Genomic DNA, 115343 nt, shown 5'->3' on the forward strand with positions numbered 1-115343 from the left:
CAGGTGGCCGCCGCCGTGCAGCTTCTCGATGAAGGCTCGACTGTCCCGTTCATCGCCCGGTATCGCAAGGAAGTGACCGGCAATCTCGACGACACGCAACTGCGCACGCTCGAAGAACGCCTCCTGTATTTGCGCGAACTCGAAGACCGGCGCGCCACGATTCTTTCGAGCATCGACGAGCAAGGCAAGCTCACCGACGAACTGCGTACATCGATCGAAAGCGCGGACAGCAAGCAGGTGCTGGAAGACCTGTATCTGCCGTATAAGCCGAAGCGCCGCACGCGCGCGCAGATTGCTCGCGAAGCCGGTCTGGAACCGCTTGCACAGGCGCTCCTCGCCGACCCGACGCTCGATCCGCAGAGCGAAGCCGCGAAGTTCGTCGATACGGAAAAAGGCGTCGCCGATACCAAGGCCGCGCTCGACGGCGCACGCGATATCCTGTCCGAGCAGTTCGGCGAAACAGCCGAGATTCTCGGCAAGCTGCGCGAGCACCTGTTCAACCAGGGGCTTGTCATGTCGACCGTGGTCGAGGGCAAGCAAGGCGAGGAAGGCGAAAAATTCCGCGACTACTACGACTACAGCGAAACCATCCGCACGGTGCCGTCGCATCGCGCGCTCGCGCTGTTCCGTGGCCGTAACGCGGGCGTCCTGAGCGTGAAACTCGGGCTCGGCGAGGAACTCGACGCACAAACGCCGCATCCGGGCGAAGTGATGATCGCGCAGCACGTGGGCATCGCCAATCGCGGCCGCGCGGGCGACAAATGGCTCGCCGACGTGTGCCGCTGGTGCTGGCGCGTCAAGGTGCAGCCGCATATCGAAAACGAACTGCTCACCAAGTTGCGCGAGGAAGCCGAGCACGAAGCCATTCGCGTGTTCGCGCGCAATCTGAAGGACTTGCTGCTCGCCGCGCCCGCCGGCCCGAAAGCCGTGATTGGCCTCGATCCGGGTCTGCGCACCGGCGTGAAAGTCGCCGTCGTCGATCGCACGGGCAAGGTTCTGGCCACCGACACCATCTATCCGCACGAGCCGCGCCGCGATTGGGACGGCTCGCTCGCGAAGCTCGCGCGCATTGCCAAGGCGACGCAGGCAGAGCTCATTTCCATCGGCAATGGCACGGCATCGCGCGAAACCGACAAGCTCGCGAGCGAGCTCATCGCGAAGCATCCCGAACTCAAGCTGCAGAAGATCGTCGTGTCCGAAGCGGGCGCGTCGGTATATTCGGCTTCCGAACTCGCGGCGAAGGAATTTCCGGACCTCGATGTTTCACTGCGCGGCGCGGTTTCCATTGCGCGCCGTCTGCAGGACCCGCTCGCGGAACTCGTCAAGATCGACCCGAAAGCGATCGGCGTCGGCCAGTACCAGCATGACGTGAATCAGCGCGAACTCGCACGCTCGCTCGATGCGGTCGTCGAAGATTGCGTGAACGCCGTCGGCGTCGATGCCAACACGGCTTCGGTCGCGCTGCTTGCGCGCGTATCCGGTTTGAACGCGACGCTTGCACGCAATATCGTCGATTATCGCGATGCCAACGGGCCGTTTGCGTCGCGCGAGAATTTGAAGAAGGTGCCACGTCTCGGCGACAAGACGTTCGAGCAGGCCGCGGGTTTTCTGCGTATCAACAACGGTGAGAATCCGCTGGATCGCTCGTCGGTGCACCCGGAAGCGTATCCGGTCGTCGAGCGCATTCTCGCGAAAATCAAGAAGCATGTCGGCGATGTGCTCGGCAAGCGTGAAGCGCTCACGGGCCTCTCGCCCACCGAATTCGTCGACGACCGCTTCGGTCTGCCGACCGTGCGCGACATCCTCGCCGAATTGGAAAAGCCCGGCCGCGATCCGCGTCCGGAGTTCAAGACTGCGACGTTCCGCGAAGGCATCGAGAAGATCGCCGATCTCGAACCCGGCATGGTGCTCGAAGGCGTGGTGACGAACGTCGCGGCGTTCGGCGCGTTTGTCGATATCGGCGTGCATCAGGACGGACTCGTGCACGTTTCCGCGCTGTCGACGAAGTTCATCAAGGACCCGCATGAAGTCGTGAAGGCAGGCCAGGTCGTCAAGGTGAAGGTGCTCGAAACGGATGTGAAGCGGCAGCGCATCTCGCTGACCATGCGTCTCGACGATGACTTCGCGCCGGCAGCGGCAGGCAGCGGCGCGCCTTCGCAACCGCGTGCAGGCCAGCAGGACCGGCGCGCGGGCGGCGGGCGCGATGCGCGTTCGAATAATCAGCGCCGCGAGCCGGAACCGGGTGGCGCGATGGCTGCTGCTTTCGCCAAGCTCAAACGCTGACAGCCGGCACGCTTCAAACAAAAAACCCACGCTTTGCGGCGTGGGTTTTTTGTTTCCGGGAGCAAGCGCTCGTCAGATTTCGATCTTCGTGCCCAACTCCACGACGCGATTGGCCGGAATGCTGAAGAAGTCCGTCGGCTTCGCGGCGTTCTGATGCATCCACGCGAACACGCGCTCGCGCCACACCGACATGCCCGGCAACTCGGTCGGCACCACCGTTTCACGCGCCATGAAGAACGACGTGTCCATGAGTTCGAACGTCATTGCGTGCGTGCGCGTGATCTGTTCGAGCACGGCTTTCACGTCCGGCGTTTCATTGAAGCCATACGCGGCCTTCACGAGAAAGAGCCCGCCGCCAACGTCCTTCACTTCCATGCGATGCGCGCCGTCCACATACGGGATATCGCGCGTGATGAAGTTCAGGAAAATGGTGCGCTCGTGCAGCACCTTGTTGTGCTTCAGGTTGTGCAGAAGACTCACGGGCACGAGCGAATCGCTGCCTGTCAGGTAGATCGCCGTACCCGACACGCGATGCGGCGGATGCGCGAGCAGCCCTTGCAGGAACGGCATGAGCGGAATACCGTCGGCGGCCGTGCGATCCTTCACGATCATGCGGCCTTTGTACCAGGTCATCAGCAGGAAGAAGAGTATTCCGCCGATGCACAGCGGCAGCCAGCCGCCCTGCCCGATCTTCAACAGACTCGCGCCGAAGAAGCCGATGTCGATCGTGAGCAGCACCGCGATCAACGCGCCGACGAGCCAGCGGTTCCAGCCCCAGAGATTGACCATCACCACCGAGAGCAGGATGGTCGTGACGAGCATGGTCGCGGTCACGGCCAGTCCATAAGCCGCCGCCAGATTCTCCGAACTCTTGAAGCCCACCACGATGCACAGAATGATGAAGAGCAGCATCCAGTTGACGAGCGGAATATAGATCTGCCCGATCGCCAGTTCCGACGTATGCAGGATCTTCATGCGCGGCACGTAACCGAGCTGAATAGCCTGACTCGTCAGCGAATACGCGCCCGAAATCACTGCCTGCGATGCAATTACCGTGGCGACGGTGGAAAGGATCACGAGCGGGAGCAAGGCCCAGTCTGGCGCCAGCAAGAAGAACGGACTTTCGATGGCCGACGGCGTGTGCATGAGCAACGCGCCCTGCCCGAAGTAATTCAGCAGAAGCGACGGCATGACGAGCGCGTACCAGCCGCAGCGAATGGGCTTCGCCCCGAAGTGGCCCATATCGGCATAGAGCGCTTCCGCGCCGGTCAGCACCAGCACGACGGAGCCGAGCACGATATAAGCCTGCAACACGTGCGAGGCCATGAAGGAGATTGCATAGTACGGGTTGAGTGCGACCAGCACGCCCGGTGCGAGCACGATGTGATAAGCGCCCAGCACGGCGAGCGTGATGAACCACACCAGCATGATCGGGCCGAACAGCTTGCCGACCACTGCCGTGCCATGGCGCTGAATCCAGAACAGCAGGACCAGGATGACCATGGTGATCGGCAGCACGTAAGGCGACAGCTTCGGTGCGGCGAGTTCCAGCCCTTCCACCGCCGAGATGACCGACATGGCGGGCGTGATGACCGCATCGCCATAGAACATGCAGGCGCCGAAGATGCCTAGCATCAGCAGCACGCCCGACATGCGGCCCGGCTCCTTCACGCTGCGCAGCGCGAGCGTCATCATGGCGAACACGCCGCCTTCGCCATTGTTGTCGGCGCGCATGACGAAGAGCACGTACTTGACCGCGACCACCATGACGATGGCCCAGAAGAGCAAGGAGATGACGCCGAGAATGGACGCCTCGGAAAGCGCGATGCCGTGCGACGGGCTGAAGGCTTCCTTCAGGGAATAGAGCGGACTCGTACCGATGTCGCCAAAGACGACGCCAATGGCGGCGAGCGCAAGAGATGGCAAAGGCTGTTTATGCTCTTGCGCGTGAGTCATGTTAGTCATAAAAGCGAGATGTCCGTCCAGGGCGGAAAGAAACGAACGCCATTCTATCTAACGTCGCGTGCAAAAACGCTGCCTCTCGTATTGCCCGATTGCCCGGCAACACGCGTGTGTGAGTTTAGCATCGCGTTTCGTGCGCGTCGGCTGAACGATTCAGGGCGCTTGGCTGCATCTGTGAAATTAGGTGACCCAAAGCAAAAACGCCGTTGCGCCCGGGATGAAGCGGGACGAACGGCGTCTTGCCCGTTATCGGGCAGCAAGAACGAGGCGACGAGTGGCGCTCACTCGCGGCTGTTCTGCAGGCCCCGCTTGATCCAGGCGCCGAGATTGTGCGGCCGTACCGTGTCCCACTCCTCGAACGGTTGATGAATCCACGGATTGGTTTCGAGAAACTGCACGTGATAGTCGGGCGTAACCTTCGAGCACGCCTTGTACCAGAGCACGGCCGAGCGCACCGCCGTAATGGCCGGATAGCGCTCCTTCAGATGCTCCTGCACGCGCGCGAGCGTAACGCCTGAGTCGACCAGATCGTCCACCAGCAAGACGTTGCCGGACAACTCGCCGCGCGTCATGGTGATGTACTGCGCGATGTCGAGATCGCCCTGCTCCGTGCCCGCGGCTTCGCGATACGAACTCGTTGCGAGAATGGCGAGCGGCAAGTCGTAAATGCGCGAAAGTTGGTCGCCGACGCGCAGCCCGCCGCGCGCCAGACACAGGATCTTGTCGAACTTCCAGCCTGAGTCGTGTACTTTGAGCGCGAGGACTTCGATCAACCGGTGATATTCATCCCAGTTGACCCAAAGATTTTTGTCGTCGTTGCGCGGGTCCGTCATCGCGATCATGGTAAGACTCTTTCAAATATGTACTACGGGTTATATATGAAATGTGGCCGCAAGGTAGCGGCCACATTCTTTACAGCGTCCGGCTCAGGTTGAAACGCTCGCGTTCAGACCTTGAACGGATGACGCAACAGGATGGTTTCATCGCGGTCCGGTCCGGTCGACACCATGTCGATGGGCACGCCGGCAACTTCCTGCACGCGCACGAGATAAGCACGCGCGTTCTCGGGCAGACTGTCCCATTGCGTGATGCCGATGGTGCTTTCCTTCCAGCCGCCGAAGGTCTCGTAGACCGGTTCGCAACGCGCCACTTCCGAGGCGCCGCGCGGCAGGATATCGACCTCTTTGCCGTCGAGTTTATAGCCTACGCACAGCTTCACTTCCTCGAGACCGTCGAGCACGTCGAGCTTGGTGATGCACAGCCCCGAAATACCGTTGATCTGAATGGAGCGGCGCAGCGCGGCGGCGTCGAGCCATCCCGTGCGGCGCGGACGACCCGTGACCGAACCGAATTCCTTGCCGACGGTCGCCAAGTTCAAGCCCACTTGGTCCTGACGTTGCGCGTTGTCGGCATCGTACAGTTCGCTCGGAAACGGGCCCGAACCGACGCGCGTGCAATACGCCTTGGTGATGCCGAGAATGTAGTTGAGCCGTTGCGGACCGATACCCGCGCCCGAAGTCGCCGCACCCGCGACGCAGTTGCTCGACGTGACGAACGGGTAAGTGCCGTGATCGACATCGAGCAGCGTGCCTTGCGCACCTTCGAACAACAGATTGCGGCCAGCGTGGTTTTCGTCGTACAGACGGCGCGAGACGTCCGTAACCATGGGTTCGAGACGCGGCGCGTAACCGAGCATGGTGTCGAGCGTTTGCTGGTAGTCCACTTCGGCCGCGCCCAGATACTTGCTCAGCACGAAATTGTGGAAGTCCAGCACTTCGCGCAGACGTTCGGAAAACACCGGCACGTCGAAGAGGTCCTGCACGCGCAGCCCGCGACGGCCGACCTTGTCTTCGTATGCCGGACCGATACCGCGCCCCGTGGTGCCGATCTTGCCCGCGCCGCGACGCGCTTCGCGCGCCTGATCGATCGCGACGTGATATGGAAGAATGAGCGTGGCGGCTTCGGAAATGAACAGGCGTTTCTGAACGTCGATGCCCGCGGCTTCGAGCTCGTCGATTTCCTTGAACAAAGCTTCCGGAGACAACACGACGCCATTGCCGATATAGCAGGCCGTGCCCGCGCGCATGATGCCCGAAGGGATGAGGCGCAGAATGGTTTTCTTGCCGCCGATGATGAGCGTGTGGCCGGCGTTATGACCGCCCTGGAAGCGCACGACGCCCTGGGCGTGGTCCGTCAGCCAGTCGACGATCTTGCCCTTGCCCTCATCACCCCACTGGGTGCCCACCACGACGACGTTGCGCCCCGGGTTCACATTCACTGCACTGGCAGACATGTTGATTCGTTAGCTGGTTAAAAACGTATTTTACCTATGTTCGCCACAGGTTCCGAATTTTTCGGGATACGTCGGGGTTAGGAAATCGGCATCCATTCGTATGACGCGCGGCTCACTTCATGCGCCGCGCTTAGGCGCCGCGTTCAGGCGCGCGCTTCGACGATCCATTGGCCGTCGCGCTCGATGAGTACGCGGTCGAAGGCGAATTCGTCGAGATCGTGCTCGTGGCCCGGCAGCGCCTGAATGACCACTTCGCCGGCATCGCGCAATGCGGCGACGGCGGCGCGTAGCGTGTCTTCGTGCTTCCACGGTGCAAGGATCGCGCTGCCGCGGGCATCGACGGGAGAAATACGCGCGACTTCACGCAGGTCCAGCGAAAAGCCCGTTGCCGGGCGCGCACGTCCGTAGGCGAGCCCGACATCGTCGTAGCGGCCGCCATGCGCAACCGCGTTGGGCACGCCGTCGACATAGGCGGAGAACATCACGCCGCTGTGATACGCGTAGCCGCGCAAATCGGCGAGATCGATCATGAGTTCGGCCCCGTCGACCTGGCTTGCGAGAAACGCGAGATCGTCGAGCGCACGCGCGATGACCGGCAGATTCGGCAGACGGCCGCGCGCGGTTTCGAGCACCGAGGCGTCGCCGTAGAGCGTAGGCAGCGCGCGCAACGCTTCGCGCGGCACCTGGCCGAGATGCGCCGTGAGTTCGTTGATACGCGGCACGTCCTTGCTCGCGAGCGCCTCATAGAGCGCTTCGCCAAGCGATGCAGCCGCCGGTTCCAGTTCCAGCAACGCGGCGAGCACGCCCGCGTGGCACAGATCAAGACGCACTTTCGTGAGACCCGCGAGATGCAGCGAATCGAGCATCAGTTGCTGGATTTCGAGGTCCGCTTCGAGCCCCGCGTGACCGTAGATTTCCGCGCCGATCTGAATCTGCTCGCGCGTCGCGTGCAGGCCGCGCGGACGCGTGTGCAGCACGTTGCCCGCATAGCACAGACGCGTCACGCCATGCCGGTTCAGGAGATGCGCGTCGATGCGCGAGACCTGCGGCGTGATGTCCGCGCGCAAGCCGAGCGTGCGCCCGGACATCTGATCGACGAGTTTGAAGGTGCGCAGGTTCAGATCGCTGCCGCCGCTCGTCAGAAGCGATTCGAGATATTCGAGCATCGGCGGCATCACGAGCTCGTAACCGTACGAACGGAAACGATCGAGCAGACGGCGTCGCAACTCTTCGATCTTGCGGGCTTCCGACGGCAAGACGTCGGCGATATTCTCGGGAAGTAACCAGGTGGACATCGATACGTTTCCTACGGGGCGCGCGGCGCGGCGTGACGCGGCGCGCTTTGACGAACGGATTTAAACAAGATAGGCCAATTGGCGCATCACGGTGCGCTCACGTTGCGATGAGCAGCAGGATGAGCCCGAGCACCATCGCGATCAGTCCGCCGATGCGGATGTGATGCGTCGGGCGCTCCGCGATGCGGCGAAAGGTATCGCGCCACGCGGTCGGAAAAACGAAGGGAAACATTCCTTCGATGATCAGCATCAACGCAAGTGCGAGCAGTAACGTCTCGGCCATGTTCCAAGGGAGAAAGGCGAGAGCGCGAACGGATCGCGCTTTCGCGGGGCACGATCAGCGCTCGGCCGTGGCAGCCGCGGACGAAACATCCGCGCTGCCGCCGTTCGGGCCGCGCATGAAGCGGAAGAAATCGCTGCTCGGGTCGACCACCATCACGTCGCCCGGTTTGAAGGTCTTCTTATACGCTTCGAGGCTCTGATAGAACTGGTAGAACTGCGGATCGCGTCCGTAGGCGTCCGCCGCTATGGCTGCCGCCTTGCTGTCTCCTTCGCCCTTGATGGACTGTGCCTGACTGTATGCATCGGCGAGAATCGCCTGTTGTTCGCGCTGAGCGTCCGCCTTGATCTTGTCGGCATCCGCCGTGCCCTTCGCGCGCTCGATGGCGGCGGCCTGCTGACGCGCCGCGATCATGCGTTTGTAGACGGAGTCGGCTACCACGGACGGAAAGTCGATACGCGTCATCTGTAAATCCACGAGCTGCACGCCGAAGGCCGCCGCCGCGTCTTCCACCGACTTCTGCGCTTCGCTTGCGAGCGTTTGCTGGCTGCCGAGCGCGTCCGTGAGCGAACGCTTCGCGAACGCACTGGCGAGCGACGTGCGCGCGAGCCCGACGATGCGCTCCTGCGCGGTCTGCGTGTTCTTCTCGTTGCTCTCGAACAGTTTGAGCGGATCGGCCACGCGATACTTGATGACGGTATTCACCAGCACGTCGTTCTTGTCCGACGTGGCGAAGCGGTCCGCGCCCGCTTCGTCGATGGTGAGCGTGCGGGTATCGACGAGCGTGAGCGTCTGGAACGGCGCGGGCAGCTTGAAATGCAGGCCCGGGCCGTCGAGCTTCGGTTCGCCGTCACCGTGGGAAGCCACGACGGCAGCATGCCGTTCGTCGACCGTGAAGATCATCGATGAACCGATGAACAGCACGATCACGACAGCGACCACAAGCGCAATGATTCGATTCATGTTCTCGCGCTCCTTATTGCAGGTCGTCTTGACGATTGCGCGAGCGGAAAGCATCGCGGGAGCGCAGCGGGTCGCTTGCACTGCTTGCGGCACTGGCCGCGCTGGCCGCACTGGCTGCAGTCGTCGCGCTGGCCGCGCCGTTGATCGCTCCGTTGGCCGGCGCGCTCAACACGGCCGGCGACGACGCCACGCCCGGCGCACGCGCCTGTGCGCCATCGCCAGCGGGCGCGCTTGCGGCTGCGGCGGCACTGGCGGCATCGGCTTCTTTCACCTGCTGACGATTCGCCTCGACGAGCTTGTCCAGCGGCAGGTACACCACGTTATTGCCTGCCTTGCTGTCAACGAAGACCTTCGTGGTACGCGAATAGATTTGCTGCATCGTGTCCAGGTACATGCGTTGACGAATGACTGCGGGCGCTTTCGAGTATTGCTCGTAGACCTGCTTGAAGCGCTCGGCGTCGCCCTGTGCTTCGGTGACCTGGCGATTGCCGTAGGCCGTGGCTTCGTCGACGAGACGCGCCGCGTCGGCTTTCGCACGCGGCAGCAGCTGATCGGCATAGGCTTGCGCGGTGTCGCGAGCGCGCTCGTTGTCCTGACGCACGCGCGAAGCTTCCTCGAATGCCGCCTGCACTTGCGTCGGCACCTGCACGCTTTGCACGGTCACGCCCGTCACCTGCAAACCGGTGCGGTAGAGATCGAGCGAGCGCTGGATGGATTCGGTCAGACGCGCGCGCAACGCCTCACGATCCTTGTAGAGCATGTCGTCCGTGCTGATAGACCCGGCGATCTCGCGGACTGCCGCCTGCGACGCCTGCGTGACGCTCTGGTCGGGATCGAGATTGCGGAACAGGAAGTCGGTCGGCGACTTGATCTGATATTGCACGGCGAAGCGCACGTCGACGATATCGGCGTCGTTCGTCAGAACCGAGGCATCGCGCACGTTGCCTTGCGCGAGCGCGGTGCCGCGACCCACTTCGACCGAGCGGACCTGAGAGATGTCGACGATATCGTGCGACTGAAACGGATACGGCAGGCGCCAGTGAATGCCTTGCGCCACCGTTTGCCGATATTTGCCGAACTGCGATACCACGCCGACGTGACCGTCCTGTACGACGAACACGCCGCTGCCGAGATAGATGGCGATCAGCACGCCAATGACGATGCCAAGCCCGATGCGCGTGCCGCGGCCGTTCTCGCGCGGCGCGCCGCCGTTGGGCTTGCGCCCGAACAGACCGGCGATGCGACGGTTGAAGTCGCGCCACATCTCGTCGAGATCGGGCGGGCCTTCGTCCTTGCCGTTCGGGCGCTTGCCGTCTTGCGGACGCTTCGAGTCGTTCTTCACGCCGTTGCCTTCGCCCCGCCCCCAGCGCGGATCGTTGATCGAAAAGGCGGCATGCATGCGCTGCCTGTTAGTCCGCTCGTTGTAGTCGTTCACTCGGTGATTCACCATTAGACAGCCGGGGGTAGACATCCAGACAGATAAGCCCGGGCGATGCAATCCGGAGTTCCGCGAGCCGATCAGTGACCGTGCTCGGAAACCTTGTGGTCACGTTGTTCGGTCAGCCGGTGGTCTTCCGGCTGCGCGTTCGTGTCGTGTGTTTCGTTTGACCCGGACAGCGGGGATTGCGTTGCATCGGGCTCGAGTTGCGGCGCTTCGATTTCAGCGAGCACGCTTGGTAAGGCCTCTTCGCTTTCGTCCGTTTCCGCAGCAGCGATTTCGGCGATGGCAGCGCGCAGCGCATCGAGCCCCTGGCCCGAGCGTGCACTCAAAAAGACGCGCGAAATATTACCATACTCGTCCCTTTCAACCGCTTCGCCACGGGCCGCCAGCTCAGGCACCGCGTCGATCTTGTTGAAGACGAGAACCTGCCGGATGGAATCCGCGCCGATGCCGCGCAATACCTCGTTCACCTGATCGATCTGATCGAGGCGCACGGCGCTCGATGCATCAACCACATGCAGCAGCAAGTCTGCGTGGATGGTTTCCTCGAGCGTGGCGCGAAACGCCGCGACGAGCTGGTGAGGCAATTCGCGGATGAACCCGACCGTGTCCGATACCACCACGTGCCCCGCTTCCTCGCCGAGATAGACGCGACGCGAGGTTGTGTCGAGCGTGGCGAAAAGCTGGTCGGCGGCGTACGCCTGCGCCTTCGTGAGCGCATTGAACAGCGTGGACTTGCCGGCGTTGGTATAGCCGACGAGGGAGACCGACATCGTGCGATTACGCGTGCGCTGACGACGCTGCGTACCATGCTGACGGCGCAACTTCTCGAGCCGGGTCTTGAGCGCCTTGATACGCTCGCCGATCAGCCGGCGGTCCGTTTCGAGCTGCGTTTCGCCCGGACCGCGCAGGCCAATACCGCCCTTTTGCCGTTCCAGGTGAGTCCACGCGCGAATGAGCCGTGTTGACAGATACTGCAGCTGTGCGAGTTCGACCTGCAATTTGCCTTCGTGGCTGCGGGCGCGCTGCGCAAAGATGTCGAGGATGAGGCTCGTGCGGTCCACCACGCGGCGGTCGAGCGCGAGTTCGAGATTGCGCTGCTGCGCGGGCGCGAGTGCGTGATTGAAGATGACGAGTTCGACGTCGTTCGCTTCGCAAGAAAGGCGCAGTTCTTCAACCTTGCCGCTGCCAATGAACATCTTGGCGTCCGGAGCCGAACGGCGGCCGGTTAGCGTGACGGCGGGATGGGCGCCTGCACTTTGTGCGAGCAGGCTGAGTTCTTCCAGACTGGCTTCGAAATCGATCTTGCCGAAGTCGATGCCGACGAGCGCTGCATTGATCAAATTGATATTTTTCGGTTTTTGAAGCGACCGGCGAATTGTTTGATGTTCGCTTTTTGTGAAAACAGCGCCGGTCGCGACGAGGTTTAGGACGATTCAGCGTCCGGGTGGAAATTCACCGGACGGGCCGGCACGACGGTGGAAATGGCGTGCTTGTAGACCATCTGTGTGACCGTATTTCGGAGCAACACGACATACTGGTCGAACGATTCGATGTTTCCTTGAAGCTTGATGCCGTTGACCAAATAGATCGACACCGGCACGTGCTCTTTACGCAGCGCGTTCAAAAACGGGTCTTGTAACAATTGCCCTTTGTTGCTCATAGCAAACTCCGTGTTTTTTTGCAGGTTGGATTTATTGTCGGCGAAGAAAAAGAGATCCGCCGACAATCGCTACACTATAGCTGATTTTCGTTTCCGCACCAGCCTGGCCAAATGGCCGACCGGCCTGAAACGCTTGACTCACGCGGCTTTCAGCCTTTGTCCGCGTATGGGTTATGGCTTGACCGGAACTCTATGCGCAGTGGCGTCCCGACCAATCCAAAAGTTTCTCGGAAGCGCCCTTCCAGATAGCGTTTATAAGTCTCGGTAATGGCGTCGAGCGCATTGCCGTGCACCACGATGATCGGCGGATTTTGTCCACCCTGGTGGGCATAACGCAGCTTCGGACGAACTGGACCGCGACGGCGCGGCTGCTGAAACTCCACCGCGTCGATTAGCGCGCGCGTGAGCTTCGGTGTCGGCAACTTGGCCATGGCGGCGGCGTAGGCTTCATCGACAGACTTCATCAATGGGCTGATGCCGCTCTTCTCCAGCGCCGAGACGTAGTGAAATTTAGCAAAGTCCAAAAACTTGAGCTTGCGGGTGAGATCCGCCTTCGTGCGCTCGCGCACATGCGAATCCAGACCGTCCCACTTGTTCACGCCGACCACGAGCGCGCGGCCCTGTTCGACCACGAAGCCCGCGATGTGCGCGTCCTGATCCGAGATGTCCTGCTGGGCGTCGAGCAAAAGGATCACGACGTTGGCATCGGAAATGGACTGCAAGGTCTTCACCACCGAAAACTTCTCGATGGCCTCGAACACCTTGCCGCGACGACGCAAGCCCGCCGTGTCGATAAGCGTGTATTTGCGGCCTTGTCGCTCGAAATCAATATAAATCGAATCGCGCGTGGTGCCGGGCATGTCGAACGCGATCACGCGCTCCTCGCCGAGCAATGCGTTCACGAGCGTCGACTTGCCAACGTTCGGACGTCCGACGATGGCAATCTTCACGCCGTGCTGCGCCTTCTCTTCTTCGCTCTCCTCGGGTTGACCGGCATAAGCGATGTCGAGCGCGTCGTTGATCATCTCGGTAACGCCGTCGCCGTGCGCAGCCGAGATCGCGCGCGGATCGCCGAGACCGAGTTCGTAGAAGTCGGACGCGACGGCCGAATACTTCATGCCCTCGGCCTTATTCACGACGAGAAAAAGCGGCCGGCCGGTCTTGCGCAGATAGTCGGCAATCGCCTTGTCTTGCGGCGCGAGCCCGTTGCGTCCATCGACGATGAACACGACAATGTCTGCCTCTTCCACCGCCTGACGCGTCTGCCGCGCCATTGCGTGCAGGATGCCGTCTTTCGCGACCGGCTCGAAGCCGCCGGTATCCACGACGAGATACGGCCGCTCGCCGCCCACGCGGCCTTCGCCGTAATGGCGGTCGCGGGTGAGGCCGGGCAGATCGGCGACGAGTGCATCGCGCGAACGCGTCAGCCGGTTGAATAAGGTGGATTTCCCCACATTGGGGCGCCCGACGAGGGCAATCACGGGTTTCATCAGATGTTGTTCAAGGTTGAACGCAAGACGGCACACGAGGCGTGCGAACGAGACCTCTCGTTCCGCTCATGCCGCGCCACGGCTGCGCTTGTCGAAAATTAGCATGGATTCGGCTTGCGGCACGCGCGACGCGTCACGGCGTCAGTGTGTCAAGCCTGCGGCGCTGGGACGCCGCTGCGCCTCGTCAGAGGCAGTTTTGGCGCGCCGCCTTCGCGCGACGCGCTTTGATTCTTGCAGCCCACCGCGCGTTTTGCGCTCCGCTGGCAGGCTCTCGGGAGTGCGCGCGATTGCCGCGCCTCCTGCTTTCTCTTGCGGCCCGGTTCTGGCCGGACCTGCCGCGCGATCGGCTTCGAGCGCGCAATACCGCTCGATCAGACGATCACGCGCGTGTTAGTTGCTGGGACGAAAGCCGTAGATGCCGCCGTCGTGCGTCAGGACCACGAGCGTGTTGCCGGCGAGCACGGGCGGCGCGGTGATCGCGCTGCCGTCGGTCTTGGCGCGGCCGACGAGTTCGCCGTTATCCGCGCTCAGGAAGTGGACGTAACCTTCGAAGTCGCCAACAACGACCGCGCGACCGAGAATATACGGCACGCTGACCTGGCGGTTCTTCAGCTTGTCCGTCTTCCAGAGCTGCGAGCCGTCCGAGGTGCGGAATGCATTTACGACCGACCAGTCGTCGCCTGCTGCGACCAAGTCCGAATCCTGCGCAAGACCGCTGTCGGACGAGAAGCTCTTTTCCCAGTCCGGACGGCCGGAATTTGCATTGAAGCAGCCGATGCGGCCCTGGAACGTCACCGCGCAGCTCTGCGCGCCGACGAGTCCCGGCGCGCCGGTCACGTCGTTGATGCGCTCGACTTCGGTCACGCCCTTCGGATACGAAACCGGCGTTTGCCAGAAGGCATCGCCCGTTTGCAGGTTGATTGCAGCGAACGTGCCGCCCGGGAATCCAGCAAGCACGGCCTGATTGCCGGCGAAGGTCATGCCCGCCGCGACGCGCAGATTCAGCGGCACCGCGCGCAATTGGAAGACCCACTTTTGTTCGCCGGTCTGCGCGCTGAAGGCAACGACCTTGCCGTCGATGGTACGCACGATCACGAGGTCGTTGCCGACGAGCGGCGGCGAGATCAGTTCGCCCGGCGCGACTGCCGTCCACAACTGCTTGCCGTCCGGTCCGAGCACGTAGACCGAACCCTTCAGACCGCCGACCGCAGTCAGATTGCCGTCGCTGCCGACGCCCGCCGACAGATCGTCCTTGAGCTTGATGCGCCAGACATCCTGACCCGTTTTCGCGTCGATCTTCACGACCGAGCCGTTCTCGCCTGCGGCAAAAATTGCGTCGCCCACGGCAACCGGCGCGAACAGATAGCGGCCTGCCTTGCCGACGCTCGCCTTCCACGCCTGGGAGACGTTGAGCACCGGCTTGAACTCGACGAGCGGTGTCGGCACGCGGCGTTCATCCTTGGTGGATGAGCAAGCCGCGAGCAAGGCGGTCATCGCGCAGGCAAACGGCACGGCGTAGCGTTTCAAAAAAGTCATCGGTGGACGCAACATGAATTATCGGATTCGGTTGATCGGCGCCCGGCCGCGCCTTCGCCTTCAAGGCGTTGCGCGGCCGGGCGGCCTGATTGTTATATGGCTCGGTCGATTGCGGCGGCGCGCGCTGATCAGCCGCCGAGCGCGTCGAGCTTGAACTGGACCAGTTGCCGCGCGGAGGTATCGTTCGCGGGCAGCGCACCGAGCGCCAGCTTGTAGGATGCGCGGGCGTCGTCGCGCTTGCCTTGCGCCGCAAGCAGATCGCCGCGACGGTCCGCGATCACACCCTTGTAGGCGTCGAGCGGCGCATCCGCGAGCAGCTTCAGACCCGCGTCGTAATTTTTCTCGTCGAGCAGCACCAGCGCGAGACGCAGCTTCGCGACTTGCTTGTACTCGTCGTCCTTCGCGTGATCGATGGCCCATTGCAGTTGCGCTTTCGTGCCGGCGGTATCGCCCGCCGTGTATAGCGACTTGGCCGCGGTGAGCGCGCTCATCTGAGCGTAGGCCGTGCTGCCGAACTTGTCTTCCATGTCCGTCGCAATACGGCTCACCATTTTCTGATCATTGCCGGTGACGGCCTGCTGAAGCTGGTCGTACAGCACGGAAGCCTCGGCCGCCTGATGACGCTGCCAGTAATTCCAGCCGTTGTATCCGGCTGCGATTAAAAGCGCCACGAGGATGATCCACGTCGTGGAATTACCCCACTTGGCCCACCAGGCTTTCAAACTTTCCAGTGATTCTTCTTCGTCGTGATAGCTCATCGTCCAGCTATTCCTTCCTGCGTTTCATTGCACTTCGAGTGCCGTGCGCGATGCCGGACAGTTCACTCATCCAGCGCGATGCCCACGGCCATTGCCCGCGTGTCGGGCCGCCTAGTCTTCGGCGGATGCCACCATCGCATTGATTAGGTATTCGGTCAAGTCTTCCGCCGGAACGTTGACCTGCTCGTTCTTTTGCGCGTCCGACGTTTCGGCGCCCGCGCGGCGCAGCGGCTTTACGCCGATCGTGCCCTGCGCGAGTTCGTCTTCGCCCAGCACGACGGCAAAAGCCGCGCCGCTCGCATCGGCTTTCTTCATCTGTGACTTGAAGCTGGCAGGCGCGCCGTCCGGGCTGCAATGCAGGATCACGTCGAGGCCCGTGTCGCGCAGACGCTCCGCCACGATGAACGCCTGCTCGGCGGCAGCTTCTCCCTGATGCACTACGTAGACGTCCGTACCTTCCGCTTCCGGCACGAGATTCTCTTCCTTCAGCAACTCGAGGATACGCTCGACGCCCATCGCCCAGCCACACGCGGCCGTGGGCTTGCCGCCAAGTTGCTCGATGAGCGGGTCGTACCGGCCGCCGCCCGCCACCGTGCCTTGCGCGCCGAGCTTGTCGGTCACCCACTCGAATACGGTGAGGTTGTAATAGTCGAGACCGCGCACGAGACGCGGATTGATCTTGAACGGAATGTTGTTGGCCTTCAGCAGCCTTTGCACGCCCTCGAAATGCTTGCGCGATTCTTCGCCCAGGAAGTCGGTGAGCTTCGGCGCGTTCTGCGCGATTTCCTGCAGCGCGGGATTCTTCGTGTCGAGCACGCGCAGCGGGTTGGTGTAGAGACGGCGTTTGGCTTCTTCGTCGAGCGCGTCGACGTGCTGCTCCAGATACGCGATCAGTTCCTTGCGGTGCGCCGCGCGCTCGTCAGGCTGGCCGAGCGAATTCAGTTCCAGGCGAATGCCGGTCAACCCAAGGTCGTCCCACAGACGCTGACACATCATGATGATTTCGGCGTCCGTGTCCGGTCCCGCGAAACCGAGTGCTTCCACGCCGACCTGATGGAACTGGCGATACCGCCCGCGCTGCGGACGCTCGTGACGGAACATCGGGCCGATGTACCACAGGCGCTTCGGACCGTCGTACAGCAGGTTGTGTTCGATGCTCGCGCGCACCACCGCCGCCGTGTTTTCGGGCCGCATGGTGAGATGTTCGCCGTTGAGCGAATCGGTGAAGCTGTACATCTCTTTTTCGACAATATCCGTCACTTCGCCGATCCCGCGCGTGAACAACTGCGTATGCTCGATGATCGGCGTGCGGATGTTCTGATAACCGTATGCGCGCAGCATCGACTTCACCGTGGATTCGAAAAAGTCCCACAACGCGGCATCCTGCGGGAGGATGTCGTTCATGCCCTTGACGCCGGTCAGCTTGCCGAGCCGTTTCTTCTGTTCAGTCATCTGTCTTTAAAGTGTTGCCGCGGACGTTTCTTCGCGCTTGCCGGTTTCTTGCCCGTAGGTGCGCTCGACGTAGTCGCTGACGATTTGCTGGAATTCCTCGGCGATACGCTCGCCACGCAAGGTCTTCACCTTCACGCCGTCGATAAACACGGGCGCGGCGGGATTTTCGCCCGAACCCGGCAAACTAATGCCGATGTTCGCGTGTTTCGATTCGCCAGGCCCGTTGACGATGCAGCCCATCACCGCGACGTGCATCTTCTCGACGCCGGGAAACTGGTCGCGCCATACGGGCATGGAGTTGCGCAAATAGCTTTGGATCTGCGACGCGAGTTCCTGGAACAGCGTGCTGGTCGTGCGCCCGCAGCCGGGACATGCAATGACCATGGGCGTAAAGGAACGCAGGCCCATGGTCTGGAGGATTTCCTGGCCGACGACCACTTCGCCCGTGCGCGCGCCGCCTGGCTCGGGCGTCAGCGAAATACGGATGGTGTCGCCGATGCCTTCCTGCAGCAGCAACGACAGCGCCGCCGTCGAAGCGACGATACCCTTCGAGCCCATGCCCGCCTCGGTCAGGCCGAGATGCAGCGCGAAGCTGCAACGTTTAGCGAGTTCGCGATAAACGGCGACCAGATCCTGCACGCCGCTCACCTTGCACGACAGGATGATCTTGTCGCGACCGAGGCCGAGTTCGACCGCGCGTTCCGCCGAGCCGACCGCCGACTGGATCAGCGCTTCATACATCACGCTTTGCAGTTCCCACGGCGCCGAGCGCGCGGCGTTTTCGTCCATCATGCGCGCGAGCAGGTCCTGGTCGAGGCTGCCCCAGTTCACGCCGATGCGCACCGGTTTGTCGTACTTGATCGCGGCTTCGATCATCTGCGCGAATTGCGTGTCGCGCTTTGCGCCCTGTCCGACGTTGCCGGGATTGATGCGGTACTTCGACAGCGCTTCGGCGCACGCCGGATGATCGCGCAGCAGCAGATGCCCGTTGTAATGGAAGTCGCCGACGAGCGGCACGGACACGCCCATGCGGTCGAGCTGATCGCGGATGTGCGGCACTTCCGCCGCCGCTTCCGGCGTATTCACCGTGATGCGCACGAGTTCGGAACCCGCCTGCGCCAGTTCCTTGATCTGGATGGCGGTTCCGATGGCGTCGGCGGTGTCAGTGTTGGTCATCGACTGCACGCGCACCGGTGAGTCGCCGCCGATGGTGACGAGCTGACCGCCCCAGCGCACGTCCACCGCATGCGATGCACGACGCTTCGACGAGCCGCCGAACACCGGTTCGGTCGAACAGATCTTGCTGCTAATCAGGGATTGAGCTTCGGATTGCATCGAAAAACCCTTTGGCCACCAGGCGCCGCGTGCAAGCGGCGCGACGGTGCGAATATGGAACCTTGAACGGGCATCACGGAAAAAGCCGGAATGCCCATGACTTGCACGCGCGCTGAACCTCCGACTCCGACACCGCTACGCGCCGCCCGTTCAGGGCAGCGTGAAGCGCGCGACGTTGCCGCGTGCGGAAACGTATTTCTTGGCGTCGACCGGCTGATCGTCAAACGAGATGGAATCGACGCTCTTCGCGTTGCCGACGGTCACCTTGAACGGCGCTTCGCCCTGCACGCGTTGCGTGCTTCCCGCGTGGACGAGACCGGAGAAAACCTCCTTGCCGTCCTTGCCGCGCACGCTGAACCAGCTATCTTCCTTCACTTTCAATTCGACTGCGCTCGCGCCCGTGCCGGCGACGACCGGCGCGGATGCGGCGGCGCCAGCGGCCGGCGCCTGCTTGGCTGCGGCCGACGCGCTTGCGCCCTGCAACGCCGCAATGGTCGACGACGAGGCCGGCAACGCGTTCGTGCCGAGCGGACGTGGCATTGGCTGTTCGCCGGGCGCGGCGGCCACTTCGGGCAGCGAGGCGGCTTCGCCGGTGTTCGCCGCGGCGGCTTCATCAGGCGTGGAGACGACGGAAGCGGACACCGTGTCGCCCGGCGCGGCCGTGCCAGCGCCCGTGCTCGACTTGAGGCGCGCGAGCCACGCCGACGAATCGCCGCCGGTATGCCACATCACGAGCGCGGCCAGCACCACGACGACCGCCGCGATGCCCCAGAGCCACGAGCGTTTCTTGCCCGACGAGCCACCGAGTGGCACCGACACGCGCTGTCGCGGCAGACCCGCACCCGCCGAAGCCGGCACCTTCAGATTTTGCCCGACCGCCGCGCCCTCGCGACGAAACGCCTGCGTGAAAGGCGCGGGATCGGTACCGAGAACCTTGGCGTAGCTACGCACGATACCCACTGCGAACGTGCGATCGGGCAATTGACTGATGTCGCCCGCTTCCAGCGCGAGCAGCTTGTTCGGCGAGACCTTGAGACGCGCTGAAATGTCGTCGATCGACCATGACTTCGCGTGACGAAGCTGCGCGAGCCGCGCGCCGACAGCGGCAATCGAATCCAGAGGCCCCGTCTGGCTCGCGTTCGATGCCGCCCCGCCAGTGCCCGCCTGACCGTCATGCTCATTGACAGGAAGACCCCCGGTATGACTGCCAAAAGGCGTCGGGTGCTGCGGCTCACTCATCCCAATTTCCTCGCATCGATTCTTTTATATAGCGCGGCTAAGCCGGCGGATTGCATCAAAACGTGAACGATACAGCCCCGGCAATGTTGCAGACCGCTTTATAACAAAATGTTCGGCTTTGCGCGCCGGCCTGGCGCGACTTCCGTCTTTTCGGACTTGTTTTTCTTCGCTGTACGGCGGCAATGCGTCAGACCGCGCGCACCTCGATCACCTTGCCTGGCGCGCGACCCATGCGTTCCACGAGGCGCGTGCGATCCTTCACTTCGCCCGCAAGCTGCCCGCAAGCTGCGTCGATGTCGTCGCCGCGCGTCTTGCGCACGGTGGTGACGATGCCCGCGTCCATCAGAACCTGCGCGAAGCGCTTGATCTGCTCGTTCTTCGAACGAGTCAGACCTGATTCCGGGAACGGATTGAACGGAATGAGGTTGAATTTGCACGGCACGTCGCGCGTGACGGCCAGCAGTTCGCGCGCATGGGCTTCGGTGTCGTTGACGCCGTCGAGCATGCAGTATTCGAACGTGATGAAATCGCGCGGCGCAACCTTCAGATAGCGCTGGCACGCAGCCATCAATTCACGCAGCGGATACTTCTTGTTGAGCGGCACCAGCATGTCGCGCAGCGGATCGTTCGGCGCGTGTAGCGACACGGCGAGCGCCACTGGCAGATCCGCGGCGAGGCGGTCCATCATGGGCACGACGCCGGAAGTGGATAGCGTCACGCGACGGCGCGACAGGCCATAGGCGTTGTCGTCGAGCATCAGACGCATGGCGGGCACGACGGCGTCGTAATTCAGCATGGGCTCGCCCATGCCCATCATCACGACATTGGTGATGACGCGCTCGCCCTTTCCCGGGCCGCCGACTTCGCGCCCGAGCGACTTGCGCAGCGCGAATTCGGCCATGCGCAACTGGCCGATGATCTCGCCAGTGGTCAGATTGCGGGAGAATCCCTGCTTGCCTGTGGAACAGAACCGGCAGTTCACCGCGCAGCCTGCCTGCGAGGACACGCACAACGTGCCGCGCGTTTCCTCGGGAATGAACACGGTTTCGACCGCGTTGCCGTTGCCTACGTCGATCAGCCACTTGCGCGTGCCGTCGGTGGAAACGTGATCGCGAGAGATGTCGGGCATCGCCAAACTGGCGCGACCCTTGAGTTTTTCGCGCAGCGATTTCGCGAGGTCCGTCATGCCGTCGAAGTCGTCGACGCCATATTGGTGGATCCAGCGCTGCAATTGCTTGGCGCGAAACGGCTTTTCGCCCAGGCTGCCGCAATAAGCGACGAGCCCGGCGGCGTCGAGATCGAGAAGATTGACGGTGCTGCTGTTCGTCATGTCGAGTCCTGCCATTTCAGTTTGCGAAGCTCGGGAGCTTTTGCCCGAGACCGTTCGCGCCAATTCCTGCATGTCCAGCTTTTCAAGCGATGCCGGCGCGACAGCCGCATGATCCGGCGCACTGCCTCGAGGCGCGGACCGATGCGGCAACCAACGCGCGACTTAACGCGAGTAGACGTTCACTTGCGGGAAGAAGAACGCGATTTCCTGCGCTGCCGTTTCCGGAGCGTCGGAACCATGCACTGCATTTGCATCGATGCTGTCCGCGAAATCAGCGCGGATCGTGCCCTTGTCTGCCTTCTTCGGATCGGTCGCGCCCATCAGGTCGCGGTTCTTGATGATTGCGCCTTCGCCTTCCAGCACTTGAATCTGCACCGGACCGGAGATCATGAATTCCACGAGGTCCTTGAAAAACGGGCGTGCAGCGTGCACTGCGTAGAACTTTTCCGCGTCCGCGCGCGACAGATGCACCATGCGCGAAGCAATGATCTTGAGTCCAGCACTCTCGAAACGGCTGTAGATTTGGCCGATAACATTCTTTGCCACTGCGTCCGGCTTGATAATCGACAGGGTGCGCTCGATTGCCATGAAAAACTCCAAAAAATTAACGGTTTACGGATTAAAAGGAATCGACAATTGTAGCATGAAGCAGGGTATGATTGCGATTGAAACCTTACGGCGCCGTAAGGGTCGAACCGTCATACGCCAGCGTGCCTTAAGCGTGTTCGCGCCGAGAAATGTCGGCGCCATTGATTTCGGACCGTGCGGCAGTCATATTGGAGTCGAGCCGCGCTTTGCAACCGCCTCGCGACATCAGGCACTGCACGAAACCGGAATGGCGCGGGCAACGGCCTCATAATCGCTTAAGTATTCCTACCGTATCATTCGTGTATGACGGATGTAGCGCGGGTCGACGACAGACAATTTGAAGCAAGGAGAAACCATGAACGAATCACCCTACAGTTTTGGACGCAACGGCAGCGTCACTTCGGTCGAGGTGCGCAACCGCGTGCTACGCAACACTTACTGGCTGCTCGCGCTTTCCATGGTGCCGACGGTGCTCGGCGCGTGGGTCGGCGTCGCGACGGGCTTTTCCCTCTTCGCGGCCACCAGCCCGGCAATGAGCTTCATCGCGTTCATGGCGATTGCGTTCGGCTTCATGTTCGCCATCGAGAAAACGAAGAACAGCAGCATGGGCGTGGTCGTCCTGCTCGGCTTCACGTTCTTCATGGGCCTGATGCTCTCGCGTCTTTTGAGCTTCATCCTCGGTTTCTCGAATGGGCCGCAGCTCATCATGATGGCCTTTGGCGGCACGGGCGTGATTTTCGCGGCCATGGCGACCATCGCCACGGTCAGCAAGCGTGACTTTTCGGGCCTCGGCAAGTGGCTGTTCATGGGCGTGATGGTCATTCTGCTGGCTGCAGTCGCGAACATTTTCCTGCAACTGCCGGCGCTCATGCTGACGATCTCCGTGCTCGCCATCGTCATCTTCTCGGCTTACATGCTGTTCGACGTGCAGCGCGTTGTGAATGGCGGCGAGACGAACTACATCAGCGCGACGCTCGCCATCTACCTCGATCTGTACAACGTCTTCACGAATTTGCTGGCACTGCTCGGCATCTTCGGCGGCAACCGGAACTGATCGAACCGGTGCTTCAAACGAAAAACCGGCCTTCGGGCCGGTTTTTTTTGCCTTCTTAAATAAAAGCGCTTCAGTCGCGTTCGAACAATGCAATGGATTCGACGTGCGACGTATGCGGGAACATGTTGACGACGCCCGCGCCCTTCATCCGATACCCCGCCTCGTGGACGAGCAGGCCGGCGTCGCGCGCGAGCGTCGCCGGGTTGCACGACACATAAACGATGCGCTTCGGCAGCGAACCCTCGCCGCTTTGAGCGATGTCCGCAAGCGCCTTCGCCACTGCGAGCGCGCCCTCGCGCGGCGGATCGATCAGATATTTGTCGAAGTGCCCGAGCGCGCGCAGATCGTCGGCAGTCACTTCGAACAAATTGCGGCAGGCAAACGACGTATGGCCGTCCACGCCATTGGCCTGCGCGTTTTCCAGTGCGCGCGCGGTCAGCGCTTCGCTTCCTTCGATACCCACCACTTCGCGCGACACGCGCGCAAGCGGCAGCGTGAAGTTGCCGATGCCGCAAAACAAATCGAGCACGCGATCGTTCTGTTCCGGCGCGAGCAGGCTCAACGCGCGCGCCACGAGCACGCGGTTGATCTGATGGTTCACCTGCGTGAAATCAGTCGGCTTAAATGGCATGCGGATGTGAAACTCCGGCAGCGTATAAGCCAGTTCGCTCTCGAGCGGATAAAACGGATAAACCGTGTCGGGACCTTTCGGCTGCAGCCAGAATTGCACGCCGGCGTGTTCGTCGGCAAAGGCGCGCAAAAGCGCTTCGTCGGCGTCGTTGAGCGGTTCGAGAATGCGCAACACCAGCGCCGTCACGTCCGCGCCAACCGCAAGCTCGATCTGCGGCATGCGGTCACGAATCGACAAACCGGCTACCAGATGCCGCAGTGGCACGAGCATGGCGGAAACGTGCGGCGGCAGCACCTCGCAACTCGTCATGTCGGCGACATAGCTGCTCTTGCGTTCATGAAAGCCGACGAGCACGCCGCCCTTTTTCTCGACGTGCCGCACCGTCAGGCGCGCGCGATAGCGATAACCCCACGACGGCCCGTGAATCGGCCGGAACATGGTTTCCGCGCGCAGTTTCGACAAATGCTGGAGATTGTCCTCGAGCACCCGCTGCTTCACGGCAATCTGCGCGCGCACGTCGAGATGCTGCATGGAACAACCGCCGCACGTGCCGAAGAACTGACACTTCGGCTTCGTGCGGATGACCGCCTCGCGCAACACGTTCACCACTTGCGCCTGCTCGAAACTCGGCTTCTTGCGATAGCTCGAATAGCTCACTCGTTCGCCGGGCAGCGCGCCTTCGACGAAGATCACCTTGCCCGGCTCACCGTTCTCGTTGACCGTGCGGCCGACGCCGCGCGCGTCCATGTCGAGTGACTCGATTTCGATTTCGGGCGCGACGAATGACGGATCGGGCATAACGGTTTTGGCCGGCGCGGCGCGGCGGCGATGCGAATTTTTTCGAGCGGCTTCAGACACCTGCGTACTTCCTGACTGACGTGTTGGCAAAGGCGAGATTGTAGACGAACGTCACGGCCTCGCACTCACCGGCCGAATGCGGTGAGATATTCGGCCCAATGCGGCGACGCTTCCAGCGCGAGCGCGTTCTTCACGAAGTTGATCTCGTCCGCGTACTCGTCCGGCGTGAGTCCGCCACGCATCATCTGAAAGCGGCAATACATGAGGTAAGTGTTGACGACATCCGTTTCGCAATAGTTGCGGATTTCGTCGATCTGACCATCGCAATAGGCGTCCCACACCTTGCCGCCGTCCATGCCCAGCTTGCCGGGAAAGCCACATAGTTTGGCGAGTGCATCGAGCGGCGCGTTGGCGCGCGCCTGATACATCGCGAGCACGTCCATCAGGTCGAGATGCCGCATGTGATAGCGGCTGATGTAGTTGTTGAACCTGAACTCGCGATCGTCCTGGCCCAAGTCCCAGTAACGCGGCGCCGCGATGCCATGCACGAGCGCACGGTAATGGAGCACGGGCAGATCGAAACCGCCGCCGTTCCACGAAACGAGTTGCGGCGTGTATTTCTCGATCACGCGATAAAACGACTGGATCAGCGATGCCTCGCCATCCGTCTTCGTGCCGAGCGAGCGCACGCGAAAACCGCTGTCGTCGCGAAAGACGCAGGAGATGGCGGCAATGCGTTGCAGATGATGCGGCAAGAAGTCGTTGCCTACGCGCTCGCGGCGCGCGGCGAACGCGTGTTCGGCGACTTCGCGCGCGGACAGATCGTCGGGTAAGTCTTCGAGACGGCGAATGCCGTCGACATCGGGAATGGTCTCGATGTCGAATACGAGAATCGGTGTCATTGAATTCTGGAAACGCGGCACTCTTTCGAACGCCGCTTTGGAGCGTTAAAGCACGGCGTCCTTGCGCACGCCGTTCGAGGCGAAGAAGCGTTTGAGCCGCACGAGCGCCTCTTGCTGGATTTGCCGTACGCGTTCGCGCGTGAGGCCCATTTCATCGGCCAGTTCTTCGAGCGTGGCGGGTTCGATATGGTTCAGCCCGAAACGCCGTTCGATCACATGCCGATGTTTGTCCGACAGACGCGAAAGCCAGAGCCGCGTGAGCGTTTCCAGTTCGCGGTGCTGAACTTCGGCATCCGGCGACTGGCTTTGATCGTCCGAAAGGAGATCGAGCAGGCTGCTGCCGGGGTCGAGGTCGAGCGGGGCATCGAGCGAAGCCGTGTGTTCGTTGAGCGCGAGGATATCGGTGACTTCCTCCGGCGTCTTGCCGGTGAGATACGCAATATCCTCGATGCTCGCGTCGCGGCGCTCGGGCGCGACGGGATCGGTGGAATTCGCCGAGTTCTTTTCCAGATGACGCTTCGCGCGCAACACTTGATTCAGTTCGCGAATCACATGCACCGGAAGGCGCACCGTGCGCGCCTGATTCATGATTGCGCGCTCGATGCTCTGGCGAATCCACCACGTGGCGTAAGTCGAAAAACGAAAACCGCGCGTGGGATCGAATTTCTCGATTGCGTGCATGAGACCGAGGTTGCCTTCCTCGATCAGATCGAGCAAAGGCACGCCGCGATTGAGATAACCCTTAGCGATACTCACCACCAGCCGCAAATTGCGCTCGATCATGACCTGGCGCGCCTCGAACTCGCCCGCCTTGGCAAGACGCGAATAACGCTGCTCTTCCTCGACGGTGAGCAGCGGTTTCACGCTGATGCGATTGAGGTAATGCTGAATGGTGTCGGCCGTCAGTTCGGCCTGCAAAAGAGAGCGAAAGTCGTCGGGTTCGGGCGCGGAATCGTTTGCGCCTTCTCCCGACTCGTCGCCACCCTTTTTACGGTTTTCGCCTTCTTCGTCGGAATCGATATCGACGTCGATGTTTTCGGCATCGTCGTCTCGGGTCGAAGCACCGTCTTCCACCGACACTTGCAACGGTCGGCTGATGGTCTCAGTCTCGGCTTGCGGCTGGCGGCGCTTCGTTTTTTGCATGATGGCTCGCTTTATTGCGGCGGCAAATACTTCAGTGGGTCAACAGGTTTTCCCTGCCGGCGAACTTCGAAATGCAACATCACACGGTCTGAATCGCTGTTGCCCATTTCGGCGATTTTTTGACCTTTGGTCACCGCGTCTCCTTCTTTTACCATCAAAGCGCGGTTGTGTGCGTACGCAGTGAGAAAAGTCGCGTCGTGCTTGATGATGATGAGATTCCCGTAGCCGCGCAAGCCATTTCCGGAGTAGACGACCCTGCCATCCGCCGATGCATTGACTGCATCTCCCGGTGCACCGCCAATGTTCAAACCTTTGTTCTTCGCGTCGTCGAATGTGCCGAGAATCGGACCACGCGCCGGCCAGATGAAAGCCGGTTGAGCCGTTGCCGCGCTGTCCACGCCCGGCGCCGGCGTGGTGCCCGCGAGCGCACCCAATGCAGCGCCCGGCGCCGCGCCCATGCCCGACGACGGACCGTAGTACGGCGGCTGCGTCGTTGCACCCGACTGCGGCGTGCCATAGACCCCCGCGCCGCCGTTAAGCGGTTGCGTAGCCACCGCGCCACCCGCGATCGGTGCGGTCGACACGCCCGGCGTCGCCGCTGCCAGATTCGCACCCGGAGGCGCCACACGCACCAGTTGACCGACTTCGATCTGGTTCGGGTTCGTCAGGTTATTCCACGTTGCGATGTCGTGATAATTCTGACCGTTTTCCAATGCGATCCGATATAGGGTGTCGCCCGGTTTCACGCGAATATAGCCAGGCGGCGGCGGCTGGTTGGCAAGCGCGGCGGCATCCGTGGCGATAGGCGCGCCCGTTCTGTCGACCACCGGCGCTGAATCCATCCGCGACGCACAGGCCGCCAGCATGGACAGCGCAAGGACGCACGCACCGCGCTGCGCCGCCGTTAGGCGAACGTCCGCACGCGTTTCTCGCAAAGCACGCAAGATACTCATCGGTTTCAAATCACTCCGGATTTTAAAGGTACAAAAAAAACGCGATCGAGCTGCGACTCCCGCCATTGCGTGGCCGACACGCGCGTGACGAGCGTGAGCACCTGCGACTGCGCGGCCTGCGAGCCCACCGGCGCGACGAGCCTGCCGCCTATCGCCAGTTGTTCGAGCAAGGCCTGCGGCACGTCGAGTCCCGCGCACGCGATCACGATGGCATCGAACGGCGCCGCGGCAGCCAGTCCGAGCCGCCCGTCGCCGTAATGCAGCCGGATATTCGGCACACGCAGCGGCCGAAGATTGAGCTTGGCGCGTTCGGACAACGGCCGCACGCGCTCGATCGAATAAACCTCGGTCGCGACCTGCGACAGCACCGCTGCCTGATAGCCGCAACCGGTGCCGATTTCCAGCACCTTGTCCAACGTGCGCCCTGCCGCGACCAGTTCGATCATGCGCGCGACGACCGACGGCTTCGAGATGGTCTGATGGTGACCGATCGGCAGCGCGGCATCTTCGTAAGCCTGCGCGGCGAGGCCGGGGTCGACGAACATATGGCGCGGCACGACCGACATGGCGTTCAACACGCGCGGGTCGGTCACGCCGTTCGCGCGCAGGCGTTCGACCATGCGCTCGCGCACCCGTTCCGAGGTGAGCGTCTGCGTGCTGGCGAATGCCACGTTGGGCGCGCCCTTTTTCGTGGCCGTCGATGCCGCGTTCAGATCGCGTCCGGCGGGACGCTGCGCGGTGCGCAATGCACTCGTTCGGGGATGCGGCGCCTGGGCCGGACTGCGATTCGCGCCCGGAACCGGTTTCGCAGTTCCACTTGCCGGTTTGGTAGCGGCCTTGGCGACGGAATTGACGACAGGCTGAGCCACCGAGCGCACCGGAAAAACCGTGGTCGCGGACTTGGCGGATGCCGCCGCGCTCGCCGGATTCTTGAGCGCCGAAGCCGCGCCGCGCACACTGCCCGGCTTCGCGGCAGCGGCTTTCGTGGTCGATACCGCCACTGACTTGGCGCGCGCGTCCTGCGTGCGGCCGGCCGGCTTGCGCGGCTCGCGCACGAGGTCCGCGAGCGCCAGCGGGAAGCGCTTGGCGCGCTCATCGCTCATGAGCGACGGCTCCCGGCTTGCGCCCATTCGCGGGTCTCGGCCATGAGTTTCGTGTGAGTCAGGTCGAGCTGCAGCGGCGTGATCGAAACGAAGCCGTTCGCGACTGCGTGAAAGTCGGTGCCTTCGCTGGCGTCGAGCGCGTCGCCCGACGGGCCGATCCAGTAGATCGGGTTGCCGCGCGGGTCGGTCTGGCGAACTACCGGCTGCGACGGGTGCCGCTTGCCCAGACGCGTGACCTTCCACTCGCGCAGTTGGTCGTACGGCAGGCTCGGAATATTGACGTTCAGAAGCGGATGACCCGGCATGGGGTGATCCAGAAAATGCGCGACGATTTCGGCGGCCACGCGCGCCGCATCTTCGAGATGCAGCCAGTCACGCCCGACGAGCGAAAACGCGATCGCCGGAATGCCGAACATGAAGCCTTCGGTGGCGGCCGCGACCGTGCCGGAATAGAGCGTGTCCTCGCCGACATTCTGGCCGTTGTTGATCCCTGACACGACGAGATCGGGCCGCGCTTCGAGCATGCCGGTGAGCGCGATATGCACCGAGTCGGTTGGCGTGCCGTTCACGAAGTTGAAACCGTTAGCCGACTGATGCACGCTCAATGGCCGCGACAACGTGAGCGAGTTGGACGAGCCGCTGCAGTTCTGCTCCGGCGCCATCACCGTTACTTCGCCGAGCGGCTGCAAGGCGTCGTGCAGCGCGTTGATGCCGCGCGCCAGGTAGCCGTCGTCGTTGCTGAGTAGGATTCGCATCCGGCGATTGTAACCGAGGAAACATGACGCGCCCACGCTTTGCGGGGTCGCGCACAGACAGCCGTCTGCCCTACACTTGGCGCCAGGCCATCAAGGAGGACACATGCGCGCCGTTCGATGCAACCAACACGGATTACCCGATACGCTCACCGTCGAAACGCTGCCGGATTTGCACCCCGAAGCCGGGGAAATCGTCATCGATGTGAAGGCCGCGAGCGTGAATTTTCCCGATGTACTGATCATCCAGAACAAGTACCAGTTCAAACCGCCGCTGCCATTTACGCCGGGTGCGGAACTCGCGGGAATCGTGCGTGAGGTGGGTGCGGGCGTCACGCGCGTGAAACCTGGCATGCGCGTCGCGGCTTACACCGCGCAAGGGGCATTCGCGCAACAGGCGCGTGCTCGGGAAACGGATTGCGTCGTGCTGCCCGACGACGTCGACCTCGCGCTCGCCGCGGCCTTCACGCTTGCCTACGGCACGTCCTATCACGCGCTCGTGGATCGCGGCGCGCTCAAGTCGGGCGAGACGCTCCTCGTGCTCGGCGCGGCGGGCGGCGTGGGCGTCGCGGCCATTCAGATCGGCAAGATTCTCGGCGCGCGCGTGATCGCGGCGGCATCGAGCGCGGAAAAGCTCGCGTTCTGTCGCGAGCAAGGCGCGGATGAAATCATCGACTATCGAAACGAAGACTTGCGCGAGCGCGTCAAGGCGCTCACCCATGGCCAAGGTCCCGATGTCATATTCGATCCGGTGGGCGGCGCCTATGCCGAACCGGCGTTTCGCAGCATCGGCTGGCGCGGGCGTTATCTCGTGGTCGGCTTCGCCAACGGCGAGATCCCGAAGCTGCCTCTCAACCTCGCGTTGTTGAAGGGCGCGAGCATCGTCGGCGTGTTCTGGGGCGATCACATGCGCCGCGAGCACGCGATCGCCGATTCCGAATTTGCCACCATGGTGGACTGGATCAAGGACGGCAAGTTGCTGCCGGTGGTGACCAAACGCTATCCGCTCGATGCAACCGCGCAAGCCCTCGACGACATGATGAACCGGCGCGTGACGGGGAAGATCGTGATCGAGCCTTGAGGCGCTTCGAAGGTTGGTCGTGGGCCACGGTGCATGCGCGACGCCCTGCCCCATGCGCAAGCCGGCGCCGGTGTCGCGGCCATCTTCGGGCCGCCGCGAGAGTTCGCGTTTTTTACGCGTAACGACTTCCTCAGATCACGTTCGCCGCACGCAACCGCGCGATGTCGTCCTCGGCATACCCAAGCGACCGAAGCACTTCATCCGTATGTTCGCCGAGTTGCGGCCCGAGCCAGCGCGTCTCGCCAGGCGTCTCGGACAGCTTCGGCGTCACGTTCGGCAGCGTGATCTCACGGCCGTCCTGCCACGGAAAACGCTGCAGCATTTGACGCGCGATGTACTGCGGATCGGTGAACATGTCGGCCACGCTGTAGATACGGCCGGCGGGCACATCGGCGGCGTTGAGGACGGCGAGTGCCTCGTCGATACTGCGCGTCGACAACCACGCGGCGATGGCATCGTCGATTTCCTGCGTGCGCGGCACGCGGCCATCGTTCGAAGCGAGCGCGGGATCGTCGGCGAGATCGGCACGGTCGATTGCCGTCATCAACCGCTTGAAAATGGGATCGCTATTGCCGCCAATGACGATGCTGCCGTCGCGGCACGGATAGGTATTCGACGGCACGATGCCCGGCAGCGACGCGCCGGTGCGCTCGCGCACCATGCCATAGACGCCGTACTCGGGCACCACGCTTTCCATCATGTTGAAGACGGCTTCGTAGAGCGCGACATCGACCACCTGCCCTTTGCCGCCATTCACCTGCCGATGATGCAGCGCCATCAACGCGCCGATCACGCCGTGCAGCGCGGCAATGGAGTCGCCAATGGAAATGCCGATGCGCGGCGGCGGTAACTCGGGATAGCCCGTGATATGACGCAAGCCGCCCATCGATTCGGCGATCGCGCCAAAGCCCGGTCTGTCGCGATACGGCCCGGTCTGGCCGTATCCCGAGAGCCGCACCATCACGAGACCGGGGTTTTCGGCAGAAAGCACCTCATAGCCGAGCCCAAGTTTTTCGAGCAAGCCCGGCCGAAAATTTTCGACGACGATATCCGCTTCTTTCGCCAGCCGCCGCACGATCTCCTTGCCCTCTTCGGCCTTCAGATTGATCGTCACGGACTTCTTGTTGCGCGCCTGTACCGCCCACCAGAGGGACGTTCCGCCCACTTCAGGGTAAAGCTTGCGCCACTTGCGCAGCGGATCGCCGCCCTTCGGATCTTCGATCTTGATGACATCCGCGCCGAATTCGCCCATGAAGCGCGCCGCGAACGGTCCCGCGATGAGCGTGCCGAGTTCCAGCACCTTGACGCCGGCAAGCGGGCCCGTCGATGCGGTCATGTCGTTCGTCTCCGCCAATTTTTAAAGTGGGATGTCGAGTGGCTTGAAGCGCGGCGCGCCGTCGGCGAGCGTCTCGTTGAACATCGCGGCGGGCCGGACCCATAAACCGCGATCATGCGGCCAGAGATGCTCGTAGACGATCATGGCTTCCTCGGTTTCCGAGTGCCGCGCGACGCCGATCACGCGATACAGCCCGCCCTTGTAATGTCGATGCGTCGCGAGCGCGAGTGCTTCGGTTTCTGTCATCGATGCAGTCCTTGATCTTTTCTCACACCGAGCGGCGGTCGAGCATCGCGCGGGCGATGGTGCCGGCATCGACGTATTCGAGTTCGCCGCCCACCGGTACGCCGCGCGCGAGCCGCGTGACCTTCAGCCCTTTCGACTTGAGCGTCTGTGCCAGATAGTGCGCGGTCGCCTCGCCTTCGTTGGTGAAGTTGGTGGCAAGCACCACTTCATTCACGGTGCCGTCGAGCGCGCGGTTGATGAGCCGCTCGAAGTGAATTTCCTTCGGCCCGATGCCGTCGAGCGGACTCAGCCGGCCCATCAACACGAAGTAGAGCCCGCGATACGTGAGCGTCTGCTCCAGCATGATCTGATCGGCCGGCGTCTCGACGACGCATAGAAGCGCGGAATCGCGTTCTTCGTCGCTGCATACTTCGCAGATGTCGGCTTCGGTGAAGGTATTGCACTTCTCGCAGTGCTTCAGATGCCCGGTCGCGAACAGCAGCGCGTTGCCGAGTTTGTCGGCGCCCGCGCGGTCGTGCTGCATCAGGTGATACGCCATGCGCTGCGCCGACTTCGGGCCGACGCCGGGCAGCGCACGCAGCGCTTCGACGAGCGCCGACAAGGCGGATGGTTGTTTCATGTGTCCTCATGGGCGGGCCGAAAGCGCGGCAAACGCCGCGTGCGCCTTCGGCCACGCGCTTAAAACGGCAGCTTGAAGCCGGGCGGCATGGGCATGCCGGCCGTCATGCCGCCCATCTTTTCCTGCGTGGTGGCTTCGGCCTTGCGCACGGCGTCGTTGAACGCGGCGGCGACCAGGTCTTCGAGCATGTCCTTGTCGTCGGCGAGCAGGCTCGAATCGATCTGCACGCGGCGCACGTCGTTCTTGCAGGTCATCGTCACCTTGACGAGACCGGCGCCGGACTGGCCTTCGACCTCGATCAGCGCGAGCTGATCCTGCATCTTCTTCATGTTTTCCTGCATTTGCTGAGCTTGCTTCATCAGCCCGGCGAGTTGGTTCTTCATCATGATTCGGCTCCTTGAAACGGATAGTGCGTATGACGGGCAGACGCTCAGGCGAAAATGCCCGTGCGCCCGGTTGATTCGTTCGCGGCGCGGCTTCTGACGGCGCGCCTCGCGGGATGGCTTATCTTACAGAAGACGCGCCCGAAGGATTCGCGCCCGTTGCGGCAACCGGCTTGATCGATCCCTGCACGATGCTCGCGCCGAAATCGCGAATGAGCGATTGCACGAACGGGTCTTGCCTGATTTCCTGCTCGGCTTGCTGCTGGCGTTTCGCGCGTTCGGCGGCGTCGAGCGCGGCGGCGGTGCGGCGTGCGGGCGCAACCGACACATTGACCTCGAGCGCGCGGCCGAGTTTCTCCGTGAGCGCGGTCTTGAGCTTGGCGACTTGCGCGGCGTCCGCGTATTGCGGCACGGGAACGACGAGTGTGAGCGAACTGGCGTCGCAGGCGGTCAGTTCGCTGTTGAACGCGAGCTGGTATGCGATGCCCTTGAGCGGCAGATCGACCGCGAGCGTCGCCCATTCTCCCGCGATGCCTATAGCGTCGAGCGGCACGGCGGGCGGCAGCGGCGTGGCGTCGATCTTCGGCGCGGGCTTCGCTGCGGGCGCGGGTTCGTTGCCGAAGCGCATGTCGTCCGGTGCGTTATCGAACGCGGGCATGTAGCCGTCGTCGGGAGCGGCGGAGAAGTATTCATCCTCCGATCCGGGCGGCGGGTAGTCGTCGGGCGGCATGTCTTCCCAAGGAGGGATGACCTTGGGGCTTGCTTTCGCGTTGGCGTCATTGCCGGCGCGAGCGGCATTGTCGACGCTGGCGTTCGTGTTGGTGTTGATGTGGGCGCTACCGTTGCCTTTGCTGTCGACGCCCACGCCGGTGCTGCGCCCGCGAACGCCATTGTCGAGGCCGACGTTGCTCCCGCCAATGGCATCAGCACCCGCGTTGTCTGCCGCAGGCGTCGCCTGTACGTCAGAGCCCGCGCTGGCGCGCGGCGCGACGCGGCGCGGCGTCGGCACGGGAACCGAGGGCTTCGGCACGGCAGGTTTCGTTGCAGCAGGAGCGCCCGCTGGCGCTGCCGCCGCGCCTCTTCCACCACGATCCGATGAAAGTCGCATTCCCGCACTACGCAATACTTCGAGCGCGTCCCTCGCGCCACCTGCGGCGCTGCGCGGCGCGACAGATCCGGCAGACGGCGACACGGTTTCGGACGCGCCATTATTAGAAGCCTCGTCTACAGCTTGCCGAGCCGCGGCAGAAAGCGGCGCCGATGCGACTGGCACTTCGTCAAACACAACGTCTCGTGCATTCCCGACAGCAGACGGCGTATTGGCCTGAACGATCTCTCCTGTGCCTTGCGCGAGCGGCGATTCGGCGGCCTCGGCTACAGAAGGCGACTCGGCAGAGTCGGCCTTCCGCACATCTGAAGATGCGGCGCTCGGCGTGGCCGAATCGAAGTCTTTCCGCGCCACTGGTGCATCGCTTGAAGATGCGATGGTGTTCAGAGGCGCGGCCGAATCGGCAGCGGCCGCGGCAATATCCCGTGCGCCTGGAGGCGTGGCGCTATCTGCAACAGGAGCGGGATTGGCAGTGGCCGTCTGCGCGCCTGAAGATGCGGCGCTGTCCGACACTAAAGCTGAATGACCGACGTCCGCTCTCGATGCGCTTGACAAGCCAGCCGTGTTTGCAAGCGCAGTCGAATCGCCAGAGGTCGCGTTCTTCGCGCCCGAAGGAGCGGCACTTCCTCCAGCGTCCGGCAAGTCCGCGGAACCGGCGTAAGCCGCACGCGATGCCCCATCCGCCATCGCCGATCCTCGTGCATCGGACGCGCCGACTGGCTTCGCGACTGATTCAGCCGATTCGACACTGCGCTTCGCTTCAGCGCCCGCAAGCTCGTCGGATGCGTCACGTGGCCCGACTTTCGCCGAGGTCGCAGACCGTGCGCCATGCATGTCCAAATCGGAAGCAGCCGCTTCACCTGACTCAGCCAACTTCTCAAAAGAACGGTCGCTAATCTGGTGCCGCGCGCCCGCTCGATCCGCCAGAACGCCATCGCGAGCCACCGGTGCCGGCGCCACGGCCCGCTCCGCCATAGCTCCCGCGAGCGCCGCATTGCGCGCGCCCTTCACGCTTTGCGGCGCACTCACCGCGAGCCCGCCACCGCCACCTCCGCCAGGACCGCCAGCGGGTTCGAACGCGAGCATGCGCAGAAGCGTCATCGTGAAGCCCGCGTATTCATCAGGCGCGAGCCCCAGTTCGCTGCGTCCGACGGTCGCGATCTGGTAGAACAACTGAACCTGTTCGGCCGACAAGCCCTCGGCGAATCGACGAATATCTCCCGCCTCCGGCCACTCGTCCAGCACCGATGCCGGCGCGAACTGCGCCCACGCAATTCGATGCAGCAAGCTCGCCAGATCCTGCAACGCGGTCGAGAACGATAGACTGCGCAAAGCCATTTCATCGGCGATGGCGAGCACGCCCGCGCCATCGCTTGCGGCGAGGGCATCGAGCAGGCGGATCAGATAGCTTTGATCCAGCGCGCCGAGCATGCCGCGCACGGCTTCCTCGGTCACCTGATTGGCCGAATAGGCGATAGCCTGATCGGTCAGCGAAAGCGCGTCGCGCATGCTGCCGTCCGCCGCGCGCGACAACAACCGCAGCGCCTGCACTTCGAAAGCAATGCTCTCTTGCTGGAGGATGTTCTCCAGATGCGACACGATATGCCCCGCAGGCATCTGCTTCAGATTGAACTGGAGGCAGCGCGACAGCACGGTGACCGGAATCTTCTGCGGATCGGTCGTGGCGAGAATGAACTTCACATGGGGAGGCGGCTCTTCCAACGTCTTCAACATGGCGTTGAACGCGTGGTTCGTGAGCATGTGCACTTCGTCGATCATGTAGACCTTGAAGCGCGCGTCGACCGGTGCATAAACCGCGCGCTCGAGCAGCGCCGCCATTTCGTCGACACCGCGATTGCTCGCCGCATCCATTTCGACGTAATCGACGAAACGGCCTTCGTCGATTTCCCGGCAAGCGCGGCACACGCCGCACGGCTTCGAGGTCACGCCGGTTTCACAGTTGAGCGCTTTTGCAAAGATGCGCGAAAGCGTGGTCTTGCCGACGCCGCGCGTACCCGTGAAAAGATACGCGTGATGCAGGCGTCCACCGTCGAGCGCGTGCGTGAGCGCACGAACGACGTGCTCCTGGCCGACGAGCGACTCGAACGATTTCGGCCGCCATTTGCGTGCGAGAACTTGATAGGTCATGCGCGAAATTGTATCAGCAACGACTAGCGGCAAACGCCGCCGAAAGCGGCTGTCCGGCGCATCCGGAACACGCGTGAAGAAGCGGATTCAAGTCGCGTAGATGCGAGCGAATCGACTAAAAACCAGAGGAGAGTGAAGCAGGAAACCGCGGAGACTGAAGCCGGAAAAACGCAAATAAAGCGGAAGGTGACGAGCCCGACCCTCGGCACTGGTGGAAAGCGGCTGTGGCTGCTTCGTTCCCGACCTGACCAGGTTGACCGCGCCACCATGCGAGGAGGCCCGTCACGTCGAATCATATCACGCCGATAGCCGCGCCCGATAGACCTCGCGAGCACGCCGCCGACGCCATGCAGCTCCGCTCTTGCATTGCCCGAATGCGCCTCCAGCTGAGCAATGAAGGGCTGCGCGACGGCGCCTATCGGCATCGGCGACAGATAGCAAATTAAGCTAAGATGAGCGTTGAATCACGTGCGGCGCATGCTTCATCGTCCATGCGGCTAGTCCGCAAGGCTCGTCAGACGTGGTAAGCCGGCTTCGTCTCGCCCAAGCGGCGACGAAAATCTTTTACTGTTTTGGTGTATCGTGGCGAGCATTCAAACGCGGGCCTCGAATCAATAGAGGTATTCAGACAATGAGCGAATCAATCAAGCACATCAGCGACGCATCTTTCGAACAAGACGTCGTCAAGTCGGACAAACCTGTTCTGCTCGATTTCTGGGCCGAGTGGTGCGGTCCGTGCAAGATGATTGCCCCGATCCTCGATGAAGTCGCAAAGGATTACGGCGATCGCCTGCAAATCGCGAAGATCAACGTCGACGAGCATCAATCGACGCCGGTAAAGTTCGGCGTGCGCGGTATCCCCACGCTGATCCTGTTCAAGAACGGCGCAGTGGCCGCGCAGAAGGTCGGCGCGCTGTCGAAGTCGCAGTTGACCGCGTTCCTGGACAGCAACCTGTAATAGCTCGACCGGTTCGGAGCCAGCATCGTCGGCCTTTGAACCGCGCTTGAACCACGGCGCCGATGTTGTCCACCGACAACATCGGCGCCAAAGCCCCGCCCCCGGCCAACCTAAGGCCCGCGTCGCGTGTGCTATGCTAGAATTACAAGAGTTCAAGAAGTACTAAGTCCTAGAGCGGTTCCGCTCACCTCTTCTCCCAAATCTTTCTGTCGTACCTCTTCTCCCTGGCGGGAAATCCGTATGCATTTATCCGAGCTCAAGTCTCAGCACGTGTCTGCACTGATCGAGATGGCCAATGGCCTCGAGATCGAAAATGCGAACCGCCTGCGCAAGCAGGAACTCATGTTCGCCATACTTAAAAAGCGCGCCAAGGGTGGCGACACGATTTTCGGCGACGGCACGCTCGAAGTGCTGCCCGACGGCTTTGGCTTCTTGCGTTCACCCGAGACTTCGTATCTCGCGAGTACGGACGACATCTATATCAGCCCGTCGCAGATTCGCCGCTTCAATCTGCACACCGGCGACACCATCGAAGGCGAAGTGCGCACGCCGAAAGACGGCGAGCGCTATTTCGCGCTGGTGAAGGTCGACAAAGTCAACGGGCAGCCGCCCGAGGCCTCGAAACATAAGATCATGTTCGAGAACCTCACGCCGCTGCATCCGAATAAGCCGTTGCCGCTCGAGCGCGAAATGCGCGGCGAGGAAAACGTCACTGGCCGGATCATCGACATGATCTCGCCTATCGGCAAGGGCCAACGCGGTCTGCTCGTGGCGTCGCCGAAGTCGGGCAAGACGGTGATGCTTCAGCACATCGCGCATGCCATCAAGTCGAACCACCCGGATATCGTGCTGTTCGTGCTGCTCATCGACGAGCGTCCGGAAGAAGTCACGGAAATGCAGCGTTCGGTCAAGGGCGAAGTGATCGCTTCCACCTTCGACGAACCTGCCGCGCGCCACGTCCAAGTCGCGGAAATGGTGATCGAAAAGGCCAAGCGCCTGGTCGAAATGAAGCACGATGTCGTGATTCTGCTCGACTCCATCACGCGTCTCGCACGCGCCTACAACACGGTCGTGCCGGCCTCGGGCAAGGTGCTGACGGGCGGTGTCGACGCCAACGCGCTGCAGCGTCCGAAGCGCTTCTTCGGCGCCGCGCGCAATATCGAGGAAGGCGGGTCGCTCACGATCATCGGCACCGCGCTGATCGAAACCGGCAGCCGCATGGACGACGTGATCTACGAAGAGTTCAAGGGCACCGGCAACATGGAAGTGCACCTGGAACGGCGTCTCGCGGAAAAGCGCGTGTATCCGTCGATCAATCTGAACAAGTCGGGCACGCGCCGCGAGGAACTGCTGATCAAGCCGGATCTGCTGCAAAAGGTTTGGGTGCTGCGCAAGTTCATTCACGACATGGACGAAGTCGAAGCCATGGAATTCCTGCTCGACAAGATCCGTCAGACGAAGAGCAATTCCGAGTTCTTCGACTTGATGCGGCGTGGTGGCAGCTGATTTGCCATTCGCTTATGCGTCGAGAAAAAACCGCCTGCCTTTGGTCAGGCGGTTTTTTTATGTCGTCGCTGTCGGCTGATATCGATTCGCGTTTGCCGGCCACTCTATCCGCGTGGCGACAGCTCCAGCCGATCCCGCAAGCATCGCATTCTGCCCACGATCGTCCCCCATCCGTACAATCCGGTCTATCGCGCTTCCACCGCCTCAATCGATGACCAATCCCTTCACCCGCTGGTTCGGCGCGCAACGCCGCGAGCGCACGCTGCGCAAATACGCGATCGACGAAAGCCTGTGGCGGCGCACCCTCGATGCCTATCCGTGCTTCGGCCACCTGAATCCTGCCGACCTCGAACGTCTGCGCGAGACCGCGAGTCTCTTCATCGCGCAAAAGGAATTCTCGACCGCGCACGATCTCGAACTGACCGACGCCATGATCGTCTCCATCGCCGCGCAAGCCTGTCTGCCCGTCCTCAACCTCAGTCTCGACCTTTATCGCGGCTGGGTCGGCGTGATTGTCTATCCGGGCGAGTTCGTCATCAAAAAGACGGTGGAAGATCAGGACGGCGTCGTGCACGAAGTGGAACACGATGCCAGCGGCGAAGCATGGGAAGGCGGCCCGGTCGTGCTCTCGTGGGAAGATGCCCAGATGGCCGATGGCGCCGACGCCTACAACGTGGTGATCCACGAATTCGCCCACAAGATCGACATGGTGAACGGCGAGGCCGATGGTCATCCGCCGCTCTATCGACGCTGGCACGCGCCGCTCGACTCGACCGCGTGGGCCGATGTCTTCGATAACGCCTATGACCAATTCTGCGCCCGCGTCGACGCGGTGCCGCAGCGCCGTTTCGGCCGCTTCGAGCGCGAATCGCTGATCGATCCCTACGCGACGGATCATCCATCCGAGTTTTTCGCGGTCTGCAGCGAGGCGCTGTTCGTTACGCCGAAACCCTTCGAAGCGGAGTATCCCGAGTTGTATCGCCTGCTTGCGCGCTATTACCGGCAGGACCCGGCGGGCGTCGGCGCCCTCTTCTAAAGCTTCCCAAAAAGATGTCAAGGGTCTGATTTTCTGGCATAATCGCCGTTTTTCGACCCTAGGCAAGTGACTCGCACGAGCGCCTTGAACTCAAGACGCAACGGGTTGGCTACCGCCAGATACCAGGAAAGACCATGAAAGAAGGCATTCACCCGAATTATCGCGAAGTTCTGTTCGTCGACATGTCGAACGACTTCCGTTTCGTGACCCGCTCGACCATCCAGACGCGCGAAACCGCCGAATTCAACGGCAAGTCGTACCCGCTCGCGAAGATCGAAGTGTCGTCGGAATCGCATCCGTTCTACACCGGTCAGCAAAAGATCATGGACACGGCAGGCCGCGTCGAGAAGTTCAACAACAAGTTCGCTCGCTTCTCCACCAAGAAGTAAGACGGACCACCGCTTCAGCAAAAAGGGCAGCTCTGGCTGCCCTTTTTTGTCTCTGCCGTTTCCATGATGCTGCACGGCAAAACGGTAAGGGTTGTTGCACGGCGTTACCGCGAGCCCGTCGACACTGACGCATTCCGAGGCGCGCGTCTACAATGCCGGATGCTCTGGCCCCCGCCGCGCTTGCACGCACCTGGCAACCTACCCGCACGCACCAACGCACGGCGCACTGCCCGTTTCTCTCGATAAGCCCTCACGCATGCGATCTGTCGTTCGTCTGACCGCCTCCGCCACCAGCGCCCTGCCGCGCTGGCTACTGCTCGCCATCTGTATCGTCTACGCGTCGTTCGGGCTGTTCGGCCGCGACCCGTGGAAGAACGAGGACGCGGCGGGCTTCGGCGTGATGTGGACGATGGCCAACGGCGACGCGCGCGACTGGCTGCTGCCCAATCTCGTCGGCAAGGCGCTCACGGGCGACGGCCCGCTGATGTACTGGCTCGGGGCATCGTCGATCCGGATCCTGAGTCCGTGGGTCGATGCCAGCAACGCCTCGCGCGTGGTCACGGGCCTGCTCTTCACCATCGCGTGCGCGTTCGTCTGGTACACGGCCTATCTGCTTGGCCGGCGCGACGAAGCCCAGCCATTCAAATACGCGTTCGGCGGCGAACCCGAGCCGCGCGACTACGGCCGCACGCTCGCCGACGGCGCCTTGCTGATTCTCCTTGCCTGCTTCGGGCTCGCCGAGCGCGGTCACGAAACCACGCCGCAGCTCGCGCAGTTCGCCGGCACCGCGATGCTCATCTACGGCCTCGTTCGCAGCATCGACAAGCCGATTCACGGTGCGCTCGTGTGGGGCGCGGCAATCGGCGTGGTCGGCTTGTCGAGCTCGCCCGTGCTGGTGTTCGCGCTTTTGCTATGCACGCTTGCAATGACCATCATCGTGCGTCAGGTGCGCGCCGCGCCGCTGCTGATCTACGGCCTGCCCGTCGCCGTCGTGCTGATCGCCGCGTGGGTGCTGCCGACGCTGCATTTCTTCCCCGACGACGGCGAATGGTGGCTGCGTCAATGGTGGCGCAACAGCTTCGATACTTTCTCCGGGCCGCCGTCGCTCGTGTTCGGCTACGCGATGAAGAACCTGCCGCTCTTCACCTGGCCCGCCTGGCCGCTTGCAATCTGGGCCTTCGTGAGCTGGGGCGGCATGCGCCGCTCGCCGCACGTCGCCGTGCCCTTGTCCGTGATCGGACCGCTGCTCGTGCTCGTCGTGCTGCAGGCGCGCGAAACCAATCGCCTCTTCTTGCTGCTGCTGCCGCCGCTGTCCGTGCTCGCGACTTTCGCGCTGCCGACCTTGAAACGCGGCGCGATCAACGCGATCGACTGGTTCGCCATGCTCAGTTTCACGATCATCGGCACGCTCGTCTGGCTCGTGTGGACGGCCGGCATGTTCGGCTTTCCCGCGCCCATGGCCCGCAATCTCGCGCGCCTCGCGCCCGGTTTTCATCCTGAATTCAAACTCATTTCGTTCGTCTGCGCGGTCGCGGTGACGGCGTGCTGGTTCCTGCTCGCGCGCTGGCGGCTTGCACGCCATCCGAAGGTGCTGTGGCGCAGTGTCGTGCTATCGAGCGCGGGCACCACGCTGATGTGGGTCTTGCTCATGACTTTATGGCTGCCGGTCGTCAACTACAGCCGGACGTATCGCGATGTCGCGGAGCAGATCGCCGATCATCTTCCGCCCGACTACAACTGCATCTCGCCCGCACGTCTCGGCGACGCGCAGATCGCCACCTTCGCGTACTTCGGCGGCATGCACTTCGCGTTCGACGAAGATTGCGACGTGGTGCTGCGTCAGGATCGCGCGGATTACGGCGATCCGCCGTCCATCTCGGCGTTCGAATGGAAGCTCGTCTGGGAAGGCCGGCGCGTGGCCGACCGCGACGAGCGCTTCCGCCTCTACGTGCGCATTGCGCGCCCCACGCCGCCGGTCAAGAAGCCGCTGCGTCCGAAAAGCCTGCGCCGGGTGCAATAACGCATGGGCGCCGCCGTGTCTTCCAAAGCCGCCACGGGCATGCTGAGCGATGTCCGCAAGATCGGCGCGCTTGCCTGGCCCGTGCTGATCGGCCAGCTTGCGGTGATCGCGTTCGGCGTGATCGATACCGCGATGGTCGGCCGCTTCTCCGCCACCGATCTCGCGGCGCTCGGGCTCGGTTCGTCCGTCTATATCTCGGTGTATATCGGCTTGACGGGCATTCTCGTCGCGCTCCAGCCGATTGCCGGGCAACTCTTCGGCGCGGGCCGCGAGGCGGAAATCGGCGAGGAAACGCGGCAGGCGCTGTGGCTCGCTTCGGTACTCATGGTGATCGGCTTCGTACTGCTCTATTTTCCCGAACCGCTGCTGAGTCTCGCGAAAGCGCCGCCCGCGCTGCATGACCGCACGGTGGACTACTTGCGCATTCTCTCGTTCGGGCTGCCCGCGAGTCTCGTGTTTCGCGTGTATAGCTCGCTGGCGAACGCGGTCGGCAAACCGCGGCTCGTGATGTTTCTGCAAGTCGGCGGGCTCGTGCTCAAGTTTCCGCTCAATACCTGGTTCATCTTCGGCGGTTTCGGCGTGCCCGCGCTCGGCGGTCCCGGCTGCGCGCTTGCGAGCACGCTCATCAACTGGGCGCTCGCCATCGTCGGAATCACGGTGCTGCTGCGCGTGGAATTCTTCCGGCCGTTCGGCATCTTCGCGCGCTTTTGCTGGCCCGTGTGGAAGCGGCAGATGGCGCTGCTGCGTCTCGGCATTCCGATGGGGCTTTCGTATCTCATCGAAGTGACGTCGTACACGTTCATGGCGCTCTTCATCTCGCGCTTCGGCACGACCACGCTCGCGGGACATCAGATCGCGGGCAACCTCGGCGCGGTGCTCTACATGACGCCGCTTGCCATCGGGATCGCGTCGTCGACGCTGGTGTCGCAGGCACTCGGCGCAAAGCGTCTGGACGACGCGGCCTCGATCTCGCGGCACGGCATCGGCATGGCGTGCGTGCTGGCGCTGGTGTACGGCGTGATCCTGCTTGCCGCGCGGCCGCAGATCATCGCCGCCTACACGCCTGACGCCCACGTGATCGCCGCCGCGATGCCGCTCGTCTTCATCATCTTCTTCTATCACCTCTGCGACGCGCTGCAGATCACCACGGCGTTCATCCTGCGGGCCTACAAGGTCACGCTCGTGCCGACCGTCATCTACGCAATCGCGCTGTGGGGCATCGGCCTCGGCGGCGGCTATCTGCTCGGCTTCGATGTCGGCGGCATGGTGCCCGAGTGGCTGCAAGGCGCGCGCGGCTTCTGGATAGCCAATACGGTGAGTCTCGGCGTGGCGGGAATCGGCCTCTTTCTGTACTGGCGGCGCGTGAGTACGCGGCATCGCAACGTGGCGACGCGCTGAGAATCGTCGAAATGCGTCAACGCAACCGATTCGTCTCAAGAATGGCGTAGGGCTCCAGTAAAATCGCGCGGACAAGAATTACTCGGAACGAGTGGATGAGCCGCGTCATGAAAAAACAAAAATGGATTCTGGCCGCAACCACCCTCATCGCCGCTTTCGGCATGAGCGTCGCGATGTATCGGGCCGATGCCGCGCGCGTCGTGACCGTGTCGCCACAAGGCAAGGTCGCGCAAGTGCGTCAGGTCGTCGTGAAGTTCGACGAAGCCATGATCGCGTTCGGCAGTCCGAGCCCCGCCGCGCCCGGCAAGCTCGCCTGTAGCGGCGCGCCCGCCGCGGCCACCGCCGGCGGCGCGCGCTGGATCGACGAAAAAACCTGGGCCTACGATTTCAACGCGGACTTGCCGCCAGGAGTGCGCTGCGGCATCGACCTCAACAGCGGCCTGAAATCCAGCGCGGGCAACGCGCTGTCCGGTCCCAGCCACTTCGCGTTTCAGACGGGCGGGCCATTCGTTACACGCGTCGAGCCGAGTTACGGCGATATCGAGGAAGACCAGACCTTCGTGCTGCGGTTGAACGGCCCGGCCACGCAAGCGTCGGTGCTCGATCACGTCTGGTGCGAATCGAGCGCACTCGGCAACCGCATTCCCGTAAGGACGGCCGACGACGCCACGCGCGGCGCGCTTCTCAAACACTTCGGACTCGCTAAGGAAAGCGACCGCGTGCTCACGCTCGCATGCGGGCAAACGTTGCCGTCCGGCTCGAAAATGCAGCTCGTCTACGGCGCGGGCGTCACCGGGCCGAGCGGCATGCCCAACGATGTCGAGAAGCGCTTCGACTACAAGGTGCGCGATCCGTTTTCCGCGAGCTTCACGTGCGAACGGGAGAACGCGAACGCGCCCTGCACGCCGCTGCGCCCGCTCAGGCTCATGTTCACCGCGCCGATCAGCCGCGCCGACGCCCAGAAGTTCGCGTTGCGTGGTCCCAAAGGCACGGTCGCGCCGCACTTCGATGAAGACAGCAAGGACGCGGAAGTCGAAGCAGTAGAATTCGCCGCGCCGCTGCCGGAGCGCACCGATCTCACCATCGAGGCGCCCGCCAATCTCAAGGACGTGAGCGGCCGCACGCTCGCCAACGCCGACTTCTTCCCGCTCAAGACCGCGACCGCGCCCATGCCGCCGCTCGCGAAGTTCTCGTCGGGCACGTTCGGCATCATCGAGCGCTTTGCAGAGCCGGACATGCCCGCCATGTTGCCGGTCACGCTGCGCCATGTGGAAGCCGACCTGCACGTGCAAGGGCTCGACTCGGGCACCTCGCAGATCACCAAGCTCAGACTCGACGCCGATACCGACATCCGCCAATGGATGCGCAACGTCGATTTGTTCGACGGCATCGGCATGTCGCGCTCGTCGATCGAAGCGCGCATGCCCTCGCTTTTGAAGAACGGTATCGCGCCCGTCATCGTGCCGGAATCGGACGGCACCGTGAGCCGCAATCCGACCATCGACATTCGCTCGCTTTCGCTCTTGAGAAAGCGCGCGGGCGTCGAAACGCTCACGCTGCCCGCCGCCGATCCCAAGGCGCTGCGTCCCTTCGAAGTCGTCGGCATTCCGCTCGCGAAGCCGGGCTTCTATGTCGTCGAACTGGCGTCGCCGGCGCTCGGCGCGTCGTTGATGGGTCGGAACAAGTCGATGTTCGTGCGCACGTCGGTGCTCGTCACGAACCTCGGCGTGCACTTCAAGCAAGGGCGCGAGAACAGTCTCGTCTGGGTGACGACGCTCGACAAGGGCAAGCCCGTCGCCAATGCGGATGTACGCGTGACCGACTGCAACGGCGATCAAGTGGCCACCGGCAAGACCGATGCGCAAGGGCTCGCGACCATCGGCAAACCGCTCGCGGCCATCCGCGAATGCAACGAGAACAGCTTGTCGTACGGCGGCTTCTTCGTCTCGGCGCGCGTTACCGATCCGGTCACCGGACCCGACATGGCCTTCGTGACCTCGGACTGGAATCGCGGCATCGAATCGTGGCGCTTCAACGTGCCGACCGACATGAGCACGAGCCGCACGGTACGCGCGCACACCATTTTCGATCGCACCTTGCTGCGCGCGGGCGAAACGGTGTCGATGAAGCACCTGATGCGCGTCGAAACGCTCAAGGGTTTCGGCTTCCCGCCGAAGTATCCGACGCGCGTGACGATTCGTCATATCGGCAGCGGACAGACGTGGCACATGCCGCTCGCGTGGAGCGCCGATCACAGCGCCGACTCGAGCTTTGCCATTCCCGCCGCGGCCAAACTCGGCGAATACAGCGTGACGCTCGATAACGGCGCGGCCAGCGACACCAACGACGCGAGCGACGACGACGGCGAAGGCAGCAATGTCACGCAGTCGTACGAGACAGGCAGCTTCCGTGTCGAGGAATTCCGTCTGCCGGTGTTCAAGGGCACGGTCTCGGCGGGCGACAGCAAATCGGCCGGTCTGATCGCCGCGCAAGAAGCGCCGGTCGATGTCCACCTCGAATATGTGCAAGGCGGCCCGGCATCGAACCAGCGGGTGCAAGTGTCGGCGCTCGTGCGCGACACGTCGCCGCCCTTCGCTTCAGACTACGATGCATTCAGCTTCTCGCCGTATCGCAAACCCGTGGACGATGGCGCGAGCGCGCCCGCCGAGGACGAGGACAGCGAGCAGCAGACGGAGACCACGACGAAACTCGTCGCCGACAAGCTGCGCGTCACGCTCGATCGCAATGGCGACGGCAAGCTGATCGTGAAGCCGTTGCCCGCCGTCGATTCACCCAAGCGTCTCGCGCTCGAAGCGAGCTTCGCCGACCCGAACGGCGAGATCCAGACCATCAGCGGCAGCGCCACGCTCTGGCCCGCCGCGGTCGCCGTGGGCGTGAAGGCCGCGCATTGGGCGTCGGTCGGCGGTTCGGTGCCGGTGCAAGCGCTTGCGCTCGATCTGCAGGGCAAGCCCCGCGCGGGCGTATCGGTCGAAATCAAGGGCATGGCGCGCGTGATGTCGAGTTCGCGCAAGCGCATGGTCGGCGGCTTCTACGCCTACGACAACCATTCCGAAACGAACGACCTGGGCACGCTTTGCAGCGGCAAGAGCGACGATCACGGCATCGTCTCGTGCGATGCCAAGCTCAAGACCGCCGGCAATATCGATCTGATCGCCGTCGCGAAAGACGGCGATGGCCGCACGGCCAACGCGAGCACGTCGGTCTGGGTCACGCGCGAAGACGAACTCTGGTTCGGCGGCGAGAACACGGACCGTATCGACGTGCTTCCGGAAAAGAACAGCTACGAGCCCGGCGAGACCGCGCGCTTCCAGGTGCGCATGCCCTTCCGCTCGGCCACTGCGCTCGTCGCGGTGGAGCGTGAAGGCATCATCGAAACCCATGTGGTCGAACTGAACGGCAAGGACCCGACCATCGAACTGAAGGTCGAGCAAGCGTGGGGGCCGAACGTCTATGCGTCGGTGCTCGCGTTGCGCGGACGTATCCATGAAGTGCCGTGGTATTCGTTCTTCACGTGGGGCTGGAAAGCGCCGGTCGAATGGGCGCACGCGTTCTGGTATGAAGGCCGTCAGTATCAGGCGCCGACGCCGCTCGTCGATCTCTCGAAGCCCGCGTTTCGTTACGGGCTGGCATCGATCAAGGTGGGCACGGCATCGCACAAACTGGCGGTGAGCGTCACGCCGGACGCGAAGTCGTACACGGTGCGCGCCAAGGCGCATGTAAAGGTCAAGGTCGCGCTGCCTGACGGCAAGCCCGCGCCCGCAGGCACGCAGATCGCGGTCGCGGCCGTCGATGAAGCCCTGCTCGAACTCATGCCCAACCAAAGCTGGAACGTGCTCGACGCGATGTTGCAGCAGCGCGCCTACGGCGTGGAAACATCGACCGCGCAGATGGAGATCATCGGGCGGCGGCACTTCGGGCGCAAGGCGGTGCCAGCGGGCGGCGGCGGCGGACATAGCGCCACGCGCGAACTCTTCGATACGCTCCTGCTGTGGAATCCGCGCGTTGCGCTCGATGCGAACGGAGAAGCATCCGTCGATGTGCCCTTGAACGACGCGCTCACGCGCTTTCGCATCGTCGCCATCGCGGCGGTGGGCGCGGGACGCTTCGGCACGGGCAGCGCATCAATTCAAAGCACGCAGGACTTGCAACTCATCTCCGGGTTGCCGCCGCTCGTTCGTGTGGGCGACGCATTCCATGCGCAGTTCACGCTGCGCAACACGACGCAGCGCACCATGCGCGTCGTCGTCACGCCGCACGCCGGTTCGCTCGCGCTCGATGCACGCACGGTGGAACTCGCGCCGGAATCGTCGCGGGAAGTTGCTTGGGACGTGACCACGCCCGACGTGCTAGGCATGAACGCATCGGCGAGTCTCGCCTGGGACGTGAGCGCGGTGGAGCAAGGCAGCGCTTCGGCCACGAAGCCCGCGAGCGATGCCGTCAAGCTGCAGCAGCGCGTCGTCGCGGCCATTCCGGTCACGACGCAGCAAGCGACCATCGCGCAGGTGGACGGCACGTTCAGCGTGCCCGTCGCGCCGCCCGCCGATGCCAGCACGTCGAGCAACGGCGCCGTGCGCGGCGGTATCGCGGTGTCCTTGCAGCCGAAGCTCGCGGACGGCTTGCCCGGCGTGCGACGCTGGTTCGAACGCTATCCGTATAACTGCCTCGAACAGCAGACTTCGCGCGCGCTCGGCCTCATGGACGCAGCGCAATGGCAAGCCGTGCTCACGCGCATGCCGTCGTATCTGGATCGCGACGGTCTCGCGAACTACTTCCCGCCCTACGACGACGAACGTCCGACCGGCAGCCCGACGCTCAGCGCGTACTTGCTCGCGGTATCGGACGAAGCGTCGAAGCTCGACCGCCGTTTTGCGATGCCCGCGGAATTGCGCGATCAGCTCGCCGCCGGTCTCGCGAATTTCGTCGACGGCAAGCTCGAACGCAAGTTCTGGGCGCCGCGCAACGACCTCGACTTCGAAAAGCTCGCCGCCATCGAAGCGCTTTCGCGCTACGGTCTCGCGCAGCCGCGCATGCTCGGTTCGATCACCGTCGCGCCGGATCAATGGCCGACCTCGGCCGTGCTCGACTACTACGCGATACTTTCGCGCGTGGACGGTATAGCCGATCGCGAAGCGAAGCGCGCGCAGGCCGAGCAGATCATCCGTGCGCGGCTCACGTATCAGGGCACGCGTCTCACGTTCTCGACCGAACGCGACGACGATCTCTGGTGGCTCATGACTGGCAATGAGACCAACGCCGCGCGCACCGCACTCATCTTCGCAAACGCGCCCGCGTGGAAGGACGAGATGCCGCGCCTCGTGGCCGGCCTCCTCGCGCTGCAGAAAAACGGCGCATGGCAGACCACGACCGCCAATCTGTGGGGCTCGCTCGCGGTGGGACGCTTCTCGCAAATTTTCGAAAGCACGCCGGTCACGGGACGCACGAACATTGCGCTGGGCGCGGCGACGCAGAGCGTGGACTGGAGCGCTGCCGCGCCTGCATCGGCGTCGTCGTCGGCGACCCCGATCACTAAGAGTGTCAACACGCGCAGCAGCTTGCTGCCGTGGTCAACCGGCTCGCTCACGTTGACGCAAGACGGCACGGGCAAACCTTGGGCGACCATCGAAAGCCTTGCGGCCGTCGCGTTGAAGGCGCCGTTCGCGGCGGGCTATCGCATCGTGAAGACGGTGACGCCGGTCGATCCCGCCGTGAAGGGCGTGCTCTCGCGTGGCGACATCGTGCGCGTGCATCTCGACATCGACGCGCAAAGCGACATGACCTGGGTCGTCGTCAACGATCCGATTCCCGCTGGCGCGACCATTCTCGGCTCCGGTCTCGGACGCGACTCGGAAGCGGCGACTTCCGGCGAGAAGCCGGATCGCGGTTCGTGGCCTGCCTTCGTGGAACGCGGTTTCGAAGGGTATCGCGCGTATTACGACTATCTGCCGAAGGGCAAGCTGCAAGTCGAATACACGATGCGGCTGAATAACGCCGGTTCGTTCGGCCTGCCGCCGACGCGTGTGGAAGCGCTCTACGCACCGTCATCGTTCGGCGCATTGCCAAACGCGACGGTCGTCGTGAAGCCGCTTGCCGCCAGCGCGAAGTGACGCCGTGAAGCGCGCCCTGTGCTTTCTGATCGGCTGCGTCGTGGCAACGGCGGCGTGCGCGTCGCCGAGCTTCGACGAGGTGCGCGCGAACTGGCGCAGTTCCGACTGGGTGCTGTTGTCGCGCGATGGCGAACCGCTGCAACGCACGCGTGTCGATACGCACGCGCGGCGCGGCGACTGGGTTGCGCTTGCGGATGTCTCGCCCGCGTTGCGTGAGGCCATCGTGGTTTCGGAAGACAAGCGCTTCTACGACCACGCGGGCGTCGACTGGCGCGGCGCGGCGGCGGCGGCATGGGCGAATCTTTGGAACACGCGCACGCGTGGCGCATCGACGGTGACGATGCAGCTCACCGGACTCATCGACGACGATAACGGCAAGCCGAACGGCCGCCGCAATATCGGCGAAAAGGCGCAGCAGACAGTAGGCGCGCTATGGCTCGAACGGAGCTGGCGCAAGGACCAGATTCTCGAGGCGTATCTGAATCTCGTGCCGTTTCGCGGTGAGATCGTGGGTTTATCGGCGTTGTCGCAGACGCTTTTCAACAAGGCGCCGTCCGGGCTCGATGAACGCGAGGCCGCGCTCGCCGCCGCGCTCGTGCGCGCGCCGAATGCGCGTTATGACAAGGTCGCGTCGCGCGCCTGCGTCATCTTGCGCGACATGCAGGCTTTGCATACGAGCGACAAGACGCACGCGAACGACCCGTGCGTCAACCTGGACAGCTATGTGCAACTGACGCTCACACGCACCGCGTCGGCGCCGGGCTTCGCACAAGGCGACGACGCGCTCGCGCCGCATTTCGCGCGGCGCGTTGCAAGCGAAACGCATCCCAAGGCGGGCGATCGCGTGCGCTCGACGCTCGATGCGCATGTGCAGCGCTTCGCGCGCGACACGCTCGCGCGCACGCTTGCCGAACTCAACGCGCGGGCTCATCCGCGCAATGTGCACGACGCGGCGGCGGTGGTGATCGACAACGCATCCGGCGATGTGCTCGCTTGGGTCGGTTCGGCGGGCGGCTTGTCGAACGCGCCCGAAGTCGATGCGGTGCTCGCCGCGCGGCAGGCCGGCTCGACGCTCAAGCCGTTTTTGTATGCGCAGGCCATCGACGAAAAACGCCTGACCGCGGCCACGCTGCTCGACGACGCGCCGCTCGATCTCGCCACCGGCGGCGGCCTCTATATTCCACAGAACTACGATCACGACTTCAAGGGCTGGGTGAGCGTGCGTACGGCGCTCGGGTCGTCGCTCAACGTACCGGCAGTGCGCGCGCTCGTGCTCGTCACGCCGCATCGCTTTGCAAAGACGCTGGTCGCGCTCGGTCTGCCGCTTACGCAAGCGGGCGATTATTACGGCTTCAGCCTCGCGCTCGGCAGCGCGGATGTCACGCTGGCCACGCTTACCAATGCGTATCGCGCGCTGGCCAACGGCGGCGTCGCACGGCCGTCGTTCGATCTTGCGAGCCACGCTGCCGCGCCTGCGGGAAAGCGCGTGTTCAGCCCGGAGGCGAGTTTCATCGTCACGGACATGCTCGCCGACAACAACGCGCGCACGCGCACCTTCGGTTTCGACAGCGTGCTCGCCACGCGCACTTTCAGCGCGGTCAAGACCGGCACCAGCAAGGACATGCGCGATAACTGGGCCGTCGGTTTCACTTCGCGATACACCGTCGGCGTGTGGGTCGGCAATGCCGATGGCGCGCCTATGTGGGACGTCTCCGGCGTCACCGGCGCGGCGCCCGCGTGGAATGCGCTCGTCGGCTATTTGCATCGGCGAGCCGCCAGCCACGCGCCGACTGCGCCGTCGGGCGTGATCGAAACGCAGGTCGCGTATCAGCACGATATCGAACCGAAGCGCGGGGAATGGTTCGTGCGCGGCACGCAGATGAGCGCTATCGGCATCACGGCGAACGCGGCGGGCTCAAGCGGAGCGAGCGGCAAAGGGGACAGCCAGGCGGCGCGCATCGGAGCGCCGACCAATGGCACCATCTTCGCGCTCGATCCCGACATTCCGCCCGCGCGCCAGCGCGTGTGGTTCGAACGCTCGGGCAATAGCGCGCTCGCCTGGCGCCTCGACGGCAAGCCGTTCGGCCGCGATGCGCGCGTCGCCTGGCTGCCATGGCCGGGACATCACATCCTCGAACTCGTCGATGCGCGCGGCAACGCGGTCGATTCAATCGCCTTCGAAGTGCGCGGCGCGTTTCTCAAGACTGCTCAAAGGCCGTCGCGGTGAGGCCGAAGCATGCCTTGCAGCATGCAAAATATTGATGCGTCATCCAATCTGCATTGCGCGACGTTAAAGATTGTGCGCTCGTGTGGTGCGCGCGGCGGGGTCGTGCACAATGCGAGCCGTCATCGTTCGGGACTTGTTTTTGCCCTATGCTTAACGGCAAAGTCGTTATTCTGTCGTAAGCCCGGACGCATCGATTCATCATTCTTTTCCATTGCCTGGAGTGCCGTCATGCTGAAAAAGCTGCTGATGCTGTGCTTTGCGTTGATGCTGTCCGTCGGAACCGCGTTTGCCGCGGTCGATGTCAATACGGCCGATCAAGCCGCGCTCGATTCCGTGAAGGGCTTGGGTCCGGTGAAGTCGAAAGCGATCGTCGACGAGCGCGCGAAGAACGGCCCGTTCAAGGACGCCGACGATCTCGCGACGCGCGTGAAGGGTCTTGGAACGAAGTCCGTGGCCAAGCTCGAGGAGAACGGTCTGACCATCGGCGGATCGTCGCAGCCGCCCACGGGCAAGACCACGAAGCCCGCCGTGAGCAGCACGCAAGGCGCCGCGCCGTCCAACTCGACGGTCAAATCGTCGACAGCCGCCACGGCGGCAACCTCGCCCGCGGCCACCACCGCGCAAACGCCAGCCGCCACGCCGCAAGCGCCGGCTACCGCCACACCTGCTTCGGCTACGAAAAAGAGTTCGCGCAAGTCCAAGGCCGCAAGCGCGGCGGCGGCTGCAAGCGCGGCGCCGGCAGCGACGACGGCACCCGCCGCGGCAAGCGATGCGAAGCCTTCGAAGCGCAAGAGCAAGAAAGACAAGGCCGCGAGCGCCGCGGCTGCCAGTCAATAAAAGTTAGAAAAGATCGAGGCGAGCAGGCGACGGCCAACCGCATCATGCCATCGCCCTTCAACCTCAAGTACTTCGTCTCAAAGCTCGCGTTTCGCTCTCTTCGCACGATGCAAGCGCGTCACGCGAGCCACCCCACCCCGCAACTTCTCGTAGTGAGACTGCCATGAGCCTAATCGATATCCTCGCCTCCACCCTCGGCAACTCGTCGCAACAAGGCGGCCAACCCGGTCAATCCGGCCAGGCTGCGCTGATCACGGCGGCGCTCGAATTCGTCAACAACCAGCCGGGCGGTATCGCGGGGCTGATCCAGCGCTTTCATCAGGCGGGCGCGGGCGACATCGTGTCGTCATGGATCGGCACGGGCGAAAACAAGCCCATCAGCCCGGACACGCTGAACAACGCGCTCGGCTCGGACAACGTCGGTGCGCTCGCGCAGAAAGCCGGCGTGTCGAGCGATCAGTTGTCGGGCATGCTCGCGGCGGTGCTTCCGCATATCGTCGACCGCGCGACGCCGAACGGCGAAGTGCCCGCCAATGGCCAGATGGATCTGTCGAGTGTGCTCGGATCGCTAGGCGGCCTGGCGGGTCTCTTCGGCAAGAACGAAGCGCCGAAACAAGGCTGAGTCTGATTCATCGCGTTTGTTTTGGACCCTGCGGGCGGTTCGCCCTGCGGGGTTTTTTGTTTTGCGGGCCGCGGCGTTGGCGTCATCGATCGTTCCCGCTGCCGCCAAACAAAAAGGGCGATGGATCACCCATCGCCCTTTAGAAATCGCCGCCGAAAAGCAAGCAGCGATCAACCGCCTTTAGTGCACTACGCGGTCGAACACGAACTTCCCGTCCTTGATATCGACCGGAATGACGTCCTTCGGTCCGAACCTGCCAGCCAGAATCAGCTTGGCGACCGGATTCTCGATCTCCTGCTGAATCGCGCGCTTCAACGGCCGCGCGCCGAACACTGGGTCATAGCCGACCTTGCCGATCTGTTCGAGCGCCGCATCCGACACGTCGAACTGCATGTCGAGCTTGGCCAGGCGGTCGTGCAGACGCTGCAACTGAATCTTCGCGATCGATTCGATATTCGCGCGATCCAGCGAGTGGAACACCACCACGTCGTCGATCCGGTTCAGGAATTCCGGCCGGAAATGCAGCTTCACCTCTTCCCAGACGGCGTCCTTCACCGCTTCGTGCGGTTCGCCGACCATGCTCTGGATGACATGCGAACCGAGGTTCGACGTCATCACGATCACCGTGTTCTTGAAGTCGACGGTGCGGCCTTGTCCATCGGTCATTCGGCCATCGTCGAGCACTTGCAGGAGCACGTTGAAGACGTCCGGATGCGCCTTCTCGATTTCATCGAGCAGGATCACGCTGTACGGCTTTCTACGCACGGCTTCGGTGAGATAACCGCCTTCTTCATAGCCGACGTATCCCGGCGGCGCACCGATCAGACGCGCGACGCTGTGTTTCTCCATGAACTCGCTCATGTCGATACGAATGAGATGATCTTCCGAATCGAACAGGAACGCGGCCAGCGCCTTGCACAGTTCCGTCTTGCCGACGCCCGTCGGCCCCAGGAACAGGAACGAGCCATACGGACGGTTCGGATCGGACAGACCCGCGCGCGAACGGCGAATCGCGTCGGCCACCGCGCCGATGGCTTCGTCCTGACCGACCACACGCTCGTGCAGCTTGCCCTCGATCTGCAACAACTTCTCGCGCTCGCCCTGCATCATGCGCGAGACCGGAATGCCCGTGGAACGCGACACCACTTCCGCGATTTCCTCGGCGCCCACTTGCGTGCGCAAAAGACGCGGACGCGTCGGGTTGTTCTGCTCCTGCGACTCGGCCTGCGTCACTTGCTTGAGACGCGCTTCGAGTTCGGGCAGCTTGCCGTATTGCAGTTCGGCCACTTTCTCGAGCTTGCCTTCGCGCTGCAAACGCGCGATGTCCGCACGCGCCTTTTCGATCTCTTCCTTGAGCTGCGCGCTGCCCTGCACGGCGGCCTTTTCGGCGGTCCAGATTTCTTCGAGATCCGAATATTCACGATTGAGCCGGTCGATTTCTTCCTCGATGAGTTGCAGACGCTTTTGCGATGCCTCGTCCTTCTCCTTCTTCACGGCCTCGCGTTCGATCTTCAACTGGATGAGACGGCGGTCGAGCTTGTCCATCTCTTCGGGCTTCGAATCGATTTCCATCTTGATGCGCGACGCCGCTTCGTCGATCAGATCGATCGCCTTGTCCGGCAGAAAACGGTCCGTGATATAGCGATGCGACAACTCCGCCGCCGCGACGATAGCCGGGTCCGTGATCTCCACGCCGTGATGCAACTCGTACTTTTCCTGCAAGCCGCGCAGGATCGCGATGGTCGCTTCCACCGAAGGTTCGTCGACCAGCACTTTCTGGAAACGCCGCTCGAGCGCCGCGTCCTTCTCGATGTATTTGCGATATTCGTCGAGCGTGGTCGCGCCGATGCAATGCAATTCGCCGCGCGAAAGCGCCGGCTTGAGCATGTTGCCCGCGTCCATTGCGCCTTCGGCCTTGCCCGCGCCGACCATCGTATGAATTTCGTCGATGAAGACGATGGTCATGCCTTCGTCCTTGGCGATATCGCTCAGCACGGCCTTCAGGCGCTCCTCGAACTCGCCGCGGTACTTCGCGCCCGCGAGCAGCGCCGCCATGTCGAGCGACAGCACGCGCTTGCCCTTGAGCGTTTCGGGCACTTCGCCGTTGACGATACGCTGCGCCAGTCCTTCGACGATAGCCGTCTTGCCGACGCCCGGTTCGCCGATCAGCACCGGATTATTCTTGGTGCGGCGTTGCAGAATCTGGATCGAGCGGCGGATTTCGTCATCGCGGCCGATCACCGGATCGAGCTTGCCTGCGCGGGCGCGCTCGGTCAGGTCGACGGTGTACTTCTTGAGCGCCTCGCGCTGACTTTCGGCGTCCTGGCTATCGACCTGCGCGCCGCCGCGAACCGCGTTGATCGCGGCTTCGAGCGCCTTGCGCGTAAGACCATGCTGGCGGGCTACGCGGCCCACTTCGCCTTTGTCGTCCGCAACCGCGAGCAGATACATTTCGCTCGCGATGTAGGTGTCGTTGAGTTTCTGTGCTTCTTTATCGGCGTTGTTGAGCAGGCCCGCGAGATCGCGGCTGACCTGCACGTTGCCGTCCGTGCCCTGCACTTGCGGCAAACGATTCATCGCGTCGTTGAGCGCGCTTTGCAGTGCCTGAACCTGCACGCCCGCGTGCGACATGAGCGAGCGCGCGGAACCGTCCTGCTGCGCGATCAGCGCGGCAAGCAAGTGAACCGGCTCGATATACTGGTTGTCGTGACCGACCGCCAGACTTTGCGCGTCTGACAGCGCTTCTTGAAATTTGGTGGTGAGTTTGTCGATTCTCATTATTGAAAGCTCCAATTCGAATACGACCAAAATGAGGCGCGTTTGGTCGGTTTCAAGCCTTGTTTAGCCGTTTGCGCGCACTTTTTCGCTTGATTTCGAGAGAGCCCGCGCGAGCGTCGGCGCATGAGAATGACCTGTCCGTCCGGTTTTCGTTCACCGTCCGGCCGCGTGCAAGACTTAACCGCGCGTCAGGCAGACGAGCTTTGCATGCGCTCGACCGATACCGGAATCACGCTCACTATGCCAAGCAACTGCGAGAGCTCATCCGCCGGACGCGCGAGTTCGCCGACCGTATGCTTGTCGAGTTCCGCAAGGAAGGCATCGCGTGCCGTCGCGAAGACGCCGCGCAACAAGCAGGCCGACTGAATCACGCATTGCCGGTGTGCCTTGTCGCGCGAAAAACAACCGACGATGTCGAAGTCGCTTTCCATTGTGCGCACGATCTCGCCGATCGTCAGATAAGGCGTGCGCTCGCCAAGCCGCAGTCCGCCATGACGCCCTCGCACCGTTTCCACCCAGCCGAGTTCGCCCAATTGCTGGACTATTTTCATCAGATGATTTCTTGAGATGCCATACGCCTCGGATATCTCGCCGATGGTCGAAAGGCGGGACGGGCGCACGGCAAGGTAAAGCAGGACGCGCAGGGTGTAGTCGGTGTAGTCGGTCAGTCGCATGATGTCACGATGATTTTGTGCGCGGAACACGCGCATCGAGAACAACGGAGCCAGAGGCACGCGGGCAAACGAAGAGCAGACGGCGAAAGCGGCGCGACGCGGGATGCGCGGAAAAACACCGCGCGTGCGCCAGCGACAATGACCTCAACGCACACATAAGGTCTAACATCCTGACGCGGCCTGCCACGAAAAATTGAACGACCGGTCGGATTATCGCTGTTCAAGACGCGACATTTTGCGACAAAACAGCGCCTATCGTCAGCATAATGTGCTGACGCTTGCGTGTAAGCATCCGCATAACATTTATTTGCCATGACCCTTCACGAATCATCTGCCCGCCCGGCTCGCTTTGCGGAACCGGACGAAGCCAACATCCGCACGCTCGTGGAGACGTTTTATCGCCGTGTCGATGACGATTCCCTGCTCGGCCCGATCTTTTCGCGCGAACTGACGGGCCGCTGGGACGAGCATCTCACCAAAATGACGACCTTCTGGTCGAGCCTCGTGTTGGGAACGAAGCAGTATCGCGGGAATGTGCAAGAGGCGCATCGGCCGCTCGAAGGTATCGCGCCCGAGCATTTCGCACGCTGGCTTACGCTCTTTCTCGACACCGTGGACGCGCGTTACGAGCCGGCCGCCGCCGTGCAGTTCATGGAACCGGCACTGCGGATCGCGCACAGTTTGCAATTGAGCAAGTTCGGCTGGGATTACAAGATTCCCGACGCGCAGCAGGAACTTCTCGCGGCGCTCAAACGGCAGCGCACCGGCGGCCGGGAAGAGCCGCGTTTCGCAAAGCGGCCTTCGGGGGAAGCGTTTCCAGCGAGGTTCGTGGGACGTTCGGCGGATACGAAGTGACGCTCGCGGCGTTCTTCCTCGCCGATCACGCTTGTCTTGCCGCCCAAGGTTTTTGGCTTTTACCCGTTTGCGAGCGCTCTTAGCGCGATTTCGCGTGCCGCTTTTGTCTCGCCAATCACGCGGTAAGCGGTGGACTCATCCGCGGATCGTCGCCTTTCCTATGACCATCGCCGCGCTTTAGCTTTTCGGCTTTTGCCAGCGAGCCAGCGCCGTATCATCCGATTCACGCGCATCGACCCAGCGCTCGCCCGCGTCGGTTTTTTCCTTCTTCCAGAACGGCGCCTGCGTTTTCAAGTAGTCCATGACGAAGGCGCACGATTCGAACGCCTCGCCGCGATGCATCGCCGTGGTTGCGACCAGCACGATCTGATCGAGCGGCTTCAGTTTTCCCACGCGATGTACGATCAGCACGTCCGACCCAGGCCAGCGCGCGCGCGCCGACTCGGCAATCTCGTGCAGCGATTTCTCCGTCATGCCGGGATAGTGCTCGAGCTCCATCGTCTCGACCGCGCTGCCTTCGTTCAAGTCGCGCACCGTGCCGACGAAGCACGCCACCGCGCCCACTTTCGGATTGCCCGCTCGCAGCGCGGCGACTTCCGCTCCGAGATCGAAATCCGCCTCCTGTACGCGCACGATCGTCATGTCAACCGCCCGTGACCGGCGGGAAAAACGCCACTTCGCAGCCATCCGTGATGCGCTGCGACGGGTCCGTCATGACGTGATTGCAGGCCATGCGCAACGCACGGCCTTCGGCGAGCGTTTCGGCCCACGCGCCGCCGCGCATGCGCAGCCAGGCGCGTACATCGCCGACATTCACGACGGTGTCCGGCACGCTGACCGTCTCGTTCGCGACACCCAGCGCTTCGCGCACGCTGGCAAAAAATCTCAGTTCGATATGCATTTGATGGCCTTCTACCGCATCAACTCTGAAAAGGGAATGAAGCGCACCGTCTCGCCCGCGCGGATGGCGTGATCCGGCGGATTGTCGATGAGGCCGTCGCCCCACACGGTCGAAGTCAGCACGGCGCTGCTTTGATTGGGAAAGAGATCGAGGCCGCCCGCGTCGTTCACGCGCGCGCGCAGGAACTCGTTGCGGCGGTCGCCCTTCTTTTGGCTGAAGTCGGCACGCATCGAGTAGACGCGCGGCGCGACGTCGCTCGCGCCTGCCAGCCGCAGCAGGAACGGCCGCACGAACAGCAAGAAGGTGCAAAAGCTCGACACCGGATTTCCCGGCAGGCCGATGAAATATGCTTCGCCGAGTGCGGCATCCGAACGTCGCACGTTGCCGAACGCGAGCGGCTTGCCGGGCTTCATCGCGATCTGCCACATGGCGATGCGTCCTTCGGCTTCCACCGCCGGTTTCACGTGATCTTCCTCGCCGACCGATACCCCGCCGCACGTCAGAATCAGATCGTGTTCCCCGGCCGCGCGGCGCAGGGTTTCGCGCGTTGCGTCGAGACGATCCGGCACGATCCCGAGGTCGGTCACGTCGCAACCGAGTTTCGCAAGCAGCGAGCGCAGCACGAAGCGATTCGAGTTGTAGATGGCGCCGGGCGCGAGCGGCTCGCCGGGCATGCGCAGTTCGTCGCCGGTAAAGAAGATGGCGACGCGCACGCGCCGCACGACATCGAGCGCGCCGCAACCGACCGATGCCGCGAGACCCAACGCTTGCGGCGTGAGGCGCGTGCCCGCAGGCAGGATCACCGAACCGCCGCGGATGTCCGCGCCTTGTTGCGTGATCCATTCGCCAGCTGCGGGCGCGTGCGCGAACGCGACGCTGCCGTCGTCCGCCGCACGCGCCATTTCCTGCATGACGACGGTATCGGCGCCCGGAGGCACCGTCGCGCCGGTGAAGATGCGCGCGGCCGTGCCTGCCGTGAGCGGCGTGGCGGCGTGGCCAGCCGGAATGCGTTGCGACACCGGCAGCGCGCGCGGCGCGGCCTCGCTCGCGCCGGCGAGATCGGCGGCGCGGACGGCGTAACCGTCCATCGAGCTGGTGTGCATTGGCGGAACGTCTAGCGGCGACGTGACATCGGCGGCAAGGACGCGGCCGAGCGACGCCGCGGCATCGAGCGTATCGATGCGCTCGGTGCCATCGACCCGATGCGCGGCGTCGAGGAGAAGGCCGAGCGCTTGCGCGGTCGCGAGCATCGGGGGACGAGGAGAAGTGGACATGGAGTTCGTACGGAGCGATGCGCCCGTCAATCGTGAATGGGGAGTAGCTGGCAACGTCAGTCAACCATTGTAGCGAGATGGGCGGTGAGGCGAAGCGCTCTGGCGTTCGCGGTCGTTCGTGTGGTTTGCGGCGTTCGTGTCGTTCGCTTCGTTTGCGGTCGTTCGCTTCGTTCGCGTCGTTCGCTTCGTTCGCTTCGTTTGCGGTCGTTCGCTTCGTTCGCGTCGTTCGCTTCGTTCGCTTCGTTCGCTTCGTTCACTTCGTTCGCGTCGCCTGCGCGAGTTCCGCCCGACCAACCGATCACGCCCCCGCTTTCCGCCTCACCCGCCCTTCATGACGACCCCCAAGCCGGTGATACACTCGCACCACACTTCCCACGTCCATTTCCATGAAATTCTGTTCCGTCTGCGGCCACGAGGTCGCCCTTTCGGTCCCGCCTGGCGACAACCGCGAGCGCTTCGTCTGCGGCAGTTGCGGCACCGTTCACTACCAGAATCCGCGCAACGTCGTCGGCACGGTGCCGGTGTGGGACGACAAGGTGCTCTTGTGCCGCCGGGCAATCGAGCCGCGCTACGGCTACTGGACCTTGCCGGCAGGTTTCATGGAAATGGACGAGACCACGAGCGAAGGCGCATCGCGCGAAACGCTCGAGGAAGCAGGCGCGCGCGTCGAGATTCAAAGTCTTTTCACGCTGCTCAACGTGCCGCACGTGCATCAGGTGCATCTGTTCTATCTCGCGCGTCTGCTCGATATCGAAATCGACGCCGGCGAGGAAAGTCTCGAAGTGCGTCTCTTCGAGGAAAGCGAGATTCCGTGGGACGAGATCGCCTTTCCGACCGTCGGCCAGACGCTGCGTTTCTTCTTCGCCGACCGCGCCGCGGGCAACTTCACGCTGCACACGGGCGACATCTTCCGCACGCTGCGCGAAGGCTGAGCGCCTCGCGCATCGACTGCTTCGACCATGGTTCCCTGGCTCGCCGACGACGATCCGTTCCCGCCCGTCGAGCGCGCGCTCGGCGCATCTAGCGGCGCGCCGGGTTTGCTCGCCGCGAGCGCGGAGCTTTTGCCCGCGCGTCTCGTCGATGCCTACCGGCGTGGCATCTTTCCGTGGTATTCGGACGGTCAGCCCGTGCTGTGGTGGAGTCCCGATCCGCGCATGGTGCTGATTCCGGACGAGTTCAAAGTCTCCGATTCGCTGCGCAAGACGCTCAAACGCGTGTCGCGCGAGCCGCTCTGGGAAGTGCGCGTGGACGACGACTTCGCCGCCGTGATGCACGCGTGCGCCGACACGCCGCGCGACGGTCAGCGCGGCACGTGGATCACTTCCGAAATCGTTGAGGCGTACTCGACGCTGCATCGCGCGGGCAAGGCGCACAGCGTCGAAACGTGGTTCGACGGGCGGCGCGTCGGCGGGCTTTATGGCGTGTCGTTCGGCAAGATGTTCTTCGGCGAATCGATGTTCGCGCACAAGACCGATGCCTCGAAAATCGCCCTCGCCGCGCTCGTCGCGCACTTGCGCCGCCATAAAATTGGGATGATAGACTGTCAGCAGAATACGGCGCATCTGGCGTCGCTGGGCGGCCGCGAGATCGGCCGCCCCGCGTTCGTCACGCATCTGCGTCACGCGGTCGAAGATGCGCCGATTCCCTGGCGTTTCGATAAATCGGTTCTCGCGGAACTGATCGAGCGCTAGACGACGACGCAAGGACACCGGAACGGAACCAGGCACCGGACAGGCATCAACCAGGCAACCAGAAACCAGCAACGACGAGACGCCCGCGAGACGAGAGCCGCCAACGTGACACATCCGAACGAGCTGCCGCTGTCACCGCTTTCCGCGCTGCAATTCTATGCAACAGCGCCCTATCCTTGCAGTTATCTGGAAGGACGCGTGGCACGCTCGCAAGTCGCGACGCCCAGCCATCTCATCAATTCCGACGTCTACACCGAACTCGTCAAAGCCGGCTTCCGGCGTTCCGGCGTGTTCACGTATCGCCCGTATTGCGACGGTTGCCGTGCCTGCGTGCCGGTGCGCGTGCCGGTGGCGCGCTTCGCCCCGAACCGCACGCAACGGCGCGTCTGGAAGCAGCACGGCAATCTCGTCGCGAGCGTCGCGCCGCTGCATTACGACGAAAAGCACTACGCGCTTTATATGCGCTATCAATCGGCACGGCACGCGGGTGGCGGCATGGATCGCGACAGCCGCGACCAGTACGAACAGTTTTTGCTGCAAAGCAGGATCAACTCGAGGCTCGTCGAATTCCGCGAGCCGGGCCACGCGGACACGCCCGGCGCATTGCGCATGATCAGCATGATCGACATTCTCGGCGACGGGCTTTCGTCCGTGTACACGTTCTTCGAGCCGGGCCTGCCGCACACGAGCTTCGGCACGTTCAACATCCTCTGGCAGATCGAGCAGGCGAAAAGCCTCGACTTGCCGCACGTGTATCTCGGCTACTGGATTCGCGAAAGCGAAAAGATGGCGTACAAGGCCAACTTCCGGCCGCTGGAAGGGCTGATCGATGGCCGCTGGTCACCGCTCGATCCCGCAACGACGCTTTCCGCCGGAACCCTGCCGATGCCGGGCCGCATCCACAACGTGAGTCAGCCGAAGTAGCAAGCGCCTCGCGCGCGGCAACCTTGCGCTTGACGTTCGGAAAGCCCCATCGGCAGGAAACAACCGCTTCCCCGGATCGCCGCACCTCGCCGACAAAAACTCGCGCCGCAACCATCCACTCCGGCGCCCTCTGCAAAGCCGCTAAAATAGCGGGTCTCAAAAAACTCGCCGTCGCAGGCGTTCACTTCGTGTTCAGCTCCCTTTACCCGCTCGCGCGCTCGCATCTGTTCAAGATGGACGCGGAAGACGCTCATCACCTCACCCTGCGCATGCTGGGCGCGGCCGGCCGCACCGGACTCGCCGGCATGCTTGCCAAACGCGGCCCCGACTCGCCGCGCAACGTGATGGGCCTCGCGTTCCGCAATCCCGTCGGTCTCGCGGCGGGACTGGACAAGGACGGCGCGTGCATCGACGGACTGGCAGCGCTCGGCTTCGGCTTCATCGAGGTGGGCACGGTCACGCCGCGCGCGCAGCCGGGCAACCCGCGGCCGCGCATTTTCCGGCTGCCGGAAGCGGGCGCGCTGATCAACCGCATGGGCTTCAACAACGGCGGCGTCGAACAGTTCGTCGCCAACGTGCAGGCGGCGCGCTATCGCGGCATCCTGGGGCTCAATATCGGCAAGAACGCCGATACCCCGATCGAACGCGCCGCCGATGACTATCTGTACTGCCTCGAACGCGTCTATCCGTTCGCGAGCTACGTGACGATCAATATCTCGTCGCCGAACACGAAGAATCTGCGGCAGCTACAGGGCGCGGGCGAACTGGATTCGCTGCTCGGCGCGCTCAAGGACAAGCAGCAGCGTCTGTCCGATCTTCACGGCAAGCTCGTGCCGCTCGCGCTCAAGATCGCGCCCGATCTCGACGACGAGCAGATCAAGTCGATCGCCGGAACCGTCCTCACGCACGGTATCGACGGCGTGATCGCCACCAACACCACGCTCTCGCGCACCGCCGTCAGCGGCATGCGGCACGGCGAGGAAACCGGAGGCCTGTCGGGCCGCCCCGTCTTCGATGCGTCCAACGAGGTGATCCGCAAGCTGCGCGCCGAACTGGGCGCGGATGTGCCGATCATCGGCGTGGGCGGGATTTTCTCGGGCGAGGACGCGCGCGCGAAGCTCGCGGCGGGAGCATCGCTCGTGCAGATTTATACGGGGCTGATCTACAAGGGACCGGCGCTCGTGCGCGAGTGCGTCGAAGCCCTCGCGTAGGAATATGGAAATAAGCAAACGATCTTACGCATCGCTTGCCTTTTATCTATGATGCCGCACCTGCAAAGCACGGCTCGCCGTCGCGATGCCATTCAAGAGGAATAAAACACGATGAAACTGTCCACGCTCAAGAAAGTGCTCGTCGCCGGTCTGATCGGCGCGTCCCTGTCGGCTGCGGCGCATGCCGAAGACCTGCTCGATTCCGTCAAGCAACGCGGCACGCTGCGCGTCGGTCTGGAAGGCACCTTCCCCCCGTTCAACTCGAAGTCGCCGCAAGGCGAGCTGGTCGGTTACGACGTGGATATCGCCAAGGCGGTTGCCGCCAAGCTCGGCGTGAAGCCCGAGTTCGTGACGACGGAGTGGAGCGGCATCATCGCGGGTCTGCAGGCTGGCAAGTTCGACGTGATCGTGAATCAAGTCGGTATCACCGATGCGCGCAAGGCCACGCTCGACTTCTCGCCCGCCTACACGTACTCGAACGCGCAGCTGATCCAGCGCGCGGATGACAAGCGCGAATTCAAGTCGCTCGACGAACTGAAGGGCCAGAAGCTCGGCGTCGGTCTCGGCACGAACTACATGGACATGGCGAAGTCGGTGCCGGGTATCGATGTGAAGACGTATCCAGGCGCGCCCGAATATCTGCGCGATCTGGCAGCCGGCCGTCTGGACGCCGCGCTCAACGACCGTCTGATGCTCGCCTATCTGCTGAAGAACTCGCAACTGCCGCTGCGCACGGGCGCGAATCTCGACAAGGGCAGCCCGTCCGGCATCCCGTTCAAGAAGGGCAACCCGAAGTTCGCCAAGGCGATCGACGACGCCATGACCCAGCTCGAACAGGACGGCACGTTCACGAAGATCTCGCAGAAGTGGTTCGGTATCGACGTGACCAAGCCCGCGAAGTAAGCCTCGTTCCCGCGCGCCGAAAGGCGTTGCGGACGTTTAGAGCGTAACGCGCGGCTCGAGGGCGGCATCGTCTGACGGTGTCGCCCTTGTCTTTTTCGCGCGCGGTTTATGATGTGCGCTTTGCGCGGCAACGTGCCCGCTCTCCTTCCTGCTTCCCCGTTCATGTCCACGACCTCCCTGCTCGTTCAATCGGCCCCGGTGCTGGCGCAAGGCGCGCTACTGACGATCAAGTTCGCGCTCTATTCGATGTTGTTCGGACTCATCGCGGGCGTCGTCCTGGCGTTGATGGGCATCAGCCGCAGCCGCGCGCTCGTCGCCATCGGCCGCTGCTATGTGAGCGTGATGCGCGGCACGCCGCTGCTCGTGCAGATCTTCGTGATCTACTACGGCCTGCCGAGCCTCGGCATCTCGCTCGACCCGACGCCCGCGGGCGTGATCGCGCTGTCGGCGAACGTGGCGGCGTATCTTTCGGAAAGCATGCGCGGCGCGATTCTCGGCATCCCCAACGGGCAATGGCTCGCCGCCTACAGTCTCGGTTTGTCGCGCGCCCAGACGCTGCGTTACGTGGTCGGGCCGCAAGCCTTGCGCATTGCGGTGCCGAGTTTGTCGAACAGTCTCATCAGCCTGATCAAGGATACGTCGCTCGTCTCGGTCATCACCGTGACGGAGTTGCTGCGCAGCGCACAGGAAGTGATCGCGGCGACGTATCAGCCGTTGCCGCTTTATCTCGCGGCGGCGTTCGTCTATTGGGTGCTCTGCAGCGTGCTGGAATTCGTGCAGCGCAGGTTCGAAAGACGCCTCGCGCTGCCGGGCCGGCATTGAGCTGCATGGGCGGCGAACGCTAATCTGCCTCGAACGGGAAGCGCACGTTCAGATCGCGCCGCGCGGCATCGATGATGGCGATCATGCGCATCGACATGGCGTGCGGCATGATCGGGCTTTCGGTGGCGCCCGCGCGCAGCAGCTCGCAGAAGTGCGCGGTCTCGTAGTTCAGGCCGCCGCCGCTGAAAGGCTCGTCGAGTTCGACGCGGCGTCCGTCCGTATAAGCGATGCTCGCGCGCACCGGGTTCCACCAGTTCTCGTGGATCGTCACCGTGCCTTGAGTGCCGCCGATGAGCGCATCGCCACGACCTTGCAGATCGAGCCCGCAGAATATCTGCGCGATGCCGCGCTCGTGGCGCACGTTGAGGCTCGCGAAGACATCCACGCCCGTTTCGCCCACGCGGCCGATCGTCTGCACGTCGAGCGCCTCGCCGAGCCAGTCGACCGCCAGAAACGCTTCGTAGACGCCGATATCGAGCAGCGCGCCGCCGCCCGCTTCGACTGAGAACGACGGATGATCGAGCGGCACGCCGGCTATCGAACAGCCCGCGCGCACGAGTCCGATCTCGCCGATGGGATCGCGCGCAAGATGCTCGCGCAAACGGCGATAAAGCGGATAGAACGGCGGCTTCATCGCTTCCATGAAAAGCAGCTTGGACGCGCGCGCGGCGTCGATCATGGTCTGCAAGGTGCGCGCGTTCACGGCGGCCGGTTTCTCGCAGAGCACGGGCTTGCCCGCCGCCAAGGCACGCAGCGCGTATTCGGGATGACTGTCCTGCATGGTTGCGACATAGACCGCGTCGATCTCGCCGAACATGGCGTCGAGGTCGTCGAAGGCGCGCGCGCCATGCGGTGCCGCCAGCGCGCGAGCGGGTTCGGCGCGTCGTGACCAGACGCCCGCGAGTGCCGCGCCATCGACCTGCCCCAGGCTTTCGGCAAAGCGCCGTGCAATGCGTCCCGCACCCACGATGCCCCAGCGGATCGCGTTCGTCTTTCCCGTGTTCGTCGTCGTGTTCGTTTCGGTATTGCTCAAAGCCGGTCTCCCGCGAGATGTTCATCGTGGGAGGCATTGTGCCTCAAGGAACCGCGCGGCCAAATGCAAAAAGCCGGGACAGGTCCCGGCTTTTCACGCGATACGGACGCCGTTACGCGCCTGCCGGAGCATTCACGCTCGGCGGCTGCGCCGGATACTGCGGGCTCGAGCGCTCGAGCGAGAACGCGCGGCCCACTTCTTCCGCCGCGAGATCGACGAGTGCGCGCGTCGCGCGTTCGGCTGCATCGGTATCTTTCGATTCGATGGCTTCGACCACGAGCCGCTGCGCCGCAAGCGTCGCTTCACGCACCGACTCGATGCCGTCGACGATCGGATTCACCGTGACGAGCGCACCGCGCACGATCGCCGTCATCTGGCGAAAGAACTGATTGCCGCTCGCCGCCACGATACGCGTATGCAGCACTTCGTCGGCGGCCTGATATTCCGGCTCGCCAACCTGCAATTGCGAAAGCGCGTCGAAGGCATCGCGAATGCCGGCGATCTCATCGGGCGTCGCGCGGGCTGCTGCCAGCGCGGCGGCACGGGGCTCGATCAGCATGCGGAATTCGATTACATCGCGCAGAAACGTCTGATCGGGCTTCGCGCGAAAACGCCAGCTCACGACATCTTCGTCGATCAGGCGCCAGTCGCTCATCGGCCGGATGCGCGTGCCGGTTTTCGGCCGCACGTCCAGCATATGCCGCGCGAGCAGCATGGAGAGCGCTTCACGCATGACGGTCCGACTTACGTCGAACTCCTTCGAGAGGATGTCCTGCGGCGGCAATATCGCCCCATATTTCTGCTCGACGATCCCTGAGACGAGTCCGTCCATGACCTTCGCCACCAGCGATCGCTCTTTGTTTTCATCCATCTCGCTTCTCCCCTTTGTCGCCTGTCCGTAGCCATGTGTGTTCGTCGTGAACACGCTGTTTGCTCAGAGGCGCCGAGGCACGGCGACAACCGACTGGTCCGGTCGTCGTGCCTGATACGTTGCGTCTTCGTTGCACCGAAAACCAGTTGGGAATTTCCTGACAGGGTATTCCCTCTGACGGGGTGCAATCGCCACGTCGCCGCCCTTCTTGCTGCATGCCCTGAGTGCTGCACTCGCGCCGCGCGCGCGCCGGCATTCGTCAGGGAAACTGAAGAATGGCGACGTCGCAGCGCGGCGCGAGCGTTTTTTTGCGGTCCGTCCGAAATGCGAACCGGTCATGCAAGCATTTGAGCAAGCATCTCGTATGCGTTCTGTGCGACCGCGAACGCTCGCCCGATTCGATACCCCTTTTGTATGACACTCGCGCGCTTTATGCGGTACGTATGCGCGTTTTCGTCGTGCACCACTTAGTTCATTCGTCGGTCTATTCGCTCATACGGCGCCATCGGGCGCGCGCGTGCGACGCGGGCCGACCGGCATCGCGCGCGGCCGTTGCGAAGCGCGTTCCGCGAGCGTTTCCTGATAGATCGTCAGGTATTCGTTGCTTACGCGCTCGACTGAAAGCTGATGCAGATTCTGTCGCGCGCGCGCCGACAGTTGGCCGCGCGCCTGCGAGTCGAGCAGCAGCCAGCGCAGTTTCGCCGCCGCCTCGGCCGGATTGCCATCGGGCACGAGCACGCCCGCCGCGCCGCCATCGAGTAATTCGGGGATACCGCCGATACGCGTGGCAACGATTGCGCATCCTGCCTCGCGCGCCTCGGCGATCACGAGCGGACTCGGGTCCTGAAGCGACAGCAACGCGAAGACATCGGCTTCGGCGAGATACGGACGCGGGTCCGCGACGAAGCCGGTGAAATGCACCGTCGCGCCCAGATCTAGCTCGGCGGCGAGCGTTTCCATCGCGCTGCGATCGGGCCCGTCGCCTACCAGGTACAGATGCGGCTCCGGTATGAATTCCCGGTCGTGCATCGATTGCTCGCGCAACAGCGCGAATGCATGCAGCAAATCGGTAATACCCTTTCTTCGATACATCCCCGCCACGCAAACCACGTTCGGATGCTTCAAACGCAGGGGTTTCGGCGCGGGACGGCACACGAGCCGCGGCGCGCCTATCGCACCATTGCGCACGACCGAAAGCCGCTCGGCCCCGATACCGCGCGCGACGAGATCCTTCGCGACCGCATCGCTCACGGCGACCATGCGATCGCCCGAGCGCACCAGCGACGCGCTCTTCTGCAATTCATGGTGCACGGTCGTGACGAGCGCGAAGCGGCGGCGCATGCTGCCAAAGCGCGAGATCAATGCGCCCGTCATCATGTGCGCGTGCACGATATCGGGATCGAATCGGTCGATAAGGCGATTGAAGCCCGCGATCATCGAAGGGACGCGCCAAGGCTGGCGCGACTGTTGCAACGGAATATGCGTGATGCCGTGACGTCGCAAGAGCGGCTCGAATCCGCCGCCGGATGACGCCACGATTACCTCCTGCCCCATGCGCGCCTGCATGCAGGCGAGATCCACCATCATGTTGACGGTGCCGTTGCCAATCGTCTGTGCGTGGTTGGCTAGATGGACTATTCGCATGTGGGTTCGGCACGCGCGACCTTGGTCGGTCCGCGTGTCCTGGATTGCCTTTCGTTTTTACAGCGTGGAATTCGTTGGATCGCGCGCGCCGCCTTAAGGGCCAAGCAGCGCGCGCAAAGCTGCTTACAGCAACTCGTAGGTGTTGGCGTGCAGTTGCGCCTTGCTGGCGCTCGCCGTTTCGCGCGCCGTCTGACGGCTCTTTCGCGTCAGGCCGATGTACGGCATGCCGTGTTCGAGGAACGGACCTTCGGTCTTGCGAAAGCCGAACGCTTCGTAAAAGCCGCGCAGACTCACAGGCGCCGTGAGACGCACGCCGCGTCCGGGCCAACGTTCCGCGGTCACTTCGAGCACGCGTTCGATGAGCGCATGCGCGGTGCCATCGCCGCGACGCAGCGGGCTCGTCAAGATCTTGTCGACGACGACTTCCGGGTCTTCGGCGTCGCCTTCGTGAATGCGCGCATAGGCGAGCACGGGCATCGAACGAGTCATGTCTTCGGCTGCGAAGACATGCACGCCGCTTTCATCGCGGCCATCGGGATCGAGGTGCACATGCGACTGTTCGACGACGAACACCGCACTGCGTGCGCGCAGAATCAGATAAAGCTCTCGCGCAGTGAGCTGTTCGAAATCAAGGGCTTTCCAGTTCATCGTTTTATTCTCCATGCTCGGGCCGGATAAAACCGGCGTGGCGACCATCACACGTTACGTCCCGGTGAGCCAACATTCCGTGCGGCGGCGCACCGACGATAGCCCTTGCAGCCCCGTCAAATAAGGCCAACCGCACGCAAGGCGTCTCGGGGAAAAAGACGCCTTCGAACCTAAAACCGCATACACGGGCCGCGATGCACCGTTCGCCGCCCATAAGTGCATGCAACCGTGCACCCGGCGCGATTTCGTGCATTCGCATGCACCGATAGCGCTCGCTTCATGCGGCACCTTCATGGGAAAATCGAGATGCTTACCGCCGTCGACCGCGACTCGGGCGCGCAAAAAAACGAAAGCAAAAATGACTGCATGCCCGACCGCACGGGCGGTATCGGACGCCGTCCTTACTGCTCAGAGGTCAACGCATGAGCGCGTTCCACACCGGCGGTGTGACGGGTTCCGACGCAGGCCGTTCGCGCGTCGTGCAACTCGACCCCTTGCGCCTGCGCGCGCGGCGGCATCACGCGCATGCGTTGCATCGTGGCGAGCGCATCTGGCGCGACGGCGCGGGACCCGTCGATCTCTGGATCGAGCTTCTGCATGGCAATGGTCTCGAACCGCGCGCGGCACTTGCGTATAGCGTCGCGCAAGACTTCGAGGACGACCAGTTCACGCTCGGCCGCATTACACCGGAAGACATCGAAAAGCTTTACGGCCTGCAAGTACAGGAGCTTTCAATCTTCCATTCGCTCGAAGAACGCGCGCTCGTGCAGACGCGCCGCGCAAACACCGTGCTGATCGAAACGGATGCGTTCTTCTTGCCCGACACGCGGTCGGCTTCCTACCATCGCGAGCATGCGAAGACGACTATCGGCATCGATGTGATCGATCCCAATGCGCGGCGTCTCGGCTACTTTCATCACACGGGCTACCATCTGCTCGATGGCGATGACTACAACGGCGTGCTGGGCTTGCCCGCCAGCGACGCAAGCACCTTGGCCGCGACACTTTTCCCGCATGTCGAGTTCGTCAAGCGTGTACGTGAACCGCTTACCGGAACGGCCTTGGCGGAAGCATCGGCCGATCTGTTGTGCGCGCATTTGCTGCGACGTCCTTTGCACAATCCGATCACGCGCTGGCGTGCTGCCTTTCCCGAACATGTCGATGCCATGCTCGCGCGCGGTGACGCTTACACGCAGCTCTACTTCGCAAACGTAATGCGACAGCTCGGCGCGAACTTCGAACTGCTTGCGCACTACCTGCAATGGATGCGCGAGCAAGGCTTCGACATACCCGTGCAAACACATACCAGCGCCCGCAAGATCGCAAGCGAGACCATGGTCATGCAATGCCGTCTCGCTCGCTCGCTTTCACGACAACATCGCGAGCTTTGCGAAGCCTCTTTCGATGTTCTCGAAGATGCATATTCGCGTGTAGTGCCGCCTCTCGCCGCTATAGTCTGTTGAACATTTCATAGCATGATTCATGAGATGCGCCCTTTGCGGCGCCCTCATTTTGAGTCTTATTTCAAGGGGTTTTCTGCTTGCTCCAATCTCTCGGCGACATGGCACGCCAAGTGTGTTAGTCAAATCTCACGCTGCTTTGCGCTGTGTTCAACGCTTCACGCGACACACAAGCGCTCGAAGTTGTCCTCGATGAAACATTTCTGAATTCTTCCCTCCGTGTAATTCGGCGTTGTCGCAAAGCACCAAACCATCAATTGTCACGCAAACGTTTTACGCTGAATCATCGTGATGATGTTCGTTGAAGCATGCTGTGCAAGCCTCGTATGGGCCGATGTAAGCCATCACGGCCGACATGAAGATCGTTCACCGTGATGCTTATCGCGTGAGGTTTCCATATCGCGCAAGAGCCGCAACGTTTTGCCCTTGAACGCGAATCACGACCATGCACGGCTTGCATGGCGCAAAGACATACGCAGCAAGGCTTTGCGGATACGCAAGCGAATCATTCACGAATGCACGTTCGCTTGCCCACGAAGCCGATGGAACACGGATGAATCAATTTTCAAACTCCCTACGAAAGAAGGAAGGTTTGCAGCCTGATGTCTCCCCAAGAGCCCTGTCGCGCGGTAATGCGATATGACCAATCCTTCATTCGTGGGGATCGCAACAATGCTACGTATTGGGTCGCATACGTATTCCTAAGACCAGCAATGTTCAAAACTGAAACAAAAATGCTTCGCTGCACTGCATCACAAACGGCGGATTTGCACTGAGGCCCCGCCCACATTGACGCTCGCCGCATTGGCACAGTCCTCGCTAAAAGAGTGTCGCCACCCGATCGACGCAATCAACCAAATCAACTCATGCGCGACACAGGAGCTACGGGGCTGATGTGAATGACGGAATGTGTTGGATAACGTTCACATCAGTAAATAAAAGAGTGAAGCGCACTGCGCGAGCTACGAGAGAACAACCATGCTGACCCTCCAGTCCGACCTGCACGGCAACCATTTGCTTGGCGCGCTTCCGGCGCACGAATGGCAAGCACTGACTCCGCATCTCGAGCTCGTTCAACTGCGCACCGAACAACTGCTGTGCGATTCCGGCCAGCGCATTCATCACGTCTATTTCCCGACGACGGCCATCATCTCGTTGCTGCATACCATGGAAGATGGCGGTTCCGTCGAAATCGCGGCGGTCGGCCGCGAAGGCATGACGGGCGTGCCGGTGCTCACGGGCGGCGAAACCATGCCGACGCGCGTGCAAGTGCAGTGCCCCGGCTTCGCGTATCGCATGAGCGCACAAGCCCTGCGCGACCAATTCGCGCGTTCCGACTTCCTGCGCCGCCTGATGCTCCTGTATATGCAAGCGCTGCTCACGCAAGTCGCGCAGACGGCCGCATGCAACCGCCATCATTCGCTCAATAAGCAACTTTGCCGCTGGCTTCTAATCGAAATCGATCGTACGGCGTCCAACGAACTACAAGTGACGCAACAATTAATTGCCGATATGCTGGGCGTACGCCGTGAAGGCGTGACCGAAGCAGCCGGCAAGCTGCACGATGCGGGCCTCATCCATCACAGCCGCGGCTGTATCAAGGTGGTGGACCGCGAAGGGCTCGAAGCCCGCGCCTGCGAGTGCTACGGCCTCGTGAAGCGTGAATTCGACCGCCTGCTGCCGCGCATGCGCGTGCAGGAAAACGTCTCCGTTCCCAGCGCCTGATAATGCAGATGCAAACTAAAAATCGCGATATGTTCGCCCGCTCGGCACGTTGTCTCGACGTGTTCCTGATCATCGCAGGCGGGGTGATTGCGCACTTCATGCGCTTCTCCTCGCTCGATTTCAGCGATGTCGAAAAGTTGCTGATCGCGTTTAATTGCGTGCTCGCCCTCTTGCTGTTTCCGGCGTTCGGCGTCTACGAAGCTTGGCGCGGCAAGCCGTTGCCGGTGATGCTCGCACGCGTGACGCTCGCCTGGGTCGCGGTGGCGGCGGCGGCGCTTTTGCTGGCGTTCACGCTGCATCGGATGGATCTGGTCTCGCGTCTGTGGTTCGCTTATTCCACGCTGATTTCCGGCGCGTTGATCGTCGTCGCGAAGTGCGCGGTCTATCTGAGCCTTAGAGCCATGCGTGGCCGCGGCTTCAACCAGCGCACGGTGGCGATCGTCGGCGCGCAGGGTTTCGCGCGCACCTTGCTCGCGCACCTCAGCAGCACGCCCGAACAGGGTTTTACGCCGGTTTGCCTGCTCGATACGACCGGCGACGAGGAATTGCACGCGAGCGGCGTAGGCAGCACGCTGGGCGCTTCCATGCGCATGCCGGTGCTCAACGACTTCGACGAACTCGTCGAGAAAGTGCGCCGCGAAGAGATCAACGAAGTGTGGCTCGCGCTGCCGCTTTCGCAAGAGCACACCATCTACCGCTTCGTGCACGCGCTGCGCCATGACTTCGTGAATCTGCGTTTGATTCCAGACACCCGCAGCATCTCGCTCTTCAATCATTCGATGACGGATGTCGCCGGGCTCGCCACCATCAACCTGACGACCTCGCCGGTCAGCACGCTGCAAATGTGGCCGAAGATGCTGTTCGACCGCCTGTTCGCGGCCGCCGCACTCTTGGCGCTGTCGCCGCTCATGATCGGCATATCGATCGCGGTGAAGGCTACCTCGAAGGGACCGGTTTTCTTCACGCAGAACCGCAAGGGCGCTGACGGACGGCCGTTCCGCATCTACAAGTTCCGTTCGATGGCCGTGCACAAGGAAACGAGCGGCCACGTGACCCAGGCAACGCGCAACGACCCGCGTGTGACGAAGATCGGTGCATTCCTGCGCCGCACGAGTCTGGACGAGCTGCCGCAGTTCCTGAACGTACTGTTCGGACATATGTCGGTGGTGGGCCCGCGCCCGCACGCGCTCGAACACGACGACTTGTACAAGGATCTCGTCTACGGTTATATGTTCCGTTACCGCATCAAACCGGGCATTACGGGTTGGGCGCAGGTGAACGGCTATCGTGGCGCGACCGAAAAAGTCGAGAAGATGCAGAGCCGCGTGAAGTTCGACCTGTTCTATATCCACAACTGGTCGTTCTGGTTCGACATCAAGATTGTCGCGATGACCATGTTCAAGGGCTTTATCGGACGTAACGCGTTCTGATTTTGCCTTTGGATAAAAAATGGCCCGGACATTCCGGGCCATTTTTAGTTTGAGCGTGCTGCCTTCGAGCGGTTTTTTATGCCGCGTAGTCGATACGTTCGACGCCCTTCTCCGTGCCCAGCAAACACACATTCGCGCCGCGCGCCGCGAACAGTCCGACGGTCACGACGCCCGGCCACGCGTTGATCTGCGCTTCGAGCGCGCGCGGGTCGGTGATGGAAAGCCCTTTCACGTCGATGATCTCGTTGCCGTTGTCCGTGATGAAGGGTGAACCGTCCAGCGTCACGCGCACGATCGGCACGCCCCCGAGCGTCACGAGCTTGCGGCCGATAGCCGTGCGCGCCATCGGCACGACTTCGACGGGCAGCGCGAACTTGCCCATTACGTCGACGCGCTTGCTTGCATCGGCGATGCACACGAACACGTCCGACACCGACGCGACGATTTTCTCGCGCGTGAGCGCGCCGCCGCCGCCCTTGATCATCGCGCCGCTGCCGTCGATTTCATCGGCGCCGTCCACGTACACGGGCAAGTTTTCGATTTCGTTGAGATCGAACACCTTGAAGCCATGCGCTTCGAGGCGCGCCGTGGTCGCGAGCGAACTCGATACCGCGCCGCGATAACGCGCTTTCGACTTTGCGAGCGCATCGATGAAGCAATTGGCGGTCGACCCCGTGCCAACGCCGATGATGCAGCCTTCGGGCGCCTGCGCGTCGACATAATCGGCGGCGGCCTGGCCGACCAGTTGCTTGAGTTCGTCCTGAGTCATGATGGTGTTGCTGCTTTCGAGGTGAGAATTCGAGTCCAAGGGAGCATCTTGCTCCGCTAAGCGAACGCGTGCAGGAAACCGAGCGGATCGTGCGTGCGCGCCACCGAAGCGATGAACGCGAAGACGACGATGGCGAGCACGCCGAAGATTGCCCGCGAGGTTTTGGTGCGGCCGCGTTTGAGCGCGAACGTCCCGAGCACGATATAGACGACGAGGCCCGCGATCTTCGCTGCGAGCCACGCGGCATTCGCGTCGAAGCCGATGATGACGACGAGCGCGATGGCCGAGACGAGCAGCACGGTATCGACGATATGCGGGACGATTTTTACCGCGCGCTTTTGCAAGAGACGCGAATCCGCGAGCATCCAGATCCAGCGAAGTAAGAAACCGGCGATGCTCAGTCCCGCGCAGGTCATATGGAGCGCGCGAAGCGGCAGAAAGTAGTCGCTCATGTCAGGGCAGATATTTGTCGATGAGCGCGGACGCGATGGCGTCGCTTTCGGCATCCGCGTCGCCCGCGTAGTCCGACGGGCGGAAGTGCATCTGGAACGCGCCGAAGACGCGGCGCGTTTTTTCGTCGAGGACACCGTCGGTGGCGACATCGTAGCCGTAACGTTTGAGCTTTTCCTGAAGCGCGCGGACATCCGTGGGCGCCTTCGGCGCACGGCCGGCGAGATGCGCGGCGACCGTGGCATCGTCGGGCCATGCGCCGATGCCCGCCTGGTAAAGCGTGTGCCACGGAAAAAGCGGACCGGGATCGATCTTGCGTTGCGGTGCGATATCGCTATGGCCGACGACGCGCGTCGGCGGAATGCGATAGCGCGTGACGATATCGCGCGACAGTTCGATGAGCGCGTCGATCTGCGCGGGCGGATAAGGTTGCCACCCGCGGCCGGACGGCGTGTCAATGGGCCCGAGATTCACGTTCTCGATCCCGATGGACGAAGCGTTGAGTTCCGTCGCGCCTTGCCAGTAACTCAGCCCGGCGTGCCACGCGCGCTGGTCTTCCGGCACGAGTTGATAGACGACCGGCTCGCCTCGTTCGATACGCGGGGCATCGGGGACGACGTAGTGCACGCTCACCTGATCGCCGGTCAGGACCGAGAGAGACTTCGCTTCGTCGATCTCGGTGTAGTGCATGACGAGAAAGCGCACGCGGGAGTCGGCGCCTTTTGCGTGGTACTGAGTGTCGGCGAGGTAGGTGCCGCGGTCGATCATGGTGGTGGTGCAGGCGGTGAGCGCACAGGCGCAGATGAGGGCGGTCAGGCGGGACAACATTGGCACGCTACTTCTTCACACTTCTCTGCCGCACGGCCTCGAATAAACAAACCCCGCTCGCCACGGACACATTGAGACTTTCCACCGCGCCGGCCATCGGGATATTCATGATCTCGTCGCACGTCTCGCGCGTGAGACGGCGCATGCCTTCGCCTTCCGCGCCCACCACGATAGCCACCGGGCCGTCCAGCTTCGTTTCAAAGAGACTCGCTGACGCTTCGCCCGCCGTGCCGATCACCCACACGCCCGCATCCTTCAATTCGCGCAGCGCGCGCGCCAGATTCGTCACGGTGATGTACGGCACGCTGTCCGCCGCGCCGCTCGCCACCTTCGCCGCCGTTGCGTTCAGCCCGGCGGAACGGTCGCGCGGCGCGATCACGGCATGCGCGCCCGCCGCATCGGCGACACGCAGACACGCGCCGAGATTATGCGGATCGGTGACGCCATCGAGCACCAGCAGAAGCGGCGTGCCGGTCACGCCATCGAGCAATTCGGCCAGATTCTGCGCGAGCGGCAAGTCTTGCCCGCGCGCCACCACGCCCTGATGCTGAATGGTGCCCGCGAGCCCGAACAAGCGCGATTCCTCGGCTGCGATCAGGCGAACGCCCGCTTCCTTCGCGGTCCGCAGAAAATCCTGCATGCGCCGGTCCTTGCGCGAAGGGTCGTACAAGACCTCTTCGATCGACGATGCATCCGCACGCAAACGCGCGGTCACTGCGTGAAAACCGTATAGAACCTTGAGACGTGACATGACTGATCCAAACCTTCGTGAAATCCATAAAAGCATGACGCGGTCCGAAGCTCGTGGCGTCGGACCGCGCGATTGCCAGCTAGCGCCCTGAAGCGCGTCTTATCGTTTCTTGCGCGCCGGCCTGCCCTGCGCGGATGACTTCGACGCCACGCCACGCTTTCTGGCCGCGCCACCACGCGTGGCCGACGCCACCGCCGCGCCCTTCTTCGTGCCGCCACGCGCACGCGTGCCGGTGACGTCGTCGTCGAAAGCGCGGATGCGCGGACCGCCCGCATCGCCGCCCGATGCATGCTCGGCGCCCGCATTCGCGGACGGACGCGGCGCCGGCGGTTTCACCGGCGTGTCGCGCACGAGACGGAAGTCGATCTTGCGCGCATCGAGATCGACGCGGCCCACCTGCACGCGCACACGATCCGACATGCGATACCGGATACCCGTGCGTTCGCCGCGCAGTTCGTTCTTGATCTCGTCGTACTGGAAGTAATCCGAGCCCAGTTCGGTGATATGCACGAGCCCTTCGATAAACAGCGAATCGAGTTGCACGAAGATGCCGAACGACGTCACGCCGTTCACCATGCCGCCGTATTCCTCGCCGAGCTTGTCGCGCATGAAATAGCACTTGAGCCAGGCTTCGACATCGCGAGAGGCTTCATCGGCGCGACGTTCGTTCGACGAACAATGCAGCCCGAGTTCTTCCCAAATCGCGACGTTGTTGCGCGAACGGCCGCGGGACTGATCGTCGTTCTTCTGCATCTCGCGCGCGGCTTTCGTGAGGCCGGTGCTGAGCGATGTGTCGTGACCCACTTCGGGCAGATACTTCTTGCCCTGCAAAATGGCGTAAATGGCGCGATGCGTGAGCAAGTCGGGATAGCGGCGAATCGGGCTCGTGAAGTGCGCGTACGCCTCGTAAGCCAACCCGAAGTGACCGATGTTGTCCGGGCTATACACCGCTTGCTGCATGGAGCGCAGCACCATCGACTGGAGCATCTGCGCGTCGGGCCGGTCGCGGATCTGCGCGATCAGCGCGGCGTAATCGCTCGCGTGAGGCTTCGCGCCGCCCGTCAGCGTGAGACCGACGCCACGCAGGAACGTGCGCAGGTTTTCGAGCTTCTCCTCGGTCGGTCCCGCATGCACGCGGTAGAGGCCCGGATGCTTGTTGCGCTTCAAAAAGTCCGCCGCGCAGACGTTGGCCGCCAGCATGCATTCCTCGATCAGCCGATGCGCGTCGTTACGATGACGCGGCACGATCTGCTCGATCTTGCCCTGCGAGTTGACGACGATATACGTCTCGGTGGTGTCGAAATCGATTGCGCCGCGCTTCTGACGCGCGGCGTGCAGCGCCTTGTAGACGCCGTAGAGATCCTGCAATTGCGGCAGGATCTCGGCGCGGCGCGCGGCTTCCGGTCCCTTGGTGTTCGTGAGCACCGCGGCGACTTCGGTGTAGGTAAGACGCGCGGCCGAATGCATCACGCCAGGATAAAACTGATATGCCTTGATTTCGCCGCGCGCGGTGATGACCATGTCGCACACGAGCACGCAACGGTCGACGTCCGGGTTCAGCGAACACAAGCCGTTCGAGAGCTTTTCCGGCAGCATCGGGATCACGCGACGCGGAAAGTACACCGACGTGCTGCGGTCGAGCGCGTCGCCATCGAGTGCTTCGTTCGGGCGCACGTAATGCGACACGTCCGCAATCGCCACGAGCAGCCGGAAGCCCGAACCGCGGCCCACGGAGATGGGCTCGCAATACACGGCATCGTCGAAGTCGCGGGCGTCTTCGCCGTCGATCGTGACGAGCGGCACATCGCGCAAGTCCACGCGATGGCGTATGTCCACCGGACGCACTTCGTCGGGCAGCTTCGCGGCGGCGGCAAGCGCGGCGTCGCTGAATTCGTGCGGCACACCGTACTTGCGCACGGCGATCTCGATCTCCATGCCGGGATCGTCGATATCGCCGATCACTTCGGCCACGCGGCCGAGCGGCTGCGAATGACGGCTCGGGAAATCGGTGAGATCGACGGACACCACTTGCCCGACCTTCGCCTTCTTCGGGTTCTGCGTGATGAGAATGTCGTGACCGATGCGCTTGTCTTCCGGCACGAGAATCAACGCGCCATTCTCGTTGATGAGCCTACCGATGATGCGCTTGTTCGCGCGGTCCGTGACCTCGACGATATGCCCTTCCGGCCGGCCGCGCCGGTCGAAGCCGACGATGCGCGCAAGCACGCGGTCGTTGTGCATGACCTTCTGCATTTCGCCATTGGGAAGGAAGAGATCGTCCTGGCCGTCGTCGCGGATCAGGAAGCCGAAGCCATCGCGATGACCTTGCACGCGGCCTGCAACGAAGTTCGAAGGATGCGTGAGCTGGTAGTGACCGCGCTTGTCGAGGCGGATTTGCCCGTCGCGTTCCATGGCCGCCAGTCGCTTGAAAAATCCTTCGCGCTCCTGGCGCTTGATCGACAATGCCTCGGCGATGTCGTTCGCGGCATGCGGAGTCTCGCTCGTGCGCAGCACGCCGAGAATCTCTTCGCGGCTGGGAATCGGATACGGATATTTGCTCAAGGGCTTGATCGTCTTTCTTCTCGTTTAGATGGACTTTCGCGGAACTTTGCAGCCTTCAATGGCGGGCATCGTTGCAAGTCATTCTAACACCCGTATTCGGGCCCTCATGAGGCGCGCAGGCGCTTGAGCGTGCCGCGGCGAGGATCACGCTCGCGCTGCGAATGGTCGAATGGAAATGCTTGACAGACGCAATCCGGTCGATATAATGGCGTTCTTTGCTGCTGACGAAGCACAAACGCAGTACACGCACCCTTGCCCAGGTGGCGGAATTGGTAGACGCACTAGGTTCAGGTCCTAGCGGTGGCAACACCGTGGAGGTTCGAGTCCTCTCTTGGGCACCAAGATGTTTGAAAAAGCCACCTTCGGGTGGCTTTTTCTTTTTATGCGGAAGTCCTGCTTCCGGCGGCGCTCCATAAAAGCGCAGTTGGTTGACACGGCGACCGTTACCGCTAGAATAGCGGGCTCGCTGTACCCCTTGGCCCAGGTGGCGGAATTGGTAGACGCACTAGGTTCAGGTCCTAGCGGTGGCAACACCGTGGAGGTTCGAGTCCTCTCCTGGGCACCAAGGTCTCTTTCAGCGTTTTGCAAACAACCCCACGAATCAACGCGTGGGGTTTTTTGTTTCCGCGCCTTTTCTTTTCAAATCCTATTCAATTTTCTTACGTCTTCTATTCGATATTCTGTTGAATCGAATCGATTCGAATCATTCGCGCTTACGATCACGATTTAATCGCGCTTATTCGTGCCACGCGCTTTCTTGACCTCCTGCAGCTAATTAAACACGGGCGTACACTCAGCGTGCCTGCGGCCCTGCCTGTCCGGCCTCGCCGCTCGCCAGGCAAGCCAATCAATTAATCGAACGGAGACCACGGCAATGAGTTGGACGCGCGAACAACGAAACGTAACGATTGCGGCTTACCTGGGCTGGACACTCGACGCATTCGACTTCTTTCTGATGGTCTTCATATTGAAGGACATCGCCGCCGAATTTAATACCGGCATTCCCAAGGTGGCCTTTGCCATTACGCTTACGCTGGCGGCGCGTCCGCTTGGCGCGTTGATCTTCGGGCGGCTCGCGGATAAATTCGGCCGCCGTCCGACATTGATGATCAACATCGCAATTTATTCGCTGCTCGAATTGCTCTCGGGTTTATCGCCGAATCTCACGACTTTGCTGATCTTGCGCTTTCTCTTCGGCGTCGCGATGGGTGGCGAATGGGGCGTCGGCTCCGCGCTGACGATGGAAACCGTGCCGCCTTCCTCGCGCGGCTTCGTCTCGGGCTTGCTGCAGGCGGGATATCCGAGCGGCTACTTGCTCGCGTCGATCGTATTCGGCGTGCTTTATCAGTTCGTCGGCTGGCGCGGGATGTTCTTTGTCGGCGTCGCGCCCGCGCTGCTCGTGCTTTATGTGCGCGCGCACGTGCCGGAATCGCCCGCGTGGCGCGCGCTCGAAAAGCGCAAGCGGCCGGGTCTGCTCGCCACGCTCAAGCAGAACTGGAAGCTCTCGCTTTACGCGATCATCCTGATGACCGCGTTCAACTTTTTCTCGCATGGCACGCAGGATCTGTATCCGACCTTCCTGCGCGAACAGCATCATTTCGACCCGCACACGGTTTCGCTGATTACCATCGTGCTCAATATCGGCGCGATTGTCGGCGGACTCTTTTTCGGGTCGCTTTCCGAGAAGATAGGACGGCGCGTGGCGATTTTCATCGCCGCGCTGATCGCGTTGCCGGTTCTGTATCTATGGGCGTTCTCGACAGGCCCGGTGATGCTCGCCATCGGCGCGTTCCTCATGCAGATTTCCGTGCAGGGCGCGTGGGGCGTGATTCCAGTGCATCTGAACGAGATTTCGCCGGATGAGATTCGCGCGACGTTTCCGGGGCTCGTTTATCAGCTCGGCAACCTGCTGGCGGCCGTCAATGCGACGATGCAGGCATCGATCGCCGAGGCACACGGCAAGGACTACGGCACGGCAATGGCGATCGTTGCGGGAACCGTCGCTGTCGTGATCGCCGCGTTGATCTTCTTCAGCCGCGAGCGTAGGGGTATCGATATGACGCGCTCGGCGGAGGAAGTGGCGGCGCAGACGTAAGCGAGCCATCGGGCGCCACAAGCTATTTTAGAGGGCGATGCCGACGCATTCGGCACGCCCCGTGCTGCTCCTCCGAACCACCGCCGCTTCGGAGACCCGTGATGCTCGCCCTCTTCGTCATCGCTTTCCTCCTTGTCGCTGGCGCGTTGACCTTCGTGCAAGCGCCCGCCGTCGCCTGGCTCGCGGCGCTCACGATCTGGGTCGCGGCGGGCGCATTCACCGGCATCGTCGGGCCGATAGTCACCGCGCTGCTGGCCATCGTCTTCGCGCTTCCGGCGCTTCTCCTCTCCATCAAGCCGTTGCGCCGCGTGCTCATCAGCCGGCGGGTGCTGGGCGTATTTCAAAAGATCCTGCCGCAGATGTCGGCCACCGAACGCGACGCCATCGAAGCGGGCACGGTCTGGTGGGACGCCGAACTCTTTTCCGGCCGCCCGCACTGGGACTCGCTCCTCGCTCACGGCGCGCCAAGACTCACGCCGGAAGAACAAAGCTTCATCGACAACGAATGCGCCCATCTCTGTGACATCGCCAACGACTGGGACACCACGACGATCTGGCAGGATCTGTCGCCGCAAGCCTGGGCCTTTATCAAGGAGAAGGGCTTTCTCGGCATGATCATTCCGAAGCAGTACGGCGGAAAGGCGTTCTCCGCTTACGCGCACTCGCAAGTCATCATGAAGCTGTCGACGCATTCGTCGGCGGCGGCGGTCTCGGTGATGGTGCCCAACTCGCTCGGACCCGCCGAATTGCTGCTGCATTACGGCACCGAAGAACAGAAGAACTACTACTTGCCACGCCTCGCGCGCGGCGATGAAATCCCCTGCTTCGCGCTGACGAGTCCGTATGCCGGCTCCGACGCCGCTGCGATTCCCGATGTCGGCGTCGTCTGCCGCGCGATGCACGAAGGCCGCGAGACGCTCGGCTTTCGCGTCACCTGGAACAAGCGCTACATCACGCTCGGACCGATCGCCACCGTGCTCGGACTTGCCTTTCGCGCGCTCGATCCTGAACGTCTGCTCGGCGGCAACGAAGCGCCCGGCATCACCTGCGCGCTCATTCCGACGACGCATCCCGGCGTGCATATCGGCAGACGTCACTGGCCGCTCAACGCCGTGTTCCAGAACGGCCCGAACTGGGGAACAGACGTTTTCATCCCGATGGAATGGGTTATCGGCGGACGCGAACAGGTCGGACGCGGCTGGCGCATGCTGATGGAATGTCTCGCGGCGGGCCGCGCGATCTCGCTGCCGTCGTCGAATGTCGGCATGGCCAAACTCGCCGTGCGCGGCACCGGCGCCTATGCCGCCGCGCGCCGCCAGTTCCGGACGTCGATCGGACGCTTCGAGGGCATTCAGGAAGCGCTCGGCCGCATGGGCGGCAATCTGTACGTGATGGATGCGGCGCGCCGCCTGTCGGCACAGGCCGTCGATCTCGGCGAAAAGCCCTCGGTGATTTCGGCGATCGCGAAATATCACATCACCGAGCGCGCGCGCAAAGTGATCAACGACGGCATGGACGTGGTCGCGGGCAAGGGCATCTGCATGGGGCCGTCGAATTTTCTCGCGCGCGCGTATCAGCAGATGCCGATCTCGATCACCGTCGAAGGCGCGAACATTTTGACGCGCTGCCTGATCATCTTCGGACAGGGCGCGATTCGCTGTCATCCGTATGTGCTCAAGGAGATGGCGGCCACGCGCGAGCCCGACGCAAAACGCGCACTCACCGACTTCGACGCGGCCTTCTTCGGTCATGCGAGCTTTCTCGCGTCCAACGCGATTCGCAGTCTCGTCTACGCGCTCGGCGGCGGCGTGTCGATCCGCAAACCCGCACAGGCCGACGCGCGCCTCGTCCCGTACTATCGCGCCGCGACACGACTGTCGAGCGCGTTCGCCCTCTTCGCCGATATCTCGATGCTCGCGCTCGGCGGCGAGCTCAAGCGTCGCGAGCGCCTGTCCGCGCGCCTGGGCGACATCCTCGCGCAGCTGTATCTGATCTCCGCGACGCTCAAGCGCTTCGAGGACGACGGCCGCCCGGAAAGCGACCTGCCGCTCGTGCGCTGGGGCGTGGAGGACGCGCTGTATCAGGCGCGGCTCGCCTTCGACGGCTTGCTCGCCAACTATCCGAACCGTGCCGCCGCGGCCTTCTTGCGCGTCTTCGCGTTCCCGTTCGGCCTGCCGCACACACCCAGCACGGACTCTCTCGGCAACGACGTCGCGCTCCTGATGCAGACGCCCGGCGATGCGCGCAGCCGCCTTGTCGAAGGCTCGCACGTGTCCGCGCTCGAGGACGATCCGATCGCGGTCGGCGAGAAATTGCTCGCGCTCACGCCCGCCGTCGTCGCACTCGAAGCGCGCCTGCGCGACGCCGTGAAATCCGGCAAGACCGCTCCTCTGCCGCAAAGCCCGGACGAGATCGAAGCGTGGGCGCGGCAGGCGACCGCGCTCGGATTGATCGATACGAGCGAGGCGGCTCTGCTCGAAGAATGGGCATCGCTCGCGCGCGAAGCCGTGAAAGTCGATGATTTTTCCGCAGACTTCGGTATCCTCGAAGCATTGCAAAAGCGCAGCGCCGAGATCGAGCAACAAATGCCCGAAACGGTCGCTTGATCTCGAAGCACACCACGCTGCCGACGACCGCTCGCCAATCGATGAAAGACCGCTACCTCGACTTCGTCAATTCGCCCTTCGGCACGAGCATCGCCCGCTCGCTCGGGCTGCCGCGCCCCGAAGCGTTGCGCCGCCTGCGCGCAGGCGAAACCGAGTTCGGCGGTATGGCGGCCATCGGCGCGGGACCGTCCCCGGCACTGTTCGACGACCTCCTCGCGGTGTTGTCCGGCATCGGCATGACGGGCATCGCGCATGACAGCGCGTCCGGATGGCTCGCCGTGGCAAGCCGTCATGGCGCGATGAGCGGTCGTTTCGAGGCGCGCGCCACCGATTCCAGCCCCGCCAACCGCGTTCAGGCGCTGATCTTCGATGCCACCGGCATTGTCGAAAGCAGCGAGCTGCATGCGCTCTACGCCTTCTTCCACGACGCGCTGCGCTCGCTTGCCAGAAGCGGCCGAATCGTCGTGCTCGGCCGCCCGCCCGGCGCTTTGAGCGATCCGCGTGCGGCGACCGCGCAGCGCGCGCTCGAAGGTCTCACGCGCTCGCTCGGCAAGGAAGCGCGCAACGGCAGCACGGCGAATCTATTGCGCGTGAGTCCGCAGGCTTCCATCGAAGGCACGCTGCGCTTCTTTTTGTCGCCGCGTTCGGCGTATGTGTCGGGGCAAGCCGTGCATCTCGAAGGCGCGGCGCCCTCGCCCGCGAACTGGGCCGCGCCGCTCGCCGGAAAGCGCGCGCTCGTGACGGGCGCGGCGCGCGGCATCGGCGCATCGATTGCGGCGGTGCTCGCGGCGCACGGCGCCATCGTCACCGGGCTCGACGTGGCCGCCGCGCGCGACGCGCTCGATCAGACCATGCTCGGCATAGAAGACGCGTCGCCTTCTAACGGCGCGCATACCGCGCTCTATGCCGATATCGCATCGCCCGAGGCGCCCGCCGAACTCGCGGCCGCGCTTGCGGCGTCGGGCGGCATCGATATCGTCGTGCATAACGCGGGCATCACGCGCGACAAGACCATCGCGCGCATGAGCGCAGAGATGTGGGACAGCGTGATCGACATCAATCTGCTCGCGCAGGAACGCATGGACGAAGCCCTGCTCGCGCAGAACGTGATCGGCGCGGGCGGGCGCATCGTCGCGGTGTCGTCGATCAGCGGCATTGCGGGCAATCGCGGCCAGACCAATTACGCCACCTCGAAAGCCGGCGTGATCGGGCGCGTGCAGAGCATGGCGCCGATACTGCATGCACGCGGCATTACCATCAACGCGGTGGCGCCGGGCTTCATCGAAACGCAGATGACCGCGCGCATGCCATTCGGCGTGCGCGAGGCCGGACGAAGGCTCAACTCGATGGGCCAGGGCGGCTTGCCGGTCGATGTCGCCGAAACCGTGGCATGGCTCGCGAGTCCCGGCAGCGCGGGCGTGACCGGCCAGGTGGTGCGCGTCTGCGGCCAGAGCCTCGTCGGAGCCTGACGGATGCACGTCTCCACGATGCCCCGCCCGCGCACCGTCGTCGTCGATACGCTGCCGTCGCCTGCAAAGCTCTATGGCCGCTTGCTGCCGGGCCTATTCCGGCGCGGCCACGCAACCGATCTGCCCGCGCTGCGCCTGATTCGCCCCGACGTGCGGCTCGACCCCGAACATATCGGCCGGTATGCGCGCGTGTGCGGCTTCATCCCTGAGCACGGCGTGCCGCTCACGTTCCCGCATGTGCTCGCGTTTCCGCTGCATTTGATGATGCTTACCGATCCGTCGTTTCCCTGGTCGGCGCTCGGCGTCGTGCATCTGTCGAACAGCGTGCATCTGCGCCGGCCGCTGCTCGCGGGTCAGGGCTTGCGGATCGAAGTGGAATGCGGACCGCTCGTGCCGCATCCGAAAGGCCAGGCGTTCACGCTGCATACGCGCATCTACCGGCGCGGCGAGGCCGTGTGGGATGGCGACAGCGTCTATCTGAAACGCGGCGTGAAGGCCGAAGCCACCGCGCCCGTCGCCAATGCCATCGAGACCAGTACGCCGCTCCTCGTACGCGAAGCGCGCTGGCAGCTTCCCGCGCAACTGGGCCGCGACTACGCGAAGGCTTCCGGCGACTTCAATCCCATTCACCTGCATGCGTTGAGCGCGAAGGCGTTCGGCTTCCAGCGCGCCATCGCGCACGGCATGTGGACGCTTGCGCGCACGCTCGCGGCGCTGCATCCGGTGAAGACGCTCGCATCCGGTCACGCGCACGGCGACTTCAAGCTGCCGCTCTTTCTTCCGGGCGACGCGACGCTGTGGAGCGCGGTGCCCTCGTCCACCGCGCGCGCCTTCGAAGTGCGCGATCTCGCCGGCGACCGGCCGCATTTGCGCGGCGAGTTCGAATGGGAGCTGCCATGAGCACGTCTTCGAACCTCGGGCGCAGAGTCGCGATCATCGGCAGCAACCGGATTCCGTTCGCGCGTTCGAATACGGCTTACGCGACGGCATCGAATCAGGACATGCTGGCCTTCGCGCTGCAAGGTCTCGTCGATCGCTACAATCTGCACGGCCTGCGTCTCGGCGAGATCGCGGCGGGCGCGGTCGTCAAGCATTCGCGCGATTTCAATCTCACGCGCGAAGCCGCGCTCTCGACCACGCTGGCGAAGGAAACGCCCGCCTACGATGTTCAGCAGGCCTGCGCCACCGGCCTCGAAACGGTGATTCTGGTCGCCAACAAGATTGCGCTCGGACAGATTGACGTGGGTATCGCAGGGGGCGTGGATACGGCGTCGGACGCGCCCATCGGCGTGAACGAGCGCATGCGCAAGATTCTGCTCGAAGCCAATCGCAGCCGGACGGCGGGCCAGCGCGTGGGCGCGCTCGCGAAACTGCGGCCCGGCATGTTCTTCAGGCCGACGCTGCCGCGTAACGCCGAGCCGCGCACCGGTCTTTCGATGGGCGAGCATTGCGAACTGATGGCCAAGCGCTGGAAGATTTCGCGCGAAGCGCAGGATGCGCTCGCGCGGGAAAGTCATCTCAAGCTCGCGGCGGCGTATGAACGCGGCTTCTTCAACGACCTGATGACGCCGTACAAAGGCCAGACGCGCGACAACACGCTGCGGCCCGAGGTTTCGCTCGATCAGCTCGCGCAACTGAAGCCTGTCTTCGATCGCGATGCGGGCACGCTCACCGCCGGCAACTCGACGCCGCTCACCGATGGCGCGTCGGCCGTGCTGCTCGCATCGGAACAATGGGCCGCCGAACGCGGCTTGCCGGTGCAGGCGTACTTGAGTTTGTCGGCATCGGCGGCAGTCGATTTCTTCGACAAGCGCGAAGGTCTCTTGATGGCGCCCGTCCACGCCGTCCCGCCGCTGCTTTCGCGCGCCGGCCTCGCCTTGCAGGACTTCGACTTTTACGAGATTCACGAAGCCTTCGCCGCACAGGTGCTATGCACGCTCGCCGCATGGGAAGACCAAGAGTATTGCGAAACCGTGCTCGGACTCGGGCAGGCGCCAGGCGGCATCGACCGCGCGCGTCTGAACGTGAACGGCAGTTCGCTCGCGACCGGGCATCCGTTCGCGGCGACGGGCGGGCGCATCGTCGGCACGCTCGCGAAGATGTTGAGCCATGCGCCCGCTCGCGGCGATGGCCGTCCCACGCGCGGGCTGATCTCGATTTGCGCGGCGGGCGGACAAGGCATCGTCGCGATACTGGAACGCTGAAGCCGCGAGACGCTCGCGGCCCTCAACGCACGTAGCCGACGCAACGCGAGCACGAAGCACGAAGCACAGCAAAACACAAAGCAGCATGACAAACATAAGGCGCATACAACCCGCGCCAACGGAGACAAACCATGAGTCCGGCACCGGCATCGCCGCGCGGGGCTGTCGAGCCGCATTGCACGGATGGCATCTGGCATGCCTCGTATCCGGCGGGCGTGCCGCGCGATATCGATCCGTCGCGTTACCGTTCGCTCACGCATTTCTTCGATCAAGCGGTCGAGCGCTTTCGCGATCGCGTCGCTTATGTGAGCCTCGGCTCCGAACTCACGTTCGGCGCGCTGCGCGATAAGGCGCTGGCGTTCGCTTCGTATTTGCAAGAGCTCGGCGTCAAACCCGGCGATCGCGTCGCGCTCATGATGCCCAACTCGCTGCCCTATCCCGTGACGCTCTTCGGCGCGCTTGCGGCGGGCGCGATCGTCGTCAACGTGAATCCGCTCTATACGGCGCGCGAACTCGCGTATCAGTTGAAGGATTGCGGCGCGCAGACCATCGTCGTCGCGGAGCCTTTCGCGAAAACATTGCAGGACGCGCAGCGCGGCACGCGCATCCGCCATGTGATCGTGAGCACGCTCGGCGACTTGCTCGGCGACGGCCTCAACCTCAAGGGTCAGGCAATCGATTTCTTTCTGCGTCACGTCAAGAAGAGCGTGCCCGCGTACTCGCTGCCCGAGGCGGTCGGCTTGCGGCAGGCACTTGCGCGCGGCGCCAGGCGCAAGTTCGAACCGGTGCGCATCGGGCACGGCGATATCGCCTTCATCCAATATACCGGCGGGACCACGGGCGTGGCGAAGGGCGCGATGCTCACGCACCGCAATGTCATCGCCAACGTGATGCAGGCGCTTGCGTGGGCGCGCGCGAGGCTCGTCGATGGCGCCGAAACGGTGGTCACGCCGCTGCCGCTCTATCACATCTATTCGCTGACGATGAATGCGCTCGTGTTCCTCGGCATCGGCGCGCGCAATGTGCTGATCGCCAATCCACGCGATCTCAGCACATTGCGCGCGCTGCGCCGTGAGAACTTCACCGCGATCAGCGCGCTCAACACGCTCTACAACGCGCTGCTCGACAACGACGAATTCCGCGCGCGCGACTTCTCCGCGCTCAAGCTTGCGATGTCGGGCGGCATGGCCACGCAACGCGGCGTCGCCGAACGCTTCGCGAAGCTCACGGGCCTGTCGATCACCGAGGGTTACGGGCTCACCGAATGCTCGCCGCTCGTATGCGCGAGTCCCATCGGTGTCGAAGACAACATGGCTTTCGATGGCAGCATCGGTCTGCCCGTGCCTTCCACGCTCGTGCGCATGCGCCGCGAAGACGGCGTATGGGCCGACATCGGCGAACGCGGCGAGCTTTGCGTGTGGGGCCCGCAAGTGATGAAAGGCTACTGGAATCGGCCTCTCGAGACCGCGCGGATCATCGGCGCGGACGGCTGGCTCGCCACCGGCGACATCGGCGTGATGGACGCGCGCGGGTTCGTTCGTATCGTCGATCGCAAGAAGGACATGATGATCGTGTCCGGGTTCAACGTGTATCCGAACGAGATCGAGGACGTGCTCGCGGCGCATCCGAAAGTGCATTCGGCAGCGGCTATCGGCGTGCCCGATGCGGTGACGGGCGAACGCGTGAAGGTGTTCGTCGTGCGGCGCGACGCCACGCTCACCGTGGAAGAAGTCCTCGCCTTCGCCCGTTTACATCTGACGGGCTACAAGATGCCGGCGTTCGTGGAGTTTCGGGATTCGCTGCCGCTTTCGACCATCGGCAAGGTTTTGCGACGCGAATTACGCGATGCTGAACGCGCGAAGCTTAAGGAGTAGCATCACTGGTCCAATCGGAGAACTCATGCCGCCAGTGCCGCCAGTGCCGTCAGTGCAATTGCGCCGCATCACGAACTGGCGGCTCGCCTGTGCGAGCCTGTGTTTTCTGCTGCTCGCGATGTTCGCGCTGTTCGAATCGCACGCGTACGCACAGGTTGGCGCGGACCGCGTCGCCACGCTCGATGCCGATCAGCAGGTTGCGTGGCTGACCGGCGCAGCGGCGAGCGGCGAGCTTGCGGCGCTCGACACCGAGCAACTCGTCACCCTCTTCCAGTCGCTCGATCCTCACACGCTGCCGCGTTACTTGAGCGCGGGCACGCACCGCTTTGCATCGTGCGAATTCACCATGTGGCGGCGCGAACGCGTGAAGGGAAAATGGCCGAAGCGCGCCGACCACATGCTCGTGCGCGTGACGCGCGAACCGCTGCGCATCTACGCCAAATGGTTGCCCGACGGCGCGCATGCGGGCCAGGAGATCATCTACGACGATTCGACGCGTCCCCGTGAGCTATACGGGCATCTGGGCGGGCTGTTCGGCGTGGTGCCCATGTGGACGAAGATCGACGGCGCCTTTGCGCGCGCGCAGTCGAATCATTCGATCCGCGAACTCAGCATCGACGCCATTACGCAGCGTTTCATCGACGAAGGCCGCCGCTTCATCGAAGCGGGCATCACGCGGCCGGCCAGCGTCGATGTGCGGACTATCGACGGTGTGCGCGTCGTCGCCCTCACCTACGATACGCCGAGCGGCCAGCCCGACTTCTACGCCAAGCGCGAAGTGCTCGGTCTCGATCTGACGCGTCCGCTTTTGCGCAGCATCGAATCGTTCGATAACGACGGCGAGCAGTTCGAAAGCATCGTGCTCGAACGCATCGATCCCAAGCCCTTCGACGACCTGACGTTCGACCCGAAAAATCCCGACTATCGCTTCTGATGGCGGCGCTCTGAAGTGCTCGCTGACTTGACGACACACGCTGTAACAAGCGCGATTTCCCGGCATCGGTTAATTTTAAGTTTCGCCTAAGAATCGGCTTCTAACCTTGCCGGACTTCATCGACATCAACGTCGGCTGCCGGATGTCACCGGCGCCCAGAATCGTCATGTAACAACCAAGGAGTTCGGTCCATGAACCTCCGTTTAGCTTCCGCTTCGGCGCCCGTGCGGGCCATCAAACGGCTGCTCAGCCATCACGAAATCGCCACGCTGCTTTTGCTTTTGCACGCGCCGATCGACGCCATGGCCGCGACGCCGGATGTCGCTTCGTTGCAGGAATATGGCTACGTCGAAATCGTGTCTCCCGAAGCGGGCGCACCGAAAGTCCGGCTGACCGAAGACGGCAATGCCGTATTGCGCGGGTTGGGCGTTCGCTAAAGACGCGCGCTTGGCACGCGCTTGGCACGCGCTCGACACTCATTCGGCGTCGCGATCTCTGTAATAATCGGTTGATCCCATTCACAACCGACCAAGGAGTGATTCGCGATGTCCGCTACTGAACCCATCGTTCAACGTGTGCTGCTCACCAACGACGACGGCATCGACGCCCCCGGCCTTGCCGTGCTCGAAGCCGTCGCCCGCGAAATCGCGCACGAAGTCTGGGTGATCGCACCCGAGCACGATCAGAGCGGCACGTCGCACTCCATCAGTCTTCATTCGCCGTTGCGCGTGTCGCGTCAGGGCGAACGGCGCTTCGGCGTGCAAGGCACACCCGGCGACTGCGTCGTGATGGCCGCGCGCCATCTCATGAAAGACGCGCCGCCCGATCTCGTGCTTTCCGGCATCAATCGCGGTGCGAATCTTGGTGTCGAGACCATGTTCTCCGGCACGGTCGGCGCAGCCATGACAGGCTTGCTGCTCGGCTTGCCGTCCATCGCGTTGAGCCAGACATTTTCAGATCGCGACAACGTGCGCTGGGACACGGCGAGCGCGCTCGCGCCCGGCGTGATCCGTCAGTTGCTCGCCATCTCGCACGACGCGCCGACGTGTCTCAACGTCAATTTCCCCGATTGCGATGCAGAAGCCGCCGGTCCGCTTACCGTGACGCGGCAAGGCGTCGGGCTCGTGGAAGGTATCGACGTCATCGCGGAAGTCGACCCGCGCGGTCTCGATTACTACTGGCTACGCTTTCAACGCGGCGCACGTGAGAATGCGCCCGACAGCGAGACGGCGAACGTGGCGGCCCGACGCATTGCGGTGACGCCGCTCAATTTCGATCGCACCGACGCCCGCACCTTCGCCACGCTCGAAGCCGGCTTGCGCGGCGCACGGTAGCGCGTTGTTGGCTAGAACGTTTCCTCTCAGACGCAGATACGGCTTTCTCGTATGCTGACGCGACCCGCCGTACCAGCGCGCGGGATGACGATTAAGAAAGGAGACACCCTATGAAGCGTGCGATCAGCCGCGCATGCGCCGCTGCGCTCTTCGCGTTGTCGGCGGCAAGCGCGTTTGCGCAAGCGCCTACGCCCGTTGGCACATGGCAGACTATCGACGATGCCACGGGCAAGCCGAAGGCGATCATTCAGATCGTCGACGACGGCAGCGGCCAGTTGTCGGGCCGCGTGGTGCGCGGCATCGGCGAATTCGATCATCCGGAGCGGCGCTGCACGGCCTGCACCGACGAGCGGCGCGATCAACTGGTGAAAGGCATGACCATCATCACCGGTCTCAGGCAGAACGGCGACACCTGGGAAGACGGGCAGATTCTCGACCCTGAAAACGGCAAGCTCTACAAGTGCAAGATGAAGCTCGAGGACGGCGGACAGAAACTCGTGGTGCGCGGGTATATCGGCGTGTCGCTCCTGGGGCGCTCGCAGACATGGTTGCGTCAGTGATCTCGCTCAAATGAAAAAACCGGCCAAGGCCGGTTTTCGTTTTGCATCCTCTTTGCAGACGCTTTGCAGACGCTTCGCACGTGGCCGATGTCACGCAGCGCGGCGTTCCGCTTCGACGCTTTCTTCCATGAGCGATGGAAGCTCCGCCGGAACGCGCATGCGAGAAGTCATCAACGCGTAAAGGGACTCGCCTGCCGGGCCGAACAACTGCGTCATCACGCGCAGCAGCACGCCCGATTCGTGCCACGCCTTGAAGCGCCGGTGACACGTCTGATACGACGGGTATTTGCGCGGCATGGTGGACCACGACGCGCCGCTATACATGACCCAGAGCACGCCATTTAGCACGGCGCGAGTGTTGGCGAGCGGCCGACCGCGCAGTTCGGAACGCGGCCTCAGCTCGGGGAGCAATGGCGCCACCATTTGCCATTCTTCGTCGGACATGTCGCGGTAGGGCTTCACGTTAATTTCTCCAATTTACTGTACCCGGCAACGATACCGAGCGCACCAAAGCGGGGAAATAAGAGTCCTCCTAATCTTGAAAAAGCCCGACAAGCCTTACGCCAATTGGCTGAACGGCTATTTTTGGTTTCTCGGTATTAGGTCAGTGAGATATCCGATAGACGGCGCGGCGACTCCAGATATTCCTTCGACTGCATTTCCACGATGCGCGATACCGTGCGCGCGAATTCATTGGCCATCGGTCCTTCCACGTACAGGTCTTCGGCGGGCACCGCCGCCGACATCAGCAGCTTGACCTTGTGGTCGTAGAACACGTCGATGAGCCACGTGAAGCGACGCGCTTCCGATGCCATGCGCGGCGACATCTGCGGCACGTCCGACAGAATCACGGCGTGAAAGCGGCTCGCGAGTTCGAGGTAATCGTTTTGCGAACGCGGTCCGCCGCACAAGGTCGCGAAATCGAACCAGACGACGCCGTCCGCGCGACGCAGTGCCTTGAGCTCGCGCTTCTCGATATGCAGCAGCGGGCTTTCGTCCGGCACGGCGGCGAGCTTCGCGAAGTCGTCGCGCAAGGCTTTATCCGCGGCCGCGCCGAGCGGCGCGTGATAGGCCTGCACGGTCGAAAGCGTCAGTCTGCGATAGTCGGTGCCGGCATCGACATTCAGGACGTCGAGATGTTTCTTGATGAGCTCGATAGCCGGCAGCAGCCTGTCGCGATGCAGGCCTTCCGGGTACAACGTGTCCGGCTCGTAATTGGACGTCATCACGAACTGCACGCCGTTGGTGAAGAGGCGATCGAGCAGGCGATAAAGAATCATCGCGTCGGCGATATCGGAGACGTGGAATTCGTCGAAGCAGATCAGCCGGTAACGCTTCGCGATGCGCCGCGCGAGTTCGTCGAGCGGATCGGCCTGGCCCTTGAGGTCTTCCAGTTCGCGATGCACCTCGCGCATGAACTCGTGAAAATGCAAACGCGTCTTGCGCTGCACCGGCACGACCGCATAGAAGCTGTCCATCAGAAAGCTCTTGCCGCGCCCGACGCCGCCCCACAGATACACGCCGCGCGGCAGCTCCGGATGCACGAGAAACTTCATGATCGCGTTCGAGCGGCGCGACTTATAAGAGATCCATTCGTCGTAACAGCGCTGCAGCCGCGCGACCGCCGCGAGCTGCGCCTCGTCCGATCGATAGCCCCGCGTGCGCAGCTCGTTTTCGTAGTATTCGGTGACGTTCATGATGCGGCTTGTAGCGCTGATGCCGTTGAATGTGACGAAGGCGAACGGTTTGATCCGCTCGCCTTCGTTGCGATGCCGGCCGAGCCGGGCCGAGTCCGGCCGGGTCCGACCGGGTCCTTCCAGACCCGGCGAACTTACATGTTCAGCGCGCGTTTATCGACTGCGAGCGCCGCTTCGCGCATGACTTCGGAAAGCGACGGATGCGGATGGCAAATGCGGCCGATGTCTTCGGCGGCCGCCTTGAACTCCATCGCCACCACGGCTTCCGCGATCAGGTCCGACGCGTCGGCCGCGATGATATGCACGCCGAGAATCTCGTCGGTCTTCGCGTCCGCGATCATCTTGACGAAGCCATCCGCACGGCCGATACCCAATGCGCGGCCATTGGCCATCATCGGGAACTGGCCGGACTTGAACTCGCGCCCTTCCGCCTTGAGCTGCTGCTCGGTCTTGCCGACCCACGCGATTTCCGGTTCCGTATAGATGACCCACGGAATGCAGTTGTAGTCGATATGCGGCTTCTGACCGTCGATGATCTCGGCCACCGCCACGCCTTCGTCTTCCGCCTTGTGCGCGAGCATCGGGCCGCGCACCACGTCGCCGATTGCGTACACGTTCGGCACGGCGGTCGCGCAGTGTTCGTCCACGTCGATGAAACCGCGCTCGTTGGCCTTCAGGCCGATTGCTTCCAGACCGAGATTGTCCGTGTTCGGCACGCGGCCAATGGACACGATCAGGCGGTCCGCTTCCAGCGTCTTTGCATTACCCGTGCTGTCCGTGTACGCGATGGAAACGCCGCTCTCCGTGGTCTTCACTTCGCCGATCTTCACACCGAGGTGAATGTCGAGGCCCTGCTTCTTGAATTGCTTCGCGGCTTCACGCGCGAGCGCTTCGTCCGCTGCGCCGAGGAACTGCGGCAGCGCTTCGAGCACGGTCACGTCCGCGCCGAGACGGCGCCACACCGAACCCAGTTCCAGACCGATCACGCCCGCGCCGATCACGGCGAGCTTCTTCGGCACGGCGTCGAAGGACAACGCGCCTTCGTTGTCGGCGACGATCTTGTTGTCGACCGGGATATTCGGCAGATGACGCGCCTTCGAACCCGTGGCGATGATCACGTTCTTCGCCGTGACCGTTTCCGTTTCGCCTTCGCCCGACACTTCGATCTGCACGCCGGCGTCGGTCTTGCCGGCGAACTTGCCGTGACCCTTGAGCCACGTGATCTTGTTCTTGCGGAACAGGAACTCGATGCCCTTCGTCATCTTCTCGACGATGCCGTCCTTGCGCGCGAGCATCTTCGAGACATCGAGCTTCACGTCCGACACGCTGATGCCGTGATCGCCCAGATGCTTCGCCGTGTTCTCGAACTCTTCCGACGACGCGAGCAGCGCCTTCGACGGAATGCAGCCCACGTTCAGGCACGTACCGCCGAGCTTGAGCGTGCCCGCCGGATTTTTCCACTTCTCGATACACGCAACCGACTTGCCGAGCTGCGCTGCGCGAATGGCCGCGATATAGCCACCGGGGCCCGCGCCGATCACGACGACATCAAATTCCTTGGACATGACTTTCCCTTGATATGACTCCGCTCATGCGGAGACGCCCTTCACGGTGCGCGCGAGCCTATCGCGCGCACCAGGGCAACATGCGTTCTACGCTTACAGGTCGAGCAGCAGACGAGCCGGATCTTCCAGCGCGTCCTTCATGGCGACGAGCGACAGCACGGCCTCGCGGCCGTCGATGATGCGGTGATCGTAAGACAGCGCCAGATAGTTCATCGGGCGGATCACGATCTGGCCGTTTTCCACCACGGCGCGTTCCTTCGTGGCGTGCACGCCGAGAATCGCGGACTGCGGCGGATTGATGATAGGCGTCGACAGCATGGAGCCGAACACGCCGCCATTCGAGATGGAGAACGTGCCGCCCGTCATTTCGTCGATGGACAGCTTGCCGTCCTTCGCCTTCTGACCGAATTCGGCGATCTTCTTTTCGATGTCGGCAAGGCTCATCTGATCTGCATTACGCAGAATGGGCACGACGAGACCACGCGGCGAACCGACCGCGATACCGATGTCGAAGTAACCGTGATAGACGATATCGTTACCGTCGATCGACGCGTTCACGAGCGGGAACTTCTTCAGCGCGTGCACGGCGGCCTTCACGAAGAACGACATGAAGCCGAGCTTCACGCCATGTTCCTTTTCGAAGCGGTCCTTGTACTTGTTGCGCAGATCCATGACCGGCGCCATGTTGACTTCGTTGAACGTCGTCAGGATGGCGTTGGTCTGCTGCGATTCGAGCAGACGCTCGGCGATACGCGCACGCAGACGCGACATCGGCACGCGTTGTTCCGGGCGATCCTTGAGCCACTGATCCGCCGATGCGGGCGCCTTCACGTCCGGCAGCGACGGCTTCGCGGCGCGTGCGGCAGCCGGAGCCGGTGCGGCGGCGGGCGCCGGAGCAGCAGCCTTGGCGGGCGCGCCAGCGGAGGATGCCGAAGCGCTGAGTGCATCGCCCTTCGTGATGCGGCCGTCGCGGCCAGAGCCTGCAACCTGGTCCGCGGAAACGCCCTTCTCGGCCAGAATCTTCGTGGCCGAAGGCGATGCTGCACCGCCCGTGGCTTGCGCCGAACCTTGCGCGGCCGCCGGAGCAGCAGCCGATGCGGCGGCAGGCTCGGCTTCGGGCGCCGGTTTCACTTCCGCGTCGCCAGCGGCGGCGGCGGCCGGTGCTTCACCGGCCTTGGCTTCGGTGTCGATCTTCGCGATGATTTCATCGGCGGCGACGATATCGCCGTCATGCTTGATGACTTGCGCCAGCACGCCGGCGGACGGTGCAGGCACTTCGAGCACGACCTTGTCGGTCTCGATTTCGATGAGGATTTCGTCCTGGGCGACAGCCTCGCCCGGCTTCTTCTTCCACTGCAGCATGGTCGCTTCTGAAACCGACTCCGAAAGCTGGGGAACCTTGACTTCTACGATAGCCATTTCTGTTTTGTCCTGATACGTGTCTGTATGAATGCGAGCGACGCGATGCACGGCGACCTGACGCCGCATTCGATGCGCGTTTCGCGTACGGGACCGGCGAGCCTCGCCCGCGCGGTCCCGTCAAGCCGTGTTACTTCGCGATCACCTGCGCGCCCTTGAGGCGGCCGAACGCGCCTTCCACGAGCGCCTTTTGTTGCTCGTAGTGCTTCGCGTAGTAACCGACCGCGGGCGAAGCCGAAGCCGGACGGCCGCTATATGCGAGCTTCATGCCGTCCTTCATGCCTTCACGCAGATGGTGCTCGATGTAGAACCAGGCGCCCTGGTTCTGCGGCTCGTCCTGCACCCAGACCACTTCGGTCGCGTTCTCGTATTTCTTGAGTTCCGCGTCGAACTGCTTGTGCGCGAACGGATAGAGCTGCTCGATACGCACGATGGCGACGTCGTTGCTCTTCGCTTCGCGGCGATGCGCGACGATGTCGTAATACACGCGGCCCGAGCAGACGACCACGCGCTTGACCTTCTTCGCGTCGATGGCCTCGTCCACTTCGCCGATGACCGGCTGGAACGAACCCTTCGCCAGTTCCGACAAGTCCGACACGGCTTCCTTGTGACGCAGAAGCGACTTCGGCGTGGCGATGATCAGCGGCTTTCTGAACAAGCGGATCATCTGGCGGCGCAACAGATGGAAGATTTGAGCCGGCGTGGTGGGCTGCACCACTTGCATGTTGTGATCCGCGCACAACTGCAGGAAACGTTCGATACGCGCCGACGAGTGCTCCGGACCTTGGCCTTCGTAGCCGTGCGGCAGCAGCATGGTGAGACCCGAGACGCGGCCCCATTTCACTTCGCCCGACGAGATGAACTGGTCGATCACGACTTGCGCGCCGTTCACGAAGTCGCCGAACTGCGCTTCCCACGCGACGAACGTGTTCGGCTCGGCGGTCGAATAACCGTATTCGAAACCGAGCACGGCTTCTTCGGACAACACGGAGTCGATCACCGAGAACTTGGCCTGACCTTCGGCAATGTTCTGCAGCGGAATGTACGTGCCGTCGTTCCAGCGCTCGCGGTTCTGATCGTGCAGCACCGCGTGACGGTGCGTGAACGTGCCGCGGCCCGAGTCCTGACCCGTCAGACGCACCGCATAACCCGAAGCGACCAGCGACGCGAACGCGAGATGCTCGCCCATGCCCCAGTCGAGCTTGGCTTCGCCACGGCCCATGGCGCGGCGATCGTTGATCACGCGCTCGACGAGCGGATGCACCTTGAAGTTTTCCGGGATCGTCGTGATGCGCTCGGCCAGCCGCTTGAGTTCGGCGAGCGGCACGGCGGTGTCGGCCGCGTCGGTCCACTTGCGATTCAGGAACGGCACCCAGTCCACCGCGTACTTGCTCTTATAGTTCGAGAGCACCGGGTCGATGGTGTGGTGACCTTCGTCCATTGCCGTGCGGTACGCCTTGACGTATTCGTCCGCGACTTCGGGCGTGATGACGCCTTGCTGCACGAGCTTTTCGGCATACAGCGCGCGCGTGCCCGGATGCTTGGCAATGGTCTTGTACATCAGCGGCTGCGTGACCGCCGGCGTGTCCTGCTCGTTGTGACCGAGCTTGCGGAAGCAGACGATATCGACGACCACGTCCTTATGGAACTTCGTGCGGAAGTCGATCGCGAGCTGCGTGGCGAGCACCACGGCTTCGGGATCGTCGCCGTTCACGTGCAGCACCGGCGCTTCGATCATCTTGACGACGTCCGAGCAGTACAGCGTCGAGCGAGAGTCGCGCGGGTCCGAGGTCGTGAAGCCGATCTGATTGTTGATGACGATATGCAGCGTGCCGTGCGTGCCGTAGCCGCGCGTCTGCGCGAGGTTCAGCGTTTCCATCACGACGCCCTGGCCCGCGAAAGCGGCGTCGCCGTGAATCTGCACCGGCAGCACTTGCAGGCCTTCTTCGTCGCCACGGCGATCCATCCGCGCCTTGGCCGACCCTTCGACCACCGGGTTCACGATTTCCAGATGCGACGGGTTGAACGCGAGCGACAGGTGAACCGGGCCGCCATCGGTCGAGACGTCCGACGAGAAACCCTTGTGATACTTGACGTCGCCAGCCGGCAGGTCATCGACGTGCTTGCCTTCGAATTCGGCGAAGAGGTCGGCGGGCATCTTGCCGAGCGTATTGACCAGCACGTTCAGACGCCCGCGGTGCGCCATGCCGATGACGATTTCCTGCACGCCGTTCGCGCCTGCGTGACGGACGACTTCGTCCATCGACGCGATGAAGCTCTCGCCGCCTTCCAGCGAGAAGCGCTTCTGACCGACGTACTTGGTGTGCAGGAAACGCTCGAGGCCTTCGGCGGCCGTCAGGCGATTCAGGATGTGCTTCTTCTTGTCGTTCGAGAAGTTGGGCGTCGAGCGCGTCGACTCGAGCTTCTCTTTCCACCAGCGCTTTTGTTCGGGGTCGCTGATGTACATGTATTCGGCGCCGATCTTGCCGCAATACGTGTCACGCAATGCCTTGACGATCTCGCGCAGGCTCGCGCGCTCGAAACCGAAATACAGGTTCGTGGCGCTGAACGTCTGGTCCATGTCGGCTTCGGTGAAGTCGTAGAACGCAGGTTCGAGTTCAGGAATATGCGGACGCTCGCGGCGCTTGAGCGGATCGAGGTCGGCCAGTTGCGAGCCGAGGAAGCGATATGCGCCGATCAGTGACTGGACGTAGACCTGCTTGCGCGCGGTGGCGAGATCTTCGCCGCCGCCTTCACGAGGAACGAAGGCGTTGGACTTCGCGCGCTGCGCAAAGGATTCGACGATAGGGCCGTGAGCCACGTCGCTCTGAGCCGTGCCGTCGGATGCTGGCACGTTCTGAAGCGCGTCGAAATAGGTGCGCCAGGTCTCGGGGACCGACGCCGGATTGTCTAGATATTGCTCGTACAGTTCTTCAACGTACGGAGCGTTACCGCCGAACAAATAGGAGTTCGACTGGAATTGCTTCATCATTTTACGCTCACCTTTCTTCGAGTTTCTCGAGGAAGTGCGGGTTAAGAAACCTTCCGCGCCACGGCCTGACCGTTTAGCGGATTGCGCGAATCAAGTCTGCTTGGAAGGACCTAAAAAGCGACAGCTAATCCGATTAGCATAGCACAGAACCAATCGTCATATGACAGGTGGTCGCACCTTGGAGCCTCGGCTTCGCCCTTCTGCAACGCAGATGTGCGGGCATTCGCGCGATAAGCAAGCGATGTTATTGCGCGCGCGTCGGCAGCACTTTCGGAAGCTTTAGCGATGAGATAAAAAAAGCCGCCCGAAGGCGGCTTTGTCACTTGCATGCGAACGAACGCATTAGTCGGTTGCGCCTTCACGGCTCGCGCGACGACGCTCGTGTTCCTTCAGATGACGCTTGCGCAGGCGGATGGACTGCGGCGTCACCTCGACGAGTTCGTCGTCGTCGATGAACTCGACCGCGTATTCCAGCGACAGCTGAACCGGCGGCACGAGACGCACGGCTTCGTCCGTACCCGATGCGCGCACGTTGGTTAGCTGCTTACCCTTGATCGGGTTCACGACCAGGTCGTTGTCGCGGCTATGGATACCGATGATCATGCCTTCGTACAGCGCGTCGCCCGGCGTCACGAACATGCGGCCGCGATCTTGCAGCTTCCACAGTGCATAGGCGACAGCGGCGCCATCGTCTTGCGAGATCAGCACGCCGTTGCGACGTTCGCCGACCGAACCTTCCTTCACCGGCGAGTACGAGTCGAACGTATGGCTCATCAGACCCGTGCCGCGCGTAAGCGTCAGGAATTCGCTCTGGAAACCGATCAGACCGCGCGCCGAAATCTTGTATTCGAGACGCGTACGGCCACGGCCGTCGGACGTCATGTCGAGCATTTCGCCCTTGCGACGGCCGAGTTCTTCCATCACGCCGCCCTGATGCTGGTCTTCGATATCGACCGTCAGGTTTTCATACGGCTCGTGCTTCACGCCGTCGATTTCTTGCAGCACCACGCGCGGGCGCGAGACGGCGAGCTCATAACCTTCACGGCGCATGTTCTCGACCAGAATGGTCAGATGCAGTTCGCCGCGACCCGACACTTCGAACGTGGTTTCGTCGCCCGTGTCTTTCACGCGCAGCGCCACGTTGTGGTTCAGTTCCTTCGTGAGACGGTCGCGAATCTGGCGGCTCGTCACGAACTTGCCTTCCTTGCCCGCGAGCGGCGACGAGTTCACGAGAAAGTTCATCGTGAGCGTGGGTTCGTCGACGGTGATCATGGGCAGCGCTTCGGGATTTTCCGGCGCGCAGATGGTCACGCCAATACCGATTTCCTCGATACCGTTGATCAGCACGATGTCGCCTGCTTGCGCTTCCTCGACCTGCACGCGCTCGAGGCCGTGGAACGACAGCACCTGATTGATCTTGCGATTGATGATCGCGCCGTCCGGACCCGAACGCACGGCCACTTGCATGCCCGGGCGAATACGGCCGCGCGCCACGCGACCCACGCCGATACGGCCGACATACGAGTTGTAGTCGAGCGAAGTGATCTGCAGTTGCAGGGGACCATCTGGGTCCGACGGGCGCACCGGCACGTGTTCCAGAATGGCTTCGAAGAGCGGACGCATGGTGCCTTCGCGCACTTCGGGGTCGAGACCGGCATAGCCGTTCAGGCCCGACGCGTAGACGATCGGGAAGTCGAGCTGCTCTTCGGTCGCGCCCAGCTTGTCGAACAGATCGAACGTCTGGTTGATCACCCAGTCGATACGCGCGCCCGGACGGTCCACCTTGTTGATGACAACGATGGGCTTGAGCCCGAGCGCGAGCGCCTTCTTGGTCACGAAGCGCGTTTGCGGCATCGGGCCTTCGACGGCGTCGACGAGCAACAGCACGGAATCGACCATGGAGAGCACACGCTCCACTTCACCGCCGAAGTCGGCGTGTCCCGGCGTGTCGACGATATTGATGTGCGTGCCTTCGTATTCGACCGCGCAATTCTTCGCCAGGATCGTGATGCCGCGTTCTTTTTCGATGTCGTTCGAGTCCATGACCCGTTCGGCGACCTGTTGGTTTTCCCGGAACGTGCCCGATTGACGGAGCAACTGGTCGACGAGCGTGGTCTTGCCGTGGTCGACGTGGGCGATGATTGCGATATTGCGTAGGGCGCGAGTCATAGAGGTATCTTGGTTATGCGCCGTCGAAGCAGGCCTGAGTCCATCCAGAACATTCTGGATAAGGAGGCGTCGTGGCTCGGCAGGCCGTCTTTGACGCAATGCTGTTCCGACTGAGCTTGTCCGGCAGCGCGTGATTTGCTTGTGCGCTGCATTCCGTCCGGCTTATGTCTTTCGGACGTAGTTCTTGTACTTCGCGGGTACTTCGTCTTGTACTTCGCGGGTACTTGACTCGTTACCTCGGACGGCTCGTCAGTCGGCGCAGTTGCATGTGAATCACGGTCCCGGCGCGGTGAGAACCGTAAATTATAGCACGCACGGAAGTCACTTTCTGACAATAGGCCGCGACCCGTAATTGCAATGTTGCGCCGCTGCCGCGTCATCTATGTGAAAAACGCGCTTGGCTTAGTGCGACGGGCCGCCCAGGCCGATTATTAAGCGTTCTTGGAAAAGATTCTTGCAGCGACATGTTGCCCTACCTATAATACTGCCTAGTCAATTATTGCGACCGCACAAGAATTTACAATGAGTGAGGCTCCAAAACCCGCTGGCATCGGCGATTACGTCCTGAGCGAAAGCGTGGGCTACCTCATCAGCCGGGTGCGCTCGACCATGTGGAACATGGTGACGCAGCACACCTCCTCCGAGCTCGGCATTACCGGAACGCAGGCGAGCATTATGTTCATGCTGGCGGTGGGCAAATGCGCGACGGCGGCGGATATTGCACGTGAGTACGGTATAGACGCAAGCGCGGTCACGCGTCTGATCGACCGGCTGGAGAAGCGCGGCCTGCTGTCACGCGTGCGCAGCGAGGCGGACCGGCGCGTGGTTCGACTCGCGCTCACCGAAGACGGCCGCGTGATGGCCGAACAAGTGCCCGCCATCTTCACGAGCGTCCTGGACAATCTTCTTGCAGGCTTCACGCCCGAGGAAGTCGGGTTTCTCAAGAGCATGCTGCGACGCGTACTGGCAAACTCGTGCGACTCCGCTGCGGCCCACGCGTTGAACGCGAACGACAAGCCTGCGACGTCATTGCGATGACAAGCAAATCCGCCGCTGCGGCGCAAAAAAATGATTGCAACGTCCATCTTTAATTCTCATCTCAAGAGACGAGCGATGAAACACCTATCCTTGCCAGCGCTCCGAGGCATCGGGCTGCCGGGAAGCGCGAAGACCGCGTTGGCGGCCGCCGCTGCCGCGCTGACCATCGCCGGATGCGCGAACTATTCGGGCATTTCGAGCGACAAGACAATCGCCACGCCCGACGACTACAGCGCCACGCAAAGCGTGCCGGGACAAGGCGGCCAGTGGCCGTCGCTCGACTGGGCTAAGCAGTTCGGCGACCCGCAATTGCCGCAACTCATCGACGAAGCGCTTGCGGACAATCCGAGCATTGCGCAGGCCCAATCGCGAATTGCAAAGGCATCGTCGTATATCGAAACCTCGCGTTCGGCGCTGTCGCCTAAGGTCAACGGTTCGTATTCGTGGACTCGCGAGCTCTACTCCGCCAACGCGCTGTTCCCGCCGCCCTACGGTGGAACGTGGTTCAGCGAGAACAACGTGCTTGCCAGCGCGTCGTGGGATCTCGACCTCTGGGGCAAGAATCGCGCGCGTCTGAATCAAGCGGTCTCGCTGGAAAAGGCGGCCGAGGCCGACATGCAGCAGGCGCGCGTGACGCTCGCGGCGTCGGTGGCGCGCACATATAACCAGCTTGCGTTGCTTTACGCACTGCGCGATGTCACCCAGCGCGAGATTTCGAATCGCGAGAACGTCGGCCGCATCACGAACGGACGCGTAACCGCCGGTCTCGATACCAACGTGGAACGCCGCACCGCCGAAGGCAACACCGCGACGAGCCAGACTAACCTCAGCGAACTCGACGGCCAAATCGAGTCGGTGCGCTATCAGCTCGCGGCGCTGCTGGGCAAGGGTCCGGATCGCGGCCTGCAGATCGCCAATCCGGTGATCAATTCGAACGTCACCGTCGCGCTGCCCGACAACGTGCCCGCCGACCTCGTCGCGCGCCGTCCGGACATCGTCGCGGCACGCTGGCAGGTCGAGTCGGCAACGCACAACATCAAGGAAGCGAAGGCCGAGTTCTTCCCGGACATCAACCTCGCCGCGGGCTTCGGTTTCGACGCGTTCGGCTGGGGCCGCTTCCTCACTTCGAGCAGCCGTCAGGTCCAGGCCGGTCCGGCCATCCATCTGCCCATCTTCGATGCCGGCGCACTGCGCGCCCAGTTGAAGGGCCGTTACGCCGACTTCGAAGGCGACGTCGCCAACTACAATCAGACGCTCATCAACGCGATGAACGACGTGGCGACCAATATCTCGGCCATCCGCTCGCTCGACCGTCAGATGGGCGACGCCCAACGCGCGCTCGCGGCGGCGTCGAACGCCTACGAGCTCGCGGTGATCCGCTACAAGGCCGGGCTGTCGCCGCAACTGCAAGTGCTGACGGCCGACCAGAACCGCCTCGCCAACGAGCAGACCGTGACCAATCTGCGCTTGAGGCGCAGCGACCTGCAGATCGCGCTGATCAAATCGCTCGGCGGCGGATTCGACGCGACCGATTCGAATCTCGCGATCGACGGCAGCGGACAGCCCAAGGGCACGCAACAGACGGCAAGCCAACCGGCGCAGTCGAACTGAGCCGCGCCCAAGTACAAGAACACGCATCAAGATAAATACGAAACATTCGGAGCCTTCAATGAGCGACCCTCAACAAAACGCAGCCGCAGCCGCCGCCGCTCCCGCGCCCAAGCAGCGCAACGGCAAACGCCGCGTGCTCATGACGCTGATCGTGCTCGTCGTCATCATCGCCGCCGTGGCGTACGGCCTTTACTACTTCCTCGTCGCGCGCTTTCACGAGTCCACCGACGACGCCTACGTGAACGGCAACGTCGTGCAAATCACGCCGCAAGTGGTTGGCACGGTCATTTCGGTGAACGCGGACGATACCCAGACGGTGAAGGTCGGCGACCCGCTCGTCGCGCTCGATCCCGCCGACTCGAAGGTCGCGCTCGATCAGGCGGAAGCGAATCTCGCGCAGACCGTGCGTCAGGTACGCACCTTCTTCGTCAACAACAACCAGTACGAAGCGCAGATCGCGCTGCGTCGCTCCGACCTCTCGCGTGCCCAGGACGATTTGCGCCGCCGCATGACGGTCGCGCAAACGGGCGCGGTATCGCTGGAAGAAATCTCGCACGCTCGCGACGCCGTGCGCGGCGCGCAGGCGGCGCTCGACTCGGCACAGCAGGAACTCGCGTCGAACCGTTCGCTGACCTCGAACACGACGATCGCGGATCACCCGAACGTGCTCGCCGCCGCCGCCAAGGTGCGCGACGCGTACATCAACTACGCGCGCAACACGCTGCCCGCGCCGGTGACGGGTTATGTCGCGAAGCGTTCGGTGCAGGTCGGCCAGCGCGTGGCGCCGGGCAATCCGCTGATGGCCATCGTGCCGCTCAACGGCGTGTGGGTCGATGCCAACTTCAAGGAAGTGCAGCTCAAGCACATGCGCATTGGCCAGCCGGTCGATCTGACGGCCGACCTGTACGGTTCGAGCGTGGTCTATCACGGCAAGGTCGTCGGCTTCTCGGCCGGCACGGGTTCGGCCTTCTCGCTTTTGCCCGCCCAGAACGCGACCGGTAACTGGATCAAGGTGGTGCAACGGCTGCCGGTGCGTATCGCGCTCGATCCGAAGGAACTGGAGCAGCATCCGTTGCGTATCGGCCTGTCGATGGATGTCGACGTGACCATCAAGGATGAACAAGGCGGCCAGCTCGGCCAGGCGCCGAACACGGTTTATCAGACCAACGTGTTCGACAAGTACGGCGATCAAGCCGATCAGGAAATCGCGCGCATCATCCAGCAGAACGCGGGCAATGGTCCGCAGGCTTCGTCGGGCGCTTCGTCCTCGCGCGGCAACGGCGCGGCGGCGAAGTCCGCCTCGGCCGCCAAGCTGATGTAAGCGGACACGGACCTCATCGATGTCTCAAGCCAACGTCGTTCATCCGCCGCTGACGGGCGGGAAGCTCGTCATCGGGACGATCGCCGTGTCGCTCGCCGTGTTCATGAACGTGCTCGACACGTCGATCGCGAACGTCTCGATTCCGTCGATCTCGGGCGATCTCGGCGTCTCGTCCGATCAGGGCACGTGGGTCATCACGTCGTTCGCGGTCGCCAACGCCATCTCGGTGCCGCTCACCGGCTGGCTTACGCAGCGCATCGGGCAAGTGAAGCTGTTTCTCGGCTCGATCATTCTCTTCGTGATCGCTTCATGGCTGTGCGGACTCGCGCCGACGCTGCCCTTCCTGCTCGCCGCGCGCGTGCTGCAAGGCGCGGTCGCCGGCCCGATGATCCCGCTGTCGCAAACGCTCCTGCTCGCGAGCTACCCGCGCGAGAAAGCGCCCATCGCGTTATCCATGTGGTCGATGACCACGCTCATTGCGCCTGTCGCCGGGCCGATTCTCGGCGGCTGGATCTCGGACAACATCTCATGGCCGTGGATCTTCTACGTGAACATTCCGGTCGGCTTCATTGCGGCCATCGCGACGTTCATGATTTTCCGCGACCGCGATTCCGCCATCCGTAAAGCGCCCATCGATTCGGTCGGGCTCGGCTTGCTCGTAGTCTGGGTCGGCTCGCTGCAGATCATGCTCGACAAGGGCAAGGATCTCGACTGGTTCAATTCGACGACCATCGTCGTGCTCGCGCTGGTCGCGGTGATCGCGTTCGCGTTCTTCATCGTTTGGGAGCTGACGGCGGAGCATCCGGTCGTCGATCTGTCGTTGTTCGCGCTGCGCAACTTCTCGGGCGGGACCATTGCGCTCTCGGTCGGCTATGGGCTCTACTTCGGCAATCTCGTGTTGTTGCCGCTGTGGCTGCAAACGGTGATCGGCTACACGGCCACCGACGCCGGGCTCGTGATGGCGCCCGTCGGATTGTTCGCGGTGCTGCTCTCGCCGATCACGGGCAAATTCCTGCCGCGCACAGACCCGCGCCGGATTGCAACCGCCGCGTTTCTCGTGTTCGCGCTGTGCTTCTGGATGCGTTCGCGCTACACCACGGGCGTCGATACCTGGTCGCTCACGCTGCCCACGCTGATTCAGGGTATCGCGATGGCGGGCTTCTTCATTCCGCTGGTGTCGATCACGCTGTCGGGTTTGCCGGGGCATCGCATTCCGGCGGCGTCGGGCTTGTCGAACTTCGTGCGGATCATGTGCGGCGGTATCGGCACGTCGATTTTTTCGACGGCCTGGGAGCATCGGTCGATCGTTCATCACGTGCAACTGGTGGAGCAGGCGAATTCGTTCAATCCGAACTTCACCAATTCGATGCAGCAGATGGGCGCAATCGGCTATTCGCACGATCAGACTTACGGTCTATTCAACAGCATGGCGACGCAGCAGGCCGCGCAGCTCGGCGTGAACGACATGTTCTATATCTCGGCGGGGATTTTCGTCGCGCTGATCGCATTGATCTGGATCACGAAGCCCGAACGCTCCGGCGGCGGAGATTCAGCGGCGGCGGCATCGGCGGCGCATTGATCGTTGCGGTTCGTTTGGCACGGACGTAAAAAAGCCCAGACTTCTCGTCTGGGCTTTTTTTCGTTGCGCAGGTTGCAAGTCTGGCGTCGCTGACTCGCTCAGCCCGCCGTGACGATCAACCGTTCCGGCGCAAGCACGCCCTCGCCCGCTTTCGCCACGCCAAGCAGCCGTCCGCCTTCTTGCGTGTACACGCGCACGCGGCCCGCTTCGAGCATGTCCGTCGATACATCCGACAGCTTGAGGCGCTGGCCATGCAAAAAACGCCGGGTGGCATCGTCGTCCAGACGCACTTCCGGGAACGTCGATAGCAGCGCATCCACCGGCTGAAGCCACGCATCGCGCGCGGTTTCATCGATGTTCGCCAATGCATCGAGCGTCACCGCATGGTCGAGCGTCAACGCGCCCACGCCCGTCCGCCGCAACGCCGTCAGATGCGCGCCGCATCCCAATGTCTCGCCGATATCCTCAGCCAGGGTGCGTACATACGTGCCCTTGCTGCAGGTCACGCGAAACGTGACGAGCGGCAACGCACACGCGATCATCTCCAACGCGTGGATGGTGACGTTGCGCCCTTCGCGCTCCACGGTCTGTCCCGCGCGCGCGTATTCGTAGAGCGGCTTGCCGTCACGCTTGAGCGCGGAATACATCGGTGGAATTTGCACGATCTCGCCGAGAAAGCGCGTCATGGCATCTCGCACAGAAGCTTCGTCGCACGTCACCGCGCGCTCGTCGATGGCTTCGCCTTCCGCGTCGCCCGTCGTCGTGCGCATACCGAGGCGCATCGTCGCTTCGTAGGTCTTGTCGGCTTCGAGCAAATCCTGCGAAAACTTGGTTGCTTCGCCGAAACAAAGCGGCAGCAAGCCTGTCGCGAGGGGATCGAGCGTACCCGTGTGTCCCGCCTTCTTCGCGAGAAAAAGCCGCTTCGCCTTGATGAGCGCGTCGTTGCTGGACAAACCGAGCGGCTTGTCCAGCAGCAACACGCCATCTAGCGCGCGCCGCGCAATCTTCGGGCGCGGCGAGTCCTTCGTTGCACCGCTCATCGCTCAGGCGCCTTCTTCGTCGTCTTTGGCGCGCGAGGCGTTCGCTTCGTCGATCAGACGCGACATCTCCACGGCCTTCTCGATCGTCTGGTCGTAGTGAAAGTGCAGCGTCGGCACCGTATGAATGTGCAGGCGCTTGAACAATTGGTTATGCAGATGCCCGGCCGCGTGGTTCAACGCTTCCTCGGTTTCCTTCGGGTCGCCGGTGAGCGTCGTGAAATAGACCTTCGCATGCGCGTAATCGGGCGTGAGTTCGACGCTCTGCATCGTCACCATGCCGATGCGCGGATCTTTCACCTCGCGCATCAGCTCGGAGAGATCGCGCTGAATCTGATCGGCGATCTGCACGTTGCGATTCGGGGAAGTACGTTTTTTAGCCATGATGTTTTCCGTATATTCGTCGCGCGCCGCACAAAAGAAAAAGGGCGGAGCGAGCCGCGCGGCCCGCTCCGCCCTCTCGCCTTGGCGGCTCGCTGCAAGTTACCGCTTTACAGCGTACGAGCCACTTCGGTCACTTCGAAGACTTCCAGCTGGTCGCCTTCGACGATGTCGTTGAAGTTCTTCATCGAGATACCGCACTCGAAGCCCTGACGCACTTCCTTGACGTCGTCCTTGAAACGCTTGAGCGAGTCGAGTTCGCCGGTGTGGATCACGACGTTGTTGCGAATCACGCGCACCGAAGAGGAACGCTTGACCACGCCGTCCGTGACCATACAACCTGCGATAAGGCCGATCTTCGGCACGCGGATGACCTGGCGCACCTCGACCATACCCGTAACCGTTTCGCGCTTCTCCGGCGAGAGCATGCCGGACATTGCCGCCTTCACTTCATCCACAGCGTCATAGATGATGTTGTAGTAGCGAATATCGATGCCGTTGGATTCCGCCAGCTTGCGGGCTTGCGCATCCGCACGCGTGTTGAAGCCGATGATGACCGCCTTCGAAGCCGTCGCCAGATTGACGTCCGACTCGCTGATCGCGCCGACCGCGCTGTGCACGATCTGCACGCGCACTTCGTTGGTCGAAAGCTTTTGCAGCGATTGCACCAGCGCTTCCTGCGAACCCTGCACGTCGGCCTTGACGATGAGCGGCAGATTCTGCACTTCGCCTTCGCCCATTTGCTCCAGCATGTTCTCGAGCTTCGCGGCCTGTTGCTTGGCGAGCTTGACGTCGCGGAACTTGCCTTGACGGAACAGCGCGATTTCGCGCGCCTTGCGCTCGTCCGGCAGCACGATGACTTCTTCGCCCGCAGCCGGCACTTCCGACAGACCCTGGATTTCCACCGGGATCGACGGACCCGCCGTCTTGGTCGGCTTGCCGGTTTCGTCCAGCATGGCGCGAACGCGACCGTACGCGCTGCCCGCCAGAACCACGTCGCCGCGATTCAGCGTGCCCGACTGCACCAGGATGGTTGCGACCGGACCCTTGCCCTTGTCGAGCTTGGCTTCGATCACTAGACCCTTGGCCGGTGCGTCGATCGGTGCCTTCAGTTCCAGCACTTCGGCCTGCAGCGACACGTTTTCCAGAAGGTCGTCGATACCCTTGCCGGTTTTCGCCGACACTTCGATGAACGGGGAATCGCCGCCGTACTCTTCCGGCACCACGCCTTCCGCGACGAGTTCCTGCTTCACGCGGTCGGAATTGGCTTCCGGCTTGTCGATCTTGTTGATCGCCACGACGATAGGCACGCCACCCGCCTTCGCGTGGGCGATGGCTTCCTTCGTTTGCGGCATGACGCCGTCGTCGGCCGCGACCACCAGAATGACGATGTCGGTTGCCTTCGCACCGCGCGCACGCATGGCCGTGAAGGCCTCGTGACCCGGCGTGTCGAGGAAGGTGATGACGCCACGCGGCGTTTCGACGTGATAAGCGCCGATATGCTGCGTGATGCCGCCCGCTTCGCCCGCCGCCACCTTGGCGCGACGGATGTAGTCCAGGAGCGAGGTCTTGCCGTGGTCGACGTGACCCATGACGGTGACGACCGGCGGACGCGGCAGACGCTCTGCCGTTTCTTCCGTGGTTTCGCCTTCGACCAGAAGCGCTTCCGGATCGTCCAGCTTCGCCGCGACCGCGCGATGGCCCAGTTCCTCGACGATGATCATCGCCGTTTCCTGATCCAGCACTTGGTTGATCGTGACCATCTGGCCGAGCTTCATCATGATCTTGATGACTTCGGACGCCTTCACCGCCATCTTGTGCGCGAGATCGGCCACCGAGATGGTTTCCGGCACGTGCACTTCACGGATGATCGGCTCGGTCGGCGCCTGAAACGTGGTCTGTTCCTGATGCTTGCCGCGACCTTTCGGGCCACCGCGCCAGCCGCGATCTACGCCGCCGCTCGTGTCACCGCGCGTCTTGATGCCACGGCGCTTGGACGCGTCGTCCTGCCAGCCGCCCTTGCCGCCGGCCTTCTTCTTGTCGCCCGCGGGTGCGGTCGTGGCGGGTGCCGCCGTGCCGCCCGCTGCCGGCTTCTTCGCCACGGCAGGCCGGGCCGCCGTCGCGCCTTCCGGACGCGCCGGCTTGTGCAGCGTGCCCTTCGCTTCCGCAGCCTTGGCTGCTTCAGCCGGCTTGGCGACCACGGGCGCCGGCTCCGGCGCCTTTACCTGCGCCTTGCGCGGCGTGTTCATCATCTCGCGGATGGCACGTGCTTCGGCTTCCGCTGCCGCGCGACGCTTCGCGATCTGTTCCTGTTCGACACGCGTTTTATCAGCAGCGGCGCGCGCGGCGTCCTCCGCCTTCTTGGCGGCTTCGCGTTGCGCGGCGCGCTCGCTGGCAGCCTTCTCTTCCGCAGCCTTTTCGGCGGCTTCGCGTTGCGCGGTGTCGTCGACCTTCGGCTCGGGCTTCACTTCAGCCTTTGCATCGACCGTCGGCGGCGTGCGCGCTTCCTGACGCGCAGCCGATGCCGCGCGCGAGATTTCCGCTGCCTGCGCGGCAGCAGCCGCACGGCGCGCCGCTTCGTCTTCCTGACGACGACGCTCGGCTTCAGCCGCTTCCTCACGCTGACGACGCTCGCTTTCCTCGCGTTCGAGCTGAGCCTGACGCTCCTTCAGCTCGCGCTCTTCGCGCTCGAGCTGCTCGGCGGCGCGACGCGCTTCTTCCTCGCGGCGCTGCAATTCGGCTTCGTCGACTTCTTCCTCGACCGGAGCGGGCGCCTCGGCGGCTTGTTCCACGCCGGCCTCGTCGCGCTTCATGAATACACGCTTCTTGCGCACCTCGACCTGAATGGTGCGAGCTTTACCCGTTGCGTCAGATTGCTTGATCTCCGACGTATGCCGGCGGGTCAAAGTGATCTTGCGCTTGTCGGCGTCGGCGGAACCGTGCGACTTGCGCAAATGATCGAGCAGACGCGCCTTGTCCGTCTCGGACAGGTCGTCGTTCGCGCTTGCTTTCTGGACGCCAGCCGCCTGCAACTGCTCGAGCAGGACGCCCGCAGGCATTTTGAGTTCCGCGGCAAATTGGGCTACGTTGTTACTCGCCATTCATTCCTCTTGATGCAAGGACATATCCTTGCGGTTAGATCGGGGTCACGCGGCCAAACCGGCCGCCAAATATCAGTGCGCCATGGTCATTTCTCACTGGAACCAGTGTTCACGTGCTTTCATGATCAACGCCTTAGCGGCATCCTCTTCCACACCGGTCATTTCGACCAGTTCATCCACAGCCAGCTCCGCGAGTTCGTCGCGGGTCTGGATCTGGTGTTCAGCGAGCTTCGCGAGAAGCTCGTTGTCCATTCCTTCGAGACTCTTCAGATCGAGCGCGACGCCTTCGACCTTCTCTTCATTGGCGATCGCCATGGTCAGCAACGCGTCGCGCGAACGGTTACGCAGTTCGTGCACCGTGTCTTCGTCGAAGGCTTCGATCTCGAGCATTTCGTTGAGCGGCACGTACGCGATTTCTTCGAGGCTCGTAAAGCCTTCGTCGATCAGGATGTCGGCGACTTCCTCGTCCACATCCAGACGCGCCATGAACAGATCGCGCAACTTGCCACGTTCTTCGTTCTGCTTCAGCGCCGATTCGTCCGGCGTCATGATGTTGATCTGCCAGCCGGTGAGCTCGCTGGCGAGTCGAACGTTCTGGCCGCTTCGGCCGATGGCAACCGCGAGTTCGTTTTCGTCTACGACGACGTCCATCGAATGCTTTTCTTCATCCACGACAATCGACTGGACGGCTGCCGGCGCGAGAGCGCCGATCACGAACTGGGCGGGGTCTTCCGACCATAGCACGATGTCCACGTTCTCGCCACCAAGCTCGTTGCGTACGGCCTGCACGCGCGAACCGCGGATGCCGACGCAAGTGCCGATCGGGTCGATACGCTTGTCATAGGCGATCACCCCGATTTTCGCACGCACGCCAGGATCGCGCGCGGCCGCCTTGATCTCCAGCAGGCCTTGCTCGATTTCCGGCACTTCCAGCTCGAACAGTTTCATCAGAAACTCGGGCGCGGTGCGCGAAAGCTCGATTTGCGGGCCGCGCGCCGTGCGGTCGACCTTGGCGATGTACGCGCGCACACGGTCGCCCACCCGCAGGTTTTCCTTCGGAATCAACTGGTCACGGCGCAGCAGCGCTTCCACGCGACCGGATTCGACGATGAAATTACCCTTGTCCAAACGCTTGACCGAGCCGGTCATGATCTTTTCGCCGCGCTCGAGGAAGTCGTTTAAGATTTGCTCGCGCTCGGCATCGCGCACTTTCTGCAGGATGACCTGCTTCGCTGCCTGCGCGCCGATACGGCCGAATTCGATGGACGGAATCGGTTCTTCGATGAAGTCGTCCACCTGCGCGTCGGGCTGTTGCTCCTTCGCTTCGAACAGCAGGATTTCCTGATCCGGCTCTTGCAGGCCGGCCTCGTCCGGCACCACGCGCCAGCGGCGGAAGGTTTCGTGCTCGCCGCTTTCACGGTCGATCGCCACGCGAATGTCGACGTCTTCCTCGAACAGCTTTTTCGTTGCCGATGCAAGCGCAGCCTCCAGGGCTGCATACACCACGTCCTTGTTGACGTTCTTTTCGCGCGCCAGCGCATCCGCCAGCATCAAAACTTCGCGACTCATTGTTTGCGGCTCCTAAAGTCAACTTTGGGGACGAGACGTGCTTTGTCGAGGTCCGCGAGCGTGAAATCGAGCATCGCGGCGCCGTCCTTCCCTTCAAATTCCAAACCGATCGTGTCGCCGTCGGGGGCATGCAAAATGCCACGGTACGACTTGCGCCCGTCCAACGGCTTTTTCAATGTGATGACGACTTCGCTCCCCGCGAAGCGTTCGAAATCCGCCAGCTTCTTGAGCGGACGGTCGAGACCCGGCGACGAGACTTCGAGCCGGTCGTAATCGATATTCTCGACTTCGAGCACATACTGGAGCTGGCGTGTGACTTTCTCGCAGTCCTCGATGGCGATACCGCCCGGATGGTCGATATATATACGCAGCATGCCGCCTCCCGAACGCTCGAGATCGACAAGCTCGTAGCCTAAGCCCGAGACCGTGGTTTCAATCAGTTCCGTCAGTTGCACAGTCACTCCAAGGTGTTCGCGCGCTCCACGCCGACAACACCTGCGGGCATGCGCCATAAGCGGGCGCGCACCCTTCTTCCCCGAGATGCCGAACCGAAAAGCCAAAAAAAAATGGGCGCAACGCCCATCTTCTTCAACCGAGATCGCACTCAGGGCAGAGAGAAAAACTACGTGCCCAGCGACTTCATGATTTTAGCCATTTTTCGGGATAAACGCAAACGTAGACGGCCCGTTCAGGCTCGTTTCGTGCCGGAAGACAGACTTTTTGTCTTGCATTTGCAAAAAACGGTCGACGCCATGAAGAAGCCTGTCGACCGTTACTTGCGAATCCCGCAATGACGCGGATTCGACGACGGCTAGCGCCCGCGCGTCCGATTTCGCGGACCGCCGCGCGCCGGACCGCCCGGCTTGCCTTGTCCCGCGTTTTGCTGGCCGCCCGGACGATTGCCGCGCGGACCGTTGCCATTCGCGGCTCGCTTGGCCGGACCCGCCGCGCCCGGCGCACCACTTTGAGGACGCGCGCTGCGGGGACCGCCACGGCCGCCCGGTGCGCGATTGCCGTTAGCCTCGCCGCCGCCCGCGCGGTTGCCGTTAGCCTCGGCGCTGTTGCGTCGGCCTGTGCCATTGCCGCTCCGGTTGCCCGGGCCGCCGCCAAAACCAGCACCCGCGCCGCCCATGCCGAAGCCGCCCGACATGCCGCCCGCCGCGCCGCGCCGACCGCCGCCGTTGCGTCCCGGTGTTTGCGACTGCGCGATGCGCGCATGCGACATCAGCACCGGCTCACGCGTGATGATGCCCATCGACGTCTGCATCGGATCGGGCTGCACGCGCGGTGCGGAACTACGG

Annotated in this window: 93 protein-coding genes, 2 tRNA genes and 1 other RNA gene (2 of these 96 only partly in view); 41 read left to right on the forward strand and 55 right to left on the reverse strand. The window is 62.9% G+C overall.

Features of this window, described 5'->3' with window-relative positions; all coding sequences use genetic code 11:
• A protein-coding gene (locus P9250_RS26215; protein WP_310395978.1) for a Tex family protein crosses the window boundary here: on the forward strand, positions 1-2283 show its 3' portion. Its footprint begins 66 nt before the window's first position; only the last 2283 of its 2349 coding nucleotides appear in the window; its start codon lies off the left edge, out of view; it ends in the stop codon at positions 2281-2283.
• A 72-nt stretch (positions 2284-2355) separates the two neighbouring features.
• On the opposite strand, the gene P9250_RS26220 is transcribed toward P9250_RS26215, so the two are convergent.
• The 17 genes from P9250_RS26220 to ndk form a co-directional block, all read right to left on the reverse strand.
• Positions 2356-4248 carry a potassium transporter Kup gene (locus tag P9250_RS26220; RefSeq protein WP_244825325.1) on the reverse strand — a complete coding sequence of 631 codons (1893 nt, stop codon included), beginning with the start codon at positions 4246-4248 and terminating at the stop codon, positions 2356-2358.
• A 278-nt stretch (positions 4249-4526) separates the two neighbouring features.
• Positions 4527-5087 carry a phosphoribosyltransferase gene (locus tag P9250_RS26225; RefSeq protein ID WP_244825326.1) on the reverse strand — a complete coding sequence of 187 codons (561 nt, stop codon included), beginning with the start codon at positions 5085-5087 and terminating at the stop codon, positions 4527-4529.
• A gap of 104 nt (positions 5088-5191) precedes the next feature.
• Positions 5192-6538 (reverse strand): adenylosuccinate synthase, encoded by a 1347-nt coding sequence (locus P9250_RS26230; RefSeq protein WP_250492305.1) that lies wholly within the window; start codon positions 6536-6538, stop codon positions 5192-5194.
• A gap of 143 nt (positions 6539-6681) precedes the next feature.
• Positions 6682-7833 (reverse strand): ATP phosphoribosyltransferase regulatory subunit, encoded by a 1152-nt coding sequence (locus P9250_RS26235; RefSeq protein ID WP_250464955.1) that lies wholly within the window; start codon positions 7831-7833, stop codon positions 6682-6684.
• Positions 7834-7930: 97 nt separating this feature from the next.
• On the reverse strand, positions 7931-8116 hold the full coding sequence (locus tag P9250_RS26240; protein ID WP_244825329.1) for a DUF2065 domain-containing protein: 186 nt from the start codon (positions 8114-8116) through the stop codon (positions 7931-7933).
• A 54-nt stretch (positions 8117-8170) separates the two neighbouring features.
• Positions 8171-9076, reverse strand: coding sequence for a protease modulator HflC (gene hflC / locus P9250_RS26245; protein ID WP_310395981.1), 906 nt, complete (start codon positions 9074-9076; stop codon positions 8171-8173).
• A 13-nt stretch (positions 9077-9089) separates the two neighbouring features.
• A complete protein-coding gene (hflK, locus tag P9250_RS26250) occupies positions 9090-10511 on the reverse strand; it encodes an FtsH protease activity modulator HflK (RefSeq protein WP_310395983.1) in 1422 nt (473 codons plus the stop codon).
• 83 nt (positions 10512-10594) lie between these two features.
• Positions 10595-11860 (reverse strand): GTPase HflX, encoded by a 1266-nt coding sequence (hflX, locus tag P9250_RS26255; RefSeq protein ID WP_250492302.1) that lies wholly within the window; start codon positions 11858-11860, stop codon positions 10595-10597.
• An 83-nt stretch (positions 11861-11943) separates the two neighbouring features.
• Positions 11944-12180 (reverse strand): RNA chaperone Hfq, encoded by a 237-nt coding sequence (gene hfq / locus P9250_RS26260; RefSeq protein WP_006999489.1) that lies wholly within the window; start codon positions 12178-12180, stop codon positions 11944-11946.
• A 149-nt stretch (positions 12181-12329) separates the two neighbouring features.
• Positions 12330-13670 carry a ribosome biogenesis GTPase Der gene (der, locus tag P9250_RS26265; protein WP_244825333.1) on the reverse strand — a complete coding sequence of 447 codons (1341 nt, stop codon included), beginning with the start codon at positions 13668-13670 and terminating at the stop codon, positions 12330-12332.
• A 390-nt stretch (positions 13671-14060) separates the two neighbouring features.
• Positions 14061-15206, reverse strand: coding sequence for an outer membrane protein assembly factor BamB (gene bamB, locus P9250_RS26270; RefSeq protein WP_250464959.1), 1146 nt, complete (start codon positions 15204-15206; stop codon positions 14061-14063).
• A gap of 128 nt (positions 15207-15334) precedes the next feature.
• The gene (locus P9250_RS26275; protein WP_244825335.1) at positions 15335-15964 is read right to left on the reverse strand and encodes a tetratricopeptide repeat protein; all 630 of its coding nucleotides are present in this window, start codon (positions 15962-15964) and stop codon (positions 15335-15337) included.
• A 111-nt stretch (positions 15965-16075) separates the two neighbouring features.
• Positions 16076-17416, reverse strand: coding sequence for a histidine--tRNA ligase (gene hisS, locus P9250_RS26280; protein ID WP_250464961.1), 1341 nt, complete (start codon positions 17414-17416; stop codon positions 16076-16078).
• A gap of 6 nt (positions 17417-17422) precedes the next feature.
• The gene (ispG, locus tag P9250_RS26285) at positions 17423-18751 is read right to left on the reverse strand and encodes a flavodoxin-dependent (E)-4-hydroxy-3-methylbut-2-enyl-diphosphate synthase (protein WP_244825337.1); all 1329 of its coding nucleotides are present in this window, start codon (positions 18749-18751) and stop codon (positions 17423-17425) included.
• A gap of 150 nt (positions 18752-18901) precedes the next feature.
• Entirely contained in the window at positions 18902-19990 is a 1089-nt protein-coding gene (locus P9250_RS26290; RefSeq protein ID WP_310395986.1) for a helix-turn-helix domain-containing protein, read from the reverse strand.
• A gap of 187 nt (positions 19991-20177) precedes the next feature.
• Positions 20178-21320: a 23S rRNA (adenine(2503)-C(2))-methyltransferase RlmN gene (gene rlmN / locus P9250_RS26295; RefSeq protein ID WP_310395988.1), complete on the reverse strand. Its 1143-nt coding sequence runs from the start codon at positions 21318-21320 to the stop codon at positions 20178-20180.
• A gap of 162 nt (positions 21321-21482) precedes the next feature.
• Positions 21483-21908 carry a nucleoside-diphosphate kinase gene (gene ndk / locus P9250_RS26300; RefSeq protein WP_244825340.1) on the reverse strand — a complete coding sequence of 142 codons (426 nt, stop codon included), beginning with the start codon at positions 21906-21908 and terminating at the stop codon, positions 21483-21485.
• Between ndk and P9250_RS26305 the strand changes: the two genes are divergently transcribed.
• Positions 21907-22179 (forward strand): hypothetical protein, encoded by a 273-nt coding sequence (locus tag P9250_RS26305; RefSeq protein WP_310395991.1) that lies wholly within the window; start codon positions 21907-21909, stop codon positions 22177-22179. The two genes, ndk and P9250_RS26305, sit on opposite strands and share 2 nt — an antisense overlap.
• 84 nt (positions 22180-22263) lie before the next feature.
• On the forward strand, positions 22264-22962 hold the full coding sequence (locus P9250_RS26310) for a Bax inhibitor-1/YccA family protein (protein WP_250492297.1): 699 nt from the start codon (positions 22264-22266) through the stop codon (positions 22960-22962).
• Between the two features lie 70 nt (positions 22963-23032).
• Here the strand turns inward: P9250_RS26310 and rlmD are convergent, their stop codons facing one another.
• The 6 genes from rlmD to surE (P9250_RS26340) all read right to left on the reverse strand — a co-directional run bounded on the left by rlmD (position 23033) and on the right by surE (P9250_RS26340) (position 29247).
• Positions 23033-24451: a 23S rRNA (uracil(1939)-C(5))-methyltransferase RlmD gene (rlmD, locus tag P9250_RS26315; protein WP_310395993.1), complete on the reverse strand. Its 1419-nt coding sequence runs from the start codon at positions 24449-24451 to the stop codon at positions 23033-23035.
• 65 nt (positions 24452-24516) lie between these two features.
• A complete protein-coding gene (locus P9250_RS26320) occupies positions 24517-25293 on the reverse strand; it encodes a 3'-5' exonuclease (protein ID WP_250492295.1) in 777 nt (258 codons plus the stop codon).
• Positions 25294-25338: 45 nt separating this feature from the next.
• Entirely contained in the window at positions 25339-26436 is a 1098-nt protein-coding gene (gene rpoS / locus P9250_RS26325; protein ID WP_250464972.1) for an RNA polymerase sigma factor RpoS, read from the reverse strand.
• Between the two features lie 11 nt (positions 26437-26447).
• Positions 26448-27389, reverse strand: coding sequence for a peptidoglycan DD-metalloendopeptidase family protein (locus tag P9250_RS26330; RefSeq protein WP_310395996.1), 942 nt, complete (start codon positions 27387-27389; stop codon positions 26448-26450).
• A gap of 5 nt (positions 27390-27394) precedes the next feature.
• Complete coding sequence (locus P9250_RS26335; protein ID WP_310395998.1) at positions 27395-28492, reverse strand: protein-L-isoaspartate(D-aspartate) O-methyltransferase; 1098 nt, start codon at positions 28490-28492, stop codon at positions 27395-27397.
• Positions 28489-29247: a 5'/3'-nucleotidase SurE gene (gene surE / locus P9250_RS26340; protein ID WP_310396000.1), complete on the reverse strand. Its 759-nt coding sequence runs from the start codon at positions 29245-29247 to the stop codon at positions 28489-28491. Before surE (P9250_RS26340) ends, P9250_RS26335 begins: the two co-directional genes overlap by 4 nt.
• A gap of 103 nt (positions 29248-29350) precedes the next feature.
• Between surE (P9250_RS26340) and P9250_RS26345 the strand changes: the two genes are divergently transcribed.
• Positions 29351-30325 (forward strand): NADPH:quinone oxidoreductase family protein, encoded by a 975-nt coding sequence (locus tag P9250_RS26345; protein ID WP_310396002.1) that lies wholly within the window; start codon positions 29351-29353, stop codon positions 30323-30325.
• Between the two features lie 130 nt (positions 30326-30455).
• Here the strand turns inward: P9250_RS26345 and P9250_RS26350 are convergent, their stop codons facing one another.
• From P9250_RS26350 to ffs, 6 genes are all read right to left on the reverse strand, one after another.
• On the reverse strand, positions 30456-31661 hold the full coding sequence (locus P9250_RS26350; protein WP_244825349.1) for a CaiB/BaiF CoA-transferase family protein: 1206 nt from the start codon (positions 31659-31661) through the stop codon (positions 30456-30458).
• 21 nt (positions 31662-31682) lie between these two features.
• Entirely contained in the window at positions 31683-31907 is a 225-nt protein-coding gene (locus P9250_RS26355; RefSeq protein WP_014191626.1) for a DUF1653 domain-containing protein, read from the reverse strand.
• A gap of 22 nt (positions 31908-31929) precedes the next feature.
• Complete coding sequence (gene recR, locus P9250_RS26360) at positions 31930-32526, reverse strand: recombination mediator RecR (RefSeq protein ID WP_244825350.1); 597 nt, start codon at positions 32524-32526, stop codon at positions 31930-31932.
• Positions 32527-32585: 59 nt separating this feature from the next.
• Positions 32586-32912: a YbaB/EbfC family nucleoid-associated protein gene (locus P9250_RS26365; protein ID WP_310396005.1), complete on the reverse strand. Its 327-nt coding sequence runs from the start codon at positions 32910-32912 to the stop codon at positions 32586-32588.
• Between the two features lie 118 nt (positions 32913-33030).
• On the reverse strand, positions 33031-36165 hold the full coding sequence (gene dnaX / locus P9250_RS26370; RefSeq protein WP_310396006.1) for a DNA polymerase III subunit gamma/tau: 3135 nt from the start codon (positions 36163-36165) through the stop codon (positions 33031-33033).
• A 185-nt stretch (positions 36166-36350) separates the two neighbouring features.
• Positions 36351-36449, reverse strand: an RNA gene (gene ffs / locus P9250_RS26375) — signal recognition particle sRNA small type.
• Between the two features lie 347 nt (positions 36450-36796).
• Here ffs and trxA point away from each other — a divergent pair.
• The 10 genes from trxA to P9250_RS26425 all read left to right on the forward strand — a co-directional run bounded on the left by trxA (position 36797) and on the right by P9250_RS26425 (position 53283).
• Entirely contained in the window at positions 36797-37123 is a 327-nt protein-coding gene (gene trxA, locus P9250_RS26380; RefSeq protein ID WP_008349330.1) for a thioredoxin TrxA, read from the forward strand.
• A gap of 240 nt (positions 37124-37363) precedes the next feature.
• Complete coding sequence (gene rho, locus P9250_RS26385) at positions 37364-38629, forward strand: transcription termination factor Rho (RefSeq protein WP_244825353.1); 1266 nt, start codon at positions 37364-37366, stop codon at positions 38627-38629.
• 211 nt (positions 38630-38840) lie between these two features.
• Positions 38841-39665: a zinc-dependent peptidase gene (locus P9250_RS26390; RefSeq protein ID WP_250464981.1), complete on the forward strand. Its 825-nt coding sequence runs from the start codon at positions 38841-38843 to the stop codon at positions 39663-39665.
• 134 nt (positions 39666-39799) lie between these two features.
• Positions 39800-40054 carry a type B 50S ribosomal protein L31 gene (locus P9250_RS26395; protein ID WP_016345518.1) on the forward strand — a complete coding sequence of 85 codons (255 nt, stop codon included), beginning with the start codon at positions 39800-39802 and terminating at the stop codon, positions 40052-40054.
• 256 nt (positions 40055-40310) lie between these two features.
• Entirely contained in the window at positions 40311-42074 is a 1764-nt protein-coding gene (locus tag P9250_RS26400) for a glycosyltransferase family 39 protein (RefSeq protein ID WP_250464983.1), read from the forward strand.
• A gap of 39 nt (positions 42075-42113) precedes the next feature.
• Positions 42114-43472 carry an MATE family efflux transporter gene (locus tag P9250_RS26405; protein ID WP_250525937.1) on the forward strand — a complete coding sequence of 453 codons (1359 nt, stop codon included), beginning with the start codon at positions 42114-42116 and terminating at the stop codon, positions 43470-43472.
• Between the two features lie 107 nt (positions 43473-43579).
• Complete coding sequence (locus P9250_RS26410) at positions 43580-49597, forward strand: MG2 domain-containing protein (protein ID WP_409014951.1); 6018 nt, start codon at positions 43580-43582, stop codon at positions 49595-49597.
• Between the two features lie 4 nt (positions 49598-49601).
• Positions 49602-51824, forward strand: a complete 2223-nt coding sequence (pbpC, locus tag P9250_RS26415; RefSeq protein ID WP_310396011.1) for a penicillin-binding protein 1C — start codon at positions 49602-49604, stop codon at positions 51822-51824.
• Between the two features lie 228 nt (positions 51825-52052).
• Complete coding sequence (locus P9250_RS26420; protein WP_250464988.1) at positions 52053-52661, forward strand: helix-hairpin-helix domain-containing protein; 609 nt, start codon at positions 52053-52055, stop codon at positions 52659-52661.
• Between the two features lie 49 nt (positions 52662-52710).
• Positions 52711-53283, forward strand: coding sequence for a YidB family protein (locus tag P9250_RS26425; RefSeq protein ID WP_409014978.1), 573 nt, complete (start codon positions 52711-52713; stop codon positions 53281-53283).
• A gap of 180 nt (positions 53284-53463) precedes the next feature.
• Here the strand turns inward: P9250_RS26425 and clpB are convergent, their stop codons facing one another.
• Together clpB and P9250_RS26435 are read right to left on the reverse strand one after the other, a co-directional pair.
• Positions 53464-56061 (reverse strand): ATP-dependent chaperone ClpB, encoded by a 2598-nt coding sequence (gene clpB, locus P9250_RS26430; RefSeq protein WP_310396014.1) that lies wholly within the window; start codon positions 56059-56061, stop codon positions 53464-53466.
• A 188-nt stretch (positions 56062-56249) separates the two neighbouring features.
• Positions 56250-56735, reverse strand: coding sequence for an Rrf2 family transcriptional regulator (locus P9250_RS26435; protein WP_250492286.1), 486 nt, complete (start codon positions 56733-56735; stop codon positions 56250-56252).
• A gap of 312 nt (positions 56736-57047) precedes the next feature.
• On the opposite strand from P9250_RS26435, the gene P9250_RS26440 reads away from it, so the two are divergent.
• A complete protein-coding gene (locus tag P9250_RS26440; protein ID WP_310396016.1) occupies positions 57048-57590 on the forward strand; it encodes a group III truncated hemoglobin in 543 nt (180 codons plus the stop codon).
• A 177-nt stretch (positions 57591-57767) separates the two neighbouring features.
• Here P9250_RS26440 and moaE read toward each other — a convergent pair whose 3' ends face one another.
• Genes moaE through glp form a run of 3 tightly spaced genes read right to left on the reverse strand, consistent with a single transcriptional unit; the run spans position 57768 to position 59741 of the window.
• Positions 57768-58232, reverse strand: coding sequence for a molybdopterin synthase catalytic subunit MoaE (moaE, locus tag P9250_RS26445; protein WP_244825363.1), 465 nt, complete (start codon positions 58230-58232; stop codon positions 57768-57770).
• Between the two features lies 1 nt (position 58233).
• Complete coding sequence (moaD, locus tag P9250_RS26450) at positions 58234-58491, reverse strand: molybdopterin converting factor subunit 1 (RefSeq protein WP_244825364.1); 258 nt, start codon at positions 58489-58491, stop codon at positions 58234-58236.
• 11 nt (positions 58492-58502) lie between these two features.
• Positions 58503-59741 carry a gephyrin-like molybdotransferase Glp gene (gene glp, locus P9250_RS26455; RefSeq protein ID WP_350030141.1) on the reverse strand — a complete coding sequence of 413 codons (1239 nt, stop codon included), beginning with the start codon at positions 59739-59741 and terminating at the stop codon, positions 58503-58505.
• Positions 59742-60151: 410 nt separating this feature from the next.
• Between glp and P9250_RS26460 the strand changes: the two genes are divergently transcribed.
• From P9250_RS26460 to P9250_RS26485, 6 genes are all read left to right on the forward strand, one after another.
• Positions 60152-60697, forward strand: coding sequence for an NUDIX hydrolase (locus P9250_RS26460; protein WP_244825366.1), 546 nt, complete (start codon positions 60152-60154; stop codon positions 60695-60697).
• Positions 60698-60724: 27 nt separating this feature from the next.
• Positions 60725-61456 carry a leucyl/phenylalanyl-tRNA--protein transferase gene (gene aat / locus P9250_RS26465; protein WP_310396019.1) on the forward strand — a complete coding sequence of 244 codons (732 nt, stop codon included), beginning with the start codon at positions 60725-60727 and terminating at the stop codon, positions 61454-61456.
• 105 nt (positions 61457-61561) lie between these two features.
• On the forward strand, positions 61562-62380 hold the full coding sequence (locus P9250_RS26470) for an arginyltransferase (RefSeq protein ID WP_310396021.1): 819 nt from the start codon (positions 61562-61564) through the stop codon (positions 62378-62380).
• 188 nt (positions 62381-62568) lie between these two features.
• Positions 62569-63591: a quinone-dependent dihydroorotate dehydrogenase gene (locus P9250_RS26475; RefSeq protein ID WP_250465000.1), complete on the forward strand. Its 1023-nt coding sequence runs from the start codon at positions 62569-62571 to the stop codon at positions 63589-63591.
• A gap of 111 nt (positions 63592-63702) precedes the next feature.
• Positions 63703-64494 carry a transporter substrate-binding domain-containing protein gene (locus P9250_RS26480; protein ID WP_310396023.1) on the forward strand — a complete coding sequence of 264 codons (792 nt, stop codon included), beginning with the start codon at positions 63703-63705 and terminating at the stop codon, positions 64492-64494.
• A 162-nt stretch (positions 64495-64656) separates the two neighbouring features.
• On the forward strand, positions 64657-65316 hold the full coding sequence (locus tag P9250_RS26485; RefSeq protein ID WP_310396025.1) for an amino acid ABC transporter permease: 660 nt from the start codon (positions 64657-64659) through the stop codon (positions 65314-65316).
• 19 nt (positions 65317-65335) lie between these two features.
• On the opposite strand, the gene P9250_RS26490 is transcribed toward P9250_RS26485, so the two are convergent.
• From P9250_RS26490 to P9250_RS26505, 4 genes are all read right to left on the reverse strand, one after another.
• Positions 65336-66349: a Gfo/Idh/MocA family oxidoreductase gene (locus tag P9250_RS26490; RefSeq protein WP_310396027.1), complete on the reverse strand. Its 1014-nt coding sequence runs from the start codon at positions 66347-66349 to the stop codon at positions 65336-65338.
• A 112-nt stretch (positions 66350-66461) separates the two neighbouring features.
• Positions 66462-67220, reverse strand: a complete 759-nt coding sequence (locus tag P9250_RS26495; protein ID WP_244825373.1) for a FadR/GntR family transcriptional regulator — start codon at positions 67218-67220, stop codon at positions 66462-66464.
• 492 nt (positions 67221-67712) lie between these two features.
• Entirely contained in the window at positions 67713-68864 is a 1152-nt protein-coding gene (locus P9250_RS26500; protein WP_250465008.1) for a glycosyltransferase family 4 protein, read from the reverse strand.
• 123 nt (positions 68865-68987) lie between these two features.
• Positions 68988-69512 (reverse strand): GNAT family N-acetyltransferase, encoded by a 525-nt coding sequence (locus P9250_RS26505; RefSeq protein ID WP_244825375.1) that lies wholly within the window; start codon positions 69510-69512, stop codon positions 68988-68990.
• A 422-nt stretch (positions 69513-69934) separates the two neighbouring features.
• Here P9250_RS26505 and P9250_RS26510 point away from each other — a divergent pair, with 422 nt between their 5' ends.
• The 3 genes from P9250_RS26510 (at position 69935) to P9250_RS26520 (ending at position 74127) form a co-directional block, all read left to right on the forward strand.
• A complete protein-coding gene (locus tag P9250_RS26510) occupies positions 69935-70975 on the forward strand; it encodes a DUF1839 family protein (RefSeq protein WP_250492471.1) in 1041 nt (346 codons plus the stop codon).
• Positions 70976-71950: 975 nt separating this feature from the next.
• Positions 71951-72697 (forward strand): Crp/Fnr family transcriptional regulator, encoded by a 747-nt coding sequence (locus P9250_RS26515; protein WP_244825377.1) that lies wholly within the window; start codon positions 71951-71953, stop codon positions 72695-72697.
• A 29-nt stretch (positions 72698-72726) separates the two neighbouring features.
• Positions 72727-74127 carry an undecaprenyl-phosphate glucose phosphotransferase gene (locus P9250_RS26520; protein WP_244828053.1) on the forward strand — a complete coding sequence of 467 codons (1401 nt, stop codon included), beginning with the start codon at positions 72727-72729 and terminating at the stop codon, positions 74125-74127.
• A 76-nt stretch (positions 74128-74203) separates the two neighbouring features.
• Here the strand turns inward: P9250_RS26520 and rpiA are convergent, their stop codons facing one another.
• The 5 genes from rpiA to rnr form a co-directional block, all read right to left on the reverse strand.
• Positions 74204-74896, reverse strand: coding sequence for a ribose-5-phosphate isomerase RpiA (gene rpiA, locus P9250_RS26525; protein ID WP_250465012.1), 693 nt, complete (start codon positions 74894-74896; stop codon positions 74204-74206).
• Positions 74897-74952: 56 nt separating this feature from the next.
• Positions 74953-75348: a SirB2 family protein gene (locus tag P9250_RS26530; protein ID WP_244825379.1), complete on the reverse strand. Its 396-nt coding sequence runs from the start codon at positions 75346-75348 to the stop codon at positions 74953-74955.
• Position 75349: 1 nt separating this feature from the next.
• Entirely contained in the window at positions 75350-76174 is an 825-nt protein-coding gene (locus P9250_RS26535) for an N-acetylmuramoyl-L-alanine amidase (protein ID WP_250525939.1), read from the reverse strand.
• A 7-nt stretch (positions 76175-76181) separates the two neighbouring features.
• Positions 76182-76925: a 23S rRNA (guanosine(2251)-2'-O)-methyltransferase RlmB gene (gene rlmB, locus P9250_RS26540; RefSeq protein ID WP_244825380.1), complete on the reverse strand. Its 744-nt coding sequence runs from the start codon at positions 76923-76925 to the stop codon at positions 76182-76184.
• 99 nt (positions 76926-77024) lie between these two features.
• Positions 77025-79487, reverse strand: coding sequence for a ribonuclease R (rnr, locus tag P9250_RS26545; RefSeq protein WP_310396032.1), 2463 nt, complete (start codon positions 79485-79487; stop codon positions 77025-77027).
• A gap of 254 nt (positions 79488-79741) precedes the next feature.
• Between rnr and P9250_RS26550 the strand changes: the two genes are divergently transcribed.
• The 12 genes from P9250_RS26550 to P9250_RS26605 all read left to right on the forward strand — a co-directional run bounded on the left by P9250_RS26550 (position 79742) and on the right by P9250_RS26605 (position 92563).
• Positions 79742-79828 (forward strand) — tRNA-Leu (locus P9250_RS26550).
• Between the two features lie 137 nt (positions 79829-79965).
• Positions 79966-80052: transfer RNA gene (locus tag P9250_RS26555), tRNA-Leu, on the forward strand.
• A gap of 309 nt (positions 80053-80361) precedes the next feature.
• Entirely contained in the window at positions 80362-81582 is a 1221-nt protein-coding gene (locus P9250_RS26560; protein ID WP_310396034.1) for an MFS transporter, read from the forward strand.
• Between the two features lie 101 nt (positions 81583-81683).
• A complete protein-coding gene (locus tag P9250_RS26565) occupies positions 81684-84188 on the forward strand; it encodes an acyl-CoA dehydrogenase (RefSeq protein ID WP_310396036.1) in 2505 nt (834 codons plus the stop codon).
• 41 nt (positions 84189-84229) lie between these two features.
• Entirely contained in the window at positions 84230-85657 is a 1428-nt protein-coding gene (locus tag P9250_RS26570; RefSeq protein ID WP_310396040.1) for a 3-oxoacyl-ACP reductase, read from the forward strand.
• Between the two features lie 3 nt (positions 85658-85660).
• Positions 85661-86557 (forward strand): MaoC/PaaZ C-terminal domain-containing protein, encoded by an 897-nt coding sequence (locus P9250_RS26575; RefSeq protein ID WP_310396042.1) that lies wholly within the window; start codon positions 85661-85663, stop codon positions 86555-86557.
• Positions 86554-87861 (forward strand): acetyl-CoA C-acetyltransferase, encoded by a 1308-nt coding sequence (locus P9250_RS26580; protein ID WP_310396045.1) that lies wholly within the window; start codon positions 86554-86556, stop codon positions 87859-87861. The genes P9250_RS26575 and P9250_RS26580 overlap by 4 nt, the downstream gene beginning before the upstream one ends.
• A 131-nt stretch (positions 87862-87992) precedes the next feature.
• Entirely contained in the window at positions 87993-89735 is a 1743-nt protein-coding gene (locus P9250_RS26585) for an AMP-binding protein (protein ID WP_310396047.1), read from the forward strand.
• Positions 89736-89760: 25 nt separating this feature from the next.
• Positions 89761-90669, forward strand: coding sequence for a DUF1571 domain-containing protein (locus tag P9250_RS26590; RefSeq protein ID WP_310396049.1), 909 nt, complete (start codon positions 89761-89763; stop codon positions 90667-90669).
• 191 nt (positions 90670-90860) lie between these two features.
• Positions 90861-91106: a hypothetical protein gene (locus P9250_RS26595; protein ID WP_244825389.1), complete on the forward strand. Its 246-nt coding sequence runs from the start codon at positions 90861-90863 to the stop codon at positions 91104-91106.
• Between the two features lie 108 nt (positions 91107-91214).
• Complete coding sequence (surE, locus tag P9250_RS26600; RefSeq protein ID WP_250525925.1) at positions 91215-92003, forward strand: 5'/3'-nucleotidase SurE; 789 nt, start codon at positions 91215-91217, stop codon at positions 92001-92003.
• Positions 92004-92113: 110 nt separating this feature from the next.
• A complete protein-coding gene (locus P9250_RS26605) occupies positions 92114-92563 on the forward strand; it encodes a DUF2147 domain-containing protein (protein WP_244825391.1) in 450 nt (149 codons plus the stop codon).
• 90 nt (positions 92564-92653) lie between these two features.
• Here P9250_RS26605 and P9250_RS26610 read toward each other — a convergent pair whose 3' ends face one another.
• The 6 genes from P9250_RS26610 to typA form a co-directional block, all read right to left on the reverse strand.
• Entirely contained in the window at positions 92654-93025 is a 372-nt protein-coding gene (locus P9250_RS26610) for a transposase (RefSeq protein WP_244825392.1), read from the reverse strand.
• A 137-nt stretch (positions 93026-93162) separates the two neighbouring features.
• The gene (zapE, locus tag P9250_RS26615; protein ID WP_310396052.1) at positions 93163-94260 is read right to left on the reverse strand and encodes a cell division protein ZapE; all 1098 of its coding nucleotides are present in this window, start codon (positions 94258-94260) and stop codon (positions 93163-93165) included.
• Positions 94261-94394: 134 nt separating this feature from the next.
• On the reverse strand, positions 94395-95825 hold the full coding sequence (lpdA, locus tag P9250_RS26620) for a dihydrolipoyl dehydrogenase (RefSeq protein WP_310396055.1): 1431 nt from the start codon (positions 95823-95825) through the stop codon (positions 94395-94397).
• Between the two features lie 93 nt (positions 95826-95918).
• On the reverse strand, positions 95919-97244 hold the full coding sequence (gene odhB, locus P9250_RS26625) for a 2-oxoglutarate dehydrogenase complex dihydrolipoyllysine-residue succinyltransferase (protein ID WP_250465031.1): 1326 nt from the start codon (positions 97242-97244) through the stop codon (positions 95919-95921).
• Positions 97245-97374: 130 nt separating this feature from the next.
• On the reverse strand, positions 97375-100236 hold the full coding sequence (locus P9250_RS26630) for a 2-oxoglutarate dehydrogenase E1 component (RefSeq protein WP_244825396.1): 2862 nt from the start codon (positions 100234-100236) through the stop codon (positions 97375-97377).
• A 342-nt stretch (positions 100237-100578) separates the two neighbouring features.
• The gene (gene typA, locus P9250_RS26635; protein WP_244825397.1) at positions 100579-102405 is read right to left on the reverse strand and encodes a translational GTPase TypA; all 1827 of its coding nucleotides are present in this window, start codon (positions 102403-102405) and stop codon (positions 100579-100581) included.
• Between the two features lie 522 nt (positions 102406-102927).
• On the opposite strand from typA, the gene P9250_RS26640 reads away from it, so the two are divergent.
• The 4 genes from P9250_RS26640 (at position 102928) to P9250_RS26655 (ending at position 107954) form a co-directional block, all read left to right on the forward strand.
• Positions 102928-103443 carry a MarR family winged helix-turn-helix transcriptional regulator gene (locus P9250_RS26640; protein ID WP_250465033.1) on the forward strand — a complete coding sequence of 172 codons (516 nt, stop codon included), beginning with the start codon at positions 102928-102930 and terminating at the stop codon, positions 103441-103443.
• Between the two features lie 75 nt (positions 103444-103518).
• Positions 103519-105054 carry an efflux transporter outer membrane subunit gene (locus P9250_RS26645; protein ID WP_310396061.1) on the forward strand — a complete coding sequence of 512 codons (1536 nt, stop codon included), beginning with the start codon at positions 103519-103521 and terminating at the stop codon, positions 105052-105054.
• 58 nt (positions 105055-105112) lie between these two features.
• Positions 105113-106375: an HlyD family secretion protein gene (locus P9250_RS26650; RefSeq protein ID WP_244825400.1), complete on the forward strand. Its 1263-nt coding sequence runs from the start codon at positions 105113-105115 to the stop codon at positions 106373-106375.
• A gap of 19 nt (positions 106376-106394) precedes the next feature.
• Positions 106395-107954, forward strand: coding sequence for a DHA2 family efflux MFS transporter permease subunit (locus P9250_RS26655; protein WP_244825401.1), 1560 nt, complete (start codon positions 106395-106397; stop codon positions 107952-107954).
• 98 nt (positions 107955-108052) lie between these two features.
• On the opposite strand, the gene truB is transcribed toward P9250_RS26655, so the two are convergent.
• The 5 genes from truB to rimP form a co-directional block, all read right to left on the reverse strand.
• Entirely contained in the window at positions 108053-108994 is a 942-nt protein-coding gene (gene truB, locus P9250_RS26660; RefSeq protein WP_250509108.1) for a tRNA pseudouridine(55) synthase TruB, read from the reverse strand.
• 3 nt (positions 108995-108997) lie between these two features.
• Positions 108998-109375 carry a 30S ribosome-binding factor RbfA gene (gene rbfA / locus P9250_RS26665; protein WP_244825403.1) on the reverse strand — a complete coding sequence of 126 codons (378 nt, stop codon included), beginning with the start codon at positions 109373-109375 and terminating at the stop codon, positions 108998-109000.
• A gap of 107 nt (positions 109376-109482) precedes the next feature.
• Positions 109483-112473: a translation initiation factor IF-2 gene (gene infB, locus P9250_RS26670; RefSeq protein ID WP_310396066.1), complete on the reverse strand. Its 2991-nt coding sequence runs from the start codon at positions 112471-112473 to the stop codon at positions 109483-109485.
• A gap of 93 nt (positions 112474-112566) precedes the next feature.
• Positions 112567-114042, reverse strand: a complete 1476-nt coding sequence (gene nusA / locus P9250_RS26675; protein ID WP_244825405.1) for a transcription termination factor NusA — start codon at positions 114040-114042, stop codon at positions 112567-112569.
• Positions 114039-114497, reverse strand: coding sequence for a ribosome maturation factor RimP (gene rimP / locus P9250_RS26680; RefSeq protein ID WP_250465040.1), 459 nt, complete (start codon positions 114495-114497; stop codon positions 114039-114041). The genes nusA and rimP overlap by 4 nt, the downstream gene beginning before the upstream one ends.
• On the opposite strand from rimP, the gene P9250_RS26685 reads away from it, so the two are divergent.
• Entirely contained in the window at positions 114492-114836 is a 345-nt protein-coding gene (locus tag P9250_RS26685) for a hypothetical protein (protein ID WP_250465042.1), read from the forward strand. The two genes, rimP and P9250_RS26685, sit on opposite strands and share 6 nt — an antisense overlap.
• Before the next feature lie 17 nt (positions 114837-114853).
• On the opposite strand, the gene rluB is transcribed toward P9250_RS26685, so the two are convergent.
• On the reverse strand, positions 114854-115343 hold the end of the coding sequence (gene rluB / locus P9250_RS26690) for a 23S rRNA pseudouridine(2605) synthase RluB (protein ID WP_310396071.1). Its footprint extends 1412 nt past the window's final position; only the last 490 of its 1902 coding nucleotides appear in the window; its start codon lies off the right edge, out of view; it ends in the stop codon at positions 114854-114856.

The sequence above is a fragment of the Caballeronia sp. LP006 genome (assembly GCF_031450995.1).
In the GTDB taxonomy this organism is placed as follows: domain Bacteria; phylum Pseudomonadota; class Gammaproteobacteria; order Burkholderiales; family Burkholderiaceae; genus Caballeronia.

What these genes read in the sequence shown, in the direction of transcription:
- P9250_RS26495 (WP_244825373.1), bottom strand. Translation starts at nt 67,220, where the DNA reads ATGGATGAAAACAAAGAGCGATCGCTGGTGGCGAAGGTCATGGACGGA.
- infB (WP_310396066.1), bottom strand. Translation starts at nt 112,473, where the DNA reads ATGGCGAGTAACAACGTAGCCCAATTTGCCGCGGAACTCAAAATGCCT.
- trxA (WP_008349330.1), top strand. Translation starts at nt 36,797, where the DNA reads ATGAGCGAATCAATCAAGCACATCAGCGACGCATCTTTCGAACAAGAC.
- P9250_RS26560 (WP_310396034.1), top strand. Translation starts at nt 80,362, where the DNA reads ATGAGTTGGACGCGCGAACAACGAAACGTAACGATTGCGGCTTACCTG.
- P9250_RS26645 (WP_310396061.1), top strand. Translation starts at nt 103,519, where the DNA reads ATGAAACACCTATCCTTGCCAGCGCTCCGAGGCATCGGGCTGCCGGGA.
- P9250_RS26225 (WP_244825326.1), bottom strand. Translation starts at nt 5,087, where the DNA reads ATGATCGCGATGACGGACCCGCGCAACGACGACAAAAATCTTTGGGTC.
- P9250_RS26630 (WP_244825396.1), bottom strand. Translation starts at nt 100,236, where the DNA reads ATGATGAAGCAATTCCAGTCGAACTCCTATTTGTTCGGCGGTAACGCT.
- P9250_RS26580 (WP_310396045.1), top strand. Translation starts at nt 86,554, where the DNA reads ATGAGCACGTCTTCGAACCTCGGGCGCAGAGTCGCGATCATCGGCAGC.
- P9250_RS26655 (WP_244825401.1), top strand. Translation starts at nt 106,395, where the DNA reads ATGTCTCAAGCCAACGTCGTTCATCCGCCGCTGACGGGCGGGAAGCTC.
- nusA (WP_244825405.1), bottom strand. Translation starts at nt 114,042, where the DNA reads ATGAGTCGCGAAGTTTTGATGCTGGCGGATGCGCTGGCGCGCGAAAAG.
- ndk (WP_244825340.1), bottom strand. Translation starts at nt 21,908, where the DNA reads ATGGCAATCGAGCGCACCCTGTCGATTATCAAGCCGGACGCAGTGGCA.
- rlmB (WP_244825380.1), bottom strand. Translation starts at nt 76,925, where the DNA reads ATGTCACGTCTCAAGGTTCTATACGGTTTTCACGCAGTGACCGCGCGT.
- P9250_RS26640 (WP_250465033.1), top strand. Translation starts at nt 102,928, where the DNA reads ATGAGTGAGGCTCCAAAACCCGCTGGCATCGGCGATTACGTCCTGAGC.
- P9250_RS26410 (WP_409014951.1), top strand. Translation starts at nt 43,580, where the DNA reads ATGAAAAAACAAAAATGGATTCTGGCCGCAACCACCCTCATCGCCGCT.
- P9250_RS26305 (WP_310395991.1), top strand. Translation starts at nt 21,907, where the DNA reads ATGAAAAACTCCAAAAAATTAACGGTTTACGGATTAAAAGGAATCGAC.
- rho (WP_244825353.1), top strand. Translation starts at nt 37,364, where the DNA reads ATGCATTTATCCGAGCTCAAGTCTCAGCACGTGTCTGCACTGATCGAG.
- P9250_RS26480 (WP_310396023.1), top strand. Translation starts at nt 63,703, where the DNA reads ATGAAACTGTCCACGCTCAAGAAAGTGCTCGTCGCCGGTCTGATCGGC.
- truB (WP_250509108.1), bottom strand. Translation starts at nt 108,994, where the DNA reads ATGAGCGGTGCAACGAAGGACTCGCCGCGCCCGAAGATTGCGCGGCGC.
- P9250_RS26330 (WP_310395996.1), bottom strand. Translation starts at nt 27,389, where the DNA reads ATGAGTATCTTGCGTGCTTTGCGAGAAACGCGTGCGGACGTTCGCCTA.
- P9250_RS26605 (WP_244825391.1), top strand. Translation starts at nt 92,114, where the DNA reads ATGAAGCGTGCGATCAGCCGCGCATGCGCCGCTGCGCTCTTCGCGTTG.
- hflC (WP_310395981.1), bottom strand. Translation starts at nt 9,076, where the DNA reads ATGAATCGAATCATTGCGCTTGTGGTCGCTGTCGTGATCGTGCTGTTC.
- P9250_RS26585 (WP_310396047.1), top strand. Translation starts at nt 87,993, where the DNA reads ATGAGTCCGGCACCGGCATCGCCGCGCGGGGCTGTCGAGCCGCATTGC.
- P9250_RS26230 (WP_250492305.1), bottom strand. Translation starts at nt 6,538, where the DNA reads ATGTCTGCCAGTGCAGTGAATGTGAACCCGGGGCGCAACGTCGTCGTG.
- P9250_RS26505 (WP_244825375.1), bottom strand. Translation starts at nt 69,512, where the DNA reads ATGAACTGGAAAGCCCTTGATTTCGAACAGCTCACTGCGCGAGAGCTT.
- P9250_RS26435 (WP_250492286.1), bottom strand. Translation starts at nt 56,735, where the DNA reads ATGCGACTGACCGACTACACCGACTACACCCTGCGCGTCCTGCTTTAC.
- P9250_RS26350 (WP_244825349.1), bottom strand. Translation starts at nt 31,661, where the DNA reads ATGACCGCATCGACGGGCCCGCTTGCCGGCGTCAAGGTGCTGGAACTC.
- P9250_RS26520 (WP_244828053.1), top strand. Translation starts at nt 72,727, where the DNA reads ATGTTCGCCCGCTCGGCACGTTGTCTCGACGTGTTCCTGATCATCGCA.
- zapE (WP_310396052.1), bottom strand. Translation starts at nt 94,260, where the DNA reads ATGAACGTCACCGAATACTACGAAAACGAGCTGCGCACGCGGGGCTAT.
- P9250_RS26535 (WP_250525939.1), bottom strand. Translation starts at nt 76,174, where the DNA reads ATGTTGTCCCGCCTGACCGCCCTCATCTGCGCCTGTGCGCTCACCGCC.
- ispG (WP_244825337.1), bottom strand. Translation starts at nt 18,751, where the DNA reads ATGCAATCCGAAGCTCAATCCCTGATTAGCAGCAAGATCTGTTCGACC.
- P9250_RS26290 (WP_310395986.1), bottom strand. Translation starts at nt 19,990, where the DNA reads ATGAGTGAGCCGCAGCACCCGACGCCTTTTGGCAGTCATACCGGGGGT.
- P9250_RS26595 (WP_244825389.1), top strand. Translation starts at nt 90,861, where the DNA reads ATGAACCTCCGTTTAGCTTCCGCTTCGGCGCCCGTGCGGGCCATCAAA.
- P9250_RS26235 (WP_250464955.1), bottom strand. Translation starts at nt 7,833, where the DNA reads ATGTCCACCTGGTTACTTCCCGAGAATATCGCCGACGTCTTGCCGTCG.
- lpdA (WP_310396055.1), bottom strand. Translation starts at nt 95,825, where the DNA reads ATGTCCAAGGAATTTGATGTCGTCGTGATCGGCGCGGGCCCCGGTGGC.
- moaD (WP_244825364.1), bottom strand. Translation starts at nt 58,491, where the DNA reads ATGCATATCGAACTGAGATTTTTTGCCAGCGTGCGCGAAGCGCTGGGT.
- odhB (WP_250465031.1), bottom strand. Translation starts at nt 97,244, where the DNA reads ATGGCTATCGTAGAAGTCAAGGTTCCCCAGCTTTCGGAGTCGGTTTCA.
- P9250_RS26400 (WP_250464983.1), top strand. Translation starts at nt 40,311, where the DNA reads ATGCGATCTGTCGTTCGTCTGACCGCCTCCGCCACCAGCGCCCTGCCG.
- der (WP_244825333.1), bottom strand. Translation starts at nt 13,670, where the DNA reads ATGAAACCCGTGATTGCCCTCGTCGGGCGCCCCAATGTGGGGAAATCC.
- surE (WP_310396000.1), bottom strand. Translation starts at nt 29,247, where the DNA reads ATGCGAATCCTACTCAGCAACGACGACGGCTACCTGGCGCGCGGCATC.
- P9250_RS26460 (WP_244825366.1), top strand. Translation starts at nt 60,152, where the DNA reads ATGAAATTCTGTTCCGTCTGCGGCCACGAGGTCGCCCTTTCGGTCCCG.
- P9250_RS26565 (WP_310396036.1), top strand. Translation starts at nt 81,684, where the DNA reads ATGCTCGCCCTCTTCGTCATCGCTTTCCTCCTTGTCGCTGGCGCGTTG.
- P9250_RS26530 (WP_244825379.1), bottom strand. Translation starts at nt 75,348, where the DNA reads ATGAGCGACTACTTTCTGCCGCTTCGCGCGCTCCATATGACCTGCGCG.
- P9250_RS26395 (WP_016345518.1), top strand. Translation starts at nt 39,800, where the DNA reads ATGAAAGAAGGCATTCACCCGAATTATCGCGAAGTTCTGTTCGTCGAC.
- P9250_RS26275 (WP_244825335.1), bottom strand. Translation starts at nt 15,964, where the DNA reads ATGAGCTATCACGACGAAGAAGAATCACTGGAAAGTTTGAAAGCCTGG.
- P9250_RS26220 (WP_244825325.1), bottom strand. Translation starts at nt 4,248, where the DNA reads ATGACTAACATGACTCACGCGCAAGAGCATAAACAGCCTTTGCCATCT.
- P9250_RS26650 (WP_244825400.1), top strand. Translation starts at nt 105,113, where the DNA reads ATGAGCGACCCTCAACAAAACGCAGCCGCAGCCGCCGCCGCTCCCGCG.
- dnaX (WP_310396006.1), bottom strand. Translation starts at nt 36,165, where the DNA reads ATGACCTATCAAGTTCTCGCACGCAAATGGCGGCCGAAATCGTTCGAG.
- P9250_RS26240 (WP_244825329.1), bottom strand. Translation starts at nt 8,116, where the DNA reads ATGGCCGAGACGTTACTGCTCGCACTTGCGTTGATGCTGATCATCGAA.
- P9250_RS26335 (WP_310395998.1), bottom strand. Translation starts at nt 28,492, where the DNA reads ATGAGCGATGAGCGCGCCAAGCGCTTCCCGCTGGCGCTCGCGGACCTC.
- rbfA (WP_244825403.1), bottom strand. Translation starts at nt 109,375, where the DNA reads ATGGCTAAAAAACGTACTTCCCCGAATCGCAACGTGCAGATCGCCGAT.
- P9250_RS26365 (WP_310396005.1), bottom strand. Translation starts at nt 32,912, where the DNA reads ATGATGAAGAACCAACTCGCCGGGCTGATGAAGCAAGCTCAGCAAATG.
- moaE (WP_244825363.1), bottom strand. Translation starts at nt 58,232, where the DNA reads ATGACGATCGTGCGCGTACAGGAGGCGGATTTCGATCTCGGAGCGGAA.
- P9250_RS26390 (WP_250464981.1), top strand. Translation starts at nt 38,841, where the DNA reads ATGACCAATCCCTTCACCCGCTGGTTCGGCGCGCAACGCCGCGAGCGC.
- recR (WP_244825350.1), bottom strand. Translation starts at nt 32,526, where the DNA reads ATGAAACAACCATCCGCCTTGTCGGCGCTCGTCGAAGCGCTGCGTGCG.
- hisS (WP_250464961.1), bottom strand. Translation starts at nt 17,416, where the DNA reads ATGACTGAACAGAAGAAACGGCTCGGCAAGCTGACCGGCGTCAAGGGC.
- P9250_RS26590 (WP_310396049.1), top strand. Translation starts at nt 89,761, where the DNA reads ATGCCGCCAGTGCCGCCAGTGCCGTCAGTGCAATTGCGCCGCATCACG.
- surE (WP_250525925.1), top strand. Translation starts at nt 91,215, where the DNA reads ATGTCCGCTACTGAACCCATCGTTCAACGTGTGCTGCTCACCAACGAC.
- clpB (WP_310396014.1), bottom strand. Translation starts at nt 56,061, where the DNA reads ATGAGAATCGACAAACTCACCACCAAATTTCAAGAAGCGCTGTCAGAC.
- P9250_RS26510 (WP_250492471.1), top strand. Translation starts at nt 69,935, where the DNA reads ATGAGCGCGTTCCACACCGGCGGTGTGACGGGTTCCGACGCAGGCCGT.
- glp (WP_350030141.1), bottom strand. Translation starts at nt 59,741, where the DNA reads ATGCTCGCGACCGCGCAAGCGCTCGGCCTTCTCCTCGACGCCGCGCAT.
- P9250_RS26515 (WP_244825377.1), top strand. Translation starts at nt 71,951, where the DNA reads ATGCTGACCCTCCAGTCCGACCTGCACGGCAACCATTTGCTTGGCGCG.
- typA (WP_244825397.1), bottom strand. Translation starts at nt 102,405, where the DNA reads ATGACTCGCGCCCTACGCAATATCGCAATCATCGCCCACGTCGACCAC.
- P9250_RS26575 (WP_310396042.1), top strand. Translation starts at nt 85,661, where the DNA reads ATGCACGTCTCCACGATGCCCCGCCCGCGCACCGTCGTCGTCGATACG.
- P9250_RS26355 (WP_014191626.1), bottom strand. Translation starts at nt 31,907, where the DNA reads ATGACAGAAACCGAAGCACTCGCGCTCGCGACGCATCGACATTACAAG.
- aat (WP_310396019.1), top strand. Translation starts at nt 60,725, where the DNA reads ATGGTTCCCTGGCTCGCCGACGACGATCCGTTCCCGCCCGTCGAGCGC.
- P9250_RS26405 (WP_250525937.1), top strand. Translation starts at nt 42,114, where the DNA reads ATGCTGAGCGATGTCCGCAAGATCGGCGCGCTTGCCTGGCCCGTGCTG.
- P9250_RS26345 (WP_310396002.1), top strand. Translation starts at nt 29,351, where the DNA reads ATGCGCGCCGTTCGATGCAACCAACACGGATTACCCGATACGCTCACC.
- rlmN (WP_310395988.1), bottom strand. Translation starts at nt 21,320, where the DNA reads ATGACGAACAGCAGCACCGTCAATCTTCTCGATCTCGACGCCGCCGGG.
- hfq (WP_006999489.1), bottom strand. Translation starts at nt 12,180, where the DNA reads ATGAGCAACAAAGGGCAATTGTTACAAGACCCGTTTTTGAACGCGCTG.
- P9250_RS26485 (WP_310396025.1), top strand. Translation starts at nt 64,657, where the DNA reads ATGTCCACGACCTCCCTGCTCGTTCAATCGGCCCCGGTGCTGGCGCAA.
- P9250_RS26310 (WP_250492297.1), top strand. Translation starts at nt 22,264, where the DNA reads ATGAACGAATCACCCTACAGTTTTGGACGCAACGGCAGCGTCACTTCG.
- P9250_RS26320 (WP_250492295.1), bottom strand. Translation starts at nt 25,293, where the DNA reads ATGACACCGATTCTCGTATTCGACATCGAGACCATTCCCGATGTCGAC.
- rpoS (WP_250464972.1), bottom strand. Translation starts at nt 26,436, where the DNA reads ATGCAAAAAACGAAGCGCCGCCAGCCGCAAGCCGAGACTGAGACCATC.
- P9250_RS26570 (WP_310396040.1), top strand. Translation starts at nt 84,230, where the DNA reads ATGAAAGACCGCTACCTCGACTTCGTCAATTCGCCCTTCGGCACGAGC.
- rpiA (WP_250465012.1), bottom strand. Translation starts at nt 74,896, where the DNA reads ATGACTCAGGACGAACTCAAGCAACTGGTCGGCCAGGCCGCCGCCGAT.
- P9250_RS26500 (WP_250465008.1), bottom strand. Translation starts at nt 68,864, where the DNA reads ATGCGAATAGTCCATCTAGCCAACCACGCACAGACGATTGGCAACGGC.
- P9250_RS26440 (WP_310396016.1), top strand. Translation starts at nt 57,048, where the DNA reads ATGACCCTTCACGAATCATCTGCCCGCCCGGCTCGCTTTGCGGAACCG.
- bamB (WP_250464959.1), bottom strand. Translation starts at nt 15,206, where the DNA reads ATGACTTTTTTGAAACGCTACGCCGTGCCGTTTGCCTGCGCGATGACC.
- P9250_RS26420 (WP_250464988.1), top strand. Translation starts at nt 52,053, where the DNA reads ATGCTGAAAAAGCTGCTGATGCTGTGCTTTGCGTTGATGCTGTCCGTC.